We start from the raw sequence: 115,343 nt of genomic DNA on the forward strand, positions 1-115,343 counted from the left end.
GGACTGCGCCGTGCGCGCCCGCCAGCCGCCGACAAAGCGGAAATTCGCGCCCGCGCCGCGTCCCTGCGGCAGGCGCAGGTCCAGCCCCAGGTTGGCGGTTAGCGGCGCCTGGTTGCCGAGGCGGTTGTCGGGGCCGGCCACGCCTTCGACGCGCGACCAGTTGCGGCTGAGGTTAGTCCGCAGATCAATCGTGCTTCCGCCGGCCAAGGCCACTTTGAGCGGGACGCGCGCGTCGATCTCCACGCCGCGCACATTGGCGACGCCGCCATTGGCCGGACTGCTGACCCAAACGCCGTTCTCCTGCCAAAGCCTGAGCTGGACCACGTCCTGTATGCGCCGTACATAGGCCGAGACACTGACCATCGCATCCCGCGCAAAATAGGATTCCAGGGCGGCGTCCAGTCCCCAGGCCAGCTCGGGGCGAAGCGACGGATTGCCCTGGTAGTCCGGCTGTGTCGGTCCGTTGTTGTTGTTGACCGTATAGCGGCGCGGCACCAGGTCGCGTGGCTGCGGCGCCTTGTAGGTGCGCGCGAGCGCAACGCGCAGCTGGTCGCGCGCGCTGTCGGGGAGCTTCCAGAGCACTTGGGCCACTGGACTCCACACGCGGGACGCGGTCGCGGCCTTGCCCGGCCCCCAGGTGCGCGTCTCCAGCCCTTCCCAGCGCAAGCCGAGATACGCTTGCAGGCGCGGCGTGACGCTCCACTCGTCCTGGGCGAACAGGGCCACTTGTTCGACGCTGGCGTTGTAGTCTTGATCCAGGCTGTACAAGGGCGCGCCGTCCGGTCCGCGCGGGGCGGTGTCCCGCTGGTGCCGGCTCTCCTCGCGCCGCACCTGGGACGCGTCCCAGCCGATGGCGATGTCATGGCTGGCCGCCAGCGGTGTCAGGTACTTCCCGCTGGTGGTGGCGCGGCGCTGGTAGGCGCGCGAGGCGACCGCGCGATCCAGCCAGGGAATGCCGGCGGCGTCGATGCCTTGGAAAAGGTAGTCGCCGTCGCGGTTGTTTGCCTCCAGGCCGGCCTTGAGCGTCAGGCTGCCGGCGTCGAAGCGCCGCATCCAGGCCAGGTCCGATTTCACCAGCCAATTTTTAAACAGTCCCCGCCAGTTGGAGTCGGGCGAGGCGGTGGGGGCGCCTTGCAGCGTGTGCTCGGATTGCGTCCCGCGCGCGTCGACCTGCGACAGATCGACCAGCCCCTGCCATGTCAATGTGTTGCCGCCGTCGAGCTTGACGTCGGCGCGCGGCGCTGCGCTGAGGCGGCGAGTAAGGTTGCTGTCCCCGTCCTCCAGGCGGCGCACGGCGGTGAGGCCGGCGCCGCTGGTCTGTTCGTCGGTGGCGGTGCGTTCGTGTCGGCGTGTTTCGCTGGCGGTCGCGGTCAGGCCGTATCCGACCGCGCCGCTGCGTCCTATCCATTGTGCCGTCGCGGTGGGGCTGGTGGCGTCTGCCTGCCGCTCGGCGCTGATTTTCGCGGTGCGCCGCGCCGCGCCCGCCGCCTTGCGCAATATGATGTTGAGCGACCCCGCCACCGATTGCGTGCTTGAATCGACTTGCGCGCTGCGCTGGATCTCCACGCGCTCGATCAGCTCCGGCGACAACGTGGCGATGTCGAAGTTGGCCGGCGCGGGCTGGCCGTCGATAAGGATTTGGGTGTACCCGCCGCCGAGGCCGCGCATGCGTACCTCGCCGCCGACGACGCTGAGGCCGGGCTGCCGCTTCAGCGCGTCCGACAATGTCGTCTCGCCGTAGCGCTGCAGGTCGTCGCGGCCGATCACGATGCGCCCGACGGCGTCGTCGCGACGCAGTTGGCTGCTTCCCGGTCCGCGCACCTCGATTTGCTGCGGTGGAGGTGTGTCGTCGCTGGCCGCGGCGGCGAGGCTGAACACAAGAAGCGGGACTGGTCGCAATAGGGAAAAACGCATGATGGTGGTAGACCGGAAGTTGGAGAGCGGCCAGCGTAGCGCAAGGCCGGACTCGTCCACACCGGCGTGTGACGAATGCCGGTTCCCGTGGGACGAAGGGGGATAAAGCGCATGAGGGCGGCTGTTATACTTTGCCAATTAGATAAACAATATAGCTGCCTATGTCCGCTAATCTGCGCGCCTTTTTGATTAATTTCGGCCTCTGGACGCTGCTGTGCGCGGTGGCGGGAATCAGCACCTACGGCGATGCGGCGCATCACCTCGACGCTCGCAGCTACTGGATGATGACCTTGGGTTGGTGGTGCGGCTACGCGGTGATGATGGTGCAAAGCTATTTGCTCTATCTGATTTATCAGCGCCATCCCGGTTGGCTGGCGACGCGCCGGCGCATCGTTCACGGATACCTGTTGTACCTGGCCCTGTGTTGGCCGGTCGCGATGCTCGGCCTGGCCTATCGGCGGTGCTTCAAGGTCGACCTGGTCCCGAATCTGCCGAACGCCTGGCGCTACTGGCTTTCGATGGGCAAATTCGAATGGTTCGTGGTGTTTGTGTTGTTGACACTGGCGTTTGGTGTCGTGGTGGCGGGCCTGTTGTGGCAGCAACGGCAGCAGCAGGCACGCGAACTGGCCGAAGTGCGCTTGGCGCTTGAGCGGCAGCGCCTGGCCGCGTTGCGCGGACAGCTGGAGCCGCACTTCGTCTTCAATACCCTCAGCGCGATCGGCGCCGTGGTGCGGACCGACGACAAGCCGCTGGCGCTGGAGGGACTGTCGCGCTTCGGGGACCTGCTGCAATACGCCTTGCTAAGTAGCGAGCGCGACTGGGTCAGCCTGAAGCAAGAGCTGCAGTTCGTGCGCGATTACCTGGAATTGCAACATCTGCGTTTCGGCCCGCGCTTGCGCGTCAGCATAGAGGGCGCCGATCTGCTGGACGAGGAGGTGGAGTGCCCGCCGATGCTGCTGCAGCCATTGGTCGAAAACGCGCTGCGGCATGATCTGGAACGTCACGCGGACAGCAGCGATATCCGTGTGACGTTCGCGCGGGAAGGCGAGTTCTTGCTGGTCCGGGTCAGCAACCCGGTCTTCCCGCAGGCGGCACCGACGGCGGGACTGGGGATCGGCCTGCGGGGGATTCGGGCCCGCCTGGGGCTCGCCTACGGCACCCTTGCTTCGCTGGATGTGGCGCGGATCGACGGCCGGTTTGTGGCGGGACTACGCCTTCCATGGCAAGTGATGGATTGACGATGGCTTTTAAAGTACTGATAGTCGACGACGAGGCGCACGCGCGCACCAATTTGAGGCTGGCGCTGGCGCCGCTTGGCGATTGGGCGGTGGCGGCCGAATGTGCCGGCGCGGCCGCCGCGCGCAGCTTTCTGCTAACGAACGAAGTGGACCTGGTGCTGCTCGATGTCCAGATGCCGCAGGAATCCGGGATCGAGATGGCCCGTTCCCTGGGCCGGATGGAACAGCCGCCGCTCATCGTGTTCGCCACCGCGCACCGGGGACATGCGCTCGACGCGTTTGACGCCCATGCGCTGGACTACATTGTCAAGCCTGTCGATGAGCGGCGCTTGCACCAGGCCATGTCGCGCGCCCGGGTGTTGCTGGAACAGCGCGCCATCTATACCAAGGCCTTACGCCAGTTCACCGACCCCGCGCCCGGGTTCTGGCGTGAATTGATCGTCAGGTCGGTGGGCCGGATGGATAAGGTCGCTTTGGAAGACGTGTTGTGGATCGAGACGGCGGGCAACTACGTCGAGTTGCACATGGCGGAGCGCACCCTGTTGCACCGGACGACATTGACGGAACTGGTGCACTACCTGGACCCGGAAGAGTTCCTGCGCATTCATCGCCGGATATTGGTGAGGCGTGACGAGGTACTGGGACTGCGTCAGATGCAAGAGGGAGGCTACGTCGCCGCGCTGCGCTGCGGCCGGTCGTTGCCGATCAGCGAGCGCCACTGGGCGGACGTCAAGTCCGCGCTGGAAAGCGGGAAACCGGCGCCGCCATGATAGTCTTGCCCGATTCAATTTTTGAATGTCGATGATGAATATGACCATGAACTGCTTGTTGCGTCGTCTGGCTGTGTTTTTCCTCGCGGGCGCTGCGGCATCCGCACACGCGGCCAATCCAGTCGTGCCGGGTTGGTACGCCGATCCGGAAATCCGTATCTTCAACGGGCGCTACTGGATATACCCGACCTACTCGGCCGACCACGGCGCGCCGGACCGGTCGAAGGCCTTCACGCCCGCGCAACAGCGCATGCGCGCCCGCTCGGAGATGATCTGGGAGCCCTTCCTCAAGAGCACCTTCTTCAATGCCTTCTCGTCGCCGGATCTGGTGCACTGGACCAAGCACCCGCATGTGCTCGACGTCGAGCATGTGTCGTGGGCGGCCTACGCCTTGTGGGCGCCCTCGGCGATCGAGCACAAGGGGAAATACTATCTGTTCTTCGGCGCCAACGACATCAAAAGCGACGCGCAGCTTGGCGGCATCGGCGTTGCCGTCAGTGACCGTCCGGAGGGGCCGTTCAAGGACGCGCTCGGGCGGCCCCTGATCGGGCAGATCCACAACGGCGCCCAGCCCATCGACCAGATGATATTCAAGGACGATGACGGCCAGTTCTACATGTACTACGGCGGCTGGAAACACGCCAACGTCGTCAAGCTGGCGCCGGACCTGCTCGGCGTGGTGCCGTTCCCGGACGGCGCGACATACAAGGAGATCACGCCGGACCCGGAATACGTCGAAGGATCGTTCATGGTCAAGCGCAAGGGCCTCTACTACTTCATGTGGTCGGAGGGGGAGTGGACCGGTCCGGGATACAGCGTGGCGTACGCGATGAGCGCGTCGCCATTGGGGCCGTTCAAGCGCATCGGCAAAATCCTGCAGCAGGATGACAAGGTCGCCCGGGGCGCAGGCCACCATTCCGTCGTCAATGTGCCAGGGACGGACCAATGGTACATCGCCTACCATCGCCGTCCCCTCGCGGAGGTGGACGGCAACCACCGCGAGCTCGCGGTCGAGCGGATGGTCTTCAACGAGGACGGCACGATCCAGCCGGTGGTCATGACGACCGAAGGCGTGGCGCCAAGTCCACTAACCGCTTCCGGCCGCTGAGACCGGCGGCCTTGCGCCTTATTGCGCCGGCGCGACGATGCCCAGTTCGCGCAGGAAGTCGCGCACGGCCAGGTAGGCCTGCTGGTTCTGCTCGGGCGTGAAGCCGCCATGGCCGCCGTCCTTGATGGTCAACAGCCGGTTCTTCTCGCCGGCCTTGTCCATCGCCTGGCGCAGGCGCACCGCGTGCGCGTACGGCACCAGCGGGTCGGCGTCGCCATGGATGGTCAGCACCGCCGGACCGTCCTTGCGCACATAGCTCAGCGGCGAGAGGCGGCGCGCCAGCTCCATCCGGCCTTCCATCGCGCCGAACCAACCCACCGCGTAGGAGCGCACGTTCGGCCCCTGCAGCATGTCGGCCACGTCGGTGATGCCGTACCAGTTGATCACGGCAGCCACCTTCGGCGCCGGATTGACGTACGGCCCGCTCCACGAACCGCTCGGCGCGCACTGGTTGGTGAACGGCGAATCGGACGGGATCATCGCGGTCGCCAGCGCCAGGTGTCCGCCGGCCGAGCCGCCCGTCACCACCACCTTGGACAGGTCGAAGTTGTACTGTTTGGCATTGCGGCCCACCCACTGCAACGCGCACAGGGTGTCCTCGACCGCCGCCGGCGCCAGCGCGGTCTTGGCCAGCCGGTATTCGACATTGACCACCGCAAAGCCCATCCGCATGTACGGCAACAATCGCAGCAGATCCCCCTCGCGCGCGCCGGCCACCCAGCCGCCGCCATGGATGTTGAGCACCACCGGCGTGGCGGCCTTGGCGGGCGAAGGCTGGTAGACGTCGAGCTTCAAGTCGCGTCCGCTGGCGGTCACGTAGGTCACGTTGGCGTTGACGTTGTAGCCGCTGCCGAGCCCGACGACGGCGTTGAAGCCGTCGTCGGCCGCGTTTTGCGCCAACGCGTGCGGCGGCGCAATCAAACACAGGGTGGAGCACAGCAGCACAAGAGGGAGTCGCATCTTTTCATTCCTTACATGTTGAGTTGGGGACCGCCTCGCGCCGTCCGCCGGGCGACGCTCGCGGTCCGGTCGGTCACGCCGCCACGCGCAGCAGCACGGAACCGTGCGGAACCAGCTTCTGGCGGATGACCCCGCGCACCGGCGGGAGATCCTTGCGTGTCCACAGGTCGCGCAGCTTCACCGTCTTGTCGCCCAGATTGAGGCGCGACAGGTCGAATTCGATCTCCACCGGCGCATCCTCGGTGTTGAACAGCGCCAGGTAGTGGACCGGCTGGGTGCCGTCCGCCCGCGCGCTCCAGATCCGCGTGCCCGGATCGGCGCGGTGTGGATGGTTGTGGTGGCTCTTTTGATTGACCGCGATCACTTCCGGATTGGTCAGCAGGGCCAGCGTGTTCGGGTCCAGGCGCCGCAGGTCGCCGCCCATGATCAGCGGCGAGCGCGCGATCGACCATAAAGTCATCAGCGTCTGCTGCTCGTCCGGTGTGAATTTGGTGTCGCGCTCACCCATCGCAAGGCGTCCGAGCGGCAGCATGTCGGCGTCGGGCCAAGCGTTTGCCGCCATCGTCGGGTTCCAGTTTTCCAGGCGCTGGAACTGATCCTTCAGCAATTTCCACTCGTCCCAGAAATCGTCGGAGATGCGCCACAGCTGCGCGTAGTGCGGCACGTGCTCGGCCCATTTGAGATCGGTTTCGCCGGGCGACAGGCTCAGCGTTATCGCGCGCCCGGACGCCTGGATGGCCTTGTGCGCGGCCTCGATCTCGCGCCAGTTCTTGTCATACGGACGCGACATGTCGTCCATCTTGACGAAGTCGACGCCCCACGATGCATACAGCTTGAAGATCGAGTTGTAGTACTCCTGCGCGCCGGGCTTGGTCATGTCGACGCCGTACATGTCGCCGTTCCATATGCAGGTGGAGGTGGTGTCGGCGATATCGCGCGCGCGCAAGTTCGTGCCCAGGATCGGGGTATTCATCCGCACAGCCTGGCGTGGAATGCCGCGCATGACGTGGATGCCGAATTTCATCCCCATCGCGTGGATCTGGTCGGCAAGCGCCTTGAAGCCCTTGCCGTTGGCGGCCGAGGGAAACCGGTTCGGCGCCGGCAACAGGCGGCTGTGCGCGTCCATCGTCAGTTCGGCATCCTTGCGATAGTCGTAGCCGGTGGCGTTCGGCTCGTACCACTGTATGTCGACGGTAAATATGTCGTAGCCGGAGGGCAGCAGCTGCTGCGCCATGATGCGCGCGTTTTCGAGCGACTGGGCCTCGGTGATGGTGGTGGCGAAGGAATTCCAGCTGTTCCAGCCCATCGGCGGCGTCGGCGCCAGCGCCGCACCGGTGCTGGTTTTTTTGTCGGCGGCCAGCGCGATGCCCGGCAGGGTCGCGGCGGCGGCGGTGGCGATGGAAGCGGCAAGAAGGTGGCGGCGGGGTAGGTTTGTCATGGAATCCTGGTCGGGGCTAAGAAAAGGAAAAGTAGCACGTTTTTGCGCGGAACAGCATTGCACAGCCCGCAATCCTTTTCAATTATGAATTTAGCGAACCGGGGAATCAAAAATGCTTAGGGAATCTTGAGCGAAGGGGCCGGGATAATTTCTGTTATATGATCGTTGCAAATGAATTATTGCGCGCCGACCATGAAACTGTTGCATTTGCTGCTGGCCATGCTGCTGCTGGCTGTACTTTTGCCGGCCGGCGCCGCCGGGCCCGTTATCAGCGGGGAGGATCTGATGCGGCGCGACGGCCGCATCTACCTGGCGCCGGACGCGGCTTTCCCAGCCTCCTACGGCGACATCGAACGCTGGCGCGGTGCCCGGGCGGCTGTGCCCAAGGTGAGCCTGTTCGGCGGCGCCTACTGGCTGGTGGCGGAGGTACGCAACGACAGCGCGGTGGAGGATTGGGTGCTGGCGCCGGGCAGCGTGCTGTTCGACCGCGCCGCGATCCGGGTATATGGAAGCGACGGCGGTATCCAGCGGCTGGAAACGGGCTACCGCGCCGATTACCAGTACGCGCTGCATTACGGCCGGCGCATCCGGCTGCCGCCCGGCGCCAGCGCCACCATCATCGAACGTATCGACAGTCCCTTTTACCAGGCGCCGCCATCGTTGCGGCTGTTCACCGAACCCGAATACCGCCGGCTGACAACGCGGGAAAACGTGCTAATACTGGGCTCGTTGGGCGCGCTTGGCGCGCTGGCGGTGTTCAACCTGTTCGTCCACCTGATGAAGCCGGATCGCGCGACCTTCTTTTATTCGCTGTACCTGGTCGTCTACCTGATCGCCTGGGCGCAGGAATTCCATCTGCCGGCGCATCTGCTGGGCTGGCACAACTTGCACTGGATCTACGTGCCGTTCTTTCTGATGGCGCTGCCCAACACGGCGTTCTATGTCGAGTTCCTGCAACTGCGCCAGCACCATCCCCGCCTGGCCAGGATCAGCCGCATCAACTACGTGTTGCCGCTGCTGATGCTGCCCAGCACCGTGCTGGCGCTGCCGTACGCGCCGATACTGGCCACGCTGACCATCAGCGTATGGTTGTCGCTCGCGCTCACCTGCGGCATCGTCAGCCTGCGGGCCGGCAATCCGCTTGCGCGATACTACGTGCTGGCGTTTTGCGCGCTGATGGTGCCCGCCACGCTCATTCTACCGAGCAATTTCGGGCTGGTCGCGCCACCGGTCTACAACCCTGAATTGTTGACCCTGCTGGGCGGTACGCTGGAGGCGTTGCTGCTGGCCTTCGCGCTGGCCCACAAGCTGCGTTTGCTTGCCCGGGAAAAGGAGTTCGCGGTGCAACGGCTTAATCAATCCATCATCCTGGCCCATACCGACCACCTGACGGGAATCGCCAACCGCCACGCGTTCGATCAGCAACTGGCGTTGCGCTACGCGACCGAACACGGCGTCGGGGACGAGGAGGCCGGCCTGGCGCTGCTGCTGATCGACCTGGACGGCCTGAAAATGGTCAACGATCAAGATGGCCACGCGCGCGGCGACGCCTTGTTGCGCGACTTCGCCCAAGGCCTGAAGCAGATGCTGCGCGAGGACGTCGGCGTATTCCGTCTGGGCGGCGACGAGTTCACCATCCTGGCGGCGCGGCGCGACGTGGCCGACCTGCTGGCGTCGCTGCGGCGCCTGGAGGGGGCGTTGCGGCAGAAAAGTTATCCGCACGCCGGCGCCAGCGTGGGATGGGCGACGGCGGCCGAGTCGCCGTCGTCCGACGACATGTTGGCGCTGGCCGACGCGCGCATGTACGAGCACAAGAACTCGCGTCGCCGGTCACGCGCCAACGACGCGCTGGCGTCGTTGTAGCGTCTGCCCCTGAACGCGGCGACCCTGTTGCGTAAAATGTAAGATAATGCCCTTCGGATACAAACGACCAGGGTTCTATGAAAAACAGTACTGAGGGTGGCGACCACGGCTTGGCGCGTGCTTTGGGGGTGGTCTCGGGCTTCGCGCTGGCGGCGGTATTGATCAAATTGAGCGCAGACACGTTAGGCCTCGGAAGCAGCAGCAATGCCGGCATCGGTATCATGTTTGCCGCGATCGGGTTTGGCGTGCCTTTGTTTCTGCTGACGCTCGGCATCACCATTTACCTCACCTATCGGGGCGCGATCAATGGCAGGTTGATGGCGGTCATGTGGTTGCCGTTCGTGGTGAGCCTTGCGATCCTGCCCGGTGCGGAATTCTTCAGCGCAAGGGAAAGGGAATCGTATGCCCGCAAGCATCCGGACGTGCGGGAAGTCCACGTCAATCTGACCGGGCGCGGCCTGCGCTTCGATCCTGCGATCGGACCGCATCGGGAGATGGAGGGCAAGGATCCCGGCAGATTCCTGGAAGTGCGACGCGAGCCTACGGCCCATCGGGATGACCGGATGGCCGCCTACCGGGGCGTGTTGCTCGCGCCGGATTTCAATCGCATGCAGGTGATTTACGGTCCAGAGGAGCAAGGCGAAGCGGTGTCCGTGCCGGTGGCGATCGCTCCCACGCCTGCCGGCTGGGCGCCGTTTCTGCCCGAACTGGGCACCAGCTTGGCCAAGTTGCTGGTGCACTACTACTATCATTATCCAGACCGCGTGGAAGTGGCCAGCGCCATCGACTGGAACGACGGGAATACGCTCGAGTACGACAATGGCAAACCGGCCAGCGGTGTGTTCATCCACAATCTGACCGGTGAGAGTATTGTGCGGCTCGAGGTCAACGGGCAGGTGGTGCCTTTCTACGACGGTGTCGATCCGCTGCGCGCCAACTATTGCAACGTCAAGAGATCCTCGGCCGTGTTGAAACCGGGCGCCAGGTTGACGGTGCGCTGGCAAAGCCTGCAGTCCGCTCCGAAATGGAACGAAGCGACGCCGACGGTGCCGTCGTTCCGCAAGCCGGTTTCGGCGGGCGACAAGGTGACATCGACCTCGGTTCATTTGTTTCTTTATCCGGACGCTCGGATAACGGTGCAGCGCTCCCAGACGTTCGAGACCGCGTCGGGCCGAGGCGCGGTAAGGGCCAGCGCGGCGCTGCCGGCGTTCGATTCCGCGCCGGTGTGTGGCGACGCGGCACAGCAATATCCGCTAACGCTTGAGCGCACTGCCGACTAGGCCGTCATCCCTTGTGCTGCGATGGGAAAACCCGGCGCGGCGGCAACTGGATCATCGCCAGCGCCGTGTACAACGGCGGGCTGAGCACGCGCGAGACGGTGCTGGCGATGACCGCGCAGGCCATCAGGCTTAGCACCATGCCGTGGCCATCGACCATTTCCATGACGATGATGAACGCCGTCAGTGGCGCCTGGGTCGCGGCGGCCAGGAAGCCGACCATGCCCAGCGCGATGACGGCCGGCGCATGCGGATAGCCGGTCAGCGCCGCCACGTCGTGTCCGAGCGCCGCGCCGATCGACAGCGACGGCGCGAAGATGCCGGCGGGAACACCGGACCAGGCGGTCAACCAGGTGGCGGTGAATTTGAACAGCGCGAACCCGGTCGGGACGTGGCCGTTATTGTCGAGCAAGGCGCGTGTGGCGTCGTTGCCGCTGCCGTAGGTTGCGCCACCGGTGACGACCCCGATCAGCGCCACCGCCAGCCCGCAACCGATGGCGAAGCGGATGGGAAATCGCTGCCGCCAGCGGCTGGGCCGGTCGGGCGAAGTGCCGCGCAGCGAGGCGAGCAGCAGGCGGGCGAACAGACCGCCGGCCAGCCCCGTGACCAGCGTCACCAGCAAGCCCGGCCCCAGCAGTGGCAGGCCGATCGGTCCCGGGTGGATGACGCCGAAATGGGTGCCGTTGCCATACACCGAGACGGCGATCAGGCCGGCCAGCACGATGCCTGAGACGATCAGGCCGCTATTGCGTTGTTCGGGCGTGCGCGACAGTTCTTCGATGGCGAACATGACGCCGGCCAGCGGCGTGTTGAACGCCGCCGCGATCCCGGCCGCGCCGCCCGCCACCAGCAGGGAATGGGCGCTCACGCCGCTGCCGCGCGGCAGCCAGCGGCGCGCGGCGAGCATGACGCCGGCGGCGATTTGCACCGACGGTCCCTCGCGCCCCAGCGACAGTCCGCCCAGCAGGCCGGCCGACGTCAGCCCGATCTTGGCAACGCTCAGCCGCAGCGAGACAAGCAGCGGCCGCCGGCCGCCGGACAGCTCCGGGTCGAGGGCGGCCATCACTTGCGGAATGCCGGAGCCGCCCGCGCCACGCGCATAGCGCCGCGTGAGCCAGACGATGACGCCGCAGCAGAGCGGTGTCCACAGCAGCGGCAGCCACCACGCCGCGCCGGCCAGTTGCAGGAAAAGGCCCAGCGCGCGTTCGGCCAGCCAGGTGAAGCCCACCACCACCAGGCCCGCGACTGCGGCCGCGCTCACCACCACGGTGCGCACCATCCACACCTGCGGCGAGGCGAACTCGCGCCGGAAGGCACTGCGCATGTCGTGCGGGGACTTGTCGGGCGGATGCATGGGGCCTACTCGGGAAACGGAAACCTATTATATATGCCGGGGAAGGGCAGCCGTGTCCGGCAGGATATATCCGCCGGACACCGGTGCTGTCTCTGTCCCTATTTGGACAACATCTCTCGCACCCGCTTGCGCATTTCGCGCTCGCGTTTGTTCTCGGCGTTCCAGTCTTCGCGCAGCGCGCGCCACAGCGCCACGACCATCAGCACAATCACGATGGCAAACGGCAGCGCGAACAGGATGGTGGCGGTCTGCACCGCCTCCAGGCCGCCGGCGAGCAGCAGGCTGACGGCGATGCCCGCCACCAGCACGCCCCACAGCACCTTGACCTTGTTGGGCGGGTTGGGATTGCCATTGGTGCTCATCATCCCGAGCACGAGCACGGCGGAATCGCCCGAAGTAATAAAAAACACCAACACCAGCATGGTGGCGACCACCGACATGATCAGGCCGAACGGCATGGCCGCGAACATGGCGAACAGCGCGGTCGCGACGTCGGCCTTGACCGCTTCGGACAGCGGCACGTGCTGCCAGATTTCCATGTGCAGCGCGGTGCCGCCGAACACCGAGAACCAGACGAACGCCGCCAGCGACGGCGCGACCACGGTGCCGACGATAAACTCCCTGATCGTGCGGCCGCGCGAGACGCGGGCGATGAACAGGCCGACGAACGGCGACCAGGAGATCCACCACGCCCAGTAGAAAATCGTCCAGTTGCCGACCCATTCGCTGTCGCGGAACGGCGTCGACCTCAGGCTCATGCGCACGATATCGGTCAGATAGCTGCCCAGCGTGTTGCTGAAGGTGTCGATGATCGCCACCGTCGGCCCCAGCACGAACACCGTGATGGCCAGCAGCACGGCCACGCCGATATTAAAGTTCGACAGATATTTGATGCCTTTTTCGACGCCCGTCACGGCCGACGTCATGAACACGGCGGCCGTCACCACGATGATGACGATCTGCCAGGTCTTGCTGACGTCGAGGCCGAAGACTGCGTGCATGCCGGTATTGATCTGCAGTGCGCCCACGCCCAGCGATGCCGCCACGCCGAAGGCCGTCGCGACAATCGCCAGGCCGTTGAAGACGCCCGACAGCGACCGCACCCAGCGCCACGGCAGGCTGCCGGTCACGGTGCTGATCATGGGAAGGCCGCCGCGCCGGTACTGGAAGAAAGCGATCGCCAGCGCCACGATGCTGTAGACCGCCCACGGGTGTATGCCCCAATGGAAGAAGACGTAGCGCATCGCCGCGTTCGCAGCCTCCGGCGTGCCGGCGGTGATTCCCGGTGGCGGCGTGACGTAATGGGAAACCGGTTCGGCCACGCCCCAGAACACGAGGCCGATGCCCATGCCGGCGGCGAACAACATCGCGAACCAGCTGCCGACGCTGAATTCCGGCTCGTCGTCCTCGTTACCCAGTTTGAGATTGCCGTAGCGGCTGAAGGCGACGTAAGCGGCGAAAAAGACCAGGCCGAGCACGACCCACAAATACAGCCAGCCGAAGTTTTTGGTCAGTAGCGACAGCGCGGCGCCGAATACGGTGGACATCGTCGCGGGAGAGAAAATTCCCCACAAAACGACGAGCATGATTAAACATGCGGGGAATAAAATTTGCATTGGAACTCCTTAACTCATGGCAAATTATACCGTAGCAAATTTGCTATTATTTTCAGGCGTGCGCCCATGCCGTGCGCCGCCGGTCGTTACCTTCTGTTATCATTGTGATTGGGTGTCCACACATGTCGTGTGGCAGGGAATGCGTCAGGTCGGGCCGCCGCGCGGTTTTTACGCGTCCTTATGAAAATCATTCCAACGCCTATCTCCAACACATTCAACCGTTTCGTCGAATCGGAAAAAGCCGGCGGCATCCTGCTGATCGCTTGCACCATCGTTTCCCTGTGCCTGGCCAACTCGCCGTTGGCCGAGCCCTATCTGCATTTTTGGCACGTCAAGGTCGCCGGCCTGTCGGTGGAGTTGTGGATCAATGACGCCTTGATGGCCATCTTCTTCCTGCTGATCGGCCTCGAACTGGAGCGGGAAATCCACAACGGCGAGTTGTCGAGCATACGCAGCGCGTTGTTGCCGATGGTGGCGGCGGCCGGCGGCATCGTCGTGCCGGCCTTGTTCCACTTCCTGTTGAATGGCGGCACGCCGAGCCAGGCCGGCATGGGGATTCCCATGGCGACCGACATCGCCTTCGCGCTGGCCGTGCTGATGCTGCTTGGCAGCGCCGTGCCGACCTCGCTAAAAGTGTTCCTGACGGCGCTGGCGGTCATGGACGATCTCGGCGCTATCATCGTCATCGCCGTCTTCTATACCTCGACCTTGGCGCCGCTCTACCTGCTCGGCGCGCTGGTCGTGTTCGCCGGGCTGCTCTGCATGAACCGGGTGTTTCGCGTGCTCGCGCTCGCGCCGTATCTGGTCGGCGGCGCGCTCATGTGGTTCTTGATGTTCAAGTCCGGCGTGCACGCCACCATCGCCGGCGTACTGCTGGCGTTCGCGATTCCCTATTCAGCAAAGGATGAGGACGCCGCTTCTCCTTCGCATCGCCTTGAGCACGCGCTGCACCTGCCGGTGGCGTTTGTCATCCTGCCGATCTTCGCGTTGGCGAATACCGGTATTGTCATCGGCGCCGGATGGATGGGCGAGCTGCTGTCGTCCAATAGCGTCGGCATCCTTGCGGGACTGGTACTTGGCAAGCCGCTGGGCATCACGCTGGCGTGCCTGGCCGCGGTGGCGTTGGGCATCTGCACCTTGCCGGCGGACCTGAGATGGCGCCACGTGATCGGCGCCGGCCTGCTCGGCGGGATAGGATTTACGATGTCGATCTTTATCACCAACCTGGCGTTCAGCGACGATGCGGCGCTGATCAACGCGTCGAAGATGGCGATTTTGTTGGCCTCGCTCGTGGCCGGGATGGCGGGGTTTGTCTGGTTGAAGATGTTCGGCAAGCCGGTTGCCGAACATCCGTGATGCGGAATTACTTCTTCATCGCGTCTTTCGCCATGTCGTCCTTTTTCATGTCGTCTTTCTTCATCTCGTCCTTGGCCATGGCGTCCTTTTTCATGCCGTCCTTGGCCATTTTGTCCTGATGCATGGGTTTTTTCATGGCGTCCTTCTTCATGCCATCCTTCGCCATGCCGTCCTTGCCCATGGCGTCCTTCGACATGTCGTCTTTTTTCATCGCGTCCTGGGCGTAGGAGGCGCCGGACATCATCAGGCAGGCGGCGAGCAGGGTGGTGGTCAGTTTGTTCATGGTGATTCCTTCTAGGTTTAACAACGGTTTTAACAACGGGTTTTAACAACGTGATTGCAGGTCAGCTACCGCCGAACCAGTTATACCCCTGGTCTTCCCAATAGCCGCCAGGGTGGGTATTCGTGACAAAAATGGCTTGTACGTGCTTGGGATTCTTGTAACCGAGCTTGGTCGGCATGCGCAGCTTCATCGGAAAGCCGTAGCGCGGTGGCAGCGGCCGGTCGTTAAAGCTGAGCGCCATCAGCGTTTGCGGATGCAGCGCGGTCGCCATGTCGATGCTGGTGTGGTAGTCGTCGCCGCATTTGAAACCGACGTATTTCGCGCTTAAATCGGCGCCGATGTGGCGCAGGAAGCGGGAGAAGGGCACGCCGCCCCACTTGCCGATCGCGCTCCAGCCTTCGACGCAGATGTGGCGTGTGACTTGCGATTGCTGCGGCAGCGCGCGCAACGCGCCCAGCGTCCACGGCTTGCGGTCGGCGACCATGCCGCTGAGCTCCAGGCGCCAGTCGTCGCCGTCGATGTCGCGGATCTCGTCCTCGCCGTAGTAGGCGTTGAACGGAAACGGCTGCGTGATCATCGATTCCGGGTAGGTGGGCGCCAGCCGGGCGGGATCGAACAGCATCCCCTGGACGCGGTCGTTGAAGCGGGAAACCTGGTTCAGCGCCGCCTCGATGCTTTCCTCGCTGCCGAGGGAGCAACCGGTCAGCAAGGTCAATCCACCCAGGGTCACGCTGCGTTGCAGGAAGGCGCGGCGCGATGGCTCCGGCACCCGTGCGATGGCGTCGGCCAGCATCGCGGCGCCTTCGGTCGGCATTACGATCTCGCGTTTTTTGAAGAGTTTTATCATGGTGTGTCCAGTCGGCGATCAACGCCCGCGTAACATGGCAAGCAGCGTGCGCGGCACCAGGGCCACCATCACCACATGGATAACGATGAAGCCGAACAGGCCCGCCATCGCGAAAAAATGCACCAGGCGCGCGCCTTCGTAGCCGCCCATCAGCTCACGCAGCAGCGGAAACTGCACGGACTTCCACAGCACCAATCCGGACAGCACGATGACGGTGCTGGCGACCATCACAAACAGATACGCCAACCGCTGCACGCTGTTGTAATGGCGCGGATCGGCGTGCGACAGCTTGCCCCGCAGCGCCTGGCCCAGGTCGCGCAGCACCTGGCGCGGCGCGACCGGAAAAAACTGCCGCCGCAACCTGCCCGAGACGAGATTGATCAGCAAGTACAGGAAGCCGTTGGCGACCAGCAGCCACATGGCGGCGAAGTGCCACTGCAAGGCGCCGCCGAGCCAGCCGCCCAGGGTCAGGCCCGGCGGAATCGCGAAATCGAGAAACCGGGTGGCGTTGTAGATGCGCCAGCCGCTCGTCAACAGAATCACGACGGCGAAGGCGTTGAGCCAATGTGTCAGGCGCAGCCAGATCGGGTGGATAGTGGCTGTTGTCCCGTGAGCTGGTATAACTGTGGGTTTCATGATGAGCGTTCTCGATGTCGGTAACAGTGAGTTCGCGCCAGCCGGCGGATTGGTTACAGGCCACATCAAAATAATCGTGAAAAAATTTATTTGCATGGACGATGTAACCAAAGGCCGCGATGCGACGAATAGAAGAGGTGGACCACCTTCGCATGACCGAATTACGCCTCCATGCCTTGTTTTTACAGGGCAGGGATGGCGATGCCCTGGCTTATCGACGTTTTCTGGCGGCGACGGCGACGCATTTGCGCGCCTTCCTGCGGCGGCGTTTGAGCCGCTGGCCGGACGAGGTGGAGGATCTGGTGCAGGAAGCGCTGCTGGCGATCCACAACCAGCGCCTCAGCTACGACACCGCCGTGCCGCTGACGGCATGGGTCTACACCATCGCCAAGTACAAGCTGATCGACTGGCTGCGGCGGCATGCCAGGCGCGACAGCCTGCATGATTCGCTGGACGACGTCGACGAAGGCGAGAGCGCCTTGTTCTCCAGCGCCGAGTTGGAGGCCGGCGAGGCGCGGCGCGACCTCGCCCGGCTGCTCGGCCTGCTGCCGGACAAGCAGCGCGACGCCATCGTTCATACCAAGCTGGACGGCTTATCGACGCGCGAGGCGGCCGCGACGCTGCAGATGTCGGAGGCGGCCGTCAAAGTATCTGTGCATCGCGGAATGAAGACATTGGCCACTATCCTGAGAGGTTCGCCATGAAGACAGACGATTTGATCACCATGTTGTCCAGCGGCCCGGATGTGGCGTTGGCCGCCCGGCCGGTGCGCGCCACCGCGCTGCCGCTGCTCGGCGGCCTGCTTGCCAGCGCCGCGTTGATGCTGGCGATACTGGGCTTGCGTCCGGATCTGGACCTGGAGATGACTTGGCCGAAGTTCTGGCTGAAGCTGGTGTTTTCGCTGGCGCTGGCGGGCGCCGGCGCGCTGGCGGTCAAACGCCTGGCCGCGCCCGGCGCGAGCACGCGCGCGCTGCCGCTGTTCATCGCCGGGCCCGTGGCGGCGCTGTGGGCGGTGGCGGGCGTCGCGCTGTGGCTGGCGGCGCCCGAATCGCGTTCGGATCTGTTCTGGGGCAGCACGTGGCGCTATTGTCCGCTGCTCATCGCGTTGTTGTCGCTGCCGCTGCTGGCCGCAGCGCTGCATATCCTGCGCGGGCGGGCGCCGACCCGCCTGCGCCTGGCGGGTGCGGCGGCGGGTTTCGCCGCCGGCGGCGCGGCGGCGGTCGTCTACTGCCTGCATTGCCCGGAAATGAGTCCGGCGTTCGTCGGTTTCTGGTATTTGCTGGGGATACTGATTCCGACCGCCCTGGGGGCCGCGCTCGGTCCGCGCGCGCTGGCCTGGTAGTGCTCCCTGATCCTCCAGAGCGTGTTGAGGGAAATCGGCTCCCTGAGATCGGGCGATTGCAGGGACTGGGATTGTACGGTAGCATTCCGTACAAAGGAGTTCCCATGACGACTGCCACTGCCCGCCTTGATCTTCGCCTTGAATCCCGGGAGAAAGATCGTATTGCTAGAGCTGCCGCACTGCGAGGAATGCCGGTGTCCGTTTTCGTGCGCGATGCTGTGCTGCGTGAAGCAGATACCACCATTGCCGCCGCCAGCGTTACCACGCTGTCGGAGCAGGAGTCGCGACGGTTCCTTGATGCTTTGGATGATCAATTCCGCCCGAACGACCGGCTAAAGAGAGCGATGGAGGCGGCGTCCCGGCTCGCTCAGGGCTGAGCATGGCACTGGTCTTTACCGTTTTGGATGCCTCCCACCATGACCGCGATGGTTTTGAGTGTGGTGTCGCTGCGCTGGACGATTACCTGCGTGAACGTGCTGGACAGCATCAGCGCGACGGTATCGCCACCACTCATGTGCTGATCGACGATGCGCAACCGGCTCGTATCTTGGGGTACTGCTCGTTATCCGCAGCGGAGCTGCACTTACATGAATTGCGAGATGAAGACCGTAAGCGGCTGCCAAAGTATCCTGTGCCTGCGATACGGGTTGCGCGCCTGGCGGTGGCAAAAGCCGAGAAAGGTAAGGGCCACGGGCATTTGTTGCTTGGCCATGCCGTTAACTTGGCCCTGTCCGTGCGACAGAAGATGGGCGTACGCGTGCTAATCGAGGATGCCAAAGATGCTCGGACGGCCGCGTTCTATGAGGGATTTGGATTCCGTCGCACAGCAAGCAAGGCATTGACGTTGTATTTGCCTATTGGCCGATCTTAATTGCAACGCCATGCCCGCCGTTTTGCCCATATGAGTTCGCTTCCTTTACTGCCAGCGCGCAGCTTTCACCGCCAACCGCTGGCTCACCCCATGCACCATCGGTCCGCACAACATCACGACCGTGAACGCGGCGGGCCACGCCGCCATGAAGGCGTACAGCCAGCGCGTCATGAAGGCCGGATGCAGGCCGATATTGAGCCAGGTGACCCAGCCGCTCATCAGGGACGACATCAGCAAGGACATCAGCAGCGCGAACACCAGGCGCAAACGAAACAGATCAGACATGGAATCTCCTAAAAGAGTGGAGATCACAGCGTAGTCAATTGCGACAATCTATACTAGAGCCATATTTTCAATTTTAAATTCCAAAAATGAAATCATGCTCGACGATTTAGCGCTGTTTGTCACCATCGTGGAGGAGGGCAGCCTGAACGCCGCCGCCGTACGTGAAAAGTTGCCCCCGGCGACGGTCACGCGGCGCCTGCAAAAGCTCGAAAGCGATCTCGGCTACCGGCTGCTCAACCGCAGCGCGCGCCGCCTGCAACCGACGGCCGAGGGCTGGCAATACTACGAGCGCTGCCGGCCCCTGGTGCGGGCGCTGCGCCAGGCCACGCGGCAGCTCGACGACAGCCTGTCCGAGACTTCGGGCCTGATCCGCGTGCTGGCGCCCGTCAACTTCGCCAGCGGGCTGCTGACGCCGGCCTGGACCAGCTTCATGCACGCTTACCCGCAGATCAAACTGGAACTGGAGCTTTCCAACCACCCGCAAGACCTGGTGGGCAGCGGCGCCGACCTGGCTATCCACGTTGGCTCGCTAGAAGATTCCTCGCTGATGCAGCGCCGCCTGGGCAACGCATCGCTGGTGATGCTGGCGGCGCCGTCGTATCTGGAGCGCGCCGGCGTGCCGGCCGATCCTGCGGAACTGGGCGGGCACGACCTGATCGTGGCCGAACCGTTGCGCACCTGGCGGCTGCGCCGTCCGGACAACGGCGCCGAGGTGGTGGTCCAGCCACAGGCGCGGATACGGGTCAACGAAATGCGGCTGGCGGTCGATATGGCGCTTGCCGGCCTGGGCATTCTGCTGTGTCCGCTGTTGCAGAGCCGGGACGAGGTGGCCGCCGGCACCCTGGTGCGAGTGTTGCCGGCGTGGATGCCGCAGCCGCGCCACGTCTACGCCGTGTGGACGCAGCGGCGCTACCTGCCGCCACGCGTGCGCCTGCTGCTCGACCATCTCGCCGACTTCACCGCCGCCAGTCCGCTGTTGCAGGAAATGTGACCTGACAGACGAGATTGGCCATGCAGCGTTAATTTATGGCGCGCTTCGGAAGTCTCCAACAGAAAAGACGAAAATCCGCATGGACCGGGTTGCAAGGAGAAGTGGCGGGCAATGCGCATGCAAACGGCTTCGCCATCCCCCGATGCCCGTTTGGCTATCGCAGCGGCGTAAAAGGTCATTGGACACACCGATTCCCGCGCTATATCGTGCAAAGCCGACCATGGGATTTGCCGGGCCGCTTCAGCCAGCAAGGCGGGCGTCCGAGGTTCCTGGCGGCTAAAACGATAAAAATATCAACGGAGACAAACATGAACAAATCCTTCTCGCTTTGGGGAGCCGCCGCTGTAGTGGCCTCTTCCATGCTGTCCGTCAACGCCGCCGCGCAGGCGCCAACCGCGCCGGTGACCTTCCTGAACGCTTCCGTCCACGATCCTTCCGTGATCAAAACGGACGGCACCTATTACGTCTTCGGCTCCCACCTGGCATCGGCCAAAAGCAAGGATTTGATGCGGTGGACCCCGATCACCGACTCCGTCAGCGCCACCAATAAGCTGTTCCTCAACGGTTCGAACAACGTCTACACGGAACTGGCGGAAACCTTCGCCTGGGCGCAAACGACCACGCTGTGGGCGCCGGACGTGATCCGCCTCGCCGACGGCAAGTTCTACATGTATTACAACGCCTGCAAGGGCGACTCCCCGCGCTCGGCCATGGGTATCGCGGTGGCCGACAAGATCGAAGGCCCCTATGTGAACAAGGGCATCTTCCTCAAATCCGGCATGTGGGGCCAGGCCAGCTATGACGGCACCGTCTACGACGCCCTCAAGCATCCGAACACCGTCGATCCGAACGTGTTTTTCGATAACGGCGGCAGGCTGTGGATGATCTACGGCTCCTATTCCGGCGGTATTTTCATCATGCAGATGAACCCGGTCAACGGCATGCCGCTGCCAGGGCAGGGTTACGGCAAGCGCTTGATGGGCGGCAATCACAGCCGGATCGAAGGCGCCTATGTGATGTTCAGCCCCGTCACGCAGTACTACTACATGTTCACGTCGTTCGGCGGCCTGGACGCGGCCGGCGGCTACAACATGCGCGTGGCCCGCGCCACTTCCCCGGACGGCCCGTACTACGACGCCCAGGGCGTGGACATGGCCAACGTCAAGTCCGATCCGTCCAAACCCCTGTTCGACGACGCGTCGATCGCGCCGTATGGCGTGAAGATCATGGGTAACTTCCTCTTCGAGCGCAAGCTGGGCGAGCCGGGCACCGGCATCGGCACCGGCTATGTTTCGGCGGGCCACAATTCGGCTTATTACGATGCGGCCACCGGCAAGCACTTCCTGATTTTCCACACCCGCTTCCCCGAGCGTGGCGAACAGCATCAAGTCCGCGTGCACCAGATGTTCATGAACGCCGACGGCTGGCCCGTCGTGGCGCCGTACCGCAACTCCAATGAGACCCTGGAATCGGTTCAGCGCGGATTCGTCTTCGGCGACTATATGTTCGTCAACCATGGCAAGGATATTTCGGCCACCATCAAAAAATCCCGGTTCATCACGCTCAACGCGAACGGCTCCATCAGCGGCGCCGTCACCGGCTCCTGGGCGCTGGTGGGCGCCAACCAGGCCGAGATCAATCTGGCCGGCTCGCCGCCATTCAAAGGGGTGTTCCTCAAACAATGGGATGAAACCTCGCAGAGCCATGTGATGACGTTCTCGGCGACTTCGCGCGATGGCGTCTCCGTCATGGGCAGCCGCCTGACGCCGCGCAGCGACATGCAGGCGGTGAACGCCATCGCCGACCAGCTCACTCTGGGCAACACCAACGCGGTCACCGGCGACATGACCCTGCCGACCAGCGGCGCGCGCGATGCCGTGATCACGTGGACATCGTCGAATCCGCGCGTGTTGAGCAATACGGGGCAGGTCACCAGCCCGGCGAGCGATGTGAGCGTCACCTTGACGGCCACCATCACCAAGGGGCAGGCGCGGGTGACCAAGTCGTTTGTTGTCACGGTCCGCAAGCTGGGCGGCATGATCGCCCACTACACCTTCGACGGCAACCTTGGCGATGCGACCGGCGCGTTTGGCGCAGGCACTGTCATCGGCGCGAAGATCGATGTCGGCGGCGGCAGCCTGGGCTACGAGGCGGGCATGAAGGGCAGCGCGGCCGTGTTCAACGGCGCGAGCGGCGTGCGCCTGCCGAATGGCCTGATCTCCAGCAACACCTACACGGTGGCCATGTGGCTCAAGCCGGCTCAGTTGACCGCGTTCTCCACCACGTTCTTCGGTGCCCGCACCGGCGACTCGTGGATCAGCCTGCTGCCGAAGGGCCATGACGGCGTCGGCGGCGCGACCATGCTGTGGTCGGGAACCGCCTGGTACGATGCCGGCCTGGGCATGAACATCCCGGTCGGACAATGGTCGCACGTGGCGTTCAGCGTCAAGAACGGCGGCGTCAACATCTACGTCAACGGCGCGAAGCGCTACAGCGGCGTGAACTTCCCCAATGTGTTCACCACCACCACCGGCGTGTTCGCGCTGGGCGTGAACTGGTGGGACGCGCCGTACAAAGGATCGATGGACGATCTGCGCATTTACGGTTCGGCGTTGACGGACGGAGAGATTTCCAGCATCGCGCGTTAAGTCCGGGATTTTTTTGTGCGGATGCCGGCCCTCCCGGGCGCCTGATGGCCGGCTCAGCAATTATCATAGGCATGGCCGGCATCCGCCGGCCGCCTCTTTTTTTAACGGACACCTTACCTACACATGACTATTTCCACCAGACCCGCCACGATTTTCCTGCTCAGCACCCTGGTCGGCCTCAGCGCCTGCAGCCAGATGCCATCCCGCGACGCCGCTGCGCCAGCCGGGGTGTCGTTGTCGCGCATGCCCTTCGGCACGCTGTCCAATGGCGCCAAGGTTGAAGCCATCGTCCTGAAAAACGCCGGCGGGTTGTCGGCCACCTTGATCTCCTATGGCGCCACGGTGCAGAGCCTGCGCTTCCCGGACAAACAGGGCAACGCCGCCGACCTGGCGGTTGGCTACGACACGCTGGCCGGCTATGAGACGACCCCGGGCTTCACCAACGTGACGGTGGGACGCTACGCCAACCGCATCGCCAACGGCACGTTCGCCATCGACGGCAAGAAGTTCGCGCTGTCGGTCAACGAGGCGCCCAACACGCTGCACGGCGGCGCGATCGGCTGGGACAAGCGCAACTGGGTGGTCAAGAGTGTCGAGCAGACCGCCGACAAGGCGTCGGTGACGTTTACGCTGACGTCGCCCGATGGCGACCAGGGCTTCCCCGGCACCGTGGTGGCCGACGTGACGTACGAGCTCAATAACAAAAACGACCTGACCATCCGCTACGGCGCCAAGACGGACAAGCCGACGGTGGTCAACGTGACCTGGCACAGCATGCTCAACCTGTCGGGCATCCCGGCCACGCGCCTGGCCACCGATGCCGAGGTGACCATCGAATCGGACGCCATCCTGCCCGTCAACCAGACCTTGATCCCGACCGGCCAGCCGCTGCCGGTGGCCGGCACGCCGTTCGACTTCCGCACCCCTGGCGTTGTCACCGAGCGCGTGCGCATGCAGCATCCCCAACTGGCGCTGGCCAACGGCGGCATCGATCACAACTATTTGATTCGCGGCGGCAAGACGGCCCAACCTAAGCCGGCCGTCAAGATCGAAGACCGCCACTCCGGGCGCGGCCTGACGATCGCCACCACCGAGCCTGGCATGCAGGTCTATACCGGCAATTTCCTGAAGGGCGAGGTGACCGGCAAGGGCGGCCAGAAGCTGACCAAGTACCAGTCCATCAGCTTCGAGGCGCAGGGCTATCCCGACAGCCCGAACCAGTCGGCCTTCCCGACCACGCGCGTGGACCCGGGCCGCGACTACTCGCAGACCACGGTGCTGCATTTCTATACGCTCGATAAGTAATCCCCCAGGCGCCGCGCCGCCACGACCTGGCGGCGCGGCCCGTGCTTACAGCTGGCTCATGCCGCCATCGATGATCAGTTCGGTGCCGACGACGAAGGCGGCCTCGGGCGAGGACAGGTAGAGCACCGCGCCGGCGATCTCGTCCGGCGTACCGAAGCGTTTCAGCGGGATTTGTTGGGCGATGCCGGCGGCCATGTCGCTCAGTTGCGCGTCGGGCAGGCCCAGGCGGCCATACAAGGGCGTCGACACCGGCCCGGGGCTGATCACGTTGACGCGCACGCCACGCTCGAGCAGCTCGGCCGACAGCGTCTTGGCGAACGAGATCAGGGCGGCCTTGCTGGCGGCGTAGACCGACGAGTTGGGCATGCCGAGGTGAGCGTTGATCGAACCGTTCAGCACCACCGCAGCGCCGCGGCTGAACAGCGGCGTCAACGCCTGGATCGTGAAATACGCGCCTTTGACGTTGACGTTAAAGGTGTGGTCCCACAGCGCTTCGTCGATGTCGTCGAACGGCGCGAACTTGGCTACACCCGCATTGAGGAACAGCGCGTCGAGCGTGATGCCCTGTTCCTTCAACGTGGCGGCCAGCGTTGCGGCATCCTTGATATCGCCTTGGTCGTTGCGCACGGCGATCGCGGCTTCGCCCAATTGCTGGCGGGCTGTTTCCAGGGTGACTGGATCGCGTCCGGTGATGATGACGCGCGCGCCTTCGCTGGCGAATCGCATGGCGGTCGCCAGGCCGATGCCGCTGTTGCCGCCGGTGACGAGGACTGTCTTGTTTTCAAAGCGTTTCATGGTGGTTCTCCAATAAAGAGTGGGTGTGTAGCCACTATAGGATTAATCATCCGAGCAATCAAAGCCTCGGATATTGGTGCTATATTCAGGTTTTCTGAATATTGGAGGCTGACATGGACAGGTTGCGGGCGATGGAAGTGTTTGTTGAAGTGGTGCGCAAAAACGGCTTCGCGCGGGCGGCCGACGCGCTCGATACATCGCCGGCCAATGTTACGCGCATCATCGCCGATCTGGAGAGCCACCTCGGTACGCGGCTGCTGAACCGCAGTTCGCGCAAGATGTCGCTGACCGAAAGCGGCGACGCGCTATACGAGCGCGCCAAGACCATCGTTGAGGATATGGCCGAGGTCGAAGCGATCGCGTCATCGACGTCGATGACGCCTCGCGGTCTGCTGCGGCTGAACGCGCCGCTCAGTTTTGGCGTGCTGCAACTGGCGCCGCTGTGGGGCAAGTTCATGGACGAGCACCCCGGCGTCGAGCTGGAGGTGGCGTTGAGCGACCGGGTGGTCGATATCGTCGAGGAGGGCTACGACATGGCGATCCGCATCTCGCGCTCCGGCTCGACATCGCATGCGGCGCGCAAGCTGGCGACGTCGCAAAATATCTGTTGCGCCGCGCCGTCCTACCTCGAAAAACACGGCGTGCCGAAGGTGCCGCAAGACCTCGCCGCGCACCGCTGCATCGGCTACCGCTACGCGGCCACCGCCGACGAGTGGCATTTCAGCGATCATCTGGGACAGGCGGACGTGGTCAAGGTCAACTGCCCCATGCATACCAATAACGGCGACACGGCGAGGGCCGTGGCCGTCGCTGGGGGCGGGGTCATCTGGCAGCCGACCTTTTTGATCGGCGCCGACTTGAAAGCGGGGCGGTTGGTGCGCGTGTTGCCGGACTACCATTTGCCCGATATCGACGTGCTGGCGGTGTATCCGAGCCGGCGCCACCTGAGCGCCAAGGTGCGCGTGATGATCGACTTCTTGGCGGAGGAGTTTTCCGGTATTCCGCCTTGGGATCGATAGGTAGGTTAGAGGAATTTTCATAAAAATCAAAGACTTGTATTTATTTGGCCAAGTCTTTATTTTTCAGATTGTATAAAATATCCAAAGGGATTATGATTCATGGGTCAGTTTTCCCCCATTCCAACGCCTATCTAAAGGAAGCACCATGAGCGACAACATCTTCACCGGCACCATTCCGGCCCTGATGACTCCCTGCACCCCCGAGCGCACCCCCGACTTCGACGCGCTGGTGAAGAAGGGCCGCGAGCTAGTCGACCTCGGTATGAGCGCGGTGGTGTATTGCGGCTCGATGGGCGATTGGCCGCTGCTGACCGAAGCGCAGCGCCAGGAGGGTGTGGCGCGCCTGGTCGGCGCCGGTGTGCCGACCATCGTCGGCACCGGCGCGGTCAATTCGAAGGAGGCGGTGTCGCACGCCGCGCACGCCGCCAAGGTGGGCGCGAGCGGCCTGATGGTGATTCCACGCGTGCTGTCGCGCGGCGCCTCGCCGGCGGCGCAAAAGGCGCACTTCGAGGCCGTCCTGTCGGCCGCGCCCAAGCTGCCGAGCGTGATCTACAACAGCCCGTACTACGGCTTCGCCACGCGCGCCGACCTGTTCTTCGAACTGCGGGCCAAGCACTCCAACCTGATCGGCTTCAAAGAGTTCGGCGGCGCGGTCGATCTGCGCTACGCGGCCGAGCACATCACTAGCCAGGACGAGAACGTCACGCTGATGGCCGGCGTCGATACGCAGGTGTTCCATGGCTTCGTCAACTGCGGCGCAACCGGCGCCATTACCGGCATCGGCAACGCGCTGCCGCGCGAAGTGCTGCAACTGGTCGCGCTGTGCCGCAAGGCCGCCAACGGCGACGTCACCGCCCGCCGCCAGGCGCGCGAGCTGGAATCGGCGCTGGCCGTGCTGTCGTCGTTCGACGAGGGCACCGACCTGGTGCTGTTCTACAAGTACCTGATGGTGCTCAACGGCGACAAGGAATACACCTTGCACTTCAACGAGACCGATGTGCTGAGCGACAGCCAGCGTCGCTATGCCGAGATCCAGTATGGCCTGTTCCGCACCTGGTACGCCGGCTGGTCGAAAGAGGTCGCCGCCTAAGGTTTCCGGCCGCGCGCCGGATATGTTCCGGCGCAGGCGACAATATAATTTATACTGCCGCCTGCAAAGTTCGGGCGCCTGCCCGGACACCTGACCGAAAGCCCGCCATGAGTTCCACCGTTACCGCCGCCAAGGCCGCAGTTCCGCGCTTCGCCGTGACCACCGTCGCCGAGCAGGCGGCGGATGCGCTGCGACGCAAGATCATGGCTGGCGACCTGCCGGAGGGATTCCAGCTGCGACAGGACGCGCTGGCGGCCGAATTCGGCATCAGCCGGATTCCGGTGCGCGAGGCGCTGGTGCAGCTCGAAGGCGAAGGCCTGGTCAGGATCGTTCCCCACAAGGGCGCCGTGGTGTCCGAGTTGTCGATCGCCGAGATCAATGAACTGTTCATGCTGCGCGGCCTGCTTGAGCCGCTACTGCTGAAGAAGTCCGCGCCCAAGCTCACGCAAGCCGACTTCGCCGAAATCGACGCCATCCTGGCCGAGTATAAGCAAGAATTACACGCACAGCATCCAACCCGTTGGGGCGAGCTGAACACGCGCCTGCACGACCTGCTGATGTCGCGCGCGGAGCAGCCCCGCACCATGGCCATCGTCGCCGGCTTGTTGCAGCAGACCGACCGCTACACGCGCCTGCAATTGTCCCTGAGCGTCGATAGCTGCCGGCGCGCCGAGGAAGAGCACGCCGAACTTGTGCGCCTGTGCAAAGTCGGCGAGGTGAGGGCGGCGGCCAGCCTGCTGAAGCGGCATATCGACCACGCGGCCGCCGAGCTGGAGCGCTTCATCGTGTCGCGCCGGCGGCCGTAGCGCGACAAAGCCTCCTGAAGCAGCATCGATTTGATTCTGTCTCAACCTCCGCGTCATCACAATAGCTGAAAATTCGGTACAGGCTGTGCGAAAACCCAGGCCTGGGCTCAGGTTGTCACTTGACAACCTGAGCCCACGTCCTATACTGGAGATCACCGATGATCCGTCCCTCCCATCCCAATAAGGACATCGAGGATGCTCTCCGACACGCTGAAAAACAGGGATGGCGCGTTGAGGTTGGCGGCGGCCATGCTTGGGGGCGAATTTACTGTCCATACAACGATCGCGAGTGCCGTTGCGGCGAATTTTGTATCGCGTCGGTATGGTGCACGCCGAAGAATCCTGGCAACCACGCGCGTGCCTTGCGGCGGGTCGTTGACGGTTGCACGGTGCGCCGCAGGGAACAGCAAGCAGCCAACGATGCCGAGGATTGACAAATGGAATACACTTTTACGTTGAAGTATCAGCTCACCGATGATGACCCTGATGCCGATAAGTTGGTCGAGCGCCTAGGCGAGGAAGGCTGCGACGATGCCTTGGTCGGGATCGGTCAACCGGGCCGGCTGGCACTGGAATTCACACGCGACGCCGACAACGCGGACGTTGCCGTGCGCAGCGCATTGGCCGACGTGCGCAGAGCTATCCCTTCGGCGACGTTGATCGAGGTTGCCCCGGATTTGGTTGGATTGACAGACGTGGCTGAATTGGTGGGCGTGTCACGGCAAAACATGCGCAAGCTGATGTTGACTTACCCGGGCAGTTTCCCGGCGCCGGTACATGAAGGCAGTTCTTCGATATGGCATTTGGCGGACGTGTTGGCTTGGCTGCAGGCCAAGGGCGGCTACACGTTGACGCAAGATGTGCTCGAAGTGGCTAACGTCGCGCTGCAGGTCAATGTAGCGAAGGAAGGGCAGCGGTTATTGCATTGCGGTTCGGAGGAGCTAAAGGCGTTGGTTGGGTGAGCTCTTACCGTGCTCCTGAACATACACTAGCCTTCGTAGCACGGCCCGTGACCCAGTATTCGATACTGCGGAGAAAATCATTCTGATATGGCATGATTGGCGGTCCATTATCTTTCTAAGGCTGCGCATGACCATCACCCACCTCATCTCCGACTGCGACGGCGTGCTGATCGACAGTGAAGCCATCGCCCTGCAGGCGCTGGCCGACTTTCTCGCGCCGATCGCCGGCGACCGCGAGCGTGTGTTGCCACTGATCCGTCCACGGCTCGGCCTGAAACTCGAAGCGCTGGTACTGGGCGTGTGCGCCGAACTGGGCCTGCCGGAACCGAGCGCCGCCGATCTGGCCGTCATGCGCGGGGTGGTCGAGGCCGAATGCGACCGCAAGGCCGAGCCGGTGCCCGGCGTCCAGGCCGCGCTGCGCGCCATCGCGCTGCCCAAGGCCGTCGCCAGCAACAGCCGCTTGGTGCGCGTGCAGGGGCTGCTGGAGCGCACCGGGCTGATCTCCCTGTTTGACGGCGGCCTCTACACGGCCGATATCGCGGGCCGGCCGAAACCCGATCCGGCCGTCTACCTGATGGCGGCCGCCGGCATGGGCGCACGTGTCGCCGACTGCATCGTCGTCGAGGACAGCATCACCGGCGTGCACGCGGCCGTGGGGGCCGGCACCGTCGTGTTGGGCTTTACCGGCGGTCCGCACAGCCCGCCGGACCAGCCCGAACGGCTGCGAGAGGCCGGCGCCCGACTGGTGTTCGGCTCGATGGCCGAACTGCCGGAATTGGTGGAGGGATTGCGTCGGCAATCTTGAGCATGGCTCGCGCGCTTAGCCAGCCATTCCCATCCGTTCACCTGGCGACACGCCGGTCAGCAGACCCGCGATGGTGTGCTCCTGCACGATAGGATCGAGCGTGTCGACCACGCGGCAGGTGATGTGGCGGCGCACCGCCTCCGGCAAGCTGTCGTAATAGCCGCGCGTCAGTTGCAGGTCGTGCTTGTCGGCGTTGCGGGCGTCCGGCGCGTCGACGCCCAGCACGAACACCGGACGCGATTTGTCGGACTGGTTTGCCGTGCCGCGATGGATGGTCAACGCCGAGCGCGCCGAAATGTCGCCCATCTTGGCCAGCTTGCGCTGTGCCAGCGCCTCGTAGCGCGGCCATAAATCGCGCGCCGGGAACATCGAGTCGCCGCCGGCCAGGTCGTCCCACTGTGTGCCGGGGGCGATTTCGAACGGACCCATGTCCTCGGTCACGTCCACCGTTGTGATGTTGAACGCCAGCGAATTGAGGCGCCGGCCCTTCAGCGTCGCCTCCGGCGTGGGAAAGTCGCGGTGCCAGGGCTGGTGCAGCGCGCCGGGACCGGGAACGTCGAAGCCGGCTTCGACGATACGATAATCGGGTCCCAGGATGGCGCGGCAGACCGCCACCACCCACGGGTGCGTGACGATGTCGATAAAGCCGCTGAGGCGCTCCGGGTGGATCTCGACATAATAGCGGTTGGGCCCGCGACCGAGGGCGCCGCCCGGGCGGGCCAGCGCTTCCTGGAACAGCACGGCGATATCCGCGCCCAGTTGGCGCACCCACTCACGGGTGAAGGCGCCTTTGCAGGCGATAAAGCCGTCGCCGTACAGGCCGCTCATGATGGCGGCTTCGCTGTAATCGGCCGACGCCGAGGACTTGAGCTGGTCTGGATCCATGATGGCCTCCTGTTTGCGATGTTGTCACGGATTATTGTAGACAATCGGGCCAATGGGCGCGGCACGGCTGAACCGTCCACCCGCAGGACCGGTGCTCTTTGTGCGGTAACGTACAGCGGGCTGGCCGAGAGACTTTTATCATTGACGGCCGACATGTCGAGTTCCGCGCTTTACGCGCGGAAACTACATGCAACAGGCATAGGAGTCGTTCTTAGATGCGTTTTATTCCCACTTTCCTGATTTGGCTTGTGCTCGCGCTGTCCGCGCCGCTGGCCGTCGCGGCATCGCCCGCCAAGCCCGCCGCCGAGGCGCCGGCCGTTCCCGCCGACACGCTCGGCCGCGAGACCCCGCGCTCGATGGTCGCCGGGCTGATCGGCGCCTTGGCCGAACTCGATTACGACCGCGCCGCCCAGTTCTTCGATCTGCCCGCGCCGACCAGCAACCGGCAACAGCGCACCGCCGCCAGCCAGGCGCGCGCATTCCATGCGCTGCTCGACGATAACGGCTCGCTCAAGCCGTTCGCCGCCTTGTCGAACGTCGACACGGGCAGGCTGGACGACGATCTGCCGGCCGACGAGGAAAATATCGGTGAAATCACGTTGCAGGGCAAGGAAGTGCCGATTCTGCTCACGCGCGGCCAGGACGGCGACAGGCAGGTGTGGCGCATCTCGAAAGAGACGCTGGCGCTGACGTCGGCGGCGATCAAGCTGGCGCCGGTGGTGCAGGCGCCGCCGAAGAACGAATGGTTTGTCGCCGGCGCGCCCCTCAAGGACTGGGGCGTGCTGCTCGGGCTGGGCGTGGTGGTGTTCGGCGGCTTGTGGCTCGTTTCCGTCATTTGCGTGACCGTCATCCGCCGGCTGGTCGCCGATCCGGCCGCCAGCAGCGGCTACCGCTTCGCCGAGGCGGCGCTGCCGCCACTGAGCCTGCTGATCGCCGTCGGCGTCTTCTACAACTGGGCCGACGCGCTGCCCGTGTCCATCGTCGCGCGCCAGAATCTGCTGCGCTACACCGGTGTCATCACCGCCATCGCGGTGGTGTGGTTCGGCCTGCGGCTGGTCGACGGCATCGCCGACCTCGCCGTCGCGCGCATGCAGCGCCACCAGCGCCGCCAGATCGTCTCCGTCATCATCCTGGCGCGGCGCACGGTCAAGTTCCTGCTGCTCGCGTTCGCCGGCATCGGCATACTCGGCACCTTCGGCATCGATGTCACCACAGGGATCGCGGCGCTGGGTATCGGCGGTATCGCGCTGGCGCTGGGCGCCCAGAAGACCGTGGAGAATCTGGTCGGCAGCGTCACCATCATCGCCGACCGCCCGCTACAGGTGGGCGACTTCGTCAAGGTCGGCGACGTGGTCGGGACGGTGGAGGACGTCGGCATCCGCTCGTCGCGCATCCGCACCGGCGAGCGCACCGTGGTGACCGTTCCCAACGGCGACCTGTCCGCGCGCCAGATCGAGAACTACGCCGAGCGCGACCGCTTCCTGTTCAATCCGGTGATCGCCATTTCCTACGGCACCACGTCGGCCAAGCTGCGCGAGGCCATCACCATCGTCCAGCAGGTGCTGGCCACGCATGACAAGATGGCGGAGGGCGCTCGCGCCCGGCTGGGCAACATCACCGACCGCGCCTTCAATATCGAGGTGTTCTCGTATATCGACGTCCCGGACTTCGACACCCAGGTGGTCATCCGCGAAGAGCTGTTGCTGACGATCTACGAACGGCTGGAAGCGGCCGGCATCGGCCTGGCGTTCCCGGCCCAGACCGTTTTCTACGCGCCGCAGCGCGCGGCGGCGACGGAAATGCCCACGCCGGTCGGGATAGGGGTGACCGCCGCGCGTAACAGCTTCGCCAAATCGGTGATGTAACAAGCGCTCAAGCGGGTGAGGGCGGCGGGAAGGCCATCACCTTGTCGATGCGCTTGTCGTCCATGTCGACCACCTCCAGCCGCCAGCCTTCCCAGTCCGCATGGTCGCCGGGCATCGGGACTTTCCCCAGCAGTAGCATCATCATGCCGCCGAGCGTGTGGTAGCGCGCCTTGTCCTCTTCCGGCACCGCCTTCAGCGCGAGGCGGTCCTTCATCTCCGGGATCGGAATCGCGCCGTCCAGCAGCCACGAGCCGTCCTCGCGCCGCACCGCCCACGCGGCTTCGGCGTCGCGCGGCGCGAATTCGCCGGTGACCGCTTCGAGCAGGTCGTGCAATGTCACGATGCCCTGGATCTCGCCATATTCATTGACAACGAAGACCATCTGCGCCTGGTTGCCACGGAACCGGTCGATCAGCTCCATGCCGGTCAACGTTTCCGGCACATGGATGGCGGGATGCGCGCTGGCGGCGTAATCCGGCGCCCTCCCTTGTGCGACGGCGGCGAGCGCCTGCTTGGCGTGGATCACGCCCAATATCTTGTCCAGGCCGCCATCGCAGACGGGGAAGCGCGTGTGCTCCGATTCGATCAGGCGGCGCAGGTTCTCCTCCGACGGCAAATTGACGTCGATGAACACGACGTCGGCGCGCGGCACCATCAGCGAACCGAGCTGGCGGGCGTCGAGCCGGAAGACATTGCGCAGCATCTCATGTTCGTGTTGCTCGATAACGCCGGTCTCCGAGCCTTCCTCCAGCATGTCGTGGATTTCCTCCTGGGTCACGCCGTGCCCGGCGTTTTGATTCACGCCCATCACCCGCAGCACGAGGCGGGTCGACAGCGAAAGCAGGGCGACAAACGGGCGCGTCGCCACCGCCAGGACCCGCATCGGCCGTGCGACCAGCCGCGCGATCGGCTCGGGCGCGATTTGCCCCAGGCGCTTGGGCACCAGCTCGCCGATGACAATGGAGATATAGGTCACCACCAGTACCACCACGGCGGTGGCGCCGATGCCGGCGCTGGCCGCCGCGACGCCCAGTGAGCGCAGCCACAGCGCCAGCGGGGCGGCCAGCACCGCCTCGCCGACAATGCCGTTGAGCAGGCCGATGGACGTGATGCCGATCTGAACGGTGGACATGAGATCGGTGGGATCGCCGCCGAGTTCGAGGGCGGTCGTGGCGGCGTTATCGCCTTCGGACGCCAGCCTTTTCAAGCGGGCTTTGCGGGCTGTGACCAGGGCGATCTCGGACATCGCGAACACGCCGTTGAGCACGCTGAGGCCGATCAGTATCAGGATTTCCATGGCTTCCCCCGAATCGAGCATACCAAAAAGGGATGGATGCGGGAGCCGCCATGGACGAAGCAGGGGCTAGACGAGCACTTGCGCGATCATGAAAACAGTCGCTTTGACGATACCCCAGATGACGCCGGAAACGACCACGGCGGCAGCGGCGGCGGCCACCACCCCGGTTGCGATCGCAAAGCCGTCGCGCTCGAGCAACCCCAGTGCGAGCAGGCTGATGGACAGGGCGGGCAACATGTTCCCCAGCGGGATGGGTAGCACCAGGACCAGCGCCAGCAGCAGGCACACCAGGCCGATCACGTACTCGCATGGCGGCAGCGCCAGAACGCTGATGCGTGGACGCAGCAGCTTCTCCGCCCGTTCCAGCCAAGGAATAACGCGCCGCATCATGCCGTGGAAGTCGGCGCGCGCCATGGAGCGCCGGCTGATGATTCCCGGCAGCCACGGCCGCATGCCGAAGGTCAGCTGCGCGGCGAGGAACACCAGGGGAGCGCCCAATATGGCCGACGTGCCGGGCGGCACCGGCAAGATATTGGGAAAAGCGAAAATGAACAACAGCGCGCCGGTGGCGCGGTCGCCCAAGGCGTTCAACAGGTCGCCTACGGCGATCCTGTCCCGCGACGTATCGTCGGCCAACAGGCGCAATAGTTGGGAAAGTGCGGGGCCGTCGCCTGCGCAACTCATATGTTGGACTTCATTGTTCAAGGGAAAGGTAGAGTGAACTCCGTCCGATTGTGGCGTTGGAACCTTAAGACCCTATTAATGACGTGGGGAAGGCCGCTGTTGTGACAAATTCCAACAACGCCGACAGGGTGCGGTTGGCGCTTCGAGAATTTTTGACTTGCCGATTTCGTTATAAATTTTTCCGATTTTTTATTACTTTCCCGGCATTGTCGATGCTACCATTCTCGCCAGACTAGCGAATGGCGAACGGCGATGAGCACGAGGATGATCAGGATGGGCATGGTGGTGGCCACCAGCGATACCGAAAAGGAAAAGCACCAAATTTTCCTGGCCGGTGACGGCGCCGCGCCGACGTCCGATTGCACCGACTTTTTTTACCGCCACGGCATCTCCACCCCCAGCGTCCTGTTCGACGATTTGCAGGATACTTATTATTTCGCCAAGAATCGCGCCGGCCAGTTCGTCTGGGGCAACCGATTGTTGCAGGAACAGCATTCCCTTTCCAGCGTAAAGGACATCATCGGCAAGTCCGACCATGACTTCTTCCGCCGCGACATCGCCGACCGCATCCGCGCCGACGATTTGCAGGTGATGGAAAGCGGCGCCGCCGTCAAAAACAAGCTGGAAGTCATCGATGGCAACAACGGCGCGCTGACCTGGCTGTTCACCACCAAGGCGCCGGTGCGCGACCGCCACGGCGAGATCGTCGGCGTCGAGGGCTTCAGCCGCGACGCCCAGCGCTCGCAGGAAGCCATCGCCCCGTTCCACGTGTTCAAAAGCTGCATCGAATACCTGCAAGCGCACCTGACCGAGGATATCGGCATCGAACACCTGGCCAGCCTGTCGTGCATGTCGCTGTCCACCTTCGAGCGCAAGTTCAAGCAGCATTTTTCGCTGACGCCCAAACAGTACATCCTGCGCATGAAAATCCACGAGGCCTGCCGCCTGTTGCCGGGCGCGCACAGCATCGCGCGCGTGGCGGTGGAGACGGGCTTTGGCGGACAGAGTTATTTCACCAAGATTTTCCGTAGCGTGGTCGGCATCACGCCTAAACAGTATCAGCTGTCCTTGCTGGCCTCAGGGCGGGCGGGAACGGTCCGAAGGAGTAGTTGAACCTAAGAGGCATTGGAGGAGACATGTTGCAAGCACAACGAGAGATCGACGGACGCAGATCCGCTCTCATCAAATTAGCCGGCCTGTGTGGCCTGGCATTGTCCGGCGACGCCCTGGCGGCGCTGGCCGCTTCCGCCAAGGCGCCCGCCGCGCCTGAGTTGTTGTCGGCCGAGGCGCTGGCGCTGACGGCCGTGCTGGCCGAGCACATCATCCCGGCGACCGACACGCCCGGCGCGCTGGCCGTCGGCGCGCACCGCACCATCGACCATATGTTGATGGTGTGCGCCACCGCGTCCGAGCAGCAGAGCTTTATCGCCGGCCTGGAGCGCGTGGACGCCATCGCGCTGGCGACCGACGGCAAACGCTTCCGCGTTTTGCCGGCCAAGCGCCGCGTCGCGCTGCTGCAGGCCATCGATGGCGGCGCGGCGCCGTTCACCGGCGAAGACCAGCGGTTTTTCCGAACGTTGAAGTCCTACACGCTGTTCGCCTACTACACCTCGGAGGCCGGTTCGACGCTCGAACTGGCGTATCTGCCGGTGCCCGGAGGCTTCAAAGGCAACTTCCCCCTTCGTAAAAACACCAGGACCTGGGCGATCTGACATGAGCCAAACTTCAACGTTCTATATCAAGCAAAGCGCCGAACAGTTCGACGTCATCGTGGTCGGCTCCGGCATCACCGGCGGCTGGGCCGCCAAGGAAATGTGCGAGCGCGGCCTGCGCACGCTCATGGTCGAACGCGGCCGTCCGGTCGAGCACCGCAGCGACTACATCGGCGAAGGCGTCGACGAGTGGAAGCTCCCCAACCGCGGCCTGGTCGAGGAAAAGCTGGCGGCGGACCAGTTCGCCGAGCAGCGCAAATGCTACGCTTTCGACGACCACACCAAGCACTTCTTCAACAACGACCGCGACATGCCTTACAGCACGCCGGAAGGCAAGCCCTTCAGCTGGATACGGGGCAACCAGCTGGGCGGCAAATCGTTGCTGTGGGCGCGCCAGTCCTACCGCTGGAGCGACCTCGACTTCGAGGCCAACGCCAAGGACGGCCACGGCGTCGACTGGCCGATCCGCTATGCCGACCTGGAATCCTGGTACACCCATGTCGAGCGCCACGTTGGGATCAGCGGCGCAAAGGAAAACCTGGATGTTTTGCCGGACAGCGAGTTCCTGCCGGCGTTCGAATTCAACACGGTCGAGGCGGCGCTGAAGAAGAAGTTCGACGCCAGCTTCGCCCCGGCCCGCATGATCATGGGCCGCTGCGCCCACCTCACCCAACCCAACGAGAAGCATCTGGAAATGGGGCGCGGCAGCTGCATGGCGCGCAGCATGTGCAATCGCGGCTGTTCCTTCGGCGCGTATTTCTCGACGCAAAGCTCGACCTTGCCGGCCGCCGCAGCCACCGGGCGCCTGAGCATCGCCACCAACGCCATCGTCCACAGCGTGCTCTACGACGCCAAGACGAACCGCGCCACCGGGGTGCGGGTGATCGACGCCGAGACCATGGAAACGCGCGAGTTCTACGCCAAGGTGGTGTTCCTGTGCGCCTCGACCCTGGGCAGCACGCAGGTCTTGCTGAACTCGACCTCGGAGGCGTTCCCGACCGGTTTGGGCAACTCGTCCGGCGTGCTGGGCCACTACCTGATGGACCATCTGTTCGGCGCCGGCGCCTCGGGCCGCGTCGAGGGCTACGAGAACGATTATTACTCCGGCCGCCGTCCGACCGCGCCTTACATTCCGCGCTTCCGCAACGTGCGCGAGCAGCATCCCGGCTTCCTGCGCGGCTATGCGCTGGCGGGCGGCGCCGCGCGCGAAGGCTGGGCGGACCAGGGCCGCAAGCCGGGCTTCGGCAAGGACTACAAGGCCATGATACGCAAGCCCGGCCCATGGCATTTTGGCCTGTACGGCCAGGGCGAGATGCTGCCGCGCTATGAAAACATGGTCAGCCTGCATCCGACCAAAAAGGACAAATGGGGCATGCCGCAGCTGCACATCGACTGCACCTATTCGCCCAACGACGACAAGATGCGCGAAGACATGGCCGACACCGCCGCCAACATCCTCGAATCGCTGGGCGTCAAGGACGTCCGGAAATCGATCAAGACGACCGAGCAATGGGCGCCGGGCTTGTCGATCCATGAAATGGGCACGGCACGCATGGGGCGCGATCCGAAGACCTCGATGCTCAACGGTTACAACCAGGCGCACGATGTACCGAATCTGTTTGTGACCGACGGCGCCAGCATGAGCTCCAGCGCCTGGCAAAACCCGTCGCTGACCTTCATGGCGCTCACCGTGCGCGCCTGCGCCTACGCGGATGAACAACTCAAACTTGGCAAACTCTAAGGAATAACAATGAAAACATACCAACGCAAGGCCTTGGCATTATCCCTGACGCTGTGCTTCACCCTGGGCGCCGCAACCGCGCAGGCGGCCACCAGCCCGCTGCTGGGCGTGCAATTGTGGTCGGTCAAGGACGAGGTCAAGCAGGACTTCGAGGGCACCCTGGACAAGCTGGCCAAACTGGGCTTCCAAGGCGTCGAGTTTGCCGGCGAGTTCGGGAAGTACAAGGCTGATCCGGCTGGCTTGAAGGGCTTTCTGAGGAAGAAGGGCCTGCAATGCGCCGGCGCCCACATGCGCGTCGACCAGCTCAACGCGGCCAACTTCAAGGCCACCACCGACTTCTACAAGCAGCTCGGTTGCGACCATCTGATCATTTCGATGGACGACCGGGCCGCCAGCAAGGAGGGCTCGACCGAACTGGCGAGGGAACTGAGCGCCTTGTCGGTCAAGCTGGACGCGCAGGGCTTCAAGCTGGGCTATCACAACCATGAAGCGGAGATGTTGGGCGACAAGGGCCAGACCAATTGGGATCTGCTGGCCAAGAACACGCCCAAGAATTTCATCCTGCAGCAGGACGTGGGCTGGACCACCTATGCCGGCAAGGACCCGATCGACTTCGTGAAAGAGTATCCGGGCCGCACCGTGACCACCCACTACAAGGCCAAGTTCGTCAAGGGCACCGAGGGCGTCAGCATCATCGGCCAGGACAAGACCGACTGGGCCGGCCTGACCAAGGCGGTGCGCAGCGTCGGCGGCACCAAGTGGATCATCGTCGAGCAGGAGGAGTATCCGAACGGCATGGGCCAGCTGGAATCGGTGGCGGCCTCGATGCGCGGCCTGCAAGCGGTGTTGGCCAAGCTGCCGGCGCGGTAACCAGGGAACTCCATGAGCTTGTCAGTACATTTTCAACACATCGTCAAGGAGTTCGGCCCCGTGCGCGTGCTGCACGGGGTCGACTTCGCGCTCGAGCCCGGCCGCGTCTACGGCCTGCTGGGCGAGAACGGCGCCGGCAAGTCGACCTTGATGAAGATCCTGGCCGGCTACGAACGGCCCACCGGCGGCCAGTTGCTGATCGACGGCTTGGCGCGCGACTTCGCCGACGCGCGCCAGGCGGAGGCGCTGGGCATCGCGCTGATCCACCAGGAATTCAACCTGGCCGAGCATTTGACGATCACGCAAAATATTTTCCTCGGTCACGAAAAAACCACCGGCTGGCTGCTGGACACCAAGGCCATGCGCGCGGGCGCCGCCGCCTGCCTGGAGCAGGTTGGGCTCAACGTCAGTCCGGACACCAAGGTGGCCGACCTGATCGTCGCAGAGAAGCAACTGGTGGAAATCGCCAAGGCGCTCAGCCGCAAGGCGCGCCTGCTGATCATGGACGAGCCGACCGCCAGCCTGTCGTCGGGCGAAACGCGCAAGCTGTTCGAGTTGATGGCGCGGCTCAAGTCCGAGGGCGTCACCATCGTCTACATCTCGCACAAGCTCGACGAGATGGAGGCCAACACCGATGAGGTGGTCGTGATGCGCGATGGCCGCTTTGTCACCCGCGCGGTGACGGCCGACATCGACCGCCACCAGATGGCCAACCTGATGGTGGGGCGCGACGTGTCGGACATGTTCGTTGCCAAGCAATTGCCGGCAGCGGACGCGAAGGCGCTGCTCAAGGTCGAGGGCCTGAGCGTGCCGGGCTGGGTGCGCGACCTGAGCTTCGAGGTGCGCGCCGGGGAAATCCTCGGCTTCGGCGGCCTGGTCGGCGCCGGCCGCACCGAGGCTTTCGAAGCCTTGCTTGGTCTGCGTCCGCGTTCGTCGGCGCGGATCGAGATCGACGGTAAGCCCGTGGACATCCGCAATCCGCGCCAGGCCATGCTGCACGGCCTGACCTACCTCAGCGAAGACCGCAAGGGCAAGGGCCTGCACGTCGACCTGGGCCTGCGCGAGAACCTGACGATGATGACGCTGGAGCGCGACTCCAAGCCATGGCTGGACCTGAAGGGCGGCCGCGCCGCGCTGGACAAGGCGATCACCGATTTCGGCATCCGCCTGCGCGACATCGACTGCAAGGCCGGCTCGCTGTCCGGCGGCAACCAGCAAAAACTGGCGCTGGCGAAATACCTGCACAGCGATCCGCGCGTGGTGGTGCTCGACGAGCCGACCCGTGGCGTCGACGTCGGCGCCAAGCGCGATATTTACCAACTGATCCACCGCCTGGCGGCCGAGGGCAGGGCCGTCATCGTCATCTCGTCCGAGCTGATCGAATTGATCGGCCTGTGCCACCGTGTGGCCATCCTGCACGGCGGCAAGCTGCAAGCGATGCTGGACCACGACCATCTCACCGAAGAAGAATTGATCTCCCATGCAACCGACACCCACCACTAAAGTTCCCTTCGCGCTGCCAGGACTGTCGCGCTTCCGGGGCTACGGCCCCGTTGTGGCGCTGATCCTGCTGTGCATCGCGGGCGGCCTGTTGAATCCCGACTTCGCCACCGTCGAGAACATGATGAACGTGCTGACACGCACCGCCTTCATCGGCATCATCGCGGTCGGTATGACTTTCGTTATCGTCTCCGGCGGCATCGACCTGTCGGTAGGTTCGATGGCGGCGCTGATCGCCGGCGCCATGATCATGGTGATGAACGCCGCCGCCGGTTCGGTGCAACCGCTCGACCCGGTCACCACGGTGCTGCTGGGCTGCGCGCTCGCGCTGCTGATGGGCGGCGTACTGGGCGGCGCCCATGGCCTGCTGGTCACGCGCGGACGCATAGAGCCCTTCATCGCCACCTTGGGCACGCTGGGCATCTTCCGCGCCACCTTGACTTACCTGTCCGACGGCGGCGCGCTGACCCTCGACAGCACCGTCTCCGACGTCTACAGCCCGGTCTACTACCAGAGCGTGCTGGGCGTGCCGATTCCGGTGCTGGTGTTCCTGCTGGTCGCCGTCGGCGGCGCGGTGATCTTGAACCGCACCGCGTTTGGCCAGCACGTGCAGGCCATCGGCTCCAATGAGCAGGTCGCCAGCTACGCTGCGATCCGCGTCGACAAGATCAAGGTGCTGACGTATCTGTTGCTGGGCGTGTGCGTGGCGATCGCAACGATTCTTTACGTGCCGCGCCTGGGCTCGGCAACGCCCACCACCGGCATCCTGTGGGAGCTGGAGGCGATCGCCGCCGTCGTCGTCGGCGGCACCTCGCTCAAGGGCGGATCGGGACGCATCATGGGCACCGTCATCGGCGCCATCCTGCTGTCGGTCATCGGCAATATCGTCAACCTGACCAGCATCATCAGCGTCCACCTGAACGCCGCGGTACAGGGCGTGGTCATCATCACCGTCGCCTACATGCAGCGCGGCCGCCGTTAATTCGCCGTTTATTTTTAGATAGGGAACACAATGATCACAATGAAACGCATCGTTGGCGCCTGCCTGCTGGCAGTGGCAGCAGGATCGGCCATCTCCGCTGAAAAAGTCACCCTCGGCGTGGCGATCCCGACCGCCACCCACGGCTTCACCGGCGGCATCGTCTGGTGGGCCAACCAGGCCAAGAAGGAGCTGGAGGCGGCGAACCCGACGCTGAAGATCATCATCAAGACGGCCGCCAGCACGCCGGACCAGGCCAACCAGCTGCAGGACATGCTGGTGGTGAACAAGATTAATGCGCTGGTGATCTTCCCGCTGGAGTCGGCCTCGCTGACGCAGCCGGTGACGCAGCTGAAAAACAAGGGCGTCTACGTCACCGTGGTCGATCGCGGACTGACCAATCCGGCGGCGCAAAACGCCTATGTGGCGGGCGATAACACCGCCTTCGGCAAGCTGCCGGCCGAATACCTGGTCAAGAAGCTGGGCGGCAAGGGCAATATCGTCGTACTGCGCGGCATGCCCAGCACCCTGGACAACGAGCGGGTGGACGCGTTCAGCGCAGTGATGAAGGCCAATCCGGGCATCAAGGTGCTCGACACCAAGTACGGCAACTGGAACCGCGACGACGCCTTCAAGGTCATGCAGGATTACCTGACCCGCTTCAAGCAGATCGACGCGGTCTGGGCGGCCGATGATGATATGGCCATCGGCGTGGTCAAGGCCATCGAGCAAGCCAAGCGCACCGACATCAAGGAGGTATTCGGCGGCGCCGGCGCCAAGACCGCCGTGAAGAAAATCATGGACGGCGACAAGCTGATCCAGGCCAACGTTTCGTATTCGCCGAAGTTCATCTACGACGCCATCAAGATGACCGCCAACGCCCGCCTCAAGGGCGAAGCACTGCCGGCCAAGACCGTCATTCCATCGGTACTGATCACGCGTGAGAACGCCAAGCAGTTCTATTTCGCCGATTCGCCGTATTAATCCAAGACCGCGAAATTAAACGACCAACGGCGCCACGTAGGGCGGATTAGGCGGAACGCCGTAATCGGCCATCCATGCGCCCTCGACGGCGCAACCATGGCCGATTACGCTGCGCTAATCCGCCCTACGGGAGCGGCGTTATCACCTTACGCAGGAGTTCAGTATGAAAACCATCAAGGGACCAGCCATCTTCCTGGCGCAGTTCATGGGCGATGACGTCCCGTTCGACAGCCTCGAGAATTTGGCCGGCTGGGCCTCGGGCCTCGGCTATAAAGCCATCCAGCTGCCGTGCGATCCGCGCCTGTTCGATCTGGAGCAGGCCGCCGACAGCCAAGCCTATTGCGACGACATCGTCGCTTTGCTGGCCTCGCATGGCTTGCAGATTTCGGAACTGTCGACCCATTTGCAGGGCCAACTTGTCGCCGTGCATCCGGCCTACGACGCGCTGTTCGACGGCTTCGCGCCGGCGCATGTCCGGGGCGATCCTGTCGCGCGCCAGGCCTGGGCGGTCGATCAGTTGCTGCGCGCCGCGCGCGCCTCCAAGCGCCTGGGCCTGGCGGCCCACGTGAGCTTCTCCGGCGCGCTGGCCTGGCCGTACTTGTATCCGTGGCCGCAGCGCCCGGCCGGACTGGTCGAGGAAGCCTTCGCCGAACTGGGCCGCCGCTGGCTGCCGATCCTCAACGCCTTCGAGGATGCCGGCGTCGACGTTTGCTACGAACTGCATCCCGGGGAGGACCTGCACGACGGCGTCACCTTCGAGCGCTTCCTCGACGCGGTGGGCGGCCACAAGCGCGCCAACATCCTGTACGACCCGAGCCACTTCGTGCTGCAACAGCTGGACTACCTGGCCTTCATCGACATCTACCACGATCGCATCAAGGCCTTCCACGTCAAGGACGCCGAGTTCCGTCCCAACGGACGGCAAGGCGTGTACGGCGGCTACCTGGGCTGGCAGGAGCGGGCAGGGCGCTTCCGCTCGCTGGGCGACGGCCAGATCGACTTCAAGGCGATCTTCTCGAAGATGGCGCAATACGACTATCCGGGCTGGGCGGTGCTGGAATGGGAATGCGCGCTCAAGCATCCCGAGGACGGCGCGCGCGAAGGCGCGGACTTCATCCGCAGCCACATCATCCGCGTGGCTAGCCGGGCGTTTGACGATTTCGCCGGCAGCGGCGCGGACCTGCAACAGGTGCGCGCGTTGATGGGACTGGAGAACTGACATGAGTGTGCAACGACGACTTCGGCTGGGCATGGTGGGCGGCGGCGACGGCGCCTTTATCGGCGCGGTGCACCGCATCGCCGGACGCCTGGACGACTGTTATGAACTGGTGGCGGCCAATCTGTCCAGCAATCCGGAAAAGGCGGCGGCCAGCGCCGCCGGCCTGCGGCTCGGCTCGGGCCGCAGCTACGCGGACTACAACGAGATGGCGCGCGCGGAAGCGGCACGGCCGGACGGCATCGACGCGGTCGCCATCGTCACGCCGAACTATCTGCATGCGCCGATGGCGACGGCCTTCCTGGAAGCGGGCATCCACGTCATCTGCGACAAGCCGCTGGCGATCTCGCTGGCCGAGGGGGAGGCGCTGGCGGCGCTGGCGCGCGAACGCAACAAGATATTTGCGCTGACCCACGTCTACGCCGGCTATCCGATGGTGCGGCACGCCCGCGCGATGGTCGCGGCCGGCGAGATCGGCGAGATCCGGTTGGTGCACGTGGAATACCCGCAGGACTGGCTGGCCGAGGCGGCCAACCAGAGCGAGGACTACCAGCGCAACAACTGGCACAACGATCCGCTGCGTGCCGGCCCGAACGGCTGCCTGGGCGATATCGGCAGCCATGCCTATCATCTGGCGGGTTATGTCAGCGGCATGCTGCCGAATGAGATCCTGGCCGAGCTGCACGCGTTCACGCCCGGCCGCAAGCTGGACGACCATGTGCACGTGATGCTGCGCTATGCCAATGGTGCGCGCGGCATGCTGTGGAGCAGTCAGATGGCGACCGGCTGTGAAAACGGCCTGCGCCTACGCGTCTTCGGCACCAAGGCCAGCCTCAGCTTCGAGCAGGAGAACCCGAACGAGCTGTGGCTCACGCCGCAGGGCGGCTGCGCCCAGCGCCTGACGCGCGGCCGGGTACGCAGCGCGGCGGCCGATGCGGCCACCCGCGTGCCGTCCGGCCATCCGGAGGGGTATCTGGAAGCGTTCGCCCAGCTGTACCGCGATGCCGCCGCGCAGATCCATGCCATCGAAGCCGGACAGCCCATGCCCGAGCTGACCCAAGGCATGCCGGATGTAGGCGATGGCGTTGCCGGCCTGAAGTTCATGGACGCGGCCATGGAAAGCAGTCGGCAAGGCTCCCGCTGGATTAGAATTTCAGAGTAATCGCAATGCCACAGCCGGCTGTGGCCGACGTTTACCAGCCCTCTGTCATACGGTCTTTTGTCGTGATTGGCTTGGCGCCCGCCGCGCCTGAATACCTTGCAATGTAATGAAAACGTATATACTTAGTTCATACATTCAGTGAGGAGTCGATCTATGGCAAAGGAAGCTGTCTTTACGATGAAGCTTGAGCCGGAACTGCGCGCCGACTTCATGGCCGAGGCGGAGGCCGCCCACCGGCCTGCTTCGCAAATCTTGCGCGAGCTGATGCGTGAGTTTGTTCAACGTCAGCGGGAGGCGAGGGAATATGACGAGTTCTTGCAGCGCAAGGTTGATGCGGGGCGTGAAGCGATGCGCGCCGGTGTAGGACATTCCAATGACGAGGTTGAAGCCATGTTCGCCGCTCGGCGTGCACGTGGTAAGAGCGCGGTGTGAAAGTCATATGGACGCCTGACGCGCTGCAGGATCGCGCTGATATTTGGGATTACATTGCGGCCGACAATCTGCGCGGCGCCATCCATATGGATGAACTTTTCAGTTCCGCTGCCGACAGGCTGGCCGACCATCCAAAGTTGGGCAGGCCGGGAAAGATTCAAGGAACCCGCGAGCTTTGCCCCACGAAAGCTACTGCCTCGTCTATGAAATCAATGGTGAAACCGTGTGGGTGTTGGCCCTGGTCCACACTGCGCGTCGCTGGCCGTTGATCCGAGATCGATAGAACGGCTCCGCCCTCATCATTCAGCTGTGCGCGACCCACTGTGGGCTATTCTGCACACTATATATGAAATACATTGCTCTGTAGAAACGTTGCTGCCATAATTTAACAATTGAATGTGCGAGGTGTGGCCAAAGCGCCAACAATCACGCGCTGACTAGCGATGTTTACTTATGAGGGGTACCGATGACAAACGATTCAAGAGCATGGCCTATGAAAATCCGACGAGCGCCGGCTGATACATACACTGCGTCGCGCGTCTCGACGCTACGCAAATGCGTCGGCGTCGCCGCGCTGGTCGTATTGAACTCAACGGTACTCCCGGGTTACGCCGGCGCGGCCGAGACCCGCGTGTTCGCCCATCCGGGCACGCCGCTCACGCTGTCGGACCTTGCCGCGATCAAGGCGAAAGTCGATCAAGGCAAGGAACCATGGAAGTCGGGCTATCTGCAACTGGCCGGCGATGGCAGGTCGCGCCTCACCTACGGCATGGCCGGCCCCTTCGCGACGGTGAGCCGCGCGCCCCACGTCAATCTCAACGCATGGCGCAGCGACATGACCGCGATCGGTAACCTCTCGCGGATGTGGTATTTCACCGGGAACGAAGAGTATGCGAAGAAGGCGCGTTCGATCTTGCTGGCGTGGGCGACCACCCATACCGAGTTCTCCGGCCGCGAGTCGATGCTCGACTTGGGCGACTTCGCCTTCATGTTCGTCGGCGGCGCCGATATCCTGCGCGGCACTTGGCCGGGTTGGACCGAGGACGACACGACCGTGGTTAAGAAATACTTCAAAGACGTCCTGATGCCAGCATCGAACCCCTACGGCGAACATATGTTCGGCGCCGCCAACAAGGGTGGGCTGGCCCTGGTGTCCCTCGGCTTGCTGGCCATCTTCAACGACGACGCCGAGACGCTCGACAAGGTGGTCTCCCAAGTCCGTACGCTCGCCCACATCGGACTGCGCAATTCCAACGATATCGGCATGCTGGGCGACTCGCTGCGCGACCAGGGGCACGCGCACGGGCAGCTACTGTCGCTGGCGATGCTGGCCGAGGCGTTGTGGAAGCAGGGCATCGATATTTATTCCGATTTCGACGACCGCCTGCTGGCGGCGGGTGAATATTTCGCCCGGGTGAACGAGCTCGCGCCCACCCCGGCGCTGCCTTTCGGCACCACGGACGCCTACTACACCGCCGACAACACCAATCGCGGCTGGGGCGGCGGCAACATCGCGCTCAATCAGATTTACGGCGCCTACGTCGTCCGCAAGGGCATGCAAGCCCCCTTCATCACTCAACGACGCCAGTGGATGCCGGTCAGCGGCAGCAGTTTCATGTTCCTGAAGGACGCCGACGCGTCGACGGCGACGCCGGCTCCACCGTTGTCGATTCCCGCGACCGCCTCGGTCACCTCGGGATGGAGCAATATCGATATCGGCGGCGCCAGCCCGGCCGGATCGTCCACTTACGCCGACGGCAAATGGACAGTGAAGGGGGCGGGCAACGATATCTGGGGCTCGAGGGACGGTAACCACTTCGCCTACAAGGCCCTCACCGGCGACGGCGCCATCATCGCCAAAGTCGAATCGGTGCAGAACACGCACCCGTCCGCCAAAGCGGGTGTGATGATACGCACCAGCCTTGATCAAGGCGCCCCGCGTGCCTGGATGGCCGTCACCAACCGAATCCAGGCGGAACAGAATATGCCGAACCTGGCGGTGTACGGCGGCACCAACTACGGCAACAAGGCGCTCGCCATCGCCAGCTCCACGGCCTCGTATTGGGTCAAGCTCGAGCGCATCGGCAACGTTATCACCGGCTACATTTCGCCTGATGGCAGCAACTGGGCAGCCACCGACGTCGGCCGCATCCAGGGTCCGCTTCCCGATACGATCTACGCCGGGCTGGTGGTGTCCTCGCTCTCGAATGGCACGCTCAACACCTCCGTGTTCAGCAATGTCCAGATCACCGGCGGCGACGGCGCCGCGCCGGTCGTCATTCCCGCCGCCCCGGTCGCGCTGTTGGCCTCGTCCGGTGATGGCGCCGTGCCGTTGCGTTGGCAACGCTCCTTCGGCGCCACCAGCTACACCGTCATGCGCGCCACCTCCAGCGGCGGTCCCTACTCGACCATTGCGATGGACGTGACCGACGGCAGCTATGTCGACAAGTCGGTCGCCAATGGCACGACCTACTACTACACCGTGGTGGCCGACAACGCCGCCGGCAGCAGCGCTCCTTCCCCGGAGGACAGCGCCACGCCGGTGCGCCCGATGGTGAACGTGGCCACCGGCGGCACCGTCAGCGACAACTCGAACAACCCGTCCAACTCTTCCCGTGCCTTCGACCGCAATTCCGGGACGTCATGGTTCCACACCGGCACGACGGGCTGGATCCGGTACGATATCGGGCACGCCGAGACCGTCCGGCGCTATACGCTCATCAGCTCCGGCGACCTGGCCCCGCGCGATCCGAAAGACTGGCAGTTCCAGGGCTCCAACGACGGCCTCGCCTGGACCACGCTCGACACCCAAACCAACCAGGCGTTCGCCACCCGCCTCAAGCTGCAAAGCTACACGGTGGCAAGTCCAGGTGCTTATCGCTACTACCGGCTCAACATCACGGCCAACAACGGCGACACCACCTTCCTGGCGCTCGGCGAATTGGGCCTGCTCGTTTCCAGGCCGTAGTGAACCAGTGCGGCCGGACCGCGATCAGAACTTCACCGATACCGGCTTGCCGGTATAGGTGATCGATTTGGTCGCGTCGGCCGGCTCGATCGCGGTGGCGTTCTTCGGGCTCACCAACACGATATTGAGCTTGCGCGTCCTGACCTGGCCCGGGTAGGCGCCTTTGCGGGCGCCGACCGTGAGCGATTTGGCGGCGTCGTTCCAGCTCAAGTCATAGGTCGCGTAACGCCCCTTTTCGTAATCGTAGGTTTCGTTGTCGTCCTCGTAGACGGTGAACTTGCCGTCGGCGCCCGGATAGACGCGGATTTCGTACGGCGCGTCGGGCCGCTCGGTCGCGTATTGCACCACCGGCCCCATCGGCACGATGGCGCCGGCGCGCACGTACAGCGGGAACACGTCGAGCGGCACGTCCTTGGCCACCGTCTTGCCGCCGGCAAAGCGCTCGTGCGTCCAGAAGTCGTACCAGTCGGCGCCGGCCGGCAGGTAGGTTTGCATTGTGGTGTCCGGCTTGCCGGTATCCTTGGCCGCGCTGGCCTGTTGCGACGGCGTGCGCCACACCAGCCGCAGGTTGCGCTCGTTGGTGCCCTGGAAGTATTCCAGCTTGACCGGCAAGCTTTGCCCCCGCTTCAGCGTGACTTTGGTGCCGGCGTAGCGCTTGCCGCCATTTTTCCAGTCCTCGGCGGCGACCTTGCCGTCGATGAGCAGGCGGAAGCCATCGTCGCCTTCCAGTCCCAACTCGTACTCGCCATCCTCCGGCGCCACGATGGACCCGTTCCAGCGGGCCGAGAAGTTGTCCAGGCTGGTGAGCCCGGCCGGAATGTCCGCCAGCGGTGGCCCGGGCCATTGGAAGTCGATGGTGGCGTCGACGGTCTTGCCCTTCGGCGTGTCGAAACCGGTGCCCTCGAAGTACTGGCCGGACAGTCCCGGCTTGCCGTCGGCCGTGCGCAGCGCGCTGGCCGGAATGGTGGCCGGCGGAGGTGGCTGGAAACGGTACATCTGGCGTGTGACCGGATGGACCAGGAACGACGGCCCGAACTGGAAGGCGTCGTTGATGTCGCGCACGCCCTTGTCATCCGGGAAGTCCATCGGCAGCGCGCGCATCATCGTGTAGCCCTCGTGGGTGACCTTCCAGCTCAGGCTGTAGATATACGGCAGCAGCCGGTAGCGCAGGTGGACGGCGTCGCGCAGCGACTTGTACATCTCCGGATCGGATTGCTTGAACAGATAGGGCTCGCGCTCGACGTCGGTGCCGTGGATGCGCATGAGCGGATTGAAGGCGGCGTATTGCAGCCAGCGCGCGTACAGCTCGCGGTACGAGGCGTTCTTTTCGCCGCCCGGGAATCCGCTGACGAAGAATCCGCCGGTATCCTGGGTCCAGTACGGGTTGCCGGTGATGGTGACGTTGACGCCGCCGTTGATCTGTTCCTGCAAGGTTTTCCAGCTGGCCCGGGTGTCGCCGGACCAGGACGTGGCCGCCGTCCTTTGCGCGCCGGCCCAGGCCGAGCGGGTCAAGGTCATGGCGCGCTTGTTGCTGGTGGCCCGCTGACCTTCGTACGTGCCAAGCGTGGTCATCAGGGAGTAGGGATTGAGGTAGCGGGTGAAGTCGCCCATGGCGTTGTCGCCCAGCCCCTTGATATCGCGTTCGGTTTCCCCGGCGTCGTGGACGGCCGTGCCGACTTCCACCTCGGTGCCGTCCATCCACAGCGCGTCGACGCCGACGTCGAGCAAGCCCTGCTTGACGTGCTTGAAGTAGATCTGGCGTCCCGCCGGGCTGAAGGCGTCGTAGATGCGCGCCTTCTTGGAAATCCAGTGCAGCGGTTCGAAGCGCAGGCCTTTCTGGTCGAGCTCCTTGGCCAGCGCCGTGTCGTTGCCGATCGACGGCCAGATCGACACCATCAGCTTGAGGTTGAGGTCGTGGAGGGCCTTGGTCATGCCCTTCGGATCGGGGAAGCGCTCGGGATTCCAGATCATGCCGCTCCAGGTGCCGTCCTTGTCGCTGCCCCAGTACTGCCAGTCCTGCACGATGTAGTCGAGCGGAAACTGCTCCTTGCGGAAGGTTCGCGCCACCTCCAGCAGGCGGTCCTGCGTCTGGTAGCGCTCCTTGCTCATGAACAGGCCGAAGGCCTGCTTGGCGTACATCGGCGCCGCGCCGGTAAGGTCGCGGTAGCCGGCCACCACCTTGTCCAACGTGTTGCCGCCCATGAAGTAGTAGTCGACGCCGCCCGGCGCGCTTTCCGCCCATAGCGTGGCGCCGTCGGGCGTGTCCTTGAAGCGCATCTTCGAGTAGGTGTCCCACAGGATGCCGTAGCGCTCCGACGACATCATGACCGGGATGACGATGCCCACATTCGTCTGCACCAGCAGCAAATCCTTGTTGCGGCGATTGAGTTCGCCCTGGCCGACGAAGCCCAGGCCGTAGATGCCTTCATCGGGCTTGAGCGTGAAGGTGTTTTCCGCCTCGTAGGTCGGCGCGCCGGAGATCTCGATCTTTTTCAGGGACTGCGGTCCGGCCTGGCGTTCCCTTGTATAGACCTTGCCCTTGGCGTCCTGGAAGGTGAGGGCGCCGCTCGCCTTGTCGATGACGATGTGCAGCAATTTGCTTTCCAGGGTCAGCGTGTCGGCGCCGTCGCGGGTCTTAAAGGCGATGGCTGCCGGCTTGCCGGTGACGACGATGCTCGGGTGGCGCCAGAAATTCCCGGCCAAGGTGGTGTTCACGCGGACTGTCTCCGGACCGTAGAAGATCACGTTCTTGGTCATGCCGCCCACGCGGATCTGGACGCCGTGCTCGATCGGGGAATACGAGAAAGCGGAGGAGGGCGAAGCCGCGACCGGCCTCATGTGGCCGTTGGCGTCGAGGCCGACGGGCGCTTTTTCAGCGGCGCTGGCGCCGGCGCTTGCGGCGAGAACGGCGAGCAGCGTCATCGCCGGCAGCGTTGTATGTTTGTTCATTTGTCTCCACATTTATGATTGATCCGGCTCGTGTGAATTGGCCAGCATAGGGCTGAAACTAGCAGAGTACTTCGACCGACGCCAATTCCAAATTTGACGTTTTCGATAGCAAAATTGATATCACTTGTTTTTGGGTCGGCCCCTAAAAAAGGTTTGCCTCGCCCGAATGTTTTCTATATATTCCGTACCGTTACGACGTCTATATTACGGAGTGTTATGAAACGATTTTCCTTGACGATGGCGGCCACGGCCGCGTCTGTGCTGTATCCCTTGTTGTGCCTGTCGTCCGCTTCGGCGGCATCGACCGGGCCGGTCGCGATCGCGTCGCCCAACGGCGCCTCGATCATCAAGATCGAACGCGACGGCAGCCGCTTCTCGATTTCGCGCGCGGGTGAGACTGTCATCGCCCATTCGCCGCTGGGCCTGGAGCTCGACGGCGCGCCGGAGTTCGCCGTCCTCGCGCTGGAAAAGCAGGAGAACGTCAGCATCGACCGCACCATCCCGCTGGTCGCCACCAAGGCCTCCAAAGCGCGCGACCGCTATCGCGGCGCCACTCTGGTGTTCCGGGAGCGCGCGCCGGAGGGCCGCCGTCTGTTCATCGACGTGCGCGCCTACGACGACGGTGTCGCCTTCCGTTACCGCATCGACGGCAACGAGCAGGTGCGCGTGCGCGGCGAACGCACCGCGTTCGTGCCTGCCGGCGACCCCGCATGCCTGGTGACGGTCGCCCAAGGGTCGCACGAGGAGCCGTTCGACCGCCTGAAGGTGTCGCAGTTGCGCGACGGCGTCGCCTACGACGTGCCGATGGTGTGCGCGGCGCCGTCCGGACGCACCACGTACGCCATCACCCAGGCCAATCTCAACGGCTACACCGGGGCGTCGCTGTGGCGCGAGGGCGGCGGGTTAAGGGTGAAGCTGTCGGCGCCGCCGAAACGGCCGGTGCCGGCTGTAGTATCCCCGGCGGGGCTGACGACGGCCTGGCGCGTGGTCATGCTGGGCGACCGCGCCGGCGACCTGATCGGCTCGCATCTGATCGGCAACCTGAATCCGGCGCCGCAGGGCGACTTTAGCTGGGTCAAGCCGGGCAAGGCGGCCTGGGACTGGTGGTCGGGCCCGCTTGTGGGAATGAAGCCGAGCATGGAGAACTACAAGCGTTTCATCGATTTCGCCGCCGACGCCGGCTTGCCTTATTACCTGATCGATGCCGGCTGGGCCTCGGGGCCGGGCGGCTGTTGCGACGCGCTGCCTGGGACCGACATCACCCGCGCCGCCGACGGCATCGACATGCCGGCGCTGGTGCGCTACGCGGCCGACAAGGGCGTCGGCCTGATGCTGTGGGCGCACTGGGACCACGTTTCGCCGCGCATCGACGAGGTGCTCGATACCTATGCGGCCTGGGGCATCAAAGGCGTGAAGATCGATTTCATGAACCGCGACGACCAGGATGTCGTCGATTTCTACCAGCGCGTCGCGGCCGCCACGGCCAAGCGCCACCTGCTGCTCGACATGCACGGCGCCTACGTGCCGGCCGGATTGCAGCGCACCTATCCGAACTTCATCACCCAGGAAGGCGTATTGGGCGCCGAATGGGACAAGATGACCGATAAAGTCACGCCTCGGCACAACCTCATGTTGCCATACACGCGTATGCTGGCCGGGCCGATCGACTACACGCCGGGCGGCTTCCGCAACGGCTCGCCGGCGACCTTCAAGGTGCGCGAGGTGCTGCCGATGACGCAGTCCACGCGCGGCCAGGCGCTGGCCATGTACGTGGTCTACGAGAGTCCGCTGCAGATGGTGTCCGACGCGCCGGAAGCCTACCGCGACGCCGCCGGATTCGACTTCGTCAAGCGCGTGCCGACGGCATGGGACGAGACGCGCTACCTGTCCGGCGAACCGGGACGCGACATCGTGCTGGCTCGGCGCCAGGGCGCCAGCTGGTACCTCGGCGCGATGACGGCGGACGAGGCCAACGGCGGCGGCGGCGTCCAGCGGGTGCCGCTGCGCTTCCTGGGGGCGGGCAAGTACCGCGCCACGATCTGGGAGGACGGCGCCACGCCGAACGACGTCACGCGGGTGGAGCGCGAGGTCCACGCCAGCGACGTGCTCACCTTGAAGCTGGCATCGGCCGGCGGCGCGGTGGTGGTCCTGGAGCCCGTGGCGGTCCGGGCCGCCAAGGCAAAAACCAGCGCCGGCTCACGCAACAATTAAAATTCCGTCCATTCGAAAATGCTTGCGTTGTTATCGATAACAATGCAAGCTTGGCAGTTCTAAAAAAAATCGAATGGAGATGTGAATGAAGTCCTCACTGGCCACCCTCGCGCTTGCGCTGCCGCTCGCCTTTTCAAGCACGGCGCACGCCGACGAGGCAGCGTCCAAGCCGATGTACCGCGATCCCGTGTTCGATGGCGCCGCCGATGTCTCCATCGTGTATGACCGGGCCGCCAAGCTGTGGAAGATGTTCTACACCAATCGCAGGGCGACCGTGAAGCTGCCCGATCCGCAAGACGTCGCCTGGGTGCACGGCACGGCCATCGGCATCGCCACTTCGCCGGACGGCGTGCGCTGGCGCTACCAGGGCACGGCGCAGTTCCCCCAGGAATGCACGGACGCGACGCTCTGGGCGCCGGACGTGATGTATAAAAACGGCACCTACCACATGTGGCTCACCATCGTGCCGGGCGTCTTCCACCGCTGGGGCGTGCCCGGCGCGGAAGGGCGCATCGAGCATTTGACCAGCACCGACCTGGCCAAGTGGGAGTGCGCGGGCACGGTGAAGCTGGATACCGGCCGCATGATCGATCCGACCGTGGTGAAGCTGGGGCAGGGCTACCGCATGTGGTACAAGGACGAGCGCGCGGGCAGCCGGATCCTGGCCGCCGACAGCCAGGATCTGCGCGACTGGAAGAAGGTCAGCGACGAGCCGGTCAATCCGACCAAGGGCGAGGGGCCGAAGGTGTTCCGGTTCAAGGGACACTACTGGCTGATCGCCGATGTGTGGAAGGGCTTGATGGTGTTGCGCTCCAACGATGCGCTCAAATGGACGGAGCAGTCCGGTTACATCCTTGCCGAGCCTGGGCGCGCGGCGACCGACCGTTCGATCGGGCAGCACCCGGACGTGGTCGTCGATGGCGAGCGCGCGTTTATCTATTACTTCGTCCACCAGAAGAACGAGGCCGAGGCGGCCACCGACCCGCGCTGGAGCCAGCGCACCGTCATCCAGGTCGCCGAGCTGGTCTACAAGGACGGCAAGCTCCACGTCGATCGCAACGCAGCTCCCGCGTTCCAGCTGCACGCCCCATCCCCCTAAACCGACGAGGGTCAGGTCCGACATTCGGACACGGACTCAAACGTACCGCTGGCTTTGCGGTCGAGGCCGTGTCCGAATGTCGGACCTGACCCCGGTGGGGGCTACCAGTCGCGGCGCACGCGAAGCATGGCGAATGGCTGGGTGCGGGTGAGGTTGTGTTCGACGAAATCGACGCCGCCAGCCAGCCTGTCGCCGGTGTAGTGGGTGCGGTCGTAGCTGATGGTGCGGCTGGTGAGGTTGTTCAATTCCAGCGTCACCATCACGTTCGATGCCGGCCGGTAGTTGACGAAGGCGCGCGCCCAGCCGCTGCCGCTGCTGGTGCCGCGGTCGGCGAGCTGCCAGCTGTCGTTGCTCCAGCCGTTGTCGACCGAGAAGCCCCAGGCGGTGCGCTGGCGCGGCAAGTCCTGCGAGAATTCGATGCGCCACGCCAGCGGCTGCTCGCCGGACAGGCGACGCGTCTCCTGCGTGGTCGGGTCGGTGACCGACGACGAGCGCCAGGTGGTCGACAGTTTGAGCAGGCCCTGCGGCAGTGCCCAGTCGTCGGTCGGCAGGTTCAGCATGCCCGTGACGCTGTCGGCGCTGGCGTCGCCGATATTGCCGGCGGCGTCGTAGGTGGCGTTGGCGGCGCGCATCGGCATGCGGTCGATGACGTCGCTGATGTGCGATTGCGTGTAGCTCAGCACGGCGGCGCCCCGGTCCCAGAAGCGGTATTCCAGCGCGCCTTCGCACAGCCAGGTCTTGGCCGGCACCAGTTCGGGGTAGTCGGCGCGCAGCGTCTCGTCGGCGATGCCGAAATAGGCCGCCGCGTCGCCGAAGTTCAGCTGGCTGACCTCGCGTTCCAGGCGCAGGCGCAATTGCAGCGACGGCGTCGGCGACATCGACAGCCGCAGGCGCGGCTTGGGATAGAAATGGGCCTTGGCCTCGGGCTGGTCGGCGCCCACGCTCAGGCTGGCGTGCGAGACCTTCAGGCCGGCTTCGGCGCTGAGCGAATTGTCGAGCTGCCAGACGGACGACAATTGGCCCTCGACGCGCTCTTCCTGTACCCAGGCGCTGCCGGTCGGCACGGCGGCCGCGCCGGCGTTGGCCTGGTAGGCGTTGGCGCTGTCGTTGGTGTTGACGGCCCGTTCGACGCCGCCGCGCAGCACCACGCCGTTCAGCGCCTGCCAGCTCATTTGTACGGCGAGGATCTGTTCGGTGGCGTTGGCGGTCGTGACCGCGTAAGAGGTGTGGCCGCTGGAGGAGAATGTCGACTCCGCGTCCACCGCGGAGCTGCGGTACAGCGCCTTGAGGTCCAGGCTGGTGCCGGGCGCCAGGTCGCGCGTGTAGGCCAGGCCTTGCTCGATGTTGCGTCCGGCATTGTCGTTGTTGTTCAGGGCGCCCGTCTCGGTGTCATAGCGGGCCTGCGACTGGTAGGTCCAGGCATTGACCGCGCCGTTCCAGGTCAGTTGCCCGTCGAGCAGGTCCTGCCCGTAGTTCCACTTCGCCACCCTGTTGCCGGACATGCCGGCGCCGGCCATCGTCACCTCGGCGGTCGGCACCTGGCCGGCGTACACCGTAGTCTTACGCCCCTGGCCCTGCGAGGTGTCCGGCGAGCGCGTCCAACCCAGCGAGAAGTTGATGCTCTTGTCGCCGCGTTTGAGGCTGTAGTTGCCTTCCAGCGAGGGTGTCAGGTCGCCGTCTTCGGTCAGGTAGCTCGACGCGGTGGTGCTGGCCGACACCAGGTCCATTTGCTTGATCACCAGGTTGGCGACGGTCGGATGGCCCTGCATGTCGATGCCGCCCACGCCGTCATTGATCACGTCGATGCGTTCGACCGCCGCCGCCGGAATGCGGCCCAGCACGTCGCCCAGCGGTTCGGTCTTGGACGCCGGGCGCTTGCCGTTGATCAGAACGTTGCCCGCCACGCCGCGCGACGGATTGCCGCCGTCGAAGACGAAGCCGGGCAGGCGGGTCGCCATGTCCATTGCCGTCGTGGCCTGGAATTGCTTGAAATAGTCGGGAGGATAGGACTGCGGCGGCGCGCCATCGGCTGCGGCCGCCGGCCCGCCTGCGGCGAGGGCGCAGGCCAGCACAATGGCGGGACGGGTGAATGGCAAGCTTGTCATTCGGATATTTTACCGGTATCCGGCGTTCCCACCTAGATGAAATCGTGTTCAAGCCATGCCTGTTTTGCATGGCAGATCATCCTGTGGTGCCGCCGCCGAGGCGTGCGAGCCAAAGTGGCGTCGCGGCGCGCTCTCCGGGGACGAGGCAAAATTGCCACAATTTCAGGTCGTTTATCAAATTTAGTAAACGTAACTAAACAAATTGTTGGCGAAAACGCTAAGCCGCAGGTAAGGTCCGCTGAGGTTGAAAACGGTTTCATACCGCAAATACAGCCTCTAAAACTAAAAGGAGACAAGCATGAGAATGACGATACGGCCAACCCTGGCCGCGATATTGATATCGTGTGGCGCCCTCCACGGCGCCCAGGCGCAGGTCAACCCGGCGCTGTATGTCGACCCCGACTCCAGTGCCGCAATTTGGTCCCGCAACAACCCCAGCGACGGCCGCGCCACCGACATCCGCAACCGCATCGCCAACCAGCCGGGCGCCCGTTGGTTCGGCAATTGGAGCGGCGAAATCGGCGCCGCCGTCGGCCACTACGTCGGCACCGCCGCATACAACGACCGCACCCCGGTGCTGGTGGCCTACAACATTCCGGCGCGCGACTGCGGCCAGCACAGCGCCGGTGGCGCGGGCTCGGTGCAGGCCTACCGCGACTGGATACGCGCCTTCGCCGCCGCCGTCGGCAACCGCCCGGCGATCGTGGTGCTGGAGCCGGACGCGCTGCCGCAGCTCGACTGCCTGGACGCTGCCGGCAAGACGGCGCGCCTGGACTTGTTCAAGTACGCCGTGTCGCAGTTCACCGCGCTGGCGCCGCGCGCCTATCTGTACCTCGACATCGGCAATAGCGCCTGGCTGGCGCCGGCGGAGGCGGCCACGCGGCTGGTCAACGCCGGCGTGACCGGCGCCCGTGGCTTCTCGCTCAACGTGTCGAACTACCGCACCGACGCCGAAAGCAATCCGTACGGCGTGGCCGTGGCCGACGCGCTGCGCCAGCGCGGCCTGAATAAAACCTTCGTCGTCGACACCAGCCGCAACGGCAACGGTCCGAAAGGCACGGAGTGGTGCGATCCGGCCGGGCGCAAGCTTGGCGTGGCGCCGCGCGTCAACGCCGCCGGCAGCCAGCCGGAAATGGCGCTGTGGATCAAGTCGCCGGGCGAGTCCGACGGCTGCGCGGGGCCGGCGGGTACGTTCGTGCCGGAACTGGCCTATAAGATGATCTACGGCTACTAGAATGGCCGGTCGGGCCGCGGCTGATGACTGGATTGGAATCGTTTCCGATCTCGACAGAAACCGCTTAGCCCGTACCCTGTTTGCGTGTATATTTGCGTAACTTTTTTCTCATTAATTGACAAATAGCACGGAGACACGCATGACACGGAACCTGATCGCACGCTCGGCGGCAACGGCGCTGCTCGCATTGATCGCCAACGGCGCCTGGGCGGCCGCCGGCGCGCCCATCCCGGAACGGGTCGATGCGCTGCTGCGCCAGATGACCCTGGAGGAGAAGGTCGGCCAGCTGAACCAGATATCGGACAAGGAATTCATCACCGGCCCGGAATCCGAATTGCGCCGCAATTTGGAGAGCGATCTGCGCGCCGGCAAGGTCGGCTCCATGCTCAACGTCAAGGGCGCGGCCGACACGCGCGCGGTGCAGGCCATCGCCATGCAATCGCGCCTGAAGATCCCGCTGCTGTTCGGGCTCGACGTCATCCACGGTTACGAGACCATCTTCCCGGTGCCGCTCGGCGAGGCGGCGTCGTGGGACCTGGAGGCCATCGAGCAGGCCGCGCGCATCGCCGCGCGCGAGGCCTCGGCCTCCGGCATCCACTGGACGTTCGCGCCGATGGTCGACATCGGCCGCGATCCGCGCTGGGGCCGGGTGATGGAGGGCGCCGGCGAGGACGCCTTCCTCGGCAGCCGCATCGCCGAGGCGCGCGTGCGCGGCTTCCAGGGCGCCAAGCTGGGCGGCACCAGCTCGGTGATGGCCACCGCCAAGCACTTCGCCGCCTACGGCGCCGCCATCGCCGGGCGCGATTACAACGCCGTCGACATGAGCGACCAGCTGTTGTACGAGACCTACCTGCCGCCGTTCAAGGCGGCGGTCGACGCGGGCGCGGCGACGTTCATGAATTCGTTCAATACGCTCAACGGCGTGCCGGCCACCGGCAGCGCCTTCCTGCAGCGCGACATCCTCAAGGGCGCCTGGGGCTTCAAGGGCTTTGTCGTCAGCGACTGGAACTCGATCGGCGAAATGGTCCCGCATGGCTACGCCGGCGACCTGTCCGACGCGGCGGCCAAGGCCCTCACCGCCGGCAGCGACATGGACATGGAGAGCAACGCCTATTCCGGCTCGCTGGCGCAGCTGGTCGGCGCCGGCAAGGTCGACGTCAAGTTGGTGGACGACGCCGTGCGGCGCGTGCTGACCAAGAAATTCGAGCTGGGCCTGTTCGACGATCCTTACCGCTTCTCCGACGTGCAGCGTGAAAAACAGGCCGTCAACGACCCCGCGCACCGCGCCGCCGCGCGCGCGACCGCCGCCAAGTCCATCGTCCTGCTAAAGAATGACAACGGCGCGCTGCCGATCAAACGGGGCGTCAAATCGATCGCCGTCATCGGCCCGCTGGCCGACGCCCGCCGCGACCTGGAGGGCGGCTGGATCGTCAAGTCCAACGCCGAGCGCGTGGTCAACCTGGTCGACGCCATCCGCGCGCAGGCCGGATCGGGCACGCGCGTGAGCTTCGCCGCCGGCTGCGACATCGCCTGCGCCACCGATGGCGGCTTCGCGGCCGCCGTGGCGGCGGCGCGCGACGCCGATGTAGTGGTCCTCGCTGTCGGCGAGTCGTGGGAAATGAGCGGCGAAGCCAAGTCGCGCGCCGATATCGGCCTGCCCGGGCGCCAGGGGCAATTGTTCGCGGCGCTCAAGGCGGCCGGCAAGACGCCGGTGGTGGTGATCCTGGCCGGCCGTCCACTGGTGTTCGAGAACGTCGCGGAAGAGGCCAAGGCCATCCTGTACGCGTGGCTGCCGGGCAGCGAGGGCGGCAACGCCATCGCCGACGTGCTGTTCGGCGCCGTCAACCCGTCGGCCAAGCTGCCGATGACCTTCCCGCGCCACCAGGGGCAGATCCCGATCACCTACCAGCAATACCAGACCGGCCGCCCGGTGACCGATCCGCGCGACGTGCTCTATAAATCCGGCTACATCGACATGCCTAACACGCCGCGCTACGCCTTCGGCCATGGCCTGAGCTACACCACGTTCGCCTACCGCGACATGAAGCTGAGCCAGAACGCGATGAAGGCCGACGGCAAGATCACACTGTCGTTCACCCTGGCGAACACCGGCGCGGTGGCCGGCACGGAGATCGTGCAGCTTTATCTGCGCGACCCGGTCGCGTCCACCGTGCGCCCGCTGCAAGAGCTCAAGGGCTTCCAGAAGGTGGCGCTGGCGCCGGGGCAGCAGCAAAAGGTCAGCTTCACGCTGAATCGCGACAGCCTGGCGTTCTTCAACCGCAAGCTGCAATGGGTGGCCGAACCGGGCCGTTTCCAGCTGATGGTGGGCGCGGGTTCGGCCGACATCCGGCTGCGAACCGAGATCGAGTTGACCGAATGACATGAGCTGTCGTGGTCCCGGATACCGCATCGATGGTGTCCGGGAGGTGTCTGTCGAATGTGCGTGTTTTCGATAATGCGTTATCATTAAGGCTTCCGCCCGCACCTTTGAGAGTTTAATTTGCCGAAGTCCGCTCCGCTTTCCACCCCGCTTTACACAGTATTATTCCTGCTTTTGTCCGCCATCGCACCCGCGTCGTCCGTGCAGGCCAATGCGCTGCTGCCACCGGAGTCCGCCTGGAAAGGGACCAGCGAGAAGCTGGTCGTTCCCGCCGCCGACCGTTGGGTGACCCCCGCCGAAAAGTCGGGCTTCAGCGACTCGCCAAGCTACGCCGAGACGATGACGTTTCTGCGCGCGATGGAGAAGGCGTCCGATCGCCTCTCCATCCAGTCGTTCGGCAAAAGCTACCAGGGCCGGGATCTGTACTACGTCCTGGCGAAAAAACCGGGCGCTGGCGCCAAACCGGTGGTGCTGGTGCAGGCCGGTATCCACGCCGGCGAGATCGATGGCAAGGACGCCGGCCTGATGCTGCTGCGCGACATCGCCTTCCGTGGCCGCGACGACCTGCTCGATCTGGTCGACCTGGTCTTCATTCCGATCCTGAACGTGGACGCGCACGAGAACACGAGCACCTTCGGCCGTCCCAACGAACGCGGACCCGGCATCAAGGGGGCGCGCGCCAACGCCCAGGGACTGGACCTCAACCGCGACTACGCGCGGCTGCAATCGCCGGAGATCGCCGCCGTCGTCAAGCTGTTGCAACGCTTCGACCCCGCGCTCTATATCGACGTCCACGTCAGCGATGGCACCGATTACCAGTACGACACCACCTATACCTTCGCCGGCTGGGGCACCTACGCCCGGTCGCGGGCCACGGCGGACTGGCTGATGACCAGGTACACCACCGACGTCGACGCGGCGCTAAACGCCCAGGGCCATGTGCCGGGCGTGTATCCGAGTTGGGTGGAGGAGGACACGCCGTCCAAGGGCTTGCGCGTCAGCGCGGAAGGGCCGCGCTACTCGACGGGCTACGGCGATTTCGCCGGCATCCCGACCGTGCTGGTGGAAAACCACACGATGAAGCCCTACAAGCGCAGGGTGCTGGGGACCTACGTTCTGCTGGAGCAGTCGCTGAAGACGGTCGCCCTTGAGCGCGACCGCATCGCCCAGGCCAAATCGGTCGACAGGGCGGCGCGCGGTCCGCGCTTGATGGTGCGCTGGGAGCGCGAGGCCGCGCCGATGGCGACGCGCGACTTCAAAGGCTACAAGTACGATTCCTACGTCTCGAAGGCGTCGGGCGCCAGGGAGCTGCGCTGGACCGGCGAACGGGCCGACATCGCGATGCCTGTATTCGGCGTGCGCTCGACCAAGGAGGTTGTCCTGCCCCGCGCCTGGTGGTTGATGCCGGAGCAAAAAGAGATGATCGCGTCGCTGGGTGCCCACGGGATCGCGATGGAGCGCCTTGGCGCGGCCCGCGCGCTGCCGCTGGAAGTGGTGCAATTGAGCTCGGGTAAAGACCGGGCCGACCCGCTTCGACAGACCAGGCAAATGACGCTGCCGGCTGGAGCGGTGCGGGTGTCGTCCGATCAGCCTTTGCGATTGATCGCGGCCGCCTTGCTCGAGCCGGAAAGCGACGACTCGTTCCTGGCGGCCGGGTATCTCGACAACGCGTTGCCGCCGGAGTCCAAGCTGCCGAGACACCTGCTGGCGCCGCTGGCGGACAAGATGATGGAGGCGAATCCGGCGTTGCGGGCGCGCTTCATGGAAGCCCTCGCCGCCGACAAGGCGCTCGAGTCGGACCCGCAGGCCCGCTTGCGGTGGTGGCTGATGCGGTCCGACTACGCTGAACGTTCCAGGTTCACCTATCCGGTGTTCATGGAGCGCGCCACAGTCCCGCCCAAATCCGCGAACTGATCGCGACCGCTATTTCACTTCATAAGGCGTAACGAGTTGCGCCTGCATGTCGTAGCCGACGGCGTCCAGCAGGCCGGCGGCGCTGTCGGGCGTGCGGTTGCGCGCGGCGCGCAAGGTGCCGCTGACGAAGACCGCGTCCATCATCTTGACGCCGTCGATCGGTTTGTCCGAGAACACGTGGATGACCTGGTTCGCCGGCGGGGGCGGCGCGTGGATACAGGCGCCGAAGTAGGGCACCAGCAGGAATTCGCGGAAAGACCGGCCCTCGCCGTCGAGCGGGATGACGTAGCCTCCGATGCGCACCCGCGCTCCATCCATCGAGGGTTCGACCGGCGCGCTGGCCCACGCCTCGCGCAGCCTGGCCAGCGCCGCCATCGCGCGCGGATCGTTGTCCTGCAGGCGCGCCATGTCGTCGTTGAAGGTCTTGGCCGGCTCCCAGTCGGCCGGCACCAGCGCGAACCACTCGACCTCCTCGAACGGCGCCGTCGCCGGCTTCATGTCGATCGGGTGGGGTGGCGGTGACGCCTTGGCCGCAAACGGTGCAGCTGGTTTGCCTTCCCCCTTGCAGCCGGTCAGCACCGCGCCGGTGAGCGCTGCCATCGCCACGGCCAGCGCCAGATTCTTGTACTTGCTCATACCTTCGGCGCCAATCCGTCGATCAGCGAGAGTCGATACGCGCGCACACCCGGCACGACGCTGGCGATCAGACCCGCGCCGACGACGGCGGCGAGCAGCCATACTTCGCCCAGGCCGGGGGCGAAAGCGTCGATCGCCAGGCCCCATTTCGCCAACGCCAGCGGCGCGAGCGCGAACGACGCCACCTCCACCAGCGCGAAACCGCCGGCGGCGCCGGCGATGGTCAGGCCGAGGCCTTCGCACACCAGCAGCAAGAAGATTTGCCAGGGACGGGCGCCGACCGCGCGCAGTATCGCCAGCTCGCGCCGCCGCTCGCCGAGTCCGGCCAACACCGCCGCCGCGAGGCCGGCCAGCGCCACCACCAGCACCAGGAACGACACCGCGCGCAAAACGCGTTCCGCCGCGCCGGTGATATCCCACAGCTGTTGCAGCGCCACGCCGGGAATGACCGCCGACAGTGGTTCCTGGTCGTCGGCGCCGAAAATTCGCTGCATGCGCAGGACGGCCGCGCGCTGCTTCAGCCCGACCAGCACCGCCGTCACCTGCTTGGGATGCAGGTCGAACTTGCGTACTTCGGCGCGGCCGATCGATACGCCCGGCACGTGCGCGCCGCCGTGCCAGTCCAGATGGATCGCCTCCATCGCCTGCAAACCGATGTGCAGCGTGCGGTCGACCGGCGTGCCGGTGGCCGCCAGTATGCCGACGACGGTGAAGGGCTTGTCTTCGTGGCTGCTATCGGCTGCGTGGCCGGCATGGCCGGCGCCGTGGCTGAGGGTCAGCTCGTCGCCCAAACGGTAGCCGAGGCGGCGCGCGACCTCGGCGCCGATCACCACGTCGAACAGGCCGTTGAAGCGTGTCCCGCTCGAGAACGTCAGCGCTTGCGCGCGGCCGTGGCGATAGTGGTCGAAGTAGGCCGTGGTGGTCGCCACCACGGGGAAGCCGCGATGCGAGTCGCCCAGCGTCAGCGGGATGGTCCAGGCCACCGCCGGGTGCGCGCCGATGCGCTCCACGCTGCCCCAGGTCATGCCGGCGTCGGTCTCGCCGATGTGGAACACCGAGTACAGCAGCAACTGCACCGGGTGGCTGCGGGGGCCGATGATCAGGTCGGTGCCCGACAGCGCGGCCGTGAAACCGTCGCGCGCGCCGTGGCGCAGGCGCTCGACGGCGAGCAGCAGGGCCACGGACAGGATGATGGAGCCCAATGTGAGCAGCAGCGCGTAGCGGCGGCTGCGCGCGCTTTGCCAGGCCAGCGATAACATCGTCATTCCGTTTCCAGTCGGGCGGCGCGGTTCAGTTCCGCCAGCGCCACGCTGCGGTCGAAGTGCTCGGCCAGGCGCAGGTCGTGGCTCACCAGCACCAACGCCGATGGCGCGGCGCATTCGGCCAGCAGCAGGTCGAGGAAGTGCCGCTGGTTGCGCGCGTCGAGGGCGGAGGTCGGTTCGTCGGCGACGATCAGGTCGGGCGTGCCGATCAGGGCGCGCGCGGCGGCCACGCGCTGCTGCTGGCCGACGCTCAGTTCGGCGACAGGGCGCTGGCGCAGCGCCGGATCGATGCCGAGCCGGCCGAGCAGGCGGTCCGCCTCCGCCCGGGGACTCGCGCCGCCTTGCGAAGCGTGCCGGCGCCGCCGCGCCGAAAAGCGGCAAGGCAGCAGCACGTTGTCGAGGATCGACAGGTAGGGCAGCAGGTTGAACTGTTGGAAGATGATGCCGATGTGGTCGGCGCGAAAGCGGTCGCGCGCGCCCGCCGGCAGCGCCGCCACGTCCACGCCGCCGATCCGCGCGGTGCCGGCGGTGGGCGCGATCACGCCGGCCAGGATGCCTAGCAAGGTGCTCTTGCCGCCCCCGCTGGGGCCATGCAGGAACAGGCGCTCCCCAGGCGCGATTGTGAAACCGGGGATGTCGAGGCAGTCGTCCGGCGCGCCGGGCCAGCCGAACCGCAGGCCGTCGAGCGCCACGGCCGGCGGCGCCGCCACGGACGATACCTCGCGCTCCAGCGTCATCGTCGCGCTCCATGCGCGCGTTTGTCGGCCGCCACCCGGCGGCAACAAGATCCGTTGCGCAGGTGGGCGGCGCACAGCAGGATGGCGCCGGCGACGCTAAGCGCGGTCTCGGCCGATTCGCCATAGCGTGGCCCGACCAGGAACACCGCCGCCGCCAAGCCGGCAAGGCCCGCTCCGCCCAACAGCAGTATCGGCATGCGGCGGTGCGCGAGGTAGCCGGGGCCCAGCGACAACAGCGCCGCCGCCAATGCCACGCCGATCAGCGCCTTGTGCGTGTGCTCGCCGGCGGCCCAGCCCAGCGCCGGCAACGCGAGCAATAGCAGCGGCATGGCAAGGCAATGGAGCAAGCACAGAGTGGAGGCGGCGATGCCGGTGGCGTTGGCGATGCCGGCCAGCTTGTTCATCCGTTCCCCCGGCATCAGAAGAAGTAGCGCAGCGACGCTTCGAGCTGGGTGCGCGGCACCGTCGACACCAGCAGGCCGGCGGCGCTGCCGTAGGCGATGTCGCTGGCGAACTGGTGCGGCTGCAAGGTCACCGCCAGCGAACCCAGAAGCTTGCGGTAGTCGTAGCTGGCCTTCAAGGTGTAGCGCACGTAGGTCGGCATGTCGCGCCGCGCCGAGGGCGTGCCGCTGTAGTACGGGTTGCCGGAGGTAACATAGACGTCGCCGTTGAGACTGAGGTTGCCCGGACCGACGCGGTCGCGGTACTGGCCGCCGGCCTTCCACGTGTGGGCCGGCACCGAGAGCAAGGCGCCGGTTCCCGGCGGCGGATTGTCGAGCCGGGCGCGCAGGATGCGGCCGTAGCTCAGGTAGGCGCTGAGCGCGCGGTCGAACTGGTAGCGCGTGTCGAACTCGAACCCTTTGCGCGTGGTCCGGCCGGAGGCCAGGTAGACGTCCGGCGCCGTGTTGATGATCTCGTCGTCGTTGCGGATCGCGTACACCGAGGCGCCGACGTCCCAGCCGGCCGCAGGGCGCGCGTTCAAGCCCAGGTCGTGCGAGCGCACCTTGCTGGGGTCGATGTCCGCGTTGATACGGCCGCCGGACGCGCCGAGCGGGCCGAGGCTGCCGCTTGAGCTGATCTGCTCGGCGGACGGCGAGCGCAGGCCCTGCGCGACGTTGGCGTACAGTTCCAGCTCCGGCAGGGCGTTCCAGATCGCGCCGTACTTGGGCGTGAACGCCGCGCCCCGGTAGCCGGTCGAGGCGGCGGGCAACTTGCGGTTGAGCAGATCGTAGTCGAACCGGTCGTAGCGGGCGCCGGCGTGCAGTTTCAGCGCTGGCGCCACGCGGTACTGGCCCTGGACGAAGGCGCCGTACGATTGCAGGTCCAGATCCTGGTTGTTGAGATAGTTGGCGGTCGGCCGGTGGAACTGGTATTGGCGGCGCAGCGCGTCGCCGCGATCGATGCGGGTCTCGGCGCCGGCCGTCAGCACGGCGTCGTCGCCCAGGCGCCAGGTGTTGCCGGCGCGCGCGCCGTAGATCTTGCGGTCGTCGTAGCCGAAGGTGTGCTGGGTGGCGCTGGTGGCGATCGCGCGGCTGCGTTCGAAATCCTCGGCGTAGGCGGTGGCGAACCAGCCGGCGTCGCCGTTCGGGCGGCGGTTGAACACCAGGCTGGTGCGGTGGGCGTCGCCGAAGCCGGGCAGGCCGAACTGCGCGCTGTGCGGATCGAGCCCGGCTTGCAGGGCCGGCAGCGACAGGTAGCCGGCGCCGGCGTAGTCCGATCTATAGTGGCTGGCGCGCAGGCTGTAGACGCCGTCGCCGATGGTGGTCGACAGCTTCCAGAACACGTTGGCGCGCTCGTTGCTGGCGCCGTGGCGGAAGCCGTCCATGCGGAAGCGGTCGGCCACCAGCAGCGAGCGCACCGCGCCGTAATCGCCCGACAGCGTCAGCGACGCGCGGCGCCCACCGTAGCTCGACAGCGTGAGCGCGGCGCTGGGCGGGGTGGCGGCGCCGCCCTCGCGGGTGTCGATGACGACCGCGCCGGCGCGGTTCTGGTCGCCGTACAGCGCCGACACCGGCCCCTTGATCACGTCGACGGTGGCGATCATGTCCGCCGTCAGCCATTCGAGGAAGACCGGGCCGTGTCCGGCGCCGCCCTGGCTGGACGGGATATTTTGCGGCACGCCGTCGATGGTGACGGCGGTGTCGGCGCCGTGGGTGCCCTGGGTGGCGAAGCCGCGCATGCGGAAGCCGTTGCCGGTGTCGCCCTGGTCGATGTTGTTGGCGACCACGCCCGGCACGCGCTGGAAGATGTTCGACATGTCGCGGCCGACGGCCAAGGTGGCGATGTCGTCGGCCGTGATCGTGGTCACCGTGCCGGGCAGGCCCCTGGCGGCGACGCTCGGCGCGACGCGGCCGTCGTCGGCCTTGCTGCCCTTGATTTCGACGATCTGGTCCGGCGCCGGTTCGACCGGGTCCTCCGCAGCCATGGCGTTGCCCTGCAGCGCGAAGGCGAACCACACGGCGGGGGAGAGGGCGCGGGCGGAGCGGTCGGAGCGGGAGCGCGCGGCGGCCTGCGGACGGTGTGGGTGTGAAATCATGGGCGTCGGGAAATGGCGGTAAATGCAAGAAGGTTGCAATAATAAACGGCTGTGCCGCATAATGCAATACAGTTGCATTTGTGCCGTGCGCGCCGCCCGGCCGGCCCGACGGTCAGACCTGGGGGCGGCCGAGATAGCGCGCGGCGAATTCTTCCGGCGGGATCGGCTTTCCGAGCAGGAAGCCCTGGACGATGTCGCAGCCGGCCTCGCGCAGCCAGTCCAGCTGCGGCTGTTCCTCGACGCCTTCGGCCACGACCGCCAGGCCGAAGCCGCGCGCCAGCGCCAAGATGGCGTGGACGATGGTCTCGCCGCGCTTTGGCAGCAATTGCACGAAGCTGCGGTCGACCTTGAGCTGGTTGATCGGAAAGCATTGCAGGTAGGCCAGCGACGAGTAGCCGGTGCCGAAATCGTCGATCGCCAGCCGCACGCCGAGCGCGCGCACGGCCTGCATGAAGGCGATGGCGCCGTCGACGTCTTCCATCAGCACGCTTTCGGTCAGCTCCAGTTCAAGCCGGCCCGGCGCCAGCCCGCTTTGCGCCAAGGCGCGCGTGACATCGTCGATGAAGCACGGCTCGCGCAGCTGGCGGGCCGACATGTTGACCGCCAACGTCAAGGCCGGCGCGCCGTCGCGCTCCCACGCGGCGACCTGGTCGCAGGCGCGGTGCAGCACCCAGCGGCCCAGTTGCACGATCAAGCCGCTGTCCTCGGCGATCGGAATGAATTCGGCCGGCGACACCGGTCCGTGCTCCGGATGGTTCCAGCGCAGCAGCGCCTCGACCCCGACCAGCGCGCCGTCGGCGCAGCCGAACTGCGGTTGGTAGTGCACGGACAGCCGGTCCTGCTCGATGGCGCGTCGCAGCTCCCGTTCCAGCGCGGCGCGGCGCTGGGTGGCGGCTGTCATCGCCGGCACGAACTCGGCGAGCCGGTTGCGCCCGCCGTGCTTGGCGTGGTACAGGGCGGTGTCGGCGCTGCTCATCAGCTCGCCCATGGTGCCGGCGTCGTCCGGGTACAGGCAGAAGCCGACGCTGGCGGTGGCGAAGAACTCGCCCTGCTTGAGCTGGAACGGCGCCTGCAGCGCCTGCGTCACGCCGGCGGCCAGCGCCAGCGCGGCGGCGCGGTCCGGCACCGGGCCGGCGATGATCGCGAACTCGTCGCCGCCGATGCGGCCGACCAGATCGGACGCGCGCACCGCGCCGGTCAGCGCTTCGGCCACGTGCTGCAGCAGTTCGTCGCCGACGGCGTGGCCGGCGGTGTCGTTGACCAGCTTGAAGTTGTCGAGGTCGACCAACAGCAGCGCCAGTTGCTGACCCTCCGCCTGCGCGCGCTCGAGGTCGGCGGTCAGGCGGGCGTAGGTGGCGTGGCGGTTGGGCAGGCGCGTGACGTGGTCGGTGTGGGCCATATAGTCGAGCTTGCGCTCGGCGGCGGCCACCCGCGCCCGCGTCTTGCGGCTCAGCGCGGCCACCACCAGCATGGCCAGCAGCGAGGCGACCGTCAGCAGGCCGAGGTAGCGCAGCAGCACCGCGCGCAGCTTGGCGGTGCTCGTATGCAGCACCGTGCGGCCCAGCGTGGTGTCGCGGTAACGCACCGTGTCGGTCACGGTGATGATGCCGTCCGGTGTGGCGCCGTCGGGCGGCTGGCGTGCCGGCAGGCGGCTGTTCGGATAGGAAAACTCGGCGAACAGGTTGCCCTCTTTGTCGTAGACGCCGACCGCGCGCAGGCCGGGCGCGTAGCGGAACGCGTGCAGCGCGTCCCGGGCGGCGTCGCGGTCGCGGAACATCAGCGGCGCGGTCACGCTGTCGGCCACGATCGCCGCCTGCACCCTGGCGCCGTCGATCAGGGAGTGGCGCATGTCGAGCAACTGGTACGCGATCAGCACGGCGCCGGCGATCACCAGCGCGGCGGCGGCGGCGATGATCTGGCCGGTGCCGAGCGCGCTGGAAATGGACGCCCGGGCGGGGGCGGGCTGGCGCTTCATCGGACGTTCCTCGCCAGCTTCAACAGGCGCGAGCTGAAGCGCAGGCCGGCGCGCGCCGCCTCCGCAGTGTCGATGTCGAAACGCAGATGCTGGTCCTCCTCGACCAGCGCGACGGCGCCGGCGTAGCCGTTCTTGGGCTCGTCGACGATGGACAGGATGCCGCCGGCGGCGGCGGGGCGCTGGGCGCCGGCGCGCAATACCATGACATCGCACTGCGTTGCCGGTCCCGGCTCGACCACAGAGAGCTTGCGCTCGCCGACCGGCTTGCCCTGCAGCTTGCGCAGGCTGTCCCACAGGGCGTGCGCGCTGCTCAGGCAAACGTTCAGCGGCCGCGCCGCCTCGGCGCCGGGCCAGGTGGTGAATTGGGCGATGTTGTAGACGTAGGCCGCCTTGAGCGCGGCGTCGTCGGACTGCGCCCAGCCGGCCCGCGCCAGCACGAGCAGCGACAGCGCGGTGCACCACAGCAGCACCAGTTTCATGGTGTTCGGTTCAGAATGCATAACCGATCTTGGCGGTAATGGTGCGCCCCTCGCGTGGAATCGCTTCCTGCACGAACGCCGGACCGGCCGGGTCCGCGTAGCGGTGGTCGGCCGCGTTGTAGAAGCTGATGGACCAATCCAGGCCGCCCGCGCGCCTGCGCGCCGGCACCAGGGTCAGGTTCCAGGTGCAGAAGCCGGCGGCGGCGGCGTTTTCGGTGAGCCGGTCCGACATGCATTGCCCCTCTACGCCAAGCCCCAGCGCGCCGCCGGTGCCGGGCAGCGGCCAGGTGGCGTTGAGCTTGGCCAGGTGGCGGGGCGAATTGACCGGCCTGGCGCCGTCGCCATCGCGCACCTGTTGCCAGGAGTAGTTGGCGCGCAGCCGGGCGCCGCCGGTGAACAGGCGCTCGGCCGCCAGCTCGATGCCCCGCGCCGAGGCGCGCTCGGTGTTGCCGAAGACGAGCAGGCCGTCCTCGCGCAGGGTCTCGGCGATCAGGCCGTCGATGTGGTAGTGGAACACCGCCAGCGACAATTTGCTGTAGGCGTCCGGGCGGCGCTCCCACACCAGTTCATGGGTGGCGATCTCCTCGGCGCGCAACCCCGTGTTGGCCGCTTGGCCGCCTTCGCCCACACCCACCGCGTAATACGATTCGTAGGCGTTGGGCGAGCGGTAGGCGGTGCCGTGGATCAGCTTGAGCGTGTCGCGCGGCGAGGCTTGCCAGATCAGCGCCGCGCGCGGATTGAAGCGGGTGCCGGTGATGCTGTCGCGGTCGAAGCGCAGGCCGGCGTTGAGCAGCACCGTCGGCGCCAGCCGCACCTCGTCCTCGACGTAGGCGCCCAGGCGGTTGTCGGCGCGGCGGTCGTCCAGATTGCGCTGGTACGGGTCCAGGTCGAAGTTGAACTGGTCGCGCCGCGCGTTGCGCTGGGCGTCCAGGCCGGCCACCAGCTTGTGGCCGTCGATGCCGGTGAAGGTGGCGTTGACGTTCACGCCGTACCACGCGGCATGGTCGCCGTCGATGTTCCGGCGCGGCCGGCCCTCGTCGTCGGGGTAGCTGCCGACGCCCAGGTAATCGGCGCGGCCCCAGTCCACGCGGGTCGACACCGCCACCGTGTCGCTTGGCGCGGCGTTGTACGAGACGCTGGCGAAGCTCTGCGCGTCGCGCGTGTAGTTGGGGGTGTTGAACACTGCGCCGAACGAGGCCGTCGGCACGCCCTTGACGCGCGTGACATGGCCGGCGCTGAAGCCCCAGCCGTCGCGGCCGGCCTTGATGAAGGCGCCGCGCGTGCGCTCGTAGTCCAGGCCCTCGGCCAGGCCGTTGTTCTGCTCCGGCGTATCGAACTCGGAGGCGTACAGCGCGCCGCCGCGCCGCGTGGTCGCTTTGACCGACAGCAGCACGTCGGTGCCGTCCTGGGTGTGGTAGCCGTAGCTGGCGCGGGCGCGCCGCTCGCCCTTGCCGCCGACCGACAGCGTGCCCTGGGGGCCGGCCATGGCGCTGCCGGTCTTGGTGATGACGTTGATCACGCCGAACAGCGCGTTCGAGCCGTAGACGGCGGCGCCGGGGCCGGGCACGTACTCGATGCGCTCCACCAGGTCCATGTCGATCAGGCTGTCGTCGCCGATGCAGGCCTGGTCGTATACGCTGTCGTTGACGCGCACGCCGTCGATCAGCAGCAGGAAGCGGCTGTCGTAGTCGCCGGGGCGCAGGAAGCCGCGCGCGCCGAGGTAGTCGTAGTTGCGGTCGCTCGATACATACAGGCCGGGCAGGGTGGCCAGGGCGTCGCCCAGGGTGCGCCAGCCGTGCTCGCGGACATCCTGCGAGGTCAGCACGGAGACCGCCGACGGCGCCTCGCTGACGCGCTGGGCGAAGCGCGAGGCCGAGGTCACCATGGTGACCTCCATCAGACTCTCCAGCGGCAGGGTGCTCAGTTCTTCCGGGGGCGCGGCTTCGGCCTGGGCGGGGCCGGCCTGCAACGCCATCATTACAAAGAATGTGACGCAGCGGAGGCGCGGTGCACGGCGGTTGGATGTCTTCACGGTAGGGATCTATTATTGGCTTATGGAAAGTATGTTACTCCTTGTGAAGACTTCAAACGCCATTTTTTAACAATTTGAAAACCTTTCTGTGCGTTGTAGCAACAGCGCGCAGATCGGGGTTGCGCCGCAACCCCGAATCGCTTAGACCGGACCGCTTAGACGCGGCTGGCCTCGAGCAGCAGCGCGCGCTCGAAGCGCAGCGTCACCTTGGGGGTGCCGGCACCGCCGCGCACCTCGCCCAGGTCGCGTCCGTCGACATAGTCGCGCAGGCGCCAGCGGCCGGCGCCAAGCCCGCGTATCTCCACCGGCCCGTCCCAGCGCGGCGCGTAGAAGGCGAAATACAGCCTGCCGTCCTTCTCCACGGCGTGGCCTTCGGGCTTGTCGAAGCCGATGTCGTACAGTTCGCCCCGGTATATGCCTTTGGGCAGCATCTTGTCGCGGTAAATGCCGATCCACTTGCGCCACTTGTCCTCGCGCTGCGGCGTCAGCAGGAAGCTGTCCTTCGGTTTGGGATCGACCGGCCAGGTGAACTTGGTCGACAGCACCGCGCCGATGCCGATGGTCGAGGCGAAATCCTCGCCGCCGTCGCTGAGTTCGACGTGGTCGCCCGCGTACGGCGCCGACGGCCCCATCAGCGCCTTCAGCGTCTTGCCCTTGTGGCGCACCTGCCACGACGACAGCGGGTCGGCGGCGGGCGCCTGGTTCATGTACGGCATGTTGTGGAAGGAGTAGGAGGTGCCGCAGGGGCACAGCTCGACCACCGCCTTCGGGTTGATTTCCATCGCGGTGTCGTACACCATCTTCCAGAAATCCTGCAGTTTCTCGACCGACTCCTCGGGACGCGCGTGCTTGTGGGCCGGGTTGTGGCAGGGCGCGACGCCGTTCAGGTGCTGGCCGTCGAGTTTGAGGCCCTGGTAGCCCCATTCGCCGAGGATCTTGCGCACCAAGTCGCGGGTCATGTCGATGGTGGGCTGGTAGGCCGGGCACAGGTACAGGCTGTTCCACCAGCTGACCAGTTGCGGGGCGCCGTCCTTGTCGAGCAATAGCATGTCGGTGTGGTCGTGCAGCAGGTCCGAGCCCGGGTCGACCGCGAGCGGCGTGATCCACAGGCGCGCCTTCAGGCCGGCTTCCTTGATCGAGCCGACCAGGCCACGCATGTCGGCCTCGCCGCCGGGGAATTTCTTGGTGTCGAGCTTCCAGTCGCCCTCGTTGGTCTGCCAGCCGTCGTCGAGCACCGCCCATTCGAGGCCCAGTTCCTTGGCTTTTTTCAAGGTGCCGACCATCAGCGGGACCGTGAAATCGCGTTCGTAGCCCCAGGCGCACCAGATCGGCTCGTAGCATTCGTCGGGGCAGTCGGGCGAGCGCAGTCCGCGCTCGGCCATCACCTGGCGGTAGCGGTCCAGCGCGCCGAAGTAGTCACCCGTGTGCAGCGCCAGGAATGTGTCGAGCGTGGCTAGCGATTCGCCCGGTTGCAAGGTCGCTTCCAGTTCGCATTCGACGGCCAGCGCGGCGCCGCCCTTGACCGCGCGCACCGGCAGGGCCACCAGGCGGGGGACCGTGTCGATATGGCCGACGGCCAGGCCGCAGTCGCGCCGCCAGACGTCGGCCGCCGGCGTGCCGCTGCCGTAGTCGGAGGCGTTCATGCCCATGAAATTGCGCTGGTCAAAGCCGGCCGTCAGCGGCTGGACCCAGTCGCGCCGGTCCAGGTGGCTGGCGCCGGAGTAGGTCCAGAACTCTGGCTTGCGGCCGGCGGCGGGCTGCAAGGTGTGTGCGCTGTTGCTCCAGGCGGTGATGGCGAGCGGGGTGGCGCCGATGTTGCGGTAGCCGACGCGGATGATGGCGAAGCCGGGATGACGGTCGTAGAAGGTGACGTTGACGGTCTTCTCGACGCCCTCGGCGGCCGCGCCGGTGAAGCGGTGGCGCACGCCGGCGCCGTGCGGGCCGTCGACGCGGTCGGCCGCCTGCGCCGTCAGCGCGAAGCGCTCGATCCAGCGGCCGTCTTTGAGCCGCAACCTTTCGCTGGGCGCGAAGGCGGTGATGGCGGCGGCGCGGGGCCCGTGTTTGGACACTACGCGGCAGCGCAGCTGGCTGTCGAATTCCAGCGCCATGGCAGCGTCGCCGATGCGCGCGACGTGCTTGCCGCCGCCCTTGGCGGTGGCCATTGTCGCCGCCTCGGCGGCCCAGGCGGTGGAGGCCACCGGCACCGCCACAGCCGTTCCGGCCAGCCATCCCAGCAGCGTGCGGCGCCGCTGGTCATGCTCCTTGTCGTGTCCCTGGTCCTTGTCCCGGTCGTTGGCTTTTTGATGCGCTTGCTTCATACATCTCCTCGTCTGTCTTGTAGGTGGACTGCTTGGCCGGCGCGGGGCGGCCGCAGCGACCGCCTACACCAGCACGACTTGTGCGCCGCGTGCCCGCAGCGCTTCGACCGTCTCCGGCGCCGCGCCGGCGTCGGTGATGATGCGGTCGACTTGTTCGATCTTCGCGATCACGGACAGGCTGCGCCGTCCGATCTTGGACGAGTCGCCCACCGCGACCACGCTGCGCGCGATCTCCAGCATGCGCGAGTTCAGGCGCGCTTCCAGCAGATGCGGCGTCATCACGCCGATCTCCGGATCGAGGCCGTCGAAGCCGAGGAACAGGATGTCCGCGTGCAGACCCTGCAACGCCGCCTCGGCCTGCGGCCCGCCCAAGGAATACGAACTGGGCCGCAGCACGCCGCCCAGCATGATCAACGTCACGTGCGGCGCGCCGGCCAGCAGCACCGCGATGTTGAGCGCGTTGGTGATGACATTGATCGACTGCAGCTTCAGGCCGCGTATCTGCTTGGCGATTTCCGCCGTCGTCGTGCCCGAATCGAGCACGATGGTTTGTCCTTCGCCGATCAGTTGCACGGCCGCCTCGGCGATGCGCATCTTCTCGGCGCGGCGCAAGGTCTGCTTGACGCCGATCGGCAGGTCCTCGTCGGCCCGCTGGGCCAGCGCGCCGCCGCGCGTGCGCACCACCGCGCCGATCTCGGCCAATGCGTTCAGGTCGCTACGGACGGTCACTTGCGAGATGTCGAACATCGTCACCAGTTCGGCCACCGTGATTCGGCCGCGCTCGGCGACCAGCTCGCGGATGTGGCGGCGCCGTTCTTCCACGAGCAGGTTGTTTTCGGCCGGCGCTTCCTTCGCTATGGCTTTCGTTTCCGTCTTCTGGGTTTTTTTCATTGCCGATCTTTCCGATTTTGCGCAAATAAAGAGTGTTCCCGATGATACAGGACGCCCGGCGCGAAAAGAATCGAAAGTTCGGCGCTATTCTTTGTTCAACCCCCGGAGGCCCTTGCCGGCGCGTTTTGCCAGGCGTTCGGGAAGGTTTTTTCGGCGTTTTCACGGAACAGCTTGTCGATCACCGCGCGCGGCAGCGACAGGCCGCGCACCGGCGCATCCAGTTCCGGCACCGTGAGGGTGTCGCCGGTGGCGAAGTAGCGCCAGTCGCGCCGCCAGACGGTGTGCAGGTCCTTGGCGAAATCGGCGTCGGCCTGGTCGGCCGATTGCGCAAGATCGGAGCCGTACATCAGGCGGTCCTGATAGCGGACGAAGAACGCCCGCACCCGCCCGAGATCGTGCTGCGACTGGTACTGCAATTGGCCGATGCGCGCGGCGACATCGACATTCACGGTGGGGTGGGTGTCGAGGAAGCGCGCGAGGCTGTCTATGTCCCATTCGAGCGACGCCAGGTGGACGCCGGTGAAGCGGAGTTTCGGATGCTTGGCCAGCAGGCGGTCGCGCGCGGCCATCTGTTGTTCGTAGCTTGGCATCTCGGGGTGCCGGTACATGTGGTAGGCCGGATGGGCCTTGAAATATTCGCGGTCGCTGTTGACTGTCATTTTTTCGAGCGGCAGCCAGCAGTTGTGCGGTTCGCCCTGGTGGCCCAGCACCATGGTGCCGCGCCGGGTCAGGCCGTCGAACAGACGGTCGAAGCGGGCGTCGTCGACCATCACCAGTTTGCCGGTGGCGTCGCGCAGGTCCATGCCGATGTTTTTCCAGACCTTGACGCCGACGGCGCCGTCGGCCAGGGCGGCGTCGAGGTCTTTTAGCGTTGCTTCTGTCCAGCCGGGCTGCTCGAAGCCTTTGGTGGAGAACGTGGCGACCCAGGCGACGTCCTTCGGGTGGGCGTGCGCCAGTTTGCTGGCGACCTGCCGTTGACGCGCCGGGGGAGGGAAGTCGCCGTAGTCGACGTTGATGGTCAGCGCGCGGAAGTTGTCCTTGCGGGCTTGCGCGAGGTAGGCGGTCTGGCTGTCGCCGTGCAGGTGCAGGTGGGCGTCGATCTTCGGCACTTTGTCGAAGTCGGCCATGGTGTAGTTGTCGTCGGCTGCGCGGGCGGGCAGCGCGGCCAGTGCGGCGAATAGCATTGAAATGAGAGTGGAACGCATTGGTGCTTCCTCTTGTATTGGTGGTTGCGTATGCCGGGTGTCCGCATGCATGGCCGATTACGCTTCGCTAATCCGCCCTACGTGTATCTGTGGTCTCGTGCTTGTCTGGACCACGGTTGCACGTAGGGCGGATTAGGCGGAACGCCGTAATCGGCCATTTATGCGCCGTGGCGCCGCATCGTATGGCCAATCATGTCGGGCCAACCGGTCCTAAATTCCGCCAATCTCCGCAACGCGACCGCGTCGAGCGGCGTGCCGGCGTTACGGGCGGCGTACAGCGCGGCGCCAATCACCGGCGCGAACAGCGGCGGCGACACCCGGTACGGGCGGGCGCGGCCCGCCAGCGCCTTGGTGAGCGACACCCGCAACGGTCCGTCCGGTCCAACCAGCCCGCCGGTGAATGACACCGCGACATCGACATCGTCCGCCACGCCCAAGGTGGCGCGCACGGCGTCGACCAGGTCCGCCAGCTCCCCGGCGGCGGCCTCGATGATCGCCACGGCCTTGCGGTCGCCAAGCGCGGCGGCCTCGCTCACCAGACGCGACAAGCTCGCCACGCCGCTGCGTTCCCGCTTCAGATCGCCGTAGACCACGCCACACAGGTCCAGGTCCTCTTCCAGCGACAGGCGCTGGCGCACCAATTCATACAGTTCGCCGCGCGGCACCCGGCCGTCGCTCATGCGCGAAAACAAACCCAGCCCGGCGCGGGCGATCCAGTGCGCCGAACCCTCGTCGCTGAACAATTCACCCCAGCCGCCGGCACGCGCCTGCCTGCCGGCGACCTCGCCGTAGGCCATCGAGCCGGTGCCGGCGATGATGCTGATGCCGTCGGCACAGCCCAGCGAGCCCGCCCAGCTGCACACCATGTCGTTGCCGCAGCGGTAGCGGTGGTGGCCGAGGATGGCGCGCGGCAGCGCGTCGAGCGCGGGCATCACGGCGCGGTCTTCGCCGTAGGCGGGCAAGCCGAAAAAAGCTTGCGCGATGTCGTCGGCGCCGACGCCCGCGGCGGCGAACAGCGCGCGGCAGCCGCGCTCCAGCATCGCGGCGGCGCCTTCCAGTCCCACTTCAAGATAGTAGGCGCTGCCTTCCTCGTGCCGCGCGCGCACGTTGCCGTCCGCGTCCACCAGTGCGAACGCGGTCTTGGTGCCGCCGCCGTCAACGCCCAGAAACATCGTTTTTTCCTTCACATGGATAGATCGTCACGCCGCGCACCACGCGGTTGACCGTGCCCGAGACGCTTGGCGTATCCGGGCGCAGGCCGAGGTCGAGCGATTGCAGCAGCGCGTAGCTTTGGCAGAATACGATATACGGCAGCGCCAGCGCCAGTTCATCGGCGTGGTCCATGCCGTCCAGCAGCAGGCAATCGTTCCCCAGCGCCGGGTCGGCGATGCCGCTCAGCGCCAGGACGCGGCCGGCGCGCCCGTCGTTGCGCAGCTCGCGCAGCAGGTCGAGATCGTAGCGGCGCGCGTGCGTGTCGTTCGACAGCATGACCACCACCAAGGTGCTGTCGTTGACGATGGTCTTCGGTCCGTGGCGGAAGCCCAGCGGCGAATCGAACAGCGCCACCACTTGGCCGTCGGTCAGTTCCAGCAGTTTCAGCGCGGCCTCGCGCGCCAAGCCGCGCAGCTCGTTGCTGCCGAGGTAGACGACGCGGTCGAAGCGCCGCGCCACCAGCTCGCTCAGCAGCGGCAGGGCGCTATGCAGCAGCTGGCGTGCGGCGGCCGATGGCGCTTGCACGGCGTCGTCCGCGACCGCGTCGAACGCCAACGCAGCCGACAGCAGCATCGAGGTGAAGCTGGTGGTCATGGCAAAGCCACGGTCATGCGTCGCCTCCGGCAGCAGGATTGCCAGCGCGTTGCTGCAGCCCTCTGCCATGCGATACAGCTCGCCATCGGCGTTGCAGGTGATGACCAGGTGGTGCACGTTGGCGACCAGTTGGTCGGCCAGCGCCACGGCGGCCACGCTTTCCGGGCTGCTGCCGGAGCGGCCGAACGAGACCAGCAGGGTCGGCACCGCCGGTTGCAGGAACGATAGCGGACCGGATACCAGGTCGGTGGTCGGCACGGCCTCCGCGCGCAGGCCTTGGCGCAGCAGGGCGGGGACCAGGCATTCGCCGATGAAGGCCGAAGTGCCGGCGCCGGTCAGCACGATGCGCAGGTCCGGCCGCGCCAGCAGCGGGGCGAGGAAGGCGTCGACGTCGGCGCGCCGGCTTTTCAGCAGTTCGGCGATCTTCGGCCAGACGGCGCCTTGTTGTGCGACTTCGCGCGCCGTCAGGCCCGCGCCCGCCGCGTCCAGCCGGTCCTCGTCGATACCGAGGATGCTTGTTTTACTGTCCACTACTAACATGTTTCCAACTCCTTTGTTGCGGCGCCTGCCGTGCAGGCGTCCATATATTGACGCAGTACTTTGGCCACGCCTTCCTTGAGCAAGTCTGCCGGACGGTTGGGCAGGCGGCCTTCGCGCACCGCTTCGTACTGGGCCGGCAGGTACTGGCTCAGCAGGGTCAGCGGCGGCGCGTTGTGTTCCAGGTAATCGATCAGAGCGGTCTGGGCTTGCTGGATCGCCGGGTGCGGCCAGTAGTAGCGAATCCGGTCGCTCAGGCTGTACTGTTGGTCGAAGCGGGCGCGCACCGGATCGCCGTAGTACTTGAGCCAGTAGCCGGGTTCGGCGCGCATGGTCTCCAGCACAACGTTCTTGAAGTTCGAGCCGGGGCGGCCGTCGAGCATTTCCTCCTCGATGTCGGCCAGCGCCCACAGCGTCTCGCGCAGCGCGAAGGTCAGGCCGGGGCCGACCTTGAGGATGGCGAAATGGTCGCGCACCAGCGCGGCCAGGCTGTCGCGGATCTGGTAGTCGGTCGAATGGGCCTCGTAGACCAGGGTGGATTCGCCCTCGATGAAGCGGCTCAACTCGCGCGCCTTTTCCGGCCTGTAGTCGATCACCTTGTGGTGGTCGAACTCGACGCCGGGCTGCACCACCAGTCCGACCACGCGCGGCCACGCGGCGTGCAGGCCGGCTTCGGCAAAGGCTGCGCGGTGTACGGCGCTGGTGGCGGCGGCGGCCTGCGGCGTGGTGACCGCCAGTTCGTCGAGGTCCTCATGCGCGCCGCCGGGCACCGGCACTTCGGTGCCGACAATGTAGACCGGGGCCTCGCCGCCGGCTTGCTTCCAGGCGGTTTCGGCGACCGCGCACAGACGGGCCGCGCGGCGGGCGACGATGGCGTCGGGCAGGGGCACCGGATCGCCTGCGCAGGACATCGAGCAGTCCAGGTGGATCTTGCGGAAGCCGGCCAGCACGTATTGTTCGATCAGCAGTTCGGCTTTCGCCATGGCGTCGTCGGCCGGCTGGTCCTGCCAGGCGTTCGGGCCCAGATGGTCGCCGCCCAGCAGCACGCGTTCACGCGCCAGGCCGACCTTGTCGGCGATGCCGTGCACGAAGTCGCGGAAGGTGGCCGGCGTCATGCCGGTGTAGCCGCCATCCTGGTTGACCTGGTTGGAGGTGGCCTCGATCAGCACCGGCTCGCCGGCGGCGGCCGCCACTTCCATGGCCGCTTCGATCACCAGCGGATGGGCCGAGCACACCGAATAGATGCCGGCCGCTTCGCCGGCCTTGTGGCGCCGCACCAGATTGAGAAGATATTGCATGTCAGGTTCCTTGAAGTCTGTGTGTTCAGGCGGATGGGTTGTCGTCCGGCTGCAGCGCCAGGCACAGCGCTGCAGCAAGCGACAGTGCGATGCCGGCAAGCTTGTAGCCGTTCGGCAGCGTGGCCGCCACGGTCATGGCGATGACCGTGGTCAGCAGCGGCGCGCCGGCATTGACCATTGGCGAGACCACCAGCGCCTTCCCGTGCCGGAAGGCGTGCACCAGGGTGAGGGCGCCGACCGCGTTGAGGATTTGCGTGACGGCTGCCAGCAGCGGTCCGCTTGGGCCGTAGTTGATCGGCTGCGAGAAGTCGGTCATCGCCAGCGCCACCGGAATGAAGAGCAGGGCGCTGGCGGTCATGTAGAAGAAGATGCTCTCCGCGTCCATGCTGGCGTTGGCCAGTTTCATGAAGTAGGCCTGCAAACCCCAGGCCAGCAACACGCCGATGGCCAGCACGAACCATAGCCCGTACTGTCGTGGCGCGCCGCCCGGCGTGAAGTCGAAGAGCGGCAGCGCGCACACCGCCAGCACGATGCCTGCCACGCCGAGCATGCCTGTGCGCTCGCGCAGGAACAGGTAGGACAGCGCGATGGTGATCACCGGCGACAGCGAAATCAGCGGGAATATCAGATAGGTCGGCCCGGCCTTGACGGCGTAGAACAGGATCATCTGTCCGCCCGCGCCGAGCAGGCCGATGGTGAGGCCGAAGGCGATGGAGCGGCCGTCGCGCCGCACCCGCCAGCCGTTGCGCGCCAATACCAGCAGGGCTGGCGGCACCATCGTCAGCGCCCACACAACGTAGATCAGCGTTTCGGGAAAGCCGTTCTGGCCGGGCAGGCCGGCGAAGGCGCCCCACACGCCCCACAACAAGGTGGTGGTCAGCGCGTAGCCGAGCCAACCGGTGGGACGCGCGCCGGCTTTGTTCGTCATCGTTATCGAAGAGGTCATGTTTAGAACTTCACGCTCATGCCGGCGGCGTAGGTGCGGCCCCAGGTTTCGAAGCCGTACTGCGCGTCGGAGCGGCCCAGGTTGGAGCGCATGACCGCATCGCCGAGGTTTTTGCCTTCGACGAACAGCGTGATCTTCGGGGTGATGTCCCACGAGGCCGAGGCGGTGATCCACGTCAGCGAATCGACCTTGTTCGGGAAGCCGGCGATCACGTTGGTGCTTTGCGTGTATTCGCCGGTGTAGTCGAACGAGATCGAGGCGTTGACGCCGCTCTTCTCGTACAGGAAGCCGATCGACGAGGCGGTTGGCGCCACGCCTTCGAGCTGGCCGACGTATTCGCCGCCCTGGTAGGCCTTGGTCCATGTCTTGGCGAACTTGGCGTTGATGCCGAAGCCGTTGTCGAACAGGTGCTGGACGCCGATCTCCATGCCGCGCACGCGGGCCTTGTCGCCGTTGACCGGGTGCGTGACGGTGTACAGGTAGCCCGGTACGCCGATATCGACCTTTTCGTCGGTCTGGTAGGTGACGAAATTCTTGATCTGCTTGGCGAAGACGGCCGCTGTGATCGCGGACTTGGGACGGTAGTACCATTCGACCGACAGGTCCTGCTGCACGGCCGTCGTCGGTTGCAGGTTCGGATCGCCGACGATGTTGAGGATGTAGCTGCGGTCGAGCGTGTTGTCGGTGCGGGTCGGCGCCAACTTGTCGAGCGAGGGACGGGCCATCACTTTGGCCAGCGCGCCACGCACCACGAAGTCGTCGCGGGCCCACCAGCTCAGGTTGGCCGATGGCAGCAGCTTGGTGTAGCTGCCGTCCTGCGACACCGGCACGGCCGGGCTGTATGTCACGATCGGACTGCTGGTCGGGATATCCGGCGTGGCGTCGTCGATGGCGACGATCTGGTCGATCGCGCTGCGCGAGCTGGTTTTGGTGCGCACCAGGCGCGCGCCGATGTTGCCGTTCCAGTTTTCGCCGGACAGCTCCAGCTGGCCGTGCAGGGTGGCTGTCTTTTCGCGCACCGAGTAGGAATCGGTCGGCACGAACACCGGTTGCGACTTGCTGACGTCGAAAGTCTCGCCGGTCGGGTTGCCGCTGTCGTCGAGGACCGGTTTGCCGTCCAGGCTTTTGAGCGCGGCAAAATAAGCCGGCACGTCGAAGCGCATGAACGTGCCGGGGAAGCTGCCGCCGGCGTTGCGCATGTAGTTCGGCAGGGTCATCGGGCTGACGACGTCGGCGCCCAGCGACGAGAAAGTGGTCGAGTACATATTGCAGTACTGGCAGGCGCCGCCGCTCTTCTCGTTGCCGATGGCGTTGCGGTCCTTCTTGCGGTTGGTGGCGCTGACGCCGAACTGCAGCCCGTCGACGTGCCAGCGGCCGTCCAGCGACAGGCGGCCGTCGAGCGTGGCGCCGTCGACGGTGTCCTTGATGTCGGTGCCGGTCAGGCCGGCGAAGTGGACGCCGTAATCCTTGTTGCCCAGGCGGCCGGCGGCCAGTTCGGTGGCCAGGTCGCGGCCGTCCTCGAGAGTGACGCGGATGTCCGGCAGGCGGCCATTGTTTGCGCGGTAGTAGCCGGTGTTGCGGCCGCCGATGCCGGCGACCACGAAGCTGTCCTTGCCGCCGGAATTGCGCTCCGACGTCGAACGGTACAGGTCGCCCGACAGTTTGAGCGCGGGGGTGGGCTTCCAGTCGCCGTGCCAGCCCAGTTGCCGGGTGTCGACCACGCGGTCGGTGGTGACGTTGCTCATTTCGGGCACCAGGTCGCTCACCGTCATGCTGGTGATCAGGCGGTCCTTGATCACCACGTCGGACCAGCGGCCGGGCGCGTGTTCGACATAGTAGGACTGCTGGTAGCCCACCTGCGGGGAGTCGAGGCGGGTGGCCAGCGCGTCGACCGTCATGCGGAATTGCGGCGTGACCTTCCATTCGAACGCGCCGGACAGCGCGGTGCGCTTCTTTTCCTCGAAAATGGATCCGAAGGAGATGCAGCAAGGCGCTAGCAAACCGCTTTCGCCGGTGCCGATGGCGCCGTCGCCGTTGGCGTCGAAGCTGCCCGGCGAATCGGCATTGAAGGTTTGGTAGCCGAGCGAATCGGTACGCACGTTGCGTTTGGAAAGCACGGCGCCGACGATCACGCCCATGGTGTTGTTGTTGAAGGTGTTGCTGACGACGCCGGAGAGCTTGCCGCCGTTCTTGCGCGACAGGTCGTTGCGGTCGCCCTCGAAGCGCACCGACGCGTGGTATCCGGGATTGTCCATCGGCCGCGCCGAGCGCAGGTTGACGGATCCGCCGATGCTGCCTTCCATCTGGGCCGCTTCGGCCGATTTCATCACGTCGGCGCCGCTGATCACCTCCGACGGCAGCACGTCGAAGGCGAAGTCGCGGCCGTCGCCGTCGGTGGCGAGGATGCGCTTGTTCAGGGTGACGATGTTGTAGCCCGAGCCCAGCCCGCGCACATTGATGTACTGGCCTTCGCCGCCGCGTGTGCGCGAGACCGAGATGCCGGAGATATGGGTCAGCGAGTCGGCCACGTTATCGTCCGGGAAGCGGCCCAGCTCCGTCGCCGAGATCGAATCCTGGATCACGTCGGCGTTGCGTTTCAGTTCCAGCGACCGGGCCAGCGCGGCGCGCGCGCCGGTGACCACCACGACCGGCGGCGGTTCCTGCGCCGCGCCGGATTGATCCTGGGCCGGCGCGGCCGGCGCTTCCGGTTGAACCTGCGCATATGCCATGCCGCATAAAGCCATCTCCACCGCCACCGCCATCAACGTGCGCCGAAGTCCCTTGCCGATTGCTCCATCCATGCCATTCTCCCGTTTTTTGTTGTCTGGTACCGATAGTAATAAAACGAAATCGGAAATGCAAGGAACTTTCGAAGTCTTTCGTTATGTGTTGTGTTAACCGCTTTAAAAGCTAAATAACGGCATTGGCTCGTCGAATCGAAATATTTCGAAAGTTTCTTGTATTTTCTTTGTTTGCTTACTACTATTCTTTTCGCGACCCGGATGAGATGGCTGGTCGCTTAACCTAACTGGAGAGAACGCCTATGAACTGTGTCAAAACTATCGTTAGCCGCGTGGTTGCCGGCCTTCTGCTGTCAAGCTGTATTGGCGCCGCGCTTGCCGCCAGCATGACCGTCAACCCGGGCCAGTCGATCCAGGCCGCCGTGGATCAGGCGGGCGCTGGCGATACCATCCGGGTGCTGGCCGGCACTTACGCGCAAAAGGTGTCGATTTCGGGGAAATCCGGCACCGCTAGCGCCTTCATCACATTGAAGGGCGATCCGGGAGCCATCATCAGCGGCAGCGGGTTGAGCCCGTCCGGCCGGCAAGGTCTGATCACCATCAAGAATTCAAATTATGTGCGGGTGGACGGGTTCGACGTGACGGGATTCACGTCGAGCGGCAGTAATACGCCGGTCGGCATTCTGATCGAAGGGAACGGCGCGAAGCTGCAGATCGTCAACAACAAAATCCACGACATCCGCAACACCAGCACCTGCAAGGACCCGTGCTCGGTCGGCGCCCACGGTCTGGCCGTGCTCGGCACGAACGCGACCGGCGTCACCGACCTGCTGGTGCAAGGCAACGAAGTGTATAAAAACGTGCTGCAGGCCAGCGAGGCGCTGGTCATCAACGGCAATGTGGACCGCTTCGAGGTGCTGAACAACAATGTGCACGACAATAACAATATCGGTTTCGATTTCATCGGCTACGAAGGCGAGTGCTCGGCGTGCGGCGAGAGCGACCGGGTCCGCAATGGCATGGTGCGCAACAACGTCGCGAAAAACAATTCGAGCACGAGCAACCCGTGGTACGGCGGGGAGGGCTCGGCCGGCGGCTTTTATGTGGATGGCGGACGCAATATTGTTTTCGACCGCAACATCTCGACCGGCAACGACATTGGCTTTGAATTCGCGAGCGAACACAGCGGCAAGGCTACCGAAGACATCGTGATGACCAATAATTTCGTCTACAACAACCGCGAGGCCGGTTTGTCGGTGGGCGGCTATTCGTCGGGCGCTGGCCAGGCGCGCCGCATCCATGTGAACAACAATTCCTTCTATAAGAACATGGGCTGGGGGGCGGAGGTGGTGTTCCAGTACAAGGTGATCGACTCGCGCTTCAGCAATAACATCTTCCATGGAGAAGGCACGATCGCGGAAAACTACCTGCAAGAGGGGAGCGGTTATAGCGGCAATGTATGGGGCGTTAATCTGTGGTGGGGCAGCGCGTCCGGCTCGACCAACCTGCCGGGCACCCAGGTCAAGGCCGATCCGCGTTACGTCGCGCCGCAGACCGGCAATCTGAACCTTCAACAGACGTCGCCTGCCATCAATGTCGGCAACGCCGGCGCCGCGCTGACCACCTGGACTTCGCCGCTGTGGGCGACATATTTCCCTTCCGGCGCGATCCCCGTCAACGGCGTCAAGGACATCAACGGCCAGGCGCGGGCGGAAGGCGTGATCGATCTCGGCGCGGACGAGTACGGTACCGCCCCATAACTGAAAGATTCGGGCTTTAGAATCCCGGCGCCGGCACCTCCGGGATTTGGTTATGCAAACTGGCGTTGATCACGTTCCAACCACGGATCACCGCGATTGCGTAGCTGAGTTCGGCGATCGCGGTCTCGTTGAAATGTTCTTTGAGCTGGGCGAAATCGGCGTCGGTCGGCTGCTTGTGGGGCAGCGCGTTGACGGCTTCGGCCCAGTTCAGGGCCGCGCGTTCGCTGTCGCTGAAGAACGACGACGGCGCCTCGCGCCAGCCGGCGATGGCGTTCAGGTGGCGCGGATCGGCGCCTTGTTTGATCAGGTCGCGCCAGTGCATGTCGATGCAGACGCCGCAGCCGTTGATCTGCGATATGCGCAAATTGACCAGTTCGACCAGGCGAACGCCCAGCGAGCTTTTCTTGACCGACGCCGACAGCGCGATCATGGCTTGCAGATTGGCTGGGGCGACGGAGTAGAAGGAGGAAATGCGGGCGGTGTGCGTCATGATGATGCCTTTCAAAGGGGGAGGCGCACCATTGCGCCCCTCATACCTTGTTAGACGGGTCACCCGTAGCGCCTGTGACAGCTTTTAGAAAATAGTTCGCGGCGCGGTTGTGGGAACTTCATGACTGACCGGTACGCTCACGGCCTCGCCTTGCCGGTGCATTGCGCCGGGTTGACACGCGTCGAGGCGGCGGGCGCGGTGTCGCCAGCGCATCGCTAAGCCGACTGATGAACCCTTGCTCGTCGCCGCGCGAACCGCCCCTGGCCGCCGCCGCCACCGCCGGGCCCAGCGCCCGGGTGGCGATGTGCCGCCCCAGGCTGCGATAGCTGTCGAACTGGCTTTCGTCGAACCATTGGTCGGCCGTCGTTTCGTGCGGAAAAGATGGATGCAAACGGCTGTAGTTGAAAATGTCGGCGTTCTCGCCACCGGTCAGCGCCGGCTTCAGGTACAGCAGCACGCCTTCGTGGCTGCCGCCGTCGGCCTGGTGGTAATGGACGCGGCCGCTGACAAAACTGCCGCGCGGCGCACCGCCGGCCACGCCGGGCAGGTTGGCCACGTCCAGCGTGATCGGCACGTTGAAGTCGGTCAGGCATTCGCGGATGGCGTTGCCAAGGTCCTCGAAGCGGTCGTCGTTGTCGCAGCTGGCGTCGACCACAACGATCAGTTGGCAACGGCGCCGCACCAGCTCGTATAAGCCGAGGTTCTCGAAATGGCCGCCGTCCGACAGGTAGACGAAGTCGGATTCCGCGTTGGTCAGGCCGAATAGCTCCTTGACGATGCAAAACAGGCCGAACGCCGGCGAGGCGCGTTGCCAGTTGGCCTGGGCCGGATTGGGCGACCAGCGTCCAAGGCGCAGATTAAACAAGGTCATCAGGAAGCTCAGCGGCGGCGATGAATGGTAGCCCATGTTGGGGCTGGCGGCTGCGCCGGAGATCGCGACGGCGGTGCCCAGTTTGATGCCGTTGTCGTGGTCGTCACCGAAGGCGCTGTGCGTGGCGTAGGCGGCGGTGGGGCGGAAGCCGCCGGCCGCGCCGTTCGCGGCCGGCAGTTCAAAGCCGCAAAAAGCCGGGCTGAAAACAAAGTTGGCGGCCTTGCGGGTCTGCCACGCCAGTTCCGTGCCTTGCACCAGGTTGACCGCGCTGTTGAACAGGTGGTAGGGCCGGGGCACCGGCCCGGCCCGCAACGGCTCGCCCGGCGGCGGACGCGGATGCAGCAAGTCCTTCAGCGGCAGGTCGTCGCCGGGATCGAACCCGGTGAAGGGATGCGGCAACCGGGCGGTGTTGCTGGCGCCGAAATAGGCGCGGGCCAGGCGCAGCCGGTACATCATATAAAGCGAAAATTTATTGATGTCCACCCGCCAGCCCAGTAGCAAGGCAGCCAGCGCACAGGCTGCCATGGTTGGCAGGAGGTCGCGCCAGGCAAGGTTATCGCTGAGCGTCAGGTAGCGGTCGAAGAATAGCGCCAGGACCGCTGCGGTGTCGAAGGACGGTGGATACGTGACGGCTGGCAGGCCGCCGGCGATCAGCATCAGCAAGCCGGTGGTGAGCAGGCCGAGAAACAGCAGACTGAACGCGTAGGGCGCCAGTTGGGCCACCAGTTCCAGCCTGCCGGTTTTGCCAGGATGGCCGGTCCCTTTGCCGCTGCCCGAGCGTAAGCCGAGGTAGGTGACCAGGGTGGTGAAGCCGGCGGCCAGCGACGCCGACGTGACGTATTGGTCGAATGCCCAGGCCAGCAGCGGCGGCAGATAGAACGTGGCGCAGCACACCACCAGCCAGGCCACCGCCATGATCACGGTCCAGGCGCCTTGGCGAGCCCACCATTCGCGGCTGGCGTCGCTGTAGAGGCGGCCGATCAGCCCGATCATCAAGGTCATCGTCACGCCGAAGACGCACAGCATGGCCGGCATCCCCAGCGTGACCAAATGGACGTTGATCAAACCGCTCAAGGCGGCGGCGCCCAGGCTTTTGCAAAGCCACACCGTCAGCAGGGTGCCGACCGCCAGCGCGCCGATGGCGCACAGGGCGTGGCCCAGCGCCTCCGAGCCGGTCTGGCGCCACGTCCCCGGCGAGAAGCGCCAGCGCTTCGGCGCGTCCGGCGCCAGCGCCGCGTGCCGGTTCAGAAATTGCGCCAGCAGCCAGCCGCCGCCCCAGAACAGCGAGTACACGAGGCCCGGCAGCAGCAGGTAGGCGGCCTGGCGGGATGGAAAGGTGAGTTCGTCCAGATAGCGGATCATTTCGTCGCGGTATTGAACGAAGGCGATGCTGCCGAGGAAGGCGGCGATCATCAGCGGGTAGCAGACGCTGCGCAGCACCCACTTCTGATCCTGCAGCCAGCCGTAGGTTTGTAGCACCGGCCCCTTAAGCGAGATATTCAATGCCATGCTGGAGACGCACAACAGGAAAATGAGTGCGCCGAGCGGCAGGACGATGGCTCGCTGGTGGTCGCGCAGTGCGTCGACCACCAGCAGCATCACGCGCGGCAGCAGGAACAGCAGCGCCATCCAGGTCACCAGCATGGTCATGTTGAGCAGCGTGTTGCGCACGTAGGTGCAGATCAGCGTCCAGGTGTCGGCGGTGAACAGGCCGCTCTTTGGCGTCAGGTAGTTGCTGTACTTGCGCAGGAATTGCACTTCGGGCGGCTCTGACCGGGGAGCGGGGCCGTCGCCGGCGCTGCGCAGTTGCTTCTCCACTTCAGCCACGCCGCCCGGCTCGCCATGTATCCATTTGCTCAGCCAGCCGCCGATGTAGCCGCCGCCGGACACGGTGGAGAGGTAGTCGAATTTGCTCAGCAAGCCCAGGTCCGCCAGCGCCTGCAGGACGCCCAGATTGAACGTCGCGCTGCGGATGCCCCCGCCGGACAGGGCCAATCCGGCGAATTGCCGCTTCGCCGCCTTGTCGTAGAGCGACGACAACACGGCCGCCTTGGGCTCACCGTCGTCGGCTGCCGTGGCCGATGATGGTGCCGGCGTGAACAGCGCTTGTTCTTGGGCGAACACGTCGGCGAACGTATGCAGCGTTTGTTTATCAGCCATGACATCTCTCCTTGATTTTTCTCAAGTCGTTGAAGCCGCTTGCATGATAAGCATACGCCCGCACGGTGAAACGGAGTACCTTCTGATATAAAAAATATAACTGTTGTAATTACGAAAATCTGCGACGTAAAAATTGCAATTGTGATATTTTTATGGGTTGGCAGATGCGTGGCGACTCCGCAGCCGCCCGTGGCAGCTTCTAGAAAGTAGTTTGCGGAATGCCCACCAGCTTGTCCGGGTTCCTCACCACCAGCACGGCGGCGATGCGGCCGTCCTCGATGACGAACGATTGGGCCGACTCTAGTTTACCTTCGACATAGCGCAGTAACCCGGGTTCACCGTTGACCCTGGCCTGACGGTAGGCGACGTTGCGCGGGTACTGGTGCTCCAGCGACCAGAACACGCCCGCCACCCGGCCGGCGCCGCGCAGGATGCGCAGGAACGATTTGATCTTGCCGCCGCCGTCGGACACCAGTTGCACGTCGTCGGCCATCATGGTCTTCATGGCGGCGCGGTCACCGGCCTGGGCTGCGGCCATGAAGCGTCCCAGCAGGGCGCGATGCGTGTCTTTTGGCACGTCGAAGCGGGGCGTTTGCTGCCGCACCCGCTCCTGGGCGCGGTGCACCATCTGCCGGCAGGCGGCTTCGCTCTTGCCCAGCATGTCGGCGATGTCTGCGTAGTCGTGGTCGAACACTTGCCGCATCAGGAAGGCGGCGCGCTCCTCGGGAGAGAGGCGTTCGAGCACCCACAAGAAAGCCATGGATACCTCACTGGCCATTTCGGCGCTGCTTTCGGGCGTGCGCTCGTCGAGCTCGACGATTGGCTCCGGCAGCCACCAGCCGACATATGTCTCTCGCTCGGCCTGGCGCGCGCGCAGGCGGTCGATGGCCAAGCGGGTGGTGAGGGTGACCAGCCAAGCCTCGGCGGACTGCACCGCCAGCTGGTCGCTGCCGTGCCAGCGCAGCCAGGCGTCCTGCACCACGTCCTCGGCATCGGCGCGCACGCCAAGCATGCGGTAGGCGATGGCGAACAGGCGGGGCCGGAGGGCGGTGAAGGCGGCGGAGTCGGTCATGGTGTCGGCAAGTGGAGTGGTCTTCCCTGCTAGACGCGCGAATCGCGCGTTTTGTGACATCCTGTCGCAACTGTCGGCCGGGCCGACCGCTGATGTGGCGTGGCGCTCCCGTCCGGATTGGCCCGGGAGCGCCTTGTTTCAGTGATCCGTATGCAGATACGACGGCGTTTTGGGCAGGCGCATGCTGAACAGGAAGGCGATCACCATCATCACCGTGACATAAATAAAGAACCAGTTCTCGTGGCCCAGGTTCTTGAACGTGAGGCCGACGAATTCCGCCGAGCCGCCGAAGATGGCGTTGGCGATGGCATAGGAAAATCCGACGCCCAGGGCGCGCACTTCCGGCGGGAACATCTCGGCCTTCACCAGGCCGCCGATGGAGGTGTACAGGCTGATGATCGCCAGCGCCACCGTGATCAGCGCGAAGGCGATGTAGGGGCTGGTGTTGCCGCGCAGGATGGCCAGGATCGGGTAGGTCGCCAGCGCGCCCAGCGCGCCGAACAGCATCATCGAATGGCGGCGGCCGATGCGGTCGGCCAGCATGCCGAACAGCGGTTGCATGCACATATACACGAACAGCGCGCCGGTCATGACCACGCTTGCCGTCTTGGCGGGCATGCCGGAGGTGTTGACCAGATACTTCTGCATGTAGGTGGTGAAGGTGTAGAAGATCAGCGAACCGCCGGCGGTGTAGCCGAGCACGGTGATGAAGGCGGCGCGGTGGTTCTTGAAGATGCCCGCCAGGGTGCCGGCATCCTTGTTCTTGCTGTCCTCCGGCTTGATGGTTTCGTGCAAGGTCCGGCGCAGCATCAGCGAGACGACGGCGGCGATGGCGCCGAGCACGAACGGGATGCGCCAGCCCCAGGCCTTGAGTTCAGCCTCGGTGAGGAACTGCTCCAGCACCACCACGGTCAACACCGCCAGCAACTGGCCACCGATCAGGGTCACGTACTGGAACGAGGAGAAGAAGCCGCGCTGGCCGCGCAGCGCCACTTCGCTCATGTAGGTGGCGGTGGTGCCGTATTCGCCCCCCACGGACAGGCCCTGGAACATGCGGATGATCAGCAGCAGGATCGGCGCGGCGACGCCGATGGTGGCGTAGGTCGGCAGCACCGCGATCGCCAGCGAGCCGCCGCACATCATCAGCACGGAGATGACCATCGACTTCTTGCGGCCAACGCGGTCGGCGATGCGGCCGAACATCCAGCCGCCGATCGGGCGCATCAGGAAGCCCACCGCGAAGACGGCGGCGGCCTTCAGGAATTCGGCGGTGGAGTTTCCGCTAGGGAAGAACTGGCTGGCGAAGTAGATCGACGCGAACGAGTAGACGTAGAAGTCGAACCATTCGACCAGATTGCCGGATGATGCGCTGATGATGGCGAATACCCGCTTGCGTTTTTCTTCGGCGGTGTAGTGGGGTTGATCGGTGGTGGCCATGTGGGTTCCTTGCGAGCTGGTTGGATACTTTTCATCGCGGCGCGCTATGGATGGGGCCGCAATATGCGTTGCGATTGTAAAGTATCCAGGCTGAAACCGCCGCCGCGTTAGGATGTGGTTAACCCGTACGGCCAGCCCGCGTGGCCCGTCCGCGCGCCCAAGCCGGCGTCGCTAAGCGTCGCCGGCATCGCGTCGCCACAGGCACAAAGTGGCGATGTGTGTGGCGTCGAGTATCCGGAAGTGGATCTCGCAGCGGACGCCCGGCCGCAAGCGGGGGGTGAGGTCTTCGCATACGCGGAAGCGCATGCTTTGCGCGGACAAATCGATGTGTTCGAGCTCGATGGCGTCGAAGTTGAAGTAGCGTTGTACTTCGCCGTGCACCGCTTTGAAGAAGCTCTCCTTGGCGGAAAACACCAGGGTCAGGGGGACGTCGGGGCCGAGCGTATCTTCAAATCCGGCCAAGTAGCGCACTTCGCCGTCATTGGCCACGATGCCGCGCACCTCCTGCGCGCCTTGGCCGCCGAGGATGTTCTCGATATCGATGCCCACGCCTTGATACCCCATGGAGACTGGCAGCACCACGGCCGCCGCCATGTCGGCCGCGTGGGTGATGCTGCCGATGAGATCGGCCGGCCACAGCGGTTCGCGCATCCGGCCCGTGCCGATCTGGGGGATGTCCCGGCGCAGCGGCTCCATCGCCGATCTCGCGCACAGGCGGCCGTAGAAGAACTCCCGCTGTCGCTTGGGCACGGCGGCGGCGATGTGGGCGGGACAATCGATGCCGGCCGAACGGAAGTTGTCCGCGTCGATCGGCGCCGGCTGGAATCGGATGCAGGTCACGGGGAGCGTCGTCGCGCCGTCGACTGGCCAGTTCAGCAAATACACATGCTCTTGCAATATGACGCTCATTAAAATTAACCTTGTGCGGTCGGTGCCGCAATCTTACCGGATTACCGGAGGACAGGCACTGCCGGTGGAGGGAAGGGCATGGTATCGTGTTCGTTTTTACCTCACCGCAGAATGTCGAAGGAAGCTTCCATGTATCGAAACCCTCTCGGAGTACAACCATGACGCTGCGCCTTCGGACGAGTGTCGCGCAGGCGGCGCTGTCCATGCTGGCGCTGACGGCGCCGGCGGCGGCCCAGCAACTGGCGCCGACCCCGGACCCGGACCTGCCGTTGTGGGAGGTTGGTCTCTTCGGCGGCGCCGCGTCCACGCCGGCCTATCCCGGCTCCGAAGACCGTTCCACCCGCGCGCTGGTGCTGCCGATGGTGATCTATCGCGGCAAGGTGCTGCGTGCCGACCGTTCCGGGATCGGCGCGCGCCTGATCAACACCGAGCGGGTTGAGCTTGACCTTGGTTTCGCGCTGTCGCTGCCGGCCCGCTCCGACGACGTCGCCGCCCGCGCCGGCATGCCGGATCTGCGTTCGCTGCTGGAATTCGGCCCGCGCCTGAAGGTGCTGCTGGCCGAGCCCACGGCGACCAGCCGCGTGCGTCTCGAGCTGCCGCTGCGGGTGCCGATCGAGCTCAAAAGCGGTTTTAAGCGCCAGGGCCTGGTGTTTGAACCGCGCGTGGTGTTCGAGGCCGGCGACGGAACCGGCAAGTGGCAGGCCGACGCCAATGTCGGCGCGGTGTTCGGCAACGCCCGCCTGCATCAGTATTTCTATGGGGTCGAGCCGCAGTACGCGACGGCGACCCGTCCGGCATACGAAGCGTCGGGCGGCTTGCTGATGACCCGGCTGGGCGTGAGCCTGTCGCGCCGGTTGTCGCCGGACTGGCGCGTGTTCGGTTTCACGCGCTACGACAATTACAGCCACGCGAGCAACCGCGAGAGCCCGCTGTTCCTGCGCAATAGCGGCCTGTCGGTCGGCGCCGGCTTCACATGGACGATACATCGCTCGGCGGCGCGGGCGTGGGAATAAGCGTGGCCGGAGCCTGACTCCGGGGTGGGTTGGGGCGACGACATTTGGGCGACATGGTCTCGCTACGATGGCGTCTCCCTCAACCACCAAAGCAAACCATGTTCCGTAAACGAACCGCATTCCCGGCCGCATGCGCCGTGCTGACCGCGCTGCTGGCGTCGACCGCAGTCCAGGCCCAAACGGCCCAGCCTTCCCAACCTCGCGCGGCCGCCAAGCCGGCCCCCGGCCTGGCGCCAACGGACAAGGCGCACACATTCGCCCAGGTGCGCCATGGCGACAAGACCAGCACCTTGCTGGTGACCGCGCTCGCCGGCGGCACCGTCTCCGCGATCGACCTGAGCGAAATATCCAAACTCCACAGTCCCGACGCTTTCGATGTCATCGGCCGTTTCGACGACGCCGCGCTGGCCGGCCTGGCCGGGCAGTCGCGGCGCGTCCGAACCTATGCCGTCGGCCGCTTGATCGGCGTCGGGCCGCGCGGCGTGGCGCACATCGCTGCGGGCACCAACTATCCAGCGCACGGCGAGGAAGTCGGACATGAGGAAGCCTTCCTGTTCCCCAAAATATCGGCCGCCACCGGGCCGCGCTCGACGATCGTGGCCGACGCCGGCGGCCTGCTGGACTACGAGGTCGAGGTATGCGCCCGTTTCGACCGCGAGCTGCGCTCCGTGGCCGATTTCGACGCGGCGCGCAAAGGCTTGTTCCTGTGCGGGGATTTCAGCGACCGCGCGACCCTGGTCAAAAAAATCAACTTGCGGAATGTGGGGTCGGGCGATGGCTTTCCGGACGCTAAAAGCGGACCTGATCGTTTCCCCGTCGGCGCCTTGCTGGTGGTTCCGCGCGACTGGAAGTCGTTCCTGAAGGACGTCGACATCGCCACCTACGTCAACGGCGAGCGCCGGCAGTACGCGCAAGCCGGCGACATGCTCAAAGACCTGCGCGCCATCGTGGGCGAGACCCTGGACGGCGCGCAAACCCGCACATGGTTGTTCAAGGACGGTCGTATCGCCATGGTTGGCCGGGCCGCGATCGACACCGGCAGCGCGGTGCTGACCGGCACGGGCGACGGCGTCGTATTCAAGAAGCCCGACGCGGCCGTCATGAAAAGCGTGATGCAGGCAAAGGGACGTCCCGAGCAGCTGGCGGCGCTGGACCGTTACGTGAATGACGAGGTCAAGAAACGGATCTACCTGCAACCCGGGGACAAGGTGGTCTACGGCAGCAATTATCTCGGGACGATCGACACCAAGGTGGTCGCGGCCGCAGCGGGAGGCCGGTGAGAACGACATTTCAACGACATGCCCGCCGTAATATTCATCGTAAGGGCGGCGCTGGTGCCGCCCATAACCTGCCAGGTACTTTCATGAAACCTTCTTTATTGTTGTTTGCCGTCCTCTGCGCCGCATCCACCGTCGCGACCGCCCAAAACGCGGGCGCTGCCGGACAGTCATCCCAGTCATCCAACCCGCAGGCGCCGCGCTGGGGCCTCGGCGTCGGCGCGGCGGTATCGGACAGCGTCTACGCCGGCGAGGGCACCCGCGTGACGCCGTTTCCGCTGGTCTCCTACGAGGGCGAGCGCTTCTTTTGGCGTGGCATCTCCGGCGGCGCCCACCTGCTGCGCAGCGGCCCCTTCACGCTCGACGCGACGCTATCGGCCCGCTTCGACGGGATAGACAAGGACGACTTCGGGCGCGCGGAGCTGGCCGCGCGCGGCATCGACCGCTCGCTGCTGGCGGACCGCGACGACGGGGTCGATCTCGGCCTGGCGGGCGGCTGGCGCGGCGCGGCGGGGCAGTTGGAACTCGGCGTCAAGGGTGACATCACCAGCGCCAGCAAAGGTTACGAGGCCAGCCTGAAGTATGGCTATCCGATGCAGTGGGGGCGGACCAGGATCACACCCAACGTCGGCGTGTCTCACCTGTCGAAGAAGTTGGCGAACTACTATTACGGCACGCTGCCGGAGGAAGTGGAGCGCGGCGTAGTCGATTACCGCCCCGGCAGCGCCACCGTTGGGCGCATCGGCATCGACATGGTACGGCCGTTCGCCGAACGCTGGGTCTTCATCGGCAACGTATCGTATAAGCGCCTGCCCGGCAAACTGGCCGACAGCCCGTTGGTCGAGAAGGACACCGACGGCGTGGTGTCGGCCTTTATCGGCGTCTCGCGCGGCTTCTGATCGCCCGCCGCGACCGCTGACTGTAGAATGAAAGGCGGCGCCGGCCCGGTGGCAGCCGGGCCGGTTCCGTGAAAAAGAAGATTATGATCGATCAGAAACTGAGCGTGCTTATCATCGAGGACAACGCCTCGCTGGCGGCGAACATCTACGAGTACCTGGAGGCCTGCGGCCACACGGCCGATGCCGCGCCGGACGGCGAGTCGGGGCTGGGCCTGCTGGCGCTGCACCGCTACGACGCGGTGGTGTTGGACTGGATGATGCCGCGCCTCGACGGCATGGCCATGCTGAAGCGCCTGCGCACCGGATTGAAGTCGCGGGTGCCGGTCATCGTCATCACGGCCAAGGACCAGCTGGAAAACAAGCTCCAGGGATTCATGACCGGAGCGGACGATTACGTGGTCAAGCCCGTGGCGTTGGCCGAACTCGAAATACGGCTGCGGGTGCTCGTGCAGCGCACCCGCCTGGCGCAGGAGGAGACGAAAGTGCTGGAAGTGGCCGACCTGCGCTTCGACCTCGGTACGCTGGCGGTGACGCGGGCGGGCAAGCCGTTGGCGATGACGCCGGTGCGGCGCCAGTTGCTGGAATACCTGATGCGCAAGTCGCCCAACCTGGTGCGCCGCGAGGAACTCGAGCAGGTGATCTGGAACGACCGCGTCCCGGACAGCGACGTGCTGCGCTCCCACATGCACATGCTGCGCAAGGCGGTCGATGGCGACGCCGTGCAAAAGCTCATCAAAACCGTCGCGGGCACCGGCTATCGCCTCTGCATGTCCGATGACTGAGCCCGATGTCAGGCGGACGCGCAGCCTGCCGTATAAAATCAGCGCGCTGTTCATCCTGTTCGGCATCGTCCTGGCGCTGGCGCTGACCATCCAGGGTAATCTGAGCCAGCGCCTGATCGTCCATCCGATCTGGAGGGAGCTGCTGGAGGCGGGCACGGCGCGATACCTGGCCGATACGGCGCCGGCGTCCGCGCCGAGCCAGGCCCTGCCTGCCAACGGCCGCGTGCGCGGTTGGCGGATACGGGCCGGGGAGGCGCCGCCCGGCATGCCGGCGTACTTCGCCACGCTCGCCCCCGGTTTTTACGACGAGTCCCGCACCGACGACTTCGACAGCGACAAGAGCTACGCGGTGCTGGTGACGCCGGTGGGCGCCGAGCGCGTGGTGATGGCGGTCGATATCAGCGATCTCGAGGATTTGCAAAACAGGGGTTCGGTGATCAGCCTGCTGATCGCGGCGTTGAGCGCGCTGATGATAGGCGGCTCGATCGTATGGCTGTACCGCTGCATGCAAGGGCCGATGCAGTCGCTGGCCCAGCGGATGGACGGACTTGATCCGGAACAACCCGGCCAGCGCCTGCCGACGGCGTTCGCGTTGAGCGAGTTGAACGATATCGCCGTCATCGTCAACCGCCATCTGGACCGCGTCGAGCGGTTCATCGAACGCGAGCGCAGCCTGCTCGACCAGGCCAGCCACGAATTCCGCACGCCGATCGCCGTCATCGCCGGCGCGGTTGACGTGCTGAAGCTGCATGACCTGCCGCCGGCGGCCAAGGCGCCGCTCGACCGCATCCAGGCCACGACCGAGGACTTGACGCAGATTATGGCGGCGTTGCTATTCCTGTCGCGCGAGCCGAACGGCGCGGCGCTGTCCGAAACGACCCGGCTCGACCGCCTGGTCGCCGCGCTGGTGGACGACCATGCCCATCTGGTGGCGCGCAAGAGCGCGCGTTTCGTGGTGGAGGTGTTGCAGCCCTTGTCGTTGAACTGTCCCGAAGCGATCGCCCGCATCGTGGTCGGCAATCTGTTGCGCAACGCGGCGGAGAACACCTACGACGGCGCTATCGCCGTGCGGCTGGCCGATGGGCGCCTGAGCATACACGACAGCGGCGCCGGCTTCGACACCGTCGCGGCCGCGCGCCGCTACACCCAGGGCTTGCGCGAGTCGACCAAGCATGGCGGCGGGCAGGGGCTGGGGTTGTTCCTGATCCGCCGCGTGTGCGAGCGGTTCGGATGGCGCTTGCACATCAGTTCGGACCCGGCGCGCGGCACCTTGGCCGAGATGGATTTTTCCGCCGTGGACGCGGCCCAGCCGCCCGGGCCCAAGCGCTGACGCGACGTCGTCGCGTTGGCCTGGTCCGGTGGCCGGTTTGTTGTTCTGCGTCAACTATCCGGTTTAATTGCCCCGCTACAATAATGTCTCCACCATGTATCGCGGCCGGAGGCAAATGTATGAAGCAGGGCGTCAACCTCGGGATGGGCCAGGGCAGGCAGCGCGGCGCCATCGCCATCGTGTTCGGCCTGATGCTTGCCTGCCTGATCGGCTTCGTCGGCGTCGCGCTCGATTTGGGGCGGGTGTACAACCGCCGGGCCGACCTGCAGGCGGTGGCGAACGTGGCGGCGCTGACGGCGGCGCGCCAGCTCAACGGCACTGCGGCCGGCATCAATGGCGCCACCACCCAGGCGTTGATCGCGATGAACGCACTCAAGTACCAATACAACCAGCTGCCCGTTGCCTGGGACCAGCGGGCGCTGTCGTTCAGCGCCTCGCCCAACGGCGGCTGGGTCGATGTCGACACGGCCCGCGCGGCCCCCGACGGCCTGACCTACGCGCGCGTCGCCACCGGCGATCTCGACGCGTCGATGGGCAACATCGAGCTGTTCTTCATGCGCGTGCTGTCCGATGCGCTGTCTTCGATGGACGTCGCGGTGACGGCGGTGGCGGGGCGCTCGGGCATCGACGTCGCGCCGCTGGCGGTGTGTGCGCTGTCCAATATCGCGGCCGCCCCGCGCGCCAATCCGCTGCCGACCGCCAACGTCGAATTGGTGCAATACGGTTTCCGGCGCGGCGTCGCTTACGACCTGATGCAGCTCAATCCCGGCGGCACCGGCGCCGAGAATTTCGTCATCGACCCGTTTTCGCCGCCCGGCGTCGCCGGCGCGCTGGCCAATATCGCGCCCGGCGTGGTCGGCCCCTACGTCTGCACCGGGCAACTGGGCATGCCCCGCGTGACGGGCGGCGCCCTGACGGTCGGCCGGCCGTTCCCGCTGGCGTCGCTGTTCAACCAGTTCAATTCCAGGTTCGACCAGTACACCGGCGCGCTGTGCACGTATTCCACCGCGCCGCCCGACACCAACATCCGGCAGTACGCGTTCGGCGCCGCCGGCAGCGGCACGCCATGGATGAGCGTGGCCCCAGCCGGGCAGGTGGCGCAATCGACGACGATCGACGGCAAGCTCTGGACCGTCGCCGATCCCTTGTCGCAGCCGCCGGGCACCACCGGCCCGATGTACGGGCCGCTGTGGGCCTACGCCCGGGCCGTGCAGTACAGCGCTTATGTGGCGGGCGCCGCCGAGCCGGCCGCCGGCTACACGCCGTTCGCCACCAGCGCCTGGAGCTCGCTGTACGGGCCGGGGGCGCCCGGCGCCACCGGGTACCCGTCGGGCAGCTCGACGCCCTACCGGGCCACCAGCGGCGCCAACTTCCAGGCGCCGCCTTTGGCGCGCAAGGGAGCGGCCGGGCGCCGCGTGCTGAATGTGGCCTTGCTGTCCTGTCCGGTGCCGGCCGGCGCGCTGGCGACGGCCACGGTGCTTGGCATTGGCAAGTTTTTGATGACAGTGCCGGCCACCGCCACCAGCGTTCGCGCCGAGTTCGGCGGACTGGTGGCCGAGCAATCGTTGGGCGGCGCGGTGGAGCTTTATCCATGAGGCGCGCGGACCAACACGGCGCCCGGCGCCGGCGCGCCGCTGCCGGCACCGTAACCGCCGAGTTCGCCCTCGTGATCACGCTGTTCCTGGCGGTCGTCTGCGGCGTGGTCGAGATAGCGCGCCTGTTGTACATATTTAATACACTGCAGGTGGTCACGCACCGGGCGGCGGCGGCGGCCGCGAACGCCGACTTCAGCGACGGGGCCGCGATGAGCGGCGTGCGCCAGCGCGCCATCTTTCGCGCTTCGGCCGGCACGCTGACCCTGGGCGCGCCGGTGACGGACGCCCACATCCGCATCGACTATCTGGCGCTGTCGGACGCCGGCGGCGGCGCGATGAACGAGATCCCGACCGGGTCGCTGCCGTCGTGCCCGGCCAACAACCGCGTCACCTGCATGCGGAACCCCTACGACTCGAGCTGCATCAAGATGGTGCGGGCGCGCATCTGCGACCCGGCCGACACCGGCCAATGCGTCCGGGTCGCGTATCAGCCGATGTTTTCCTTCATCGCCATACCGCTCAGCTTGCCGACGGCGCCGGCCGTCATGACGGCCGAGACGCTGGGAGCGCCGCCGGGGCAGGCGCCGTGTCCCTGAGCGGCGGCTGCTGGTCCGGCCGGATCTTGAACCAGATCGAATACATCGCCGGCAGGAACACCAGGGTCAGGACCGTGCCGGCGAACGTGCCGCCGATCAGGGTGTAGGCCAGCGTGCCCCAGAACACCGAATGGGTCAGCGGGATGAAGGCCAGGATCGCCGCCAGCGCGGTCAGCACCACCGGCCGCGCGCGCTGCACGGTGGCTTCGACCACCGCCTGGAACGGCGCCAATCCCGCCTGTTCGTTGTGGTGGATCTGCCCGATCAGGATCAGGGTGTTGCGCATCAGGATGCCCGACAGCGCGATCAGCCCGACCAGCGCGTTGATGCCGAACGGCTGCGCGAACAGCAGCAGGGTCGGCACCACGCCGATCAGGCCCAGCGGGCTGGTCAGGAAGACCATCACCATCGCCGAGATCGAGCGCACCTGGAAGATCAGAATCAGCAAGGTGACGGCCAGCATGATGGGGAACAGCGGCAACATCGCTTGCATTGCCTTGCCCGATTCCTCGATGGAGCCGGCCTCGTCCAAGCGGTAGCCGGCCGGCAACTTGTCCTTGATGGGCTTCAACTGCGCGGTCATCGCGGCCGATACATCAGGCGGCTGCAAACCCTCGGCGATATCGCCGCGCACGGTGATGGTCGGCACGCGGTCGCGCCGGCGCATGACCGGTTCCTCGGCGCGCACGTCGACCGTGCCCACCTGCGACAGCGGCACGCGCTGGCCGTTGGCGCCGGTCAGGGTGAAGTCGGCGATCCGGGCCGGATCGAGCCGCGCATCGCCGGCCGAGCGCGCCACCACCTGCACCGTGCGGATGTCTTCGCGCACGGCCGTCAGCGGCACGCCGCTGAGCAGGAACTGCAGCTGCTGCGCCACGGCGCTCGAACTCAGCCCGACGGCCTGCAAACGGTCCTGCTGCAACGTGAAGTGCAGGGTCGGCGCGCGCGTGCCCCAGTCGTTGTTCACGGTGCGCATCATCGGACTGGCGTTCATGACTTGCTGTACCTCGGCCGCGATGGCGCGCAGCTTGTCCGGGTCCGGCCCGCTGAGACGGTAGGCGACCGGGAACGGCGAGTACGGTCCGAACACGAGCTGGGTGACGCGCACGCGCGCCTCGGGGGCGATGCCGTCGGCGACGGCCTGGCGCAGGCGGTGCTTGAGCGCCTCGCGTTCCTCCTGGTTGTCGGTGCGCACGACGATCTTGGCGAACGATGGATCGGGCAGTTCCGGTCCCATCGCCAGATAGAAGCGCGGCGCGCCCTGGCCGATGTAGGCGGTGACGATCTTCGCCTCCGCTTGCTTGGCCAGCCAGGCCTCGACCTTGGCGGTGCTGGCGCCGGTCTGGGCGATGGAAGAACCATACGGCATCTGCACCTCGACCAGCACCTCGGGACGGTCGGAGATCGGGAAGAACTGCTTCTTGACGACGGCCATGCCCGCAATGGACAGCGCGAACAGGCCGATCACCGCGCCCGCGACCAGCCACTTGCGGGCGATCACGCGCGCCAGCACCTGGCGGAAGCGGTTGTAGCGCGGCGTGTCGTACAGCGCCTCGTGGCCGCCTTCGACCTGTTTGAGTTCCGGCAGCAGCTTGACGCCGAGGTAGGGCGTGAACACCACTGCCACCACCCACGAGGCGATCAGCGCGATGCCGACGATCCAGAACATATTGCTGGTGTACTCGCCGGCGGTGGAGCGGGCAAAGCCGTTGGGCATGAAGCCGACCGCCGTCACCAGGGTGCCCGAGAGCATGGGCGCGGCCGTGTGGCTCCAGGCGTAGGCCGAGGCGGCGATGCGGCTATAGCCTTCCTCCATTTTGACGACCATCATTTCGATGGCGATGATGGCGTCGTCCACCAGCAGGCCCAGCCCCAGGATCAGCGAGCCCAGGGTGATGCGGTCGAAGTTCTTGCCGGTCGCGGCCATGACGATGAACACCACCGCCAAGGTCAGCGGCACGGCCGCCGCGACGACAATGCCCACGCGCCAGCCCATGCTGATGAAGCACACCACCATCACCACCAGCAGCGCGACGAAGAACTTGACCATGAATTCGTCGACCGCCGAGCTGATATTGACGGCCTGGTCGGTGACCTTGGTCAGCGTCATGCCCAGCGGCATGTCGGCGTTGATGGCGCCGACTTCCTGGTCGAGCGCCTTGCCCAGGTCGAGGCCGTTCCAGCCGTCGCGCATGATGATGCCCAGCAGCAGGGCCGGCTCGCCGCCGTTGCGGATCAGGAAGGTGGCCGGGTCCTCGTAGCCGCGCTTGACGGTGGCGATGTCAGACAGCTTCAGGGTGCGGCCCTGCGCCACGACCGGCGTGTCGCGGATCTTTTGCAGTTCGTCGAAGGCGCCGTCGAGGCGCAGGAACACGGACGGACCCTTGGTTTCCACCGAGCCGGCCGGCGTGAGCACGTTCTGCGCGTTCAGCGCGGCGAACACCTCCTGCGGGCTGACGCCAAGGGTCGCCAGGCGCTCGTGCGAGAACTCGACGAAGATGCGTTCCGGCTGCTCGCCGACGATGTTGACCTTTTTGACGCCGGGCACGTGCAGCAGACGCTGGCGCAAGGTCTCGGCGTCGCGCACCAGCAGGCGTTGCGGTTCGCCCTTGGCCTTCAAGGCGAACAGGGCGAAGGTGACGTCGGCGTACTCATCGTTGACCATCGGTCCGATCACGCCGGACGGCAGGTTGCCGGCCTCGTCGCCGACTTTCTTGCGGGCCTGGTAGAACTGCTCTTGCACCTCTCCCGGCGGCGTGCTGTCGAGCAGGGTCAGGGTGGTGAACGCCAGTCCCGGCCGGGTATAGGTCTCGCTGCGGTCGTACCAGCGCAGCTCCTGCAGCCGCTTCTCAAGCTTCTCGGCGACCTGGTCCTGCATTTCCTTCGCGGTCGCACCTGGCCAGGCGGTGACGACGGTCATCACCTTGACGGTAAAGGCGGGATCTTCCGCCCGTCCCAGTTTAAAGAAGGAAACGACGCCCGCCAAAGTGATCAGGCAGATCAGGAAAAGGGTGACGGAGCGCTCGCGCACGGCAAGCGCCGACAGATTGAAACGACCCTCGCTCATGGCCGCGCTCCCGCTGTCGGGGCTGCCGTGGCCGCTGCGGCCGGCTGGGCCGCCAGGCGCACTTGCTCGCCTTCACGCAGCATATGCGCACCCAGCGCGACCACCCGCTCGCCTTGCTTGAGCTGGCCCGCGACACGCGCGGTGTCGTCGCTGATGCGCTGGACCGTCACCGGCCGCCAGCCCACCTTCGCCGGTTCGCCCTGGATGACCCAAACGCCCGGCCCCTTGCCCTGATCGAACAGGGCGCCGATCGGCACCGACCAGCCGGCCTGGGCGGCCGCGTCGCCATCCGGTATCCGGATGGCGACCGTGGTGCCCAGCGGCGCATCGGACAACGCGCCGTCGAGCACATAGTGGGCCTCGAAAGTGCGGGTCTGGCGGTCGGCGGCGTTGGAGAGCTGCCGCAACCTGGCCGTGACGGTACCGCCTTGGTTGCCGAACAGCGTGGCCTTGCCGGTCGAGCCCAGCGCCGGGCGCAGGGTTTCCGGCAGCTGGATAACGGCCTCGCGCTGGCCGGCGCGGGCCACGCGCACGACGACCTGGCCAGCGCTGACGACCTGGCCCGGCTCGGCCAGCGTTTCCATGACCACGCCGTCGGCGTCGGCCACCAGTTCGCCGTAGCGGCTGGCGTTACGGGCGACCTCGGCCTGGGATTCGGCCGCGCTCAGCTGGGCCTTGGCGGCATCGGCCGCCGCCTTGACCTGGTCGTAGGCCGACGCCGAGATCGCGCCGGTGCCGCGCAGGTCGCGGTAGCGCGCCTCCTCGTCGGCCGCCTGGCGCGCGCGGGCGCGGGCGGCAGCGACCGTCTCCAGTTGGGCGTTGGCCGCCAGTTTCAGGTCGACCGGGTCGATCCGCATCAGCGTCTGGCCGCGCTTGACGCTTTGTCCGGCGTCGACCAGCCGCTCCAGCACCTTGCCGCCGACCCGGAAGCCCAGGTCGCTTTGCACGCGGGCGGCGACGGTGCCGGTGAATGTGCGCGAGGTGGCCGCGTCGGCACCCTCGACGGTGGCCGCGCGCACCAGCGGTGCGCCGGTGCGTGGGTCCGGGGGCGTCTTGTCGCCGCAGGCGGCGAGCGCGAGCGGCAAGACGGCAAGGACGGAGGTGAGAGCGTAACGATGGCCGAGCATGGGAATCCCGTTGAGAACTGAACAGGACACTATTCTGTAACTAGTGACTAAATTTGTCAACAGTCACTTTCCCAAAACCACGTTTTTATGGGGACAGGCTGCGCAGCACCAGACTGGAAAGGAGGGCCGGCGCCTCGGCGGTGTGATCGAGGCTGTGCTGTAAAAGCAAGGGATTGAGATACGGGCGCATCACCAGATGGATCGCCGCCGCCGTCTCGTCGAGCGGCGTCTTGCGCTCGAAATCCTCGCTCTCGCGGCCCTGGCGCAGCACGTCCTGCAGCAGCAGGCGGATGCGCTCCTCGTAGGCGCGCGCGGCCGGCCACTGCCCCGTCGCGGCCGAGGCGGCGATGTCGTACAGCTTGCGGTCCTCGAAGAACAGGCGCAGGCTCGATTCGACGGCGGCCTTGAACAGGCGCCGCAGCTTCTCCGGCGGGCGGTCGGCGCCGTCGACGGCGGTCCTGATGTCGCCTTCGATCTCGCGCAGGCAGTCGGCGCAGATCTGCTCGCCGATGGCTTGCTTGGATTCGAAGAACTTGTAGATATAAGCCTTGGAAAAACCGATGGCCTTGGCCAGGTCGGAGACGGTGGTTTTTTCGTAGCCGTACAGGCGGAAATGCTCGGTCGCGGCGGCGACGATCTGGTCGCGCACGTCGTGATCGGCGGGGCCTCGCGCGGAGGCGGGTGGGGAGCTCGGTGTGGTCATTGGTGTTGGTTTACCTGTTTAGCCTACTTGGTGTTCCAAGATTACAGGGATTGTACAGCGAGTGACGATTTAGTGATATAGTCACCAAATCGTCACTTACCATGGAAAATCCCATGCCGCTTATTAAACGCTCTCTCCTGATACTCGTCGCCGCCGGTCTGGCGGGTTGCGCCGTCGGACCGGACTACAGCCGGCCCGCCACCCCTTTGCCCGAGCGCTACCTCGGACAAGCCGCCATCGAGCAGCGCCAGGCCGCCGCCGACGCCGACCTCGTCGCCTGGTGGGAAGGGTTCGGCGATGCGCAGCTGTCCCGCTACGTGACGTTGGCGCTGGCGCAAAACCTGGACCTGGCGCAGGCGGCGGCGCGCGTGGCCCAGGCGCGGGCCGGACTGGGCGCGGCCAATGCCGCGCTGCTGCCGTCGGGCAGCGTCAACGCCCAGGGCGCGCGCGCCTACCAGTCGGTGGAGACGCCGCTGGGGCAGGTGTTGAATGCGCAGCCGGGTTTCGACCGCTACGGCAATGCCTACGAAGCCAATCTCGGCGTCGGCTGGGAGCTGGACGCCTTCGGCGGCCTGCGCCGGGGGCGCGAGGCGGCGCTGGCCGACTACCAGGCGTCGGAGGCGGGCGCGGTTGCGACCCGGCTGGCGGTGGCGGCGCATACCGCCGACATCTACATCGGCATCCGCGGCCTGCAAGCCCGCCTCGACATCGCGCGCGGACAGGTAAAGACGCAGCAGGAGTTGCTGTCGACGCTCAATCTGCTATATGGCAAGGGACTGGCGGCGGAACTGCAGGTGCGCCAGGTCGAGGGCGCGCTGGCCCAGGTGCGGGCTTCGGTGCCTGAGCTCGAGGCGGGACTGGACGCGGCCACGAACGCGCTCGACGTGATGCTGGGCACGGCGCCCGGCACCCACCGGGACGCGCTGGCGAAGCCCGGCGCAGGGGCGGCGATACCGGTGGCCCCAAGCCTTGCCGGCACCGGCGCGCCGGGCGACCTGCTGCGGCGCCGGCCCGACCTGATCGTGGCCGAGCGCCGGCTGGCGGCGTCGAACGCCCGCATCGGCGTGGCGATCGCCGAGTACTACCCCAAGCTGTCGTTTAGCGGCCTGATCGGCAGCGCTACGTCTGTGTCCGGCGGCAACCTGTTCTCCGGCGGCGCCAGCCAGGCGGCTGGTGTGCTGGGCCTGCGCTGGCGCTTGTTCGACTTCGGCCGCATCAATGCCGAGATCGACCTGGCCAAGGGCCGCGAGGCCGAGTCGCTTGCCGCCTACCGGCTCGCCGTGCTGCGCGCCGCCGAGGAGGTGGAAAACGCCTTCTCGGCGCTGGTCAAGCGCGAGGACCAGGCCGGCATCCTCGGCGAGGGCGTCGAAGCGCTCGGGCGGGCCCGGGGCGCGTCGTTCGCGGCTTATCAGAAAGGCGTGGTCAGCCTGATCGAAGTATTGCAAGCGGATCAGAACCTGTTGCGCGCCACCGACGCGCGGGCGCAGGCGCAAACCGAGTCCGCGCGGGCGGCGGTGGCGGCCTTCAAGGCGCTGGGCGGCGGCTGGCAAGCGGGGCAGGCCGGGTCGGCGGGGGCCGTGGCGCTGGCCGGCGGGCGTTTTTCGCGGTAATTGCCTAATAGTATATTGTGGAGATCGCCCATCACAATTAAGATTGTGAGATTGAAAACAAAAGTCGTTGCGGCACGCTGGCGTCATCGATCGCTCGCCGAAATGCGGAAAGTTAGCCGTTCATGTCCCAACCCCGCATGTTCCCACCCCGCTATCGATGGGCCGCGGGCCACGCTGTGCGGCGCGCCGCCGCCGCGTGGCTGACTGCGGGGCTGATGACCTGGTTGCTGGCGGGCGCCCCGGCCGCCGCCCAGCAGTTGCCACTGCGTAACTACGGCCAGTTGGACGGCCTGTCCAATCTGGTCGTCATGGCGCTGGCCCAGGACCGCGCCGGCTATCTGTGGGTCGGCACCGAGAACGGCTTGTTCCGCTTCGACGGCAATCGGTTCCAGCGCATCGACCACGGGCTCGACGACGCTTTGATCAACGCGCTGCATGTGGATGCCGGCGGACGGCTGTGGGTGGGCACGGAGCATGGATTGTTCGTGCTCGACCGACAGCGGCTGCTCCCGGTGTCGGGGGCGGACGGCGGCGCGCTGGGGATGGCGACCGGCCAGCGGTTCGCATCGGTGGACGCCGACGAGTTGCTGGTGCTGGACGAAGGCCAACTGCGGCGGGTGCGGCAGGACGGCAAGGGCGGCTGGCAGGCCACGCCGTTCTACAGCGCGGCGCAAATCGCCGCCACGCCCGGCCTGGCCGACATCGCCGGCATCCTGCGCGACCCCGACGGCACCTTGTGGCTGGGCTGCGGGCAGGCGCTGTGCCGCCAGCGGGGCGGGGCGCTGACGGTGCTCGGCGCCGCCCAGGGCCTGCCGGAGCTGCGCTGGTTCGCGCTGCGGCGCGACGCCGAAGGCAAACTCTGGGTGGGAGATTCGAACCGGCTGATGGTGCTCTCGGCGGACGAACAACACTTTAGCGAGCGCACCCCGGAGAACTTCGGCATGCCGAAAAAAGGCTGGCCGACGCCGCTGTTGCTGGACGGCGACGGCCGCATGCTCAGCATCACCGACAACGGCGTGTTCCGCATCGGCGCCAAGGGCACGGAGCGTTACGGGGCGGAGCACGGCCTGCGCGTCGGCACCGACCTGCATGCGCTGCTGCTCGACCGGCACGGCGACTTGTGGATCGGCGTGCCGGGAAACGGCCTGGTGCAGTGGCAAGGCTATCGCCGCTGGGAGAATTGGTCCATGGCCCAGGGCTTGCCGCATGACGACGTTTGGGCGCTGTTGCGCACGCGCGACGGCGTATTGCACCTCGGTACCGGCGGCGGACTGGTGTCGCAACGCGGCAACCGTTTCGTGCCGTCGCGCGGCGATCTGGCCCAGCCCCAGCGCTGGACCGCGTTGGCCGAGGACAGGCACGGCGACGTCTGGGCGGGAGGCCAGGGCCGCGTGGTGCGCCGCGACCGCAACGGCGGCGACGGCCATATCGTGGCGCGTCTGCCCATCAGCGATATCTTCCAATTGTTGTTCGACGCCGACGGCCGCTTGTGGATCAGCACCCGGCGCGGCCTGTACGTGATCGACGATCCCTACGGGGAACCGGTGGCGCGGCAGGTCGAAGCGGCCGCCGAATTATTGGGCGGACAAGCCGCCTTTACCAGCGCCTGCCGCGACGCCGGCGGCCGCCTGTGGTTCGCCAGCGACAAGGGATTGCTGCGCCTCGGCATCGACGGCAAGTGGTCGCGGCCGTTGTCGTCGCGGGCCGACGACTTCTTCCATCTCGTCGCCTGTGACGGCGATACGCTGTGGTTGGGCGACGACGCGCATTTGTGGCGCGCCAACGCGGCCGAATCGCTGCCGCAAAAGCGCCAGCTCGAGCACGCCGTGCTGGACGGCAGGAGGCTGCAATCGCTGCTGGTGGACCGGCGCCACTGGCTGTGGCTGGGCACCGACGCCGGGCTGATGGTGTGGAACGGGCGGCGCTGGCGCCTGTTCAACCAGCAAAGCGGCATGGTGTGGAACGACAGCAACCAGAACGCGCTCATGGAGGATCGCGACGGCGCGATCTGGGTGGGCACCAGCAACGGCGCGGCCCACCTGCTGCGGCCCGAGGAGCTGTTCGGACCGCACACCATTCCGCTGCAGCTGGCGTCCATGCGCTATGGCGGCAGTGCGCTGACGGGCGCGGGCGCGGTGGCGCCGTGGAGCGGCGCCGCGCTGGACGTGCAACTGGCGGCGCCGGTGTTCCAGAACCACGAATCGCTGGCCTACCGCTACCGCCTGCTCGGCCAGGAGGAGCAATGGACGACCAGCAAAAACGGCGAGCTGCGCTACGCGGCGCTGGCGCCCGGCAAGTACCGCCTGCAAGTGGTGGCCGACCACGGCGCGCTGCAGACCAGCTCGGCCATGCTCGACCTGCCGCTGACCATCAGCCCGCCGTGGTGGCGCACGCTGTGGGCGTATGCCGGCGCCGCGCTGCTGGTCGTCGGCGCGCTGTTCTATGCCTACCGGCTGCGGATCTGGAAGCTGGCGGCGCAGCGCGACGCGCTCGAGCGGGAGGTGGCGGCGCGCACGGCCGAGGTGCTGCGGCAAAAAGCGCTGGCCGACCAGCAGCGCCGCGAGGCGCAATCGGCCCGGGCCAGGGCGGAGGAGGCGACCCAGGCCAAGTCGATGTTCCTGGCCAATATGAGTCACGAGATCCGCACGCCGATGAACGCGGTGATCGGCTTGTCGCACCTGGTGCTGGCCGGCGAACTGCCGGCCGGGCAGCGCGACTACATTCAGAAGATCCACAACGCCGGCAACTCGCTGCTGGGCATCATCAACGACATCCTGGATTTCTCCAAGATCGAGGCGGGCAAGCTCGACATCGCCTACGCCGACTTCGACCTCGACGACACGCTGGCGCACGTCGCCGTCATCAGCGCCGGCGGCATCGGCGACAAGGCGCTGGAATGCCATTTCGACGTGGCCGCCGAGGTGCCGCGCGGCCTGCGCGGCGACGCCCAGCGCCTGGGGCAGGTGCTGATCAACCTGCTCAACAACGCGCTCAAGTTCACCTTGCGCGGCGAGGTGGGGCTGGACGTGCGCATGCTCGAGCAGCAGGCCGGGAGGGTGCGGTTGGAGTTCAGCGTGCGCGACACCGGCATCGGCATGTCGGAAGAACAGATGGGACGGTTGTTCCAGGCGTTCACCCAGGCCGACAATTCCGCCAGCCGCCGCTTTGGCGGCACCGGGCTGGGCCTGAGTATCTGCCAGAACCTGGTCGGCTTGATGGGCGGCACCATCCGCGTCGAGAGCGAATTCGGCGTCGGCAGCCGTTTCATCGTCGAGCTCTGGCTGGAGCGCGCCGCTGCCGCGACGGCGCCGCATCCGGCGCCCGGCCAGCGCGCCTGCATCCCGCAATTCAAGGGCACGCGGGTGTTGCTGGTCGAGGACAACGACATCAACCAGGAGATCGCCGTGGGCTTGCTGGGCGCCTGCGGGATCGAGGTCGACCTCGCGGTCAACGGCCGCGAGGCCATCGATCTGCTGCAGGCGGCCGGCATGGAGCGGTATTACCAGCTGGTCTTCATGGACTTGCACATGCCGGAGCTCGACGGCCACGCCGCCACCATGCGCTTGCGCGGGGACGCGCGCTTCGACGCGCTGCCGATCATCGCCATGACGGCCAACGCCATGCCGGAGCAACGCCAGCGCTGCATGGAGGAGGGATTCAACGACCATCTCAGCAAACCGCTGATACCGGCCGAACTGCACCGCATGCTGCACCAGTACCTGCCCGCCGCCACGGCGGGCCGGCCGGGCGGCGGCGCGGCGGGCGCGCCGGCGGTGGCGCTGCCCGACAGCCTGCCGGGCCTGGACATGGCGTGCGCCCGGCGCGGTGTCGACGGCGACGAGGCGCTGCTGCTCAAGGTGCTGCGCCTGTTCCGCAGGGACGAGCGCGATTGCGCCGGCAGGATACGCGCGGCCGTCGCGCGCGGCGACTATCACGCCGCCGGGCGACATGCGCATTCGCTGCGCGGCGTGGCTGCGGGCCTTGGTGCGGCGCCCATCGCACTGTTGGCCGAGGAGCTGGAGCAGGCGGCGCGCGGCGCCCCGGCCACGCTGTCGACCATCGGGCCGGCGCTCGAGTCGCTCGACGCCGCGCTGGCGCTGCTATGCGACGGGCTGGACGCATTTTTGCCGGCGGAGGAGACCGTCGCCGCCGGCCCCGCGCGCACGCGCACGCACGGGGACTGGCTGGACGACTTGCGGCGGTTGACCGAACTGATGCGCGACGGCGACAGCGGCGCCATCGCCTTGTTCGCCGCGTGCGCGCCGCAATTCAAAACCGACTTCGGCGTTTGGGACGGCGAAGCGATACAGCGCGGCCTGGACGACCTGGATTTCGAAGGCGCGCACGCGGCCTTGCAATGGGTCATCTACAAGCACGAGCTGGTTTTGTGAGCGGGCCGGCCGCCCGCGTTTGACTTTTACCGCAAAGCGCGAGACTATAATGTGAAAACGTTTTCATAATATAGAGGAGCATCGTTGAAACCAGCACCAATCCGCCGTAGAGGCGCAGGAAAAATCACCGCGATGGCGGCCTTGTTGCCGCTGTTGGCCGCCGTGGGCCATGGCCACGCCGCGCCCGCCGCGCTTGCGGGCGACCGTGAAATCAAACTCGACCAGGTCGGCTACCTGCCCGGATCGGCCAAAGTGGCCGTGGTCCCGAACGTGGACGGCGCCGCCTTCACTGTCGTCAAGGCCGGCAGCGACACCGTCGTGATGCGCGGCACCTTAGGGGCGGCGGCGGCCTACGCGCCGGCGGCCGAAACCGTCCGCTTGGCCAACTTCAGCGATCTGGCGGCGCCGGGGCGCTACCAGCTGCGCGTGGCGGGACTGCCCGATTCGGCGCCGTTCACGGTCGGGGCGGACGCCTATCAGGCGCTCAACGCCGCCGCGATCAAGGCCTACTACTTGAACCGCGCAGGCATCGCCTTGCCCGAGAAACATGCCGGGATCTTCGCCCGGAAGGCGGGGCATCCGGACACCAACGTGCTGATCCACGAATCGGCAGCCAGCGCCGCGCGCCCGGCCGGCACCGTCATTTCCAGCCCCAAGGGCTGGTACGACGCCGGCGACTACAACAAATACATCGTCAACTCGGGCGTCACCATGTACACCTTGCTGGCCGCCTACGAGGACGCCCCGGCGTTCTACAAGGCGCAGAATCTCAACATCCCCGAGAGCGGCAACGGCATTCCCGACCTCCTCAACGAGGTGTTGTGGAACCTGGACTGGATGCTCACCATGCAGGACCCCGCCGATGGCGGCGTCTACCACAAGCTGACCGACAAGTCCTTCGATGGCATGGTGATGCCGGACCAGGCCAAACAGCAGCGCTACGTGGTGCAAAAGACCACCGCCGCAGCGCTCGACTTCGCCGCCGTGATGGCGACTGCGAGTCGCGTGCTCAAGCCGTATGACGGCAAGTTGAACGGGATCTCGGCGCGCGCGCTGGCCGCGTCCAAGGCCGCCTGGCAGTGGGCGCAGAAAAATCCCGCCGTTTATTATGTCCAGCCCAAGGACATCCGCACCGGCGAGTACGGCGACAAGAACGTGAGCGACGAGTTCGGCTGGGCGGCGGCCGAACTGTATATCAGCACCGGCGACGACGCCTATTACAAGGCGATGGGGGCGCCCGCGCTGAAGGCGACCATTCCGTCGTGGAGCGATGTGGGCGGGCTGGCCTGGATGTCGCTGGCGCGCCACCGCAAGCAGCTGACGCCGGCCGCCGACCAGGCGCTGATCGCCGCCCGGATAGACGGCCTGGCCGGCGATCTGGCCAAGGTGTGGAAGGACTCGGCCTACGGCATCACCATGCAGGCCGGCGACTATGTCTGGGGTAGCAGCGCCGTGGTGTTGAACCAGTCGATGATGCTGCTGCAAGGCTACCGGCTGAACGGCAAGCGCGAGTATCTGCATGCGGCCCAGTCCGGGCTGGACTATGTGCTCGGTCGCAACGCGGTCGGCACTTCCTTTGTCACCGGCTATGGAGCGCGGTCAGCGCTGCACCCGCACCATCGGCCGTCGGCGGCTGACGGCATCGCGGCGCCGGTCCCCGGCTTCCTGGTCGGCGGGCCGCAGCCTGGCCAGCAGGACAAGGGCGATTGCCCTGTGCCGTATCCGTCGGCGGCGGCGGCCAAGTCCTGGTTGGACCACGACTGCTCCTACGCCAGCAATGAAATCGCCATCAACTGGAACGCGCCGCTGGTGTACGTGTCCGGGGCGATCCAGGCGCTGACGCCGGCGCCGGAGGGGTTGTCAAAAAAGTAAGCGCCGCAACGCATAGTTGTGTATAAAGACACTTCGCTCAGCCAACGTCGTGTCAGTCTATGAATCACCGTCGCATTCGCACCATCCTGTGGGCGGCCGTTCTGGGTTTTTGCCTGGGCGGCTGTTCCCTGGTCAAGCTCAAGGATAACTCCAGCGCGTTTTACTCGTCCACCGTGCTTGCCGGCTACGTCACCAGCGCGGTTCCATGGGACAAACCGGTGGTGGTCGCCGCCTATGCCCGCCACGGCAGCGATGGCCGGCCCGACATCGTTCACCACGCGGTATTGCATGAAGCCGGCGGTTATGAGCTGATCGTGCCCAAGGGCGATTACGCCGTTTTCGCGTTCGGCGACGCCAACGGTAACCTGGCCTTGGACGCGGGCGAACCGTTCGGCGCCTACACGACGGAGCCGGTGCGGGCCAGCGGCGCCGGCGCGCTGATCAATCTGGATTTCGCCATATCGAACCTGGCGCCGCCGCGAGAGCGCGCGGTGCCGCTTGGCACGTCCGTCGCCGGACGCCCGGCGCACAGCACCCAGGGCGGCGCCATCGCCAGCCTGGACGATCCCCTGTTTTCGGCGGAATCCGGGCGGCGGGGCTATTGGGCGCCGGTCGAGTTCTTCAAGGAGGTGGGCGGCAACATCTACTTTCTGGACGAGTATGATCCGGCCAAGACGCCGATTTTATTCGTCCATGGCGCGGCGGGGTCGCCGCAGGACTGGCGCTATTTTGTCGAGCATCTGGACCGTAGCCGCTACCAGCCGTGGATTTTTTACTATCCGTCCGGGGCTTCGCTCGATTCGATGTCCTATCTGCTGTACTGGAAGCTGGGCAATCTGCAGCGGCGCTACCACTTCAACCGGCTCTACCTGACCGCGCACAGCATGGGCGGCCTGGTCGCTCGGTCCTTTCTGGCCACCTACGGCGATCAATTTCCCTCCATTAAGCTGTTCGTCAGCCTGTCCTCGCCGTGGGGCGGGGACCCGGCGGCCGACCAGGGCGTGGCTTACTCGCCAGCCGTCATCCCGTCGTGGCGCGATGTGCGGTCCGGCGGCCGCTTCGTGCACAAGCTGTTCGACAAGCCCTTGCCGCGCGACCTGGACTATTACCTGTTCTTCGGCCATGGCGGCCGTTACAGCCTGCTGCGCCAGGCCAGCAGCGATGGCGTCATCACGCTCGACAGCCAGCTGCGCCCGGCGGCCCAGGCCGAGGCCAGGCGGGTGTTCGGCTACGGCGCCGACCACGTCGGCATATTGTCGTCGCCGGCGGCCTTCGCGCAGTATGCTGCGCTGCTCGGGGAGGCCGACCGCAAAGGCGGCGAGTCCCGCGCCGCGCGGGAGGGCCGCTTGCGCCTGGGTTTTTCCTACGCGCCGGGAAGCGGGGCTGCGGCGGCCCAACCCGTGTTGGTGCTCACGCCCGAGCAAGCGGGCGGCGAGCCGATCGTCGTGCCGATCAGCGCGCTCGACAACGGCCGCGAACTTGGGCCGTTCCCGGCCGGCGCCTATCGCGCGGGCCTCGTCGCGCGCGCCTTCCGCAGTAAGCCCGCGAGCGTGCCGGTCACCATCGGCGCCGGCGCGACCGCCGACCTGGCTTTTCTGCTCGCGCCGCAGGGAACCTTGTCCGGTTACATCGGCGCCGACGTGACCTCTGCGGACAATCCGGCCGGCAGTTTTCGCGAGGGGCGCCGCGACATCGGCATCGAGTCGATCGTGCTGACCGACGGCAAGGACCGGCGCGAGATCCGGCCCGCCGGGGACTCCCGGGACCGGTCCTTCGACGCCTATCTGGCGGGCGAGGATTATGCCTTCGGTTCCTTCTTTTCCTTCGTCGGCCTGAACGAAGGCGACTATGAGTTGACGATCAAGGTGAGCGGATTTCAGCCGTACCGGCAAACCTATTCCGTAGCGCCGGGGAAGTACGGTTACCTGACCCCGATCGATTTGGATCCATTGCGGTGAGAGTCGCCGGACGGTTCAGCCCTTGCCGGCCAGGCGGGCACGGCATGCCGGTGGGCTTCTTGAACACGGCGCTGAAGTGCGCCTGGGTGCGCTGCCGCACATAAGTGGAAGATCCATCGCGCGCGCCCGGGGGCGCACGATTGATCGTCGTGCGATTTCGATTATGATGGGCTTCGTTGCCAGTGTGTCATGCCCGCATAATGAAAATACGCCCAAGCCCACTCCAGTTCGCCAGTCTGCTTCTCTGTTCGATGTTTTCCTGCGCGCCAGCGAGCGCGGAGGAAGGCCGCCTATCCCTCATGGTGCAAAACGACGTGTTTGTCGGCAGCGACGGCGGCGGCTACACCAGCGGCATCACCTTGTCGCATCTGCGCAGCGTGTCGCCCGGCGAGTCGTCGATCGCGCCGCTGCCGGTGCTCGGGACGGTGGCGCCGTGGCTCGGCGTCGGCCCCGCCGCGTTGACCCGGTTTTCGCTCAACCAGATCCTGGTGACGCCGCGTGACATCACCCGCAAGGAGCCCGATCCGCTCGACGCCCCCTATGTCGGCGCATTGTGGTTTGGCGCGGGGCAAGTGTCGGTCGACAACAACGTGGCGGACATGTTCGGCCTGCGTCTTGGCGTCATCGGCCCCGCCGCTGGAGGGCGCCGCTCGCAAACGCTGATCCACCGCCTGATCGGCTCCGATCGTCCGGAAGGCTGGGATTCGCAGGGACCCACGCGTCTGTTGCTGGGGGTGGAGCGTTACCGGGCATGGCGCCTGGCCTCGGCCGGTGCCGACGATGGCCGGCCGCGCGCCGACGCGATCATATCGGCCGGCGCCACCGCCGGCAACCTGCAATCGTCGATCGGCGCCAGCTTGCTGCTGCGCTACGGCACTGGACTCCAACGCAACTTCCCCAGCGCCATCCACCAAGAAATACGCGGCGGCGATCCGGTGTTCCTGGGCAATGGCTGGTTCGTGTATGCCGGCCTGGTCGGCGACAGGGTGTTTTCGCACGCGGGGATCGGCCGCAACCACTATCCGGAAAACAATATCGCCGAATTGCGTCGCAATCAGACCGTGGCGCTGGCGGGCATCGCCTACGGTTTCAAGAGCGCATCCGTATCGTTCTCGTTGCAGAACGCCAGCCCGCTGATCACGTCCAGCTCCAAGCGCGAGCCCTACGGTTCGTTGACCTTGACGATTCCGTTGTGACGGCGCCTCGCCGCGTCAGGCGCTGGCCTGGCGCAGCATCGCCAGCAGTTCGGGCAGCACTAC

At 65.8% G+C, this 115,343-nt stretch carries 89 protein-coding genes and 2 pseudogenes (2 of these 91 running past the window's edge); 51 read left to right on the plus strand and 40 right to left on the minus strand.

All coding sequences use genetic code 11. The features are described from left to right. Positions 1–1,878, minus strand: partial view of a TonB-dependent receptor gene (locus NHH88_15810; GenBank protein USX17175.1) — the 5' portion only. 210 nt of this gene lie to the left of the window's left edge; the window shows 1,878 of its 2,088 coding nt (coding positions 1–1,878); it begins with the start codon at positions 1,876–1,878; its stop codon lies off the left edge, out of view. Positions 1,879–2,075: 197 nt separating this feature from the next. Between NHH88_15810 and NHH88_15815 the strand changes: the two genes are divergently transcribed. Genes NHH88_15815 through NHH88_15825 form a run of 3 tightly spaced genes read left to right on the plus strand, consistent with a single transcriptional unit; the run spans position 2,076 to position 5,030 of the window. Next, on the plus strand, positions 2,076–3,152 hold the full coding sequence (locus NHH88_15815; protein USX17176.1) for a histidine kinase: 1,077 nt from the start codon (positions 2,076–2,078) through the stop codon (positions 3,150–3,152). A gap of 2 nt (positions 3,153–3,154) precedes the next feature. Continuing rightward, positions 3,155–3,922 (plus strand): LytTR family DNA-binding domain-containing protein, encoded by a 768-nt coding sequence (locus NHH88_15820; protein USX17177.1) that lies wholly within the window; start codon positions 3,155–3,157, stop codon positions 3,920–3,922. 46 nt (positions 3,923–3,968) lie between these two features. Beyond that, positions 3,969–5,030: a glycoside hydrolase family 43 protein gene (locus NHH88_15825; GenBank protein USX17178.1), complete on the plus strand. Its 1,062-nt coding sequence runs from the start codon at positions 3,969–3,971 to the stop codon at positions 5,028–5,030. An 18-nt stretch (positions 5,031–5,048) separates the two neighbouring features. Here NHH88_15825 and NHH88_15830 read toward each other — a convergent pair whose 3' ends face one another. Together NHH88_15830 and NHH88_15835 are read right to left on the minus strand one after the other, a co-directional pair. Beyond that, a complete protein-coding gene (locus tag NHH88_15830; GenBank protein USX17179.1) occupies positions 5,049–5,990 on the minus strand; it encodes an alpha/beta hydrolase in 942 nt (313 codons plus the stop codon). Positions 5,991–6,063: 73 nt separating this feature from the next. Then, on the minus strand, positions 6,064–7,428 hold the full coding sequence (locus NHH88_15835) for a glycoside hydrolase family 27 protein (GenBank protein ID USX17180.1): 1,365 nt from the start codon (positions 7,426–7,428) through the stop codon (positions 6,064–6,066). Positions 7,429–7,620: 192 nt separating this feature from the next. Here NHH88_15835 and NHH88_15840 point away from each other — a divergent pair, with 192 nt between their 5' ends. Both NHH88_15840 and NHH88_15845 read left to right on the plus strand, forming a co-directional pair. Beyond that, complete coding sequence (locus NHH88_15840) at positions 7,621–9,291, plus strand: sensor domain-containing diguanylate cyclase (GenBank protein USX17181.1); 1,671 nt, start codon at positions 7,621–7,623, stop codon at positions 9,289–9,291. Positions 9,292–9,368: 77 nt separating this feature from the next. Then, positions 9,369–10,571 (plus strand): hypothetical protein, encoded by a 1,203-nt coding sequence (locus NHH88_15845; protein USX17182.1) that lies wholly within the window; start codon positions 9,369–9,371, stop codon positions 10,569–10,571. 4 nt (positions 10,572–10,575) lie between these two features. Here the strand turns inward: NHH88_15845 and NHH88_15850 are convergent, their stop codons facing one another. Together NHH88_15850 and NHH88_15855 are read right to left on the minus strand one after the other, a co-directional pair. Continuing rightward, complete coding sequence (locus tag NHH88_15850) at positions 10,576–11,922, minus strand: chloride channel protein (GenBank protein USX17183.1); 1,347 nt, start codon at positions 11,920–11,922, stop codon at positions 10,576–10,578. A 98-nt stretch (positions 11,923–12,020) separates the two neighbouring features. Continuing rightward, positions 12,021–13,538, minus strand: a complete 1,518-nt coding sequence (locus NHH88_15855) for a BCCT family transporter (GenBank protein USX17184.1) — start codon at positions 13,536–13,538, stop codon at positions 12,021–12,023. A 180-nt stretch (positions 13,539–13,718) separates the two neighbouring features. Between NHH88_15855 and nhaA the strand changes: the two genes are divergently transcribed. After that, positions 13,719–14,894: a Na+/H+ antiporter NhaA gene (gene nhaA, locus NHH88_15860; GenBank protein USX17185.1), complete on the plus strand. Its 1,176-nt coding sequence runs from the start codon at positions 13,719–13,721 to the stop codon at positions 14,892–14,894. A gap of 7 nt (positions 14,895–14,901) precedes the next feature. Here nhaA and NHH88_15865 read toward each other — a convergent pair whose 3' ends face one another. The 3 genes from NHH88_15865 to NHH88_15875 form a co-directional block, all read right to left on the minus strand. Then, complete coding sequence (locus NHH88_15865) at positions 14,902–15,177, minus strand: pentapeptide MXKDX repeat protein (GenBank protein USX17186.1); 276 nt, start codon at positions 15,175–15,177, stop codon at positions 14,902–14,904. 61 nt (positions 15,178–15,238) lie between these two features. Next, on the minus strand, positions 15,239–16,024 hold the full coding sequence (locus NHH88_15870; protein ID USX17187.1) for a molybdopterin-dependent oxidoreductase: 786 nt from the start codon (positions 16,022–16,024) through the stop codon (positions 15,239–15,241). An 18-nt stretch (positions 16,025–16,042) separates the two neighbouring features. Next, complete coding sequence (locus NHH88_15875; protein USX17188.1) at positions 16,043–16,660, minus strand: cytochrome b/b6 domain-containing protein; 618 nt, start codon at positions 16,658–16,660, stop codon at positions 16,043–16,045. Positions 16,661–16,812: 152 nt separating this feature from the next. Here NHH88_15875 and NHH88_15880 point away from each other — a divergent pair, with 152 nt between their 5' ends. The 4 genes from NHH88_15880 (at position 16,813) to NHH88_15895 (ending at position 18,873) form a co-directional block, all read left to right on the plus strand. Then, a complete protein-coding gene (locus NHH88_15880; protein USX17189.1) occupies positions 16,813–17,364 on the plus strand; it encodes a sigma-70 family RNA polymerase sigma factor in 552 nt (183 codons plus the stop codon). Beyond that, positions 17,361–18,002 (plus strand): DUF1109 domain-containing protein, encoded by a 642-nt coding sequence (locus NHH88_15885; GenBank protein USX17190.1) that lies wholly within the window; start codon positions 17,361–17,363, stop codon positions 18,000–18,002. Before NHH88_15880 ends, NHH88_15885 begins: the two co-directional genes overlap by 4 nt. Before the next feature lie 104 nt (positions 18,003–18,106). Beyond that, on the plus strand, positions 18,107–18,379 hold the full coding sequence (locus tag NHH88_15890) for a DUF1778 domain-containing protein (protein ID USX17191.1): 273 nt from the start codon (positions 18,107–18,109) through the stop codon (positions 18,377–18,379). A 2-nt stretch (positions 18,380–18,381) separates the two neighbouring features. After that, a complete protein-coding gene (locus NHH88_15895; GenBank protein ID USX17192.1) occupies positions 18,382–18,873 on the plus strand; it encodes a GNAT family N-acetyltransferase in 492 nt (163 codons plus the stop codon). Positions 18,874–18,918: 45 nt separating this feature from the next. Here NHH88_15895 and NHH88_15900 read toward each other — a convergent pair whose 3' ends face one another. Further along, positions 18,919–19,158: a DUF2798 domain-containing protein gene (locus NHH88_15900; protein ID USX17193.1), complete on the minus strand. Its 240-nt coding sequence runs from the start codon at positions 19,156–19,158 to the stop codon at positions 18,919–18,921. A gap of 94 nt (positions 19,159–19,252) precedes the next feature. Between NHH88_15900 and NHH88_15905 the strand changes: the two genes are divergently transcribed. From NHH88_15905 to NHH88_15920, 4 genes and pseudogenes are all read left to right on the plus strand, one after another. Then, on the plus strand, positions 19,253–20,149 hold the full coding sequence (locus tag NHH88_15905) for a LysR family transcriptional regulator (protein USX17194.1): 897 nt from the start codon (positions 19,253–19,255) through the stop codon (positions 20,147–20,149). A 359-nt stretch (positions 20,150–20,508) separates the two neighbouring features. Next, a pseudogene (locus tag NHH88_15910) lies at positions 20,509–21,909 on the plus strand (glycoside hydrolase family 43 protein). 396 nt (positions 21,910–22,305) lie between these two features. Then, positions 22,306–22,797: a LamG domain-containing protein gene (locus NHH88_15915; GenBank protein ID USX17351.1), complete on the plus strand. Its 492-nt coding sequence runs from the start codon at positions 22,306–22,308 to the stop codon at positions 22,795–22,797. Between the two features lie 123 nt (positions 22,798–22,920). Next, positions 22,921–24,102 carry a galactose mutarotase gene (locus NHH88_15920; protein USX17195.1) on the plus strand — a complete coding sequence of 394 codons (1,182 nt, stop codon included), beginning with the start codon at positions 22,921–22,923 and terminating at the stop codon, positions 24,100–24,102. A 45-nt stretch (positions 24,103–24,147) separates the two neighbouring features. Here NHH88_15920 and NHH88_15925 read toward each other — a convergent pair whose 3' ends face one another. Further along, positions 24,148–24,897: an SDR family oxidoreductase gene (locus NHH88_15925; GenBank protein USX17196.1), complete on the minus strand. Its 750-nt coding sequence runs from the start codon at positions 24,895–24,897 to the stop codon at positions 24,148–24,150. Positions 24,898–25,010: 113 nt separating this feature from the next. Between NHH88_15925 and NHH88_15930 the strand changes: the two genes are divergently transcribed. The 6 genes from NHH88_15930 (at position 25,011) to NHH88_15955 (ending at position 29,579) form a co-directional block, all read left to right on the plus strand. Beyond that, entirely contained in the window at positions 25,011–25,916 is a 906-nt protein-coding gene (locus tag NHH88_15930; GenBank protein USX17197.1) for a LysR family transcriptional regulator, read from the plus strand. Positions 25,917–26,061: 145 nt separating this feature from the next. Continuing rightward, complete coding sequence (locus tag NHH88_15935; protein USX17198.1) at positions 26,062–27,006, plus strand: dihydrodipicolinate synthase family protein; 945 nt, start codon at positions 26,062–26,064, stop codon at positions 27,004–27,006. A 107-nt stretch (positions 27,007–27,113) separates the two neighbouring features. Beyond that, a complete protein-coding gene (locus NHH88_15940; GenBank protein USX17199.1) occupies positions 27,114–27,812 on the plus strand; it encodes a GntR family transcriptional regulator in 699 nt (232 codons plus the stop codon). A gap of 158 nt (positions 27,813–27,970) precedes the next feature. Then, complete coding sequence (locus NHH88_15945; protein ID USX17200.1) at positions 27,971–28,246, plus strand: hypothetical protein; 276 nt, start codon at positions 27,971–27,973, stop codon at positions 28,244–28,246. 3 nt (positions 28,247–28,249) lie between these two features. Further along, positions 28,250–28,774, plus strand: coding sequence for a DNA-binding protein (locus tag NHH88_15950; protein ID USX17201.1), 525 nt, complete (start codon positions 28,250–28,252; stop codon positions 28,772–28,774). Between the two features lie 163 nt (positions 28,775–28,937). Beyond that, positions 28,938–29,579: an HAD-IA family hydrolase gene (locus tag NHH88_15955; protein ID USX17202.1), complete on the plus strand. Its 642-nt coding sequence runs from the start codon at positions 28,938–28,940 to the stop codon at positions 29,577–29,579. 15 nt (positions 29,580–29,594) lie between these two features. On the opposite strand, the gene NHH88_15960 is transcribed toward NHH88_15955, so the two are convergent. Next, positions 29,595–30,464 (minus strand): phytanoyl-CoA dioxygenase family protein, encoded by an 870-nt coding sequence (locus tag NHH88_15960; GenBank protein USX17203.1) that lies wholly within the window; start codon positions 30,462–30,464, stop codon positions 29,595–29,597. 215 nt (positions 30,465–30,679) lie between these two features. Here NHH88_15960 and NHH88_15965 point away from each other — a divergent pair, with 215 nt between their 5' ends. Beyond that, positions 30,680–32,329, plus strand: a complete 1,650-nt coding sequence (locus tag NHH88_15965; GenBank protein USX17204.1) for a mechanosensitive ion channel family protein — start codon at positions 30,680–30,682, stop codon at positions 32,327–32,329. A 7-nt stretch (positions 32,330–32,336) separates the two neighbouring features. On the opposite strand, the gene NHH88_15970 is transcribed toward NHH88_15965, so the two are convergent. Further along, the gene (locus tag NHH88_15970; protein USX17205.1) at positions 32,337–33,626 is read right to left on the minus strand and encodes a hemolysin family protein; all 1,290 of its coding nucleotides are present in this window, start codon (positions 33,624–33,626) and stop codon (positions 32,337–32,339) included. 66 nt (positions 33,627–33,692) lie between these two features. Then, on the minus strand, positions 33,693–34,310 hold the full coding sequence (locus NHH88_15975; protein ID USX17206.1) for an exopolysaccharide biosynthesis protein: 618 nt from the start codon (positions 34,308–34,310) through the stop codon (positions 33,693–33,695). 252 nt (positions 34,311–34,562) lie between these two features. Here NHH88_15975 and NHH88_15980 point away from each other — a divergent pair, with 252 nt between their 5' ends. The 12 genes and pseudogenes from NHH88_15980 to NHH88_16035 all read left to right on the plus strand — a co-directional run bounded on the left by NHH88_15980 (position 34,563) and on the right by NHH88_16035 (position 47,874). Beyond that, on the plus strand, positions 34,563–35,423 hold the full coding sequence (locus tag NHH88_15980; protein ID USX17207.1) for an AraC family transcriptional regulator: 861 nt from the start codon (positions 34,563–34,565) through the stop codon (positions 35,421–35,423). Positions 35,424–35,446: 23 nt separating this feature from the next. Further along, a complete protein-coding gene (locus NHH88_15985; protein ID USX17208.1) occupies positions 35,447–36,022 on the plus strand; it encodes a gluconate 2-dehydrogenase subunit 3 family protein in 576 nt (191 codons plus the stop codon). A 1-nt stretch (position 36,023) separates the two neighbouring features. Continuing rightward, on the plus strand, positions 36,024–37,763 hold the full coding sequence (locus NHH88_15990) for a GMC family oxidoreductase (protein ID USX17209.1): 1,740 nt from the start codon (positions 36,024–36,026) through the stop codon (positions 37,761–37,763). A gap of 9 nt (positions 37,764–37,772) precedes the next feature. Then, complete coding sequence (locus NHH88_15995; protein ID USX17210.1) at positions 37,773–38,633, plus strand: sugar phosphate isomerase/epimerase; 861 nt, start codon at positions 37,773–37,775, stop codon at positions 38,631–38,633. 12 nt (positions 38,634–38,645) lie between these two features. Next, positions 38,646–40,136 (plus strand): sugar ABC transporter ATP-binding protein, encoded by a 1,491-nt coding sequence (locus tag NHH88_16000; protein USX17211.1) that lies wholly within the window; start codon positions 38,646–38,648, stop codon positions 40,134–40,136. Further along, complete coding sequence (locus tag NHH88_16005) at positions 40,114–41,115, plus strand: ABC transporter permease (GenBank protein USX17212.1); 1,002 nt, start codon at positions 40,114–40,116, stop codon at positions 41,113–41,115. The genes NHH88_16000 and NHH88_16005 overlap by 23 nt, the downstream gene beginning before the upstream one ends. A gap of 30 nt (positions 41,116–41,145) precedes the next feature. Continuing rightward, a complete protein-coding gene (locus NHH88_16010; GenBank protein USX17213.1) occupies positions 41,146–42,096 on the plus strand; it encodes a substrate-binding domain-containing protein in 951 nt (316 codons plus the stop codon). Positions 42,097–42,259: 163 nt separating this feature from the next. Beyond that, positions 42,260–43,315 carry a sugar phosphate isomerase/epimerase gene (locus NHH88_16015; protein ID USX17214.1) on the plus strand — a complete coding sequence of 352 codons (1,056 nt, stop codon included), beginning with the start codon at positions 42,260–42,262 and terminating at the stop codon, positions 43,313–43,315. 1 nt (position 43,316) lies between these two features. After that, positions 43,317–44,474: a Gfo/Idh/MocA family oxidoreductase gene (locus NHH88_16020; protein USX17215.1), complete on the plus strand. Its 1,158-nt coding sequence runs from the start codon at positions 43,317–43,319 to the stop codon at positions 44,472–44,474. A gap of 153 nt (positions 44,475–44,627) precedes the next feature. Next, the gene (locus tag NHH88_16025; GenBank protein ID USX17216.1) at positions 44,628–44,906 is read left to right on the plus strand and encodes an antitoxin of toxin-antitoxin stability system; all 279 of its coding nucleotides are present in this window, start codon (positions 44,628–44,630) and stop codon (positions 44,904–44,906) included. After that, positions 44,903–45,189, plus strand: a pseudogene (locus NHH88_16030) (type II toxin-antitoxin system RelE/ParE family toxin). Before NHH88_16025 ends, NHH88_16030 begins: the two are co-directional and overlap by 4 nt. Positions 45,190–45,399: 210 nt before the next feature. Next, positions 45,400–47,874, plus strand: coding sequence for an alginate lyase family protein (locus NHH88_16035; GenBank protein USX17217.1), 2,475 nt, complete (start codon positions 45,400–45,402; stop codon positions 47,872–47,874). Positions 47,875–47,898: 24 nt separating this feature from the next. On the opposite strand, the gene NHH88_16040 is transcribed toward NHH88_16035, so the two are convergent. Continuing rightward, positions 47,899–50,823: a PA14 domain-containing protein gene (locus NHH88_16040; GenBank protein USX17218.1), complete on the minus strand. Its 2,925-nt coding sequence runs from the start codon at positions 50,821–50,823 to the stop codon at positions 47,899–47,901. A gap of 216 nt (positions 50,824–51,039) precedes the next feature. Here NHH88_16040 and NHH88_16045 point away from each other — a divergent pair, with 216 nt between their 5' ends. Both NHH88_16045 and NHH88_16050 read left to right on the plus strand, forming a co-directional pair. Continuing rightward, positions 51,040–53,034: a glycoside hydrolase family 97 protein gene (locus NHH88_16045; GenBank protein ID USX17219.1), complete on the plus strand. Its 1,995-nt coding sequence runs from the start codon at positions 51,040–51,042 to the stop codon at positions 53,032–53,034. An 85-nt stretch (positions 53,035–53,119) separates the two neighbouring features. Next, positions 53,120–54,133, plus strand: coding sequence for a family 43 glycosylhydrolase (locus NHH88_16050; protein USX17220.1), 1,014 nt, complete (start codon positions 53,120–53,122; stop codon positions 54,131–54,133). A gap of 101 nt (positions 54,134–54,234) precedes the next feature. Here NHH88_16050 and NHH88_16055 read toward each other — a convergent pair whose 3' ends face one another. Continuing rightward, entirely contained in the window at positions 54,235–56,238 is a 2,004-nt protein-coding gene (locus NHH88_16055; protein USX17221.1) for a hypothetical protein, read from the minus strand. A 298-nt stretch (positions 56,239–56,536) separates the two neighbouring features. Between NHH88_16055 and NHH88_16060 the strand changes: the two genes are divergently transcribed. From NHH88_16060 to NHH88_16070, 3 genes are all read left to right on the plus strand, one after another. After that, the gene (locus NHH88_16060; GenBank protein USX17222.1) at positions 56,537–57,472 is read left to right on the plus strand and encodes a glycoside hydrolase family 6 protein; all 936 of its coding nucleotides are present in this window, start codon (positions 56,537–56,539) and stop codon (positions 57,470–57,472) included. 139 nt (positions 57,473–57,611) lie between these two features. Continuing rightward, a complete protein-coding gene (locus NHH88_16065; protein ID USX17223.1) occupies positions 57,612–59,852 on the plus strand; it encodes a glycoside hydrolase family 3 C-terminal domain-containing protein in 2,241 nt (746 codons plus the stop codon). A gap of 174 nt (positions 59,853–60,026) precedes the next feature. Then, complete coding sequence (locus tag NHH88_16070) at positions 60,027–61,766, plus strand: M14 family metallopeptidase (GenBank protein ID USX17224.1); 1,740 nt, start codon at positions 60,027–60,029, stop codon at positions 61,764–61,766. A 9-nt stretch (positions 61,767–61,775) separates the two neighbouring features. On the opposite strand, the gene NHH88_16075 is transcribed toward NHH88_16070, so the two are convergent. From NHH88_16075 to NHH88_16150, 16 genes are all read right to left on the minus strand, one after another. Beyond that, the gene (locus NHH88_16075) at positions 61,776–62,402 is read right to left on the minus strand and encodes a DUF3299 domain-containing protein (GenBank protein USX17225.1); all 627 of its coding nucleotides are present in this window, start codon (positions 62,400–62,402) and stop codon (positions 61,776–61,778) included. Next, positions 62,399–63,667, minus strand: coding sequence for an ABC transporter permease (locus tag NHH88_16080; protein ID USX17226.1), 1,269 nt, complete (start codon positions 63,665–63,667; stop codon positions 62,399–62,401). Before NHH88_16080 ends, NHH88_16075 begins: the two co-directional genes overlap by 4 nt. Next, positions 63,664–64,401 (minus strand): ABC transporter ATP-binding protein, encoded by a 738-nt coding sequence (locus tag NHH88_16085; GenBank protein ID USX17227.1) that lies wholly within the window; start codon positions 64,399–64,401, stop codon positions 63,664–63,666. Before NHH88_16085 ends, NHH88_16080 begins: the two co-directional genes overlap by 4 nt. Further along, on the minus strand, positions 64,398–64,805 hold the full coding sequence (locus tag NHH88_16090) for a MerC family mercury resistance protein (protein USX17228.1): 408 nt from the start codon (positions 64,803–64,805) through the stop codon (positions 64,398–64,400). Before NHH88_16090 ends, NHH88_16085 begins: the two co-directional genes overlap by 4 nt. A 14-nt stretch (positions 64,806–64,819) precedes the next feature. Continuing rightward, a complete protein-coding gene (locus NHH88_16095; protein USX17229.1) occupies positions 64,820–66,937 on the minus strand; it encodes a TonB-dependent receptor in 2,118 nt (705 codons plus the stop codon). Between the two features lie 112 nt (positions 66,938–67,049). Next, positions 67,050–68,912, minus strand: coding sequence for an EAL domain-containing protein (locus NHH88_16100; GenBank protein ID USX17230.1), 1,863 nt, complete (start codon positions 68,910–68,912; stop codon positions 67,050–67,052). Further along, a complete protein-coding gene (locus tag NHH88_16105; GenBank protein USX17231.1) occupies positions 68,909–69,412 on the minus strand; it encodes a YfiR family protein in 504 nt (167 codons plus the stop codon). Before NHH88_16105 ends, NHH88_16100 begins: the two co-directional genes overlap by 4 nt. Next, on the minus strand, positions 69,402–71,369 hold the full coding sequence (locus tag NHH88_16110) for a TonB-dependent receptor (GenBank protein USX17232.1): 1,968 nt from the start codon (positions 71,367–71,369) through the stop codon (positions 69,402–69,404). Before NHH88_16110 ends, NHH88_16105 begins: the two co-directional genes overlap by 11 nt. A 209-nt stretch (positions 71,370–71,578) precedes the next feature. Further along, the gene (locus NHH88_16115) at positions 71,579–73,741 is read right to left on the minus strand and encodes an alpha-galactosidase (GenBank protein ID USX17233.1); all 2,163 of its coding nucleotides are present in this window, start codon (positions 73,739–73,741) and stop codon (positions 71,579–71,581) included. Between the two features lie 63 nt (positions 73,742–73,804). Further along, positions 73,805–74,632 (minus strand): DeoR/GlpR family DNA-binding transcription regulator, encoded by an 828-nt coding sequence (locus NHH88_16120; protein USX17234.1) that lies wholly within the window; start codon positions 74,630–74,632, stop codon positions 73,805–73,807. 95 nt (positions 74,633–74,727) lie between these two features. Beyond that, positions 74,728–75,837: an amidohydrolase gene (locus tag NHH88_16125; protein USX17235.1), complete on the minus strand. Its 1,110-nt coding sequence runs from the start codon at positions 75,835–75,837 to the stop codon at positions 74,728–74,730. A 158-nt stretch (positions 75,838–75,995) separates the two neighbouring features. Then, a complete protein-coding gene (locus tag NHH88_16130; GenBank protein USX17236.1) occupies positions 75,996–77,009 on the minus strand; it encodes an N-acetylglucosamine kinase in 1,014 nt (337 codons plus the stop codon). Further along, complete coding sequence (locus tag NHH88_16135) at positions 76,993–78,174, minus strand: SIS domain-containing protein (GenBank protein ID USX17237.1); 1,182 nt, start codon at positions 78,172–78,174, stop codon at positions 76,993–76,995. Before NHH88_16135 ends, NHH88_16130 begins: the two co-directional genes overlap by 17 nt. A 2-nt stretch (positions 78,175–78,176) precedes the next feature. Further along, positions 78,177–79,478: a D-tagatose-bisphosphate aldolase, class II, non-catalytic subunit gene (locus tag NHH88_16140; GenBank protein ID USX17238.1), complete on the minus strand. Its 1,302-nt coding sequence runs from the start codon at positions 79,476–79,478 to the stop codon at positions 78,177–78,179. A 25-nt stretch (positions 79,479–79,503) separates the two neighbouring features. Beyond that, positions 79,504–80,424 carry an EamA family transporter gene (locus NHH88_16145; protein USX17239.1) on the minus strand — a complete coding sequence of 307 codons (921 nt, stop codon included), beginning with the start codon at positions 80,422–80,424 and terminating at the stop codon, positions 79,504–79,506. Between the two features lie 2 nt (positions 80,425–80,426). Beyond that, the gene (locus tag NHH88_16150; protein USX17240.1) at positions 80,427–83,225 is read right to left on the minus strand and encodes a TonB-dependent receptor; all 2,799 of its coding nucleotides are present in this window, start codon (positions 83,223–83,225) and stop codon (positions 80,427–80,429) included. A gap of 242 nt (positions 83,226–83,467) precedes the next feature. Here NHH88_16150 and NHH88_16155 point away from each other — a divergent pair, with 242 nt between their 5' ends. Further along, a complete protein-coding gene (locus tag NHH88_16155) occupies positions 83,468–84,925 on the plus strand; it encodes a hypothetical protein (protein ID USX17241.1) in 1,458 nt (485 codons plus the stop codon). A 16-nt stretch (positions 84,926–84,941) separates the two neighbouring features. Here the strand turns inward: NHH88_16155 and NHH88_16160 are convergent, their stop codons facing one another. From NHH88_16160 to NHH88_16180, 5 genes are all read right to left on the minus strand, one after another. Then, positions 84,942–85,415, minus strand: a complete 474-nt coding sequence (locus tag NHH88_16160; GenBank protein USX17242.1) for a carboxymuconolactone decarboxylase family protein — start codon at positions 85,413–85,415, stop codon at positions 84,942–84,944. A 118-nt stretch (positions 85,416–85,533) separates the two neighbouring features. Further along, positions 85,534–88,446, minus strand: coding sequence for a hypothetical protein (locus NHH88_16165; GenBank protein ID USX17243.1), 2,913 nt, complete (start codon positions 88,444–88,446; stop codon positions 85,534–85,536). A gap of 199 nt (positions 88,447–88,645) precedes the next feature. Then, positions 88,646–89,518: an RNA polymerase sigma-70 factor gene (locus tag NHH88_16170; protein ID USX17244.1), complete on the minus strand. Its 873-nt coding sequence runs from the start codon at positions 89,516–89,518 to the stop codon at positions 88,646–88,648. A 138-nt stretch (positions 89,519–89,656) separates the two neighbouring features. Further along, positions 89,657–90,955, minus strand: a complete 1,299-nt coding sequence (locus tag NHH88_16175) for an MFS family transporter (protein USX17245.1) — start codon at positions 90,953–90,955, stop codon at positions 89,657–89,659. 171 nt (positions 90,956–91,126) lie between these two features. Beyond that, positions 91,127–91,864: a 4'-phosphopantetheinyl transferase superfamily protein gene (locus NHH88_16180; GenBank protein ID USX17246.1), complete on the minus strand. Its 738-nt coding sequence runs from the start codon at positions 91,862–91,864 to the stop codon at positions 91,127–91,129. Between the two features lie 158 nt (positions 91,865–92,022). On the opposite strand from NHH88_16180, the gene NHH88_16185 reads away from it, so the two are divergent. The 7 genes from NHH88_16185 (at position 92,023) to NHH88_16215 (ending at position 99,356) form a co-directional block, all read left to right on the plus strand. Further along, on the plus strand, positions 92,023–92,877 hold the full coding sequence (locus NHH88_16185; GenBank protein ID USX17247.1) for a MipA/OmpV family protein: 855 nt from the start codon (positions 92,023–92,025) through the stop codon (positions 92,875–92,877). 98 nt (positions 92,878–92,975) lie between these two features. Next, entirely contained in the window at positions 92,976–94,157 is a 1,182-nt protein-coding gene (locus tag NHH88_16190; GenBank protein USX17248.1) for a fumarylacetoacetate hydrolase family protein, read from the plus strand. Between the two features lie 83 nt (positions 94,158–94,240). Continuing rightward, positions 94,241–95,053, plus strand: a complete 813-nt coding sequence (locus tag NHH88_16195) for a MipA/OmpV family protein (protein USX17249.1) — start codon at positions 94,241–94,243, stop codon at positions 95,051–95,053. 83 nt (positions 95,054–95,136) lie between these two features. Then, positions 95,137–95,835, plus strand: a complete 699-nt coding sequence (locus NHH88_16200) for a response regulator transcription factor (GenBank protein ID USX17250.1) — start codon at positions 95,137–95,139, stop codon at positions 95,833–95,835. After that, entirely contained in the window at positions 95,828–97,165 is a 1,338-nt protein-coding gene (locus tag NHH88_16205) for a HAMP domain-containing histidine kinase (GenBank protein ID USX17251.1), read from the plus strand. Before NHH88_16200 ends, NHH88_16205 begins: the two co-directional genes overlap by 8 nt. Before the next feature lie 119 nt (positions 97,166–97,284). Beyond that, on the plus strand, positions 97,285–98,760 hold the full coding sequence (locus NHH88_16210; protein ID USX17252.1) for a pilus assembly protein TadG-related protein: 1,476 nt from the start codon (positions 97,285–97,287) through the stop codon (positions 98,758–98,760). Further along, positions 98,757–99,356 carry a pilus assembly protein gene (locus NHH88_16215; GenBank protein USX17253.1) on the plus strand — a complete coding sequence of 200 codons (600 nt, stop codon included), beginning with the start codon at positions 98,757–98,759 and terminating at the stop codon, positions 99,354–99,356. Before NHH88_16210 ends, NHH88_16215 begins: the two co-directional genes overlap by 4 nt. Here the strand turns inward: NHH88_16215 and NHH88_16220 are convergent. From NHH88_16220 to NHH88_16230, 3 genes are all read right to left on the minus strand, one after another. Continuing rightward, entirely contained in the window at positions 99,304–102,423 is a 3,120-nt protein-coding gene (locus NHH88_16220) for an efflux RND transporter permease subunit (protein USX17254.1), read from the minus strand. The two genes, NHH88_16215 and NHH88_16220, sit on opposite strands and share 53 nt — an antisense overlap. Next, positions 102,420–103,550 (minus strand): efflux RND transporter periplasmic adaptor subunit, encoded by a 1,131-nt coding sequence (locus NHH88_16225; GenBank protein ID USX17255.1) that lies wholly within the window; start codon positions 103,548–103,550, stop codon positions 102,420–102,422. The genes NHH88_16220 and NHH88_16225 overlap by 4 nt, the downstream gene beginning before the upstream one ends. An 85-nt stretch (positions 103,551–103,635) precedes the next feature. Beyond that, a complete protein-coding gene (locus NHH88_16230) occupies positions 103,636–104,253 on the minus strand; it encodes a TetR/AcrR family transcriptional regulator (protein ID USX17256.1) in 618 nt (205 codons plus the stop codon). Between the two features lie 113 nt (positions 104,254–104,366). On the opposite strand from NHH88_16230, the gene NHH88_16235 reads away from it, so the two are divergent. The 5 genes from NHH88_16235 to NHH88_16255 all read left to right on the plus strand — a co-directional run bounded on the left by NHH88_16235 (position 104,367) and on the right by NHH88_16255 (position 115,280). After that, positions 104,367–105,863, plus strand: a complete 1,497-nt coding sequence (locus NHH88_16235) for an efflux transporter outer membrane subunit (GenBank protein ID USX17257.1) — start codon at positions 104,367–104,369, stop codon at positions 105,861–105,863. 122 nt (positions 105,864–105,985) lie between these two features. Then, positions 105,986–110,254: an ATP-binding protein gene (locus NHH88_16240; GenBank protein ID USX17258.1), complete on the plus strand. Its 4,269-nt coding sequence runs from the start codon at positions 105,986–105,988 to the stop codon at positions 110,252–110,254. 84 nt (positions 110,255–110,338) lie between these two features. Next, complete coding sequence (locus tag NHH88_16245; GenBank protein USX17259.1) at positions 110,339–112,126, plus strand: glycoside hydrolase family 9 protein; 1,788 nt, start codon at positions 110,339–110,341, stop codon at positions 112,124–112,126. Between the two features lie 59 nt (positions 112,127–112,185). After that, the gene (locus NHH88_16250; GenBank protein ID USX17260.1) at positions 112,186–114,084 is read left to right on the plus strand and encodes an alpha/beta hydrolase; all 1,899 of its coding nucleotides are present in this window, start codon (positions 112,186–112,188) and stop codon (positions 114,082–114,084) included. 299 nt (positions 114,085–114,383) lie between these two features. Then, positions 114,384–115,280 (plus strand): lipid A deacylase LpxR family protein, encoded by an 897-nt coding sequence (locus tag NHH88_16255; protein ID USX17261.1) that lies wholly within the window; start codon positions 114,384–114,386, stop codon positions 115,278–115,280. A 15-nt stretch (positions 115,281–115,295) separates the two neighbouring features. On the opposite strand, the gene NHH88_16260 is transcribed toward NHH88_16255, so the two are convergent. Then, on the minus strand, positions 115,296–115,343 hold the final stretch of the coding sequence (locus NHH88_16260) for an ATP-binding protein (GenBank protein USX17262.1). It continues 2,085 nt past the right edge of the window; only the last 48 of its 2,133 coding nucleotides appear in the window; the start codon falls outside the window, past its right edge; the stop codon is at positions 115,296–115,298.

It is taken from the genome of Oxalobacteraceae bacterium OTU3CAMAD1, assembly GCA_024123915.1.
Classification (GTDB): Bacteria; Pseudomonadota; Gammaproteobacteria; order Burkholderiales; family Burkholderiaceae_D; genus Rugamonas.

What these genes read in the sequence shown, in the direction of transcription:
- NHH88_15815 (USX17176.1), top strand. Translation starts at nt 2,076, where the DNA reads ATGTCCGCTAATCTGCGCGCCTTTTTGATTAATTTCGGCCTCTGGACG.
- NHH88_15820 (USX17177.1), top strand. Translation starts at nt 3,155, where the DNA reads ATGGCTTTTAAAGTACTGATAGTCGACGACGAGGCGCACGCGCGCACC.
- NHH88_15825 (USX17178.1), top strand. Translation starts at nt 3,969, where the DNA reads ATGAACTGCTTGTTGCGTCGTCTGGCTGTGTTTTTCCTCGCGGGCGCT.
- NHH88_15830 (USX17179.1), bottom strand. Translation starts at nt 5,990, where the DNA reads ATGCGACTCCCTCTTGTGCTGCTGTGCTCCACCCTGTGTTTGATTGCG.
- NHH88_15835 (USX17180.1), bottom strand. Translation starts at nt 7,428, where the DNA reads ATGACAAACCTACCCCGCCGCCACCTTCTTGCCGCTTCCATCGCCACC.
- NHH88_15840 (USX17181.1), top strand. Translation starts at nt 7,621, where the DNA reads ATGAAACTGTTGCATTTGCTGCTGGCCATGCTGCTGCTGGCTGTACTT.
- NHH88_15845 (USX17182.1), top strand. Translation starts at nt 9,369, where the DNA reads ATGAAAAACAGTACTGAGGGTGGCGACCACGGCTTGGCGCGTGCTTTG.
- NHH88_15850 (USX17183.1), bottom strand. Translation starts at nt 11,922, where the DNA reads ATGCATCCGCCCGACAAGTCCCCGCACGACATGCGCAGTGCCTTCCGG.
- NHH88_15855 (USX17184.1), bottom strand. Translation starts at nt 13,538, where the DNA reads ATGCAAATTTTATTCCCCGCATGTTTAATCATGCTCGTCGTTTTGTGG.
- nhaA (USX17185.1), top strand. Translation starts at nt 13,719, where the DNA reads ATGAAAATCATTCCAACGCCTATCTCCAACACATTCAACCGTTTCGTC.
- NHH88_15865 (USX17186.1), bottom strand. Translation starts at nt 15,177, where the DNA reads ATGAACAAACTGACCACCACCCTGCTCGCCGCCTGCCTGATGATGTCC.
- NHH88_15870 (USX17187.1), bottom strand. Translation starts at nt 16,024, where the DNA reads ATGATAAAACTCTTCAAAAAACGCGAGATCGTAATGCCGACCGAAGGC.
- NHH88_15875 (USX17188.1), bottom strand. Translation starts at nt 16,660, where the DNA reads ATGAAACCCACAGTTATACCAGCTCACGGGACAACAGCCACTATCCAC.
- NHH88_15880 (USX17189.1), top strand. Translation starts at nt 16,813, where the DNA reads ATGACCGAATTACGCCTCCATGCCTTGTTTTTACAGGGCAGGGATGGC.
- NHH88_15885 (USX17190.1), top strand. Translation starts at nt 17,361, where the DNA reads ATGAAGACAGACGATTTGATCACCATGTTGTCCAGCGGCCCGGATGTG.
- NHH88_15890 (USX17191.1), top strand. Translation starts at nt 18,107, where the DNA reads ATGACGACTGCCACTGCCCGCCTTGATCTTCGCCTTGAATCCCGGGAG.
- NHH88_15895 (USX17192.1), top strand. Translation starts at nt 18,382, where the DNA reads ATGGCACTGGTCTTTACCGTTTTGGATGCCTCCCACCATGACCGCGAT.
- NHH88_15900 (USX17193.1), bottom strand. Translation starts at nt 19,158, where the DNA reads ATGTCTGATCTGTTTCGTTTGCGCCTGGTGTTCGCGCTGCTGATGTCC.
- NHH88_15905 (USX17194.1), top strand. Translation starts at nt 19,253, where the DNA reads ATGCTCGACGATTTAGCGCTGTTTGTCACCATCGTGGAGGAGGGCAGC.
- NHH88_15915 (USX17351.1), top strand. Translation starts at nt 22,306, where the DNA reads ATGAAGGGCAGCGCGGCCGTGTTCAACGGCGCGAGCGGCGTGCGCCTG.
- NHH88_15920 (USX17195.1), top strand. Translation starts at nt 22,921, where the DNA reads ATGACTATTTCCACCAGACCCGCCACGATTTTCCTGCTCAGCACCCTG.
- NHH88_15925 (USX17196.1), bottom strand. Translation starts at nt 24,897, where the DNA reads ATGAAACGCTTTGAAAACAAGACAGTCCTCGTCACCGGCGGCAACAGC.
- NHH88_15930 (USX17197.1), top strand. Translation starts at nt 25,011, where the DNA reads ATGGACAGGTTGCGGGCGATGGAAGTGTTTGTTGAAGTGGTGCGCAAA.
- NHH88_15935 (USX17198.1), top strand. Translation starts at nt 26,062, where the DNA reads ATGAGCGACAACATCTTCACCGGCACCATTCCGGCCCTGATGACTCCC.
- NHH88_15940 (USX17199.1), top strand. Translation starts at nt 27,114, where the DNA reads ATGAGTTCCACCGTTACCGCCGCCAAGGCCGCAGTTCCGCGCTTCGCC.
- NHH88_15945 (USX17200.1), top strand. Translation starts at nt 27,971, where the DNA reads ATGATCCGTCCCTCCCATCCCAATAAGGACATCGAGGATGCTCTCCGA.
- NHH88_15950 (USX17201.1), top strand. Translation starts at nt 28,250, where the DNA reads ATGGAATACACTTTTACGTTGAAGTATCAGCTCACCGATGATGACCCT.
- NHH88_15960 (USX17203.1), bottom strand. Translation starts at nt 30,464, where the DNA reads ATGGATCCAGACCAGCTCAAGTCCTCGGCGTCGGCCGATTACAGCGAA.
- NHH88_15965 (USX17204.1), top strand. Translation starts at nt 30,680, where the DNA reads ATGCGTTTTATTCCCACTTTCCTGATTTGGCTTGTGCTCGCGCTGTCC.
- NHH88_15970 (USX17205.1), bottom strand. Translation starts at nt 33,626, where the DNA reads ATGGAAATCCTGATACTGATCGGCCTCAGCGTGCTCAACGGCGTGTTC.
- NHH88_15975 (USX17206.1), bottom strand. Translation starts at nt 34,310, where the DNA reads ATGAGTTGCGCAGGCGACGGCCCCGCACTTTCCCAACTATTGCGCCTG.
- NHH88_15980 (USX17207.1), top strand. Translation starts at nt 34,563, where the DNA reads ATGAGCACGAGGATGATCAGGATGGGCATGGTGGTGGCCACCAGCGAT.
- NHH88_15985 (USX17208.1), top strand. Translation starts at nt 35,447, where the DNA reads ATGTTGCAAGCACAACGAGAGATCGACGGACGCAGATCCGCTCTCATC.
- NHH88_15990 (USX17209.1), top strand. Translation starts at nt 36,024, where the DNA reads ATGAGCCAAACTTCAACGTTCTATATCAAGCAAAGCGCCGAACAGTTC.
- NHH88_15995 (USX17210.1), top strand. Translation starts at nt 37,773, where the DNA reads ATGAAAACATACCAACGCAAGGCCTTGGCATTATCCCTGACGCTGTGC.
- NHH88_16000 (USX17211.1), top strand. Translation starts at nt 38,646, where the DNA reads ATGAGCTTGTCAGTACATTTTCAACACATCGTCAAGGAGTTCGGCCCC.
- NHH88_16005 (USX17212.1), top strand. Translation starts at nt 40,114, where the DNA reads ATGCAACCGACACCCACCACTAAAGTTCCCTTCGCGCTGCCAGGACTG.
- NHH88_16010 (USX17213.1), top strand. Translation starts at nt 41,146, where the DNA reads ATGATCACAATGAAACGCATCGTTGGCGCCTGCCTGCTGGCAGTGGCA.
- NHH88_16015 (USX17214.1), top strand. Translation starts at nt 42,260, where the DNA reads ATGAAAACCATCAAGGGACCAGCCATCTTCCTGGCGCAGTTCATGGGC.
- NHH88_16020 (USX17215.1), top strand. Translation starts at nt 43,317, where the DNA reads ATGAGTGTGCAACGACGACTTCGGCTGGGCATGGTGGGCGGCGGCGAC.
- NHH88_16025 (USX17216.1), top strand. Translation starts at nt 44,628, where the DNA reads ATGGCAAAGGAAGCTGTCTTTACGATGAAGCTTGAGCCGGAACTGCGC.
- NHH88_16035 (USX17217.1), top strand. Translation starts at nt 45,400, where the DNA reads ATGAAAATCCGACGAGCGCCGGCTGATACATACACTGCGTCGCGCGTC.
- NHH88_16040 (USX17218.1), bottom strand. Translation starts at nt 50,823, where the DNA reads ATGAACAAACATACAACGCTGCCGGCGATGACGCTGCTCGCCGTTCTC.
- NHH88_16045 (USX17219.1), top strand. Translation starts at nt 51,040, where the DNA reads ATGAAACGATTTTCCTTGACGATGGCGGCCACGGCCGCGTCTGTGCTG.
- NHH88_16050 (USX17220.1), top strand. Translation starts at nt 53,120, where the DNA reads ATGAAGTCCTCACTGGCCACCCTCGCGCTTGCGCTGCCGCTCGCCTTT.
- NHH88_16055 (USX17221.1), bottom strand. Translation starts at nt 56,238, where the DNA reads ATGACAAGCTTGCCATTCACCCGTCCCGCCATTGTGCTGGCCTGCGCC.
- NHH88_16060 (USX17222.1), top strand. Translation starts at nt 56,537, where the DNA reads ATGAGAATGACGATACGGCCAACCCTGGCCGCGATATTGATATCGTGT.
- NHH88_16065 (USX17223.1), top strand. Translation starts at nt 57,612, where the DNA reads ATGACACGGAACCTGATCGCACGCTCGGCGGCAACGGCGCTGCTCGCA.
- NHH88_16075 (USX17225.1), bottom strand. Translation starts at nt 62,402, where the DNA reads ATGAGCAAGTACAAGAATCTGGCGCTGGCCGTGGCGATGGCAGCGCTC.
- NHH88_16080 (USX17226.1), bottom strand. Translation starts at nt 63,667, where the DNA reads ATGACGATGTTATCGCTGGCCTGGCAAAGCGCGCGCAGCCGCCGCTAC.
- NHH88_16085 (USX17227.1), bottom strand. Translation starts at nt 64,401, where the DNA reads ATGACGCTGGAGCGCGAGGTATCGTCCGTGGCGGCGCCGCCGGCCGTG.
- NHH88_16090 (USX17228.1), bottom strand. Translation starts at nt 64,805, where the DNA reads ATGAACAAGCTGGCCGGCATCGCCAACGCCACCGGCATCGCCGCCTCC.
- NHH88_16095 (USX17229.1), bottom strand. Translation starts at nt 66,937, where the DNA reads ATGATTTCACACCCACACCGTCCGCAGGCCGCCGCGCGCTCCCGCTCC.
- NHH88_16100 (USX17230.1), bottom strand. Translation starts at nt 68,912, where the DNA reads ATGAAGCGCCAGCCCGCCCCCGCCCGGGCGTCCATTTCCAGCGCGCTC.
- NHH88_16105 (USX17231.1), bottom strand. Translation starts at nt 69,412, where the DNA reads ATGCATTCTGAACCGAACACCATGAAACTGGTGCTGCTGTGGTGCACC.
- NHH88_16110 (USX17232.1), bottom strand. Translation starts at nt 71,369, where the DNA reads ATGATGGCGTTGCAGGCCGGCCCCGCCCAGGCCGAAGCCGCGCCCCCG.
- NHH88_16115 (USX17233.1), bottom strand. Translation starts at nt 73,741, where the DNA reads ATGAAGCAAGCGCATCAAAAAGCCAACGACCGGGACAAGGACCAGGGA.
- NHH88_16120 (USX17234.1), bottom strand. Translation starts at nt 74,632, where the DNA reads ATGAAAAAAACCCAGAAGACGGAAACGAAAGCCATAGCGAAGGAAGCG.
- NHH88_16125 (USX17235.1), bottom strand. Translation starts at nt 75,837, where the DNA reads ATGCGTTCCACTCTCATTTCAATGCTATTCGCCGCACTGGCCGCGCTG.
- NHH88_16130 (USX17236.1), bottom strand. Translation starts at nt 77,009, where the DNA reads ATGTTTCTGGGCGTTGACGGCGGCGGCACCAAGACCGCGTTCGCACTG.
- NHH88_16140 (USX17238.1), bottom strand. Translation starts at nt 79,478, where the DNA reads ATGCAATATCTTCTCAATCTGGTGCGGCGCCACAAGGCCGGCGAAGCG.
- NHH88_16145 (USX17239.1), bottom strand. Translation starts at nt 80,424, where the DNA reads ATGACCTCTTCGATAACGATGACGAACAAAGCCGGCGCGCGTCCCACC.
- NHH88_16150 (USX17240.1), bottom strand. Translation starts at nt 83,225, where the DNA reads ATGGATGGAGCAATCGGCAAGGGACTTCGGCGCACGTTGATGGCGGTG.
- NHH88_16155 (USX17241.1), top strand. Translation starts at nt 83,468, where the DNA reads ATGAACTGTGTCAAAACTATCGTTAGCCGCGTGGTTGCCGGCCTTCTG.
- NHH88_16160 (USX17242.1), bottom strand. Translation starts at nt 85,415, where the DNA reads ATGACGCACACCGCCCGCATTTCCTCCTTCTACTCCGTCGCCCCAGCC.
- NHH88_16165 (USX17243.1), bottom strand. Translation starts at nt 88,446, where the DNA reads ATGGCTGATAAACAAACGCTGCATACGTTCGCCGACGTGTTCGCCCAA.
- NHH88_16170 (USX17244.1), bottom strand. Translation starts at nt 89,518, where the DNA reads ATGACCGACTCCGCCGCCTTCACCGCCCTCCGGCCCCGCCTGTTCGCC.
- NHH88_16175 (USX17245.1), bottom strand. Translation starts at nt 90,955, where the DNA reads ATGGCCACCACCGATCAACCCCACTACACCGCCGAAGAAAAACGCAAG.
- NHH88_16180 (USX17246.1), bottom strand. Translation starts at nt 91,864, where the DNA reads ATGAGCGTCATATTGCAAGAGCATGTGTATTTGCTGAACTGGCCAGTC.
- NHH88_16185 (USX17247.1), top strand. Translation starts at nt 92,023, where the DNA reads ATGACGCTGCGCCTTCGGACGAGTGTCGCGCAGGCGGCGCTGTCCATG.
- NHH88_16190 (USX17248.1), top strand. Translation starts at nt 92,976, where the DNA reads ATGTTCCGTAAACGAACCGCATTCCCGGCCGCATGCGCCGTGCTGACC.
- NHH88_16195 (USX17249.1), top strand. Translation starts at nt 94,241, where the DNA reads ATGAAACCTTCTTTATTGTTGTTTGCCGTCCTCTGCGCCGCATCCACC.
- NHH88_16200 (USX17250.1), top strand. Translation starts at nt 95,137, where the DNA reads ATGATCGATCAGAAACTGAGCGTGCTTATCATCGAGGACAACGCCTCG.
- NHH88_16205 (USX17251.1), top strand. Translation starts at nt 95,828, where the DNA reads ATGACTGAGCCCGATGTCAGGCGGACGCGCAGCCTGCCGTATAAAATC.
- NHH88_16210 (USX17252.1), top strand. Translation starts at nt 97,285, where the DNA reads ATGAAGCAGGGCGTCAACCTCGGGATGGGCCAGGGCAGGCAGCGCGGC.
- NHH88_16215 (USX17253.1), top strand. Translation starts at nt 98,757, where the DNA reads ATGAGGCGCGCGGACCAACACGGCGCCCGGCGCCGGCGCGCCGCTGCC.
- NHH88_16220 (USX17254.1), bottom strand. Translation starts at nt 102,423, where the DNA reads ATGAGCGAGGGTCGTTTCAATCTGTCGGCGCTTGCCGTGCGCGAGCGC.
- NHH88_16225 (USX17255.1), bottom strand. Translation starts at nt 103,550, where the DNA reads ATGCTCGGCCATCGTTACGCTCTCACCTCCGTCCTTGCCGTCTTGCCG.
- NHH88_16230 (USX17256.1), bottom strand. Translation starts at nt 104,253, where the DNA reads ATGACCACACCGAGCTCCCCACCCGCCTCCGCGCGAGGCCCCGCCGAT.
- NHH88_16235 (USX17257.1), top strand. Translation starts at nt 104,367, where the DNA reads ATGCCGCTTATTAAACGCTCTCTCCTGATACTCGTCGCCGCCGGTCTG.
- NHH88_16240 (USX17258.1), top strand. Translation starts at nt 105,986, where the DNA reads ATGTCCCAACCCCGCATGTTCCCACCCCGCTATCGATGGGCCGCGGGC.
- NHH88_16250 (USX17260.1), top strand. Translation starts at nt 112,186, where the DNA reads ATGAATCACCGTCGCATTCGCACCATCCTGTGGGCGGCCGTTCTGGGT.
- NHH88_16255 (USX17261.1), top strand. Translation starts at nt 114,384, where the DNA reads ATGGTGCAAAACGACGTGTTTGTCGGCAGCGACGGCGGCGGCTACACC.